Consider the following 115,343-nt stretch of genomic DNA (forward strand, 5'->3'; position numbering starts at 1 on the left):
GCCGCTGGATCCGCCGCAGGGGCTGACCCTGATGCTGCACAAGCCACGCGGCTACACCTGTTCGACCAAGGACAAGGGCCGGCTGATCTACGACCTGCTGCCGCCGCGTTACCGCGAGCGTGCGCCGGTGCTGTCCTCGGTGGGCCGCCTGGACCGCGACACCAGCGGCCTGCTGCTGATGACCGATGACGGCGCGCTGCTGCACCGGATCGTGTCGCCGAAGTCGCGCCTGGACAAGGCCTACGAGGTCACCCTGGCCGAAGATCTGCGCGGCGATGAAACCGCGCGTTTCGCCAGCGGCGGCCTGCTGTTGGAATCGGATGACAAGCCGCTGCTGCCGGCCGAGCTGCACGTGAACGGTCCGCGCCAGGCGCAGCTGGTCCTGCACGAGGGCCGTTACCACCAGGCCCGCCGGATGTTCGCGGCCGTTGGCAACCATGTCGAGGCGCTGCACCGCAGCCGCATCGGTGGGCTCTCGCTGGGCGAGCTGCCTGAAGGTGAGTGGCGCATGCTGGATGCGGCCGATCTCGAGACGCTGTTCAACGTCCCATGACGGCCTTCGCCGCGCTGCCGTTCCTGCCCGACGCCGTCATCTTCGACATGGACGGCCTGATGATCGACAGCGAGCGCGTCTCCATCGCGTGCTGGTCGCAGGCCGCGCAGGAACTGGCACTGCCCTTCCCGGAGGGGTTCTGGCTGCGCATGGTGGGCCTGGGCGACCGCGATTGCGAACGCCTGCTGCTGCAGACGGTGAATGCCGAGCAGGTCGCCGCGCTGTTCGCGCGCTGCCACGACCTGTACGAAGCGCGCACGCAGCAGGGGCTGCCGCTGCGCCCCGGCATCCTGGAGATCCTGCAGCTGCTGCACGATCACGGTGTGCCGCGCGCGGTCGCAACCTCCACGCGCCAGCCGCGCGCCTCGCGCAAGTTGGCCGCCGCCGGCCTGCTGCCGTTCTTCGAGGTGGTGGTGACCAGCAGTGACGTGTCGCGTCCCAAGCCGGCGCCGGACATCTACCTGCTCGCGGCGCAGAAGCTGGGCAAGGACCCGGCGCGCTGCCTGGCGCTGGAAGATTCCCCGGCCGGCATCCGCGCGGCGGTGGGTGCGGGCATGACCGCGATCCAGGTGCCGGACCTGGTGCACCCGGATGAGGAACTGCGTGCGCTGGGGCATCGCATCGTGGGTTCGCTGCTGGATGCGCGGGCGTTGTTGATGCCGTTGCTGCCTCCTCCTTGAGTTTGCCCAACGGCCTGCCAGCGGCAGCGGGGCTCGGCTCGCCGATACACCGGCATAAAAAAGCCCGGCACATGGCCGGGCTTTTTCGTGTACGTCGCCGCTGCAATCAGATGCGGCTGAACACCAGCGCTGCGTTCGTGCCACCAAAGCCGAAGCTGTTGGACATCACGGTGTTCAGCTGTGCCGGCTGGGTCTGCTGCACGATCGGGAAGCCTTCCACCAGCGGATCCAGCTCGCCGATGTTGGCCGAACCGGCGATGAAGCCGTCGCGCATCATCAGCAGGCAGTAGATCGCTTCGTGCACGCTTGCCGCACCCAGCGAGTGGCCGGACAGCGCCTTGGTCGAGGACAGCGGCGGAATGTTCTCGCCGAACACTTCGCGCACGGCCTTCAACTCGGTGACGTCGCCCAGCGGGGTCGAAGTGCCATGCGTGTTGAGGTAGTCGATCGGGCCGGTGAGGTGCTCCATCGCCATGTTCATGCAGCGCACCGCGCCTTCACCGGACGGGGCAACCATGTCGGCACCGTCGGAGGTGACGCCGTAACCGACCAGCTCGGCGTAGATGCGTGCACCACGGGCCACGGCGTGGTCGTAGTCTTCCAGCACCAGCATGCCGCCGCCACCGGCGATGACGAAGCCATCGCGGTCCTTGTCGTACGGGCGCGAGGCCGAGGCGGGCGTGTCGTTGAAGCGGGTCGACAGGGCACCCATCGCATCGAACATCACGCTCATCGACCAGTGCAGGTCTTCACCGCCACCGGCGAACATCACATCCTGCGCACCATGACGGATCAGATCCGCGGCAGCGCCGATGCAATGCGCGGAGGTGGCGCAGGCGGCCGACAGCGAGTAGCTCAGGCCCTTGATCTGGAACGCCGTGGCCAGGCACGCCGACACGGTGGAGCACATCGTGCGCGGCACCATGTACGGGCCGACCTTGCGCACGCCACGGGCGCGCAGGATGTCGGCCGATTCCACCTGCCACTGGCTGGAGCCACCACCGGAACCGGCGATCAGGCCGGTACGCGGGTTGGCGACCTGCGCCTCGTCCAGGCCGGCATCGGCGATCGCATCGCGCATGGCGATGTACGCATACGCCGAGGCATCGCTCATGAAGCGCTTCACCTTGCGGTCGATCTGCGCATCCAGGTCCAGCTCGATGTTGCCGCCGACGTGGCTGCGCAGGCCGGCCTCGGCGTGATCGGGCAGATGACGGATGCCGGCACGGCCTTCACGCAGTGCGGAGGACACGGTGTCCAGATCGTTGCCCAGGCACGAGGTGATGCCCATTCCGGTAATGACGACGCGACGCATCAGAAGTTCTCAGTGGAAGTGAACAGACCTACACGCAGGTCTTTGGCAGAGTAGATTTCGCGACCGTCCACCAGCATGCGGGCGTCGGACTGGGCCATCACCAGCTTGCGGTTGATGACGCGCGAGATATCGATTTCGTAGGTGACGCGCTTGGCGCTCGGCAGCACCTGGCCGGTGAACTTCACTTCACCGCAGCCCAGGGCGCGGCCGCGGCCGGGCGCGCCGATCCAGGTCAGGAAGAAGCCGGTCAGCTGCCACATGGCATCCAGACCGAGGCAGCCGGGCATGACCGGGTCGCCAAGGAAGTGGCAGTCGAAGAACCACAGGTCGGGGCGGATATCCAGTTCCGCGCGTACCATGCCTTTGCCGTGTGGGCCGCCGTCCTCGCGGATATCGGTAATGCGATCGAACATCAGCATCGGATCATTGGGCAGGCGACCGCTGCCCGGGCCGAACAGTTCACCGCGGGCGCTGGCCAGCAGCTGGTCACGCGAGAACGCGTTGAGACGAGTCATGGAAAACGCAATCCTGAAGAAGTTGTCGTCGGGGTGAGCCGACCACAGGTCGACTGCTCTTGCTTGAAGCAAGTGCTCAAGAGTGCATGAGAAAAAGTGATTCAATCAAACGTTTTAACCGTACGCCGCCGTAGTGTTTTCAGGTTCAAAAACGCATGTTGTTGTTATCCAACAACCATACTGCGGCGTGTGGCTGTAATCTTGTTCATCTGAATCCGAGTGCCCACGCCCGTGTCCCGCCCCCGCAAGATCATTCACGTCGACATGGATGCGTTTTACGCGTCCGTGGAGCAGCGCGACGATCCCTCGTTGCGGGGCAAACCGGTGGTGGTGGCGTGGCGCGGCATGCGCTCGGTGGTGTGTGCGGCATCGTATGAGGCGCGCGTGTTCGGCGTGCGTTCGGCGATGCCCGCGGTGCGCGCGGAGCGGCTGTGTCCGGATGCGGTGTTCGTGCCCCCGGATTTCGTCCGTTACAAGGCGGTGTCCCGCCAGGTGCGCGAGATTTTCCTGCGGCATACGGAGCTGGTGGAACCGCTCTCGCTGGATGAGGCGTATCTGGATGTGACCGAGCACAAGGGCGGCATGACGGTGGCGACGGAGATTGCACAGATCATCCGCGCGCAGATCCGCGAGGAGACGCAGCTGACGGCGTCGGCGGGGATCGCGCCGAACAAGTTCCTGGCCAAGATCGCCTCGGATTGGCGCAAGCCGGATGGGCAGTTCGTGGTGCCGCCGCATCGCATCGAGCAGTTCCTGACGCCGTTGCCGGTGAACCGCGTGCCAGGCGTGGGCAAGGTGATGGCGGCCAAGCTGGCCGAGCTGGGCATCGCGACGGTGGGCGATCTGCGTTCGCTGCCGCTGGAGGAACTGGAGGCGCGCTTCGGAACGTTCGGCGGGCGCTTGTTCAATCGTGCGCGCGGCATCGATGAGCGACCGGTGGAGCCGGATCAGCCGGTGCAGTCGATTTCGTCGGAAGACACGTTCGCGGAGGATCTGCTGCTGGAGGATCTGGCGCCGGCGATCGTGCAGCTGGCGGAGAAGACGTGGCAGGCGACGCGCAAGACCGACCGGGTGGGGCATACGGTGGTGCTGAAGTTGAAGACCTCGCAGTTCCGGATCATTACGCGCAGTTTCACGCCGGAGTCGCCGCCGGATTCGATGGAGGAACTGCGGGATATTGCGCTGGGGTTGCGGGCGCGGGTGGAGCTGCCGCTGGAGACGCGGTATCGGTTGGTGGGGGTGGGGTTGGGGGGCTTCCGGGAGCGGGAGGTGGTGCGCCAGCCGGGGTTGTTTGATCACCTGGGTGATGGCTGACGGTTTTTCTGTTTGCGGTGACGGCAACGGCAACGGCAACGGCAACGGCTGAGGCGCTGGGGTCCGGGTGATGAGGGTTTGGGACGACGCGGGTGGGGTATCGGGACCCGCTGCAAGTACATCCCTGTAAGCTCGTGTGTTGCCATCCATGGCAACACACGGTCCCGATACCCCACCCGCGTCGTCCCCCCGACACTGGGTCGGTGCGCAGAGGGGAAACGCGTCGCGCGTTTCGAGATTCGCGAATGACGTCTGGTTTCTACGGATGCGTCATTACGGCCACTGCATTTCACCCTTGGCGACCTTCGCGCTCAGTTCCAGTGAACTCTCGCCCGCCAGATTCGGATAGCGTTTTTTCATCGCGGCAATCAGTGCATTGGCGTCTTTGCTGCGTGCGGTTTCTTCGTCGAAGGCGCGGATGTAGTCGGCGGTGAAATCCACTGCGCTGATGTCCAAGGCGGCATCGGCTGCGTAGTGGCCGGGGATGACGCGGGCGGGGTTCAGGGTTTTGATCGTGGCCAGTGTCTGCAGCCAGTGGGCGTGCGATTGGGCGCTTTGGGTGTCGGCCATCCAGACGTGTTCGCCGGCGACGATGGGGATGCCGCCGAGGACGGTGCGCAGGGCGGGGATCCACAGGACGGTGCGGTCCGGGGTGGGGCCGGTGAGGCCGATGATCTTGATCGGTTGGCCTTCAAGGGTGAGGGTGTCGCCGTCCAGGGGGGTCGGGATGACGATGCGGCTGGGCTTGGCTGCGCCCATCTGCGGGCCCCAGTAGGCGAGTTTGGCGGCCTGGGTGGCATTGATGTGGGCGACGGTGGAGGGGGTGGCGAGGATGCGGGCGTCGGGGAAGGCGTCCTGCAGCGTGGCCAGGCCGAAGTAGTAGTCGGGGTCGCCGTGGCTGATGTAGATCGTGGTCAGCCGTTTGCCGGAATCGCGGATGCGCTGGACGAGTTGCGCGGCATCGGTGGCGGCGAACTGGGCGTCGACCAGGATGGCGTCGTGGCGGCCGGTGATCAGGGTGGACGCGACCGAAAACAGCGCCTTGTCGCCGGGGTGGTAGGGCTGCACCTGCAGCGCGTGGGCTTCGGCGGTGGCCGCAGCGGCGTGGCTGATGGCCGGTGGGCTCATGGCGAGCGCGGTACCGAGCGTCAACGCCAGGGCCAGGGTCGTGCGGGAAACGTTCTGCATTTCAAGAAGTCCTGTGCAGCGCGGCCCCGGCATCACACCGGGGCGGGACGGCCCCGACATGGCACCGGGGGGAACGGCCCCGACATGACACCGGGGCCGGTAGAGCCGACCGTTGGTCGGCTGCTTCACATCGGCGGCCTGGTCAGTACGCAACCGTGGCGATCTGCCGCACGTACTGCGGGGTTTCGATCTCGCTGACGAAGGCGTCGGCGTAGTCGGCGTAGCTGATCCGGCTGTGTCCGTCGGCACCGACCAGGAAATTCTTCGCCTGGCTGCGGAAGCCGCCGCGCTGCGGGCCGGGGCCGATCTCGGCGGCGGGCGAGTAGAAGGTCCAGTCCAGGTCATCGACGGCCTGCAGCTGCTTCAGCGTCTCGCGCGCGGCCAGGGCGACCGGCTTGTAGGCATCCGGGAAGCCCTCGGTGTCCACCAGTTGCACGCCCGGGGCGACTTCCAGGCTGCCCGCACCGCCGACCATGATGAAGCGCGGTACGCCGGCCTGGCGGGCTGCCTTGACCAGCGCGGCGCTGGTGGTGGTCACGGTGCTCGGCGCATCACCCGGGCGCGGGCCGAAGGCGCTGGCCAGCACGTCGTGGCCGACGATCACGGCGGCCAGGGCATCGGTATCGTCCAGCGCGGCGACGGCCAGCTGGGCACCCTCCAGTTCGGCCGGCAGGTCGGTCTCGCGGCGCACGATGGCGGTGACCTGATGGCCGCGGGCGAGGGCCTGGCGGGTGATTTCACGGCCGATATTGCCGGTGGCACCAACAAGCGCGATTTTCATGGGGCAGGTCCATTGAGGAAGGAAGGCCAGCGTATGCCTCTGGAATCGAACGAAAAACCGCGTATAACGGCCTAATTTGTTGCACGGATCGATCAAATGGACCGGATGACCGCCATGAACGTGTTCGTCGAGGTCGCCGAGCGCGGCAGCCTGACCGCAGCGGCGGAGGCACTGGAGATGTCGCGGGCGATGGTGACCCGTTATCTGGCCGAGGTGGAGCGCTGGCTGGGCGCGCGGCTGCTGCACCGGACCACGCGCCGGATCAGCCTGACCGGGCCGGGCGAAGCCGCGCTGCTGCGGTTCCGGCAGATGCTGGCGATCGGTGATGAGCTGCGTGGTGAGCTGGCCACGGACAATCCCGAGCCGCACGGGCTGCTGCGGGTCACCGCGAGTGTCTCCTTCGGGCAGATCCACCTGGCGGCGGCGGTGGCGGCGTTCGTCAAACGGCATCCGCTCACGCGCGTGGAACTGCTGCTGGTGGATCGGGTGGTGAATCTGGTCGAAGAGCGCGTGGACATCGCGGTGCGCATTTCGCGCGCGATCGATCCGAGTCTGATCGCGCGGCCGTTGGCGCCGTGCCGTTCGGTGCTGTGCGCGGCGCCGTCGTACCTGACCGAGCACGGCACGCCGACCACCGCCGATGCACTGGCCGCGCACAACTGCCTGACGCACCACTATGTCGGCAAGAGCGTGTGGCACCTGCAACGCGACGGACGGAAGATCGCGGTGGCGGTAGGCGGCAACATCAGTGCCAATGAAGCGTCGCTGCTGCTCGAAGCGGTGCGTGCCGGCGCCGGCATCGCGATGTTGCCGACGTACCAGATCGCCCCGTTGCTCCGCAGTGGCGAGCTGATCGAGGTGCTGCCTGATTACGAAGTGGAAGGCTTGGGTATCCACGCGGTATATGCGTCACGCCGGCAGCTGCCGACAATCATGCGCAGCTTCCTGGATTTCCTGGTGGAACGTTTTGCCAGCCCGGCATTCCTGGCGCAGCTGTAAACGCGGCGCTACCCGGGCGTGCATCGGCATCACACACGCACCTCCGTACAATGGCCCTTCCCTGCTGTGGAAGTGAGCATTGCCTTGTCGTACCCGTATCCGTTGGTGGTGTTCGATCTGGATGGCACGCTGGTGGACAGCGCCGCCGATATCGCCGAGGCGTTGAACCGCACGCTGGAGGACTGGCAGTTGCCGCGCGTGCCCGAGGCCACCGTGCTGACCTGGATCGGCGATGGTGTGCGCCGATTGGTGGAGCAGGCATTCGATGCGGCTGGCAGCGCCGTCGAACTGGACAAGGTGATGCCCGGTTTCATGCGGCACTACGAGGCGTGCCTGTTGCGCAGCCCACGTCTGTTTGATGGTGTGACCGACACGTTGGCCGCATTGCGCGAACGCGCGGTGACGCTGGCGATCTGCACCAACAAGCCGTCGGCGCTGGTGGCGCCGTTGCTGCAGCATTTCGGGTTGCAGGATCAGTTCGCGCTGGTGCTGGGCGGAGATTCGCTGCCGGAACGCAAGCCCAGTGGTGCGCCGTTGCGGCATATCGCGGCGCACTTCGAGGTGGCCGTCGAGGCGGCCCTGATGGTGGGTGATTCGATCACCGATTACCGCGCCGCGGTGGATGCGGGCATGCCGGTGGCGCTGGTGCGCTATGGGTATCCGCGCGGGCTCGATCTAAACAACGTCGCGGCGGTGGCGGTGATGGACGATCTGCGGGAACTGCTGGCGCTCTAATGCGCGTGTGCCGACCAACGGTCGGCACCTACCAGGGTCAACGATTGTGCCGACCAACGGTCGGCACCTGCCAGGTTCAATGGTTGTGCCGACCAATGGTCGGCAGCTGCCGAGGGTGGGACGGCAGCGGTGCCGCCGTCCCGCACGCTTATTTCGGCTGGTAACGCACGCTCAGGCGGTACTCGCGGCCCGGCTGGTTGTACCAGGCAACGGTTTCGTAATCGCGGTCGAAGACATTGCTGACGCGGCCCAGCACCGACCAGTCGCGGCTCAGTGCGTATTCCAGGCGCAGGTCCACGGTGCCATAGCCACCCAGGCGCACGGTGTTGGCCGCATCGTCGTAACGCTTGCCGGCGCCGTTGGCGGTGAGGCCGGCGCGGAAGTCACCGAAGCGGCGATCCACGTCCAGGCGCGCGGTGTTCTGGGCGCGGCGGGCCAGCCAGTTGTCGAACTGCGCGCTGCCGTCGGTGCGGTTGCGCGGGTCGGTGTGGCTGAGCTGTGCATTGAGGTCGAACCCGGCCACGGTGATCGCACCGGTCAGTTCGGCGCCGCGGATGCGGGCCTTCTCGACCTGCGACATCATGAAGGTCGTCGCGTCGTACGTGATCAGGTCATCGATGCGCGTTTCGTACACGTCCAGGCCCCAGCGCCAGCCGTCGCCCTGCTGGGCAATGCCGACGTTCGCGCTCTTGGATTTTTCCGGCTCCAGGGTCGGCACGCCGCTCCACGGGTCGTAGAGGTCGCTGAAGGTCGGGGCCTTGAACGCCGTGCCGTAGCTGGCGTTGAGGCGGAACCCGCTGCCCAGCTCCAGGCCCCAGCCGAGGCTGCCGGTGGTGTGGTTGCCGAACTGCTCGTTGTCGTCGCTGCGCACGCTGGCCTGCAGGTGGTGCGCGCCGAAGCGGCCCTGGTACTGCACGAACACGCCGGTATTGTCGCGGCTGTCGACCAGATAGCCGGCGCTGCTGCCGTCCAGGTTGTCCTGGCTCCAGTCCACGCCGGCGCTCAGCAGCTGGCCGTCGGCGATGCCGATATCGGCCTGCACCGAGGCGCTGTCACGGTGGGACTGCGCGTTGCCCAGCCAGGCATCACCGTTGAAGTTGTCCGATTCGTTGTCGGCACGGCCGACATTGACGGTGAGATTGAAGCGCGCGCTGGGCGTGTAGCGCAGCTTGCCACCGAGCACCTGCTGCAGGGTCTCGGAGTAGTTGTAGTAGCCGTCGTAGTGGTTCTCGCCTTCGGCGCGCAGCGCGGTGCCTTCCAGGCTCAGCGTATCGGTCAGCGCATAGCCGCCGCGCAGGCTCATCGACAGGTTGCGGTAGCCATCGCGGTCGGGCTCATTGGCGCCACAGCCGGCGAACGGCGAGACGGAGCCGCGGCAGGCGTTGATGCCGTCGGTGTGCTGGTAGGCGATGTCGGTGCCGAACCAGCCACGCTCGCCACTGCCACCGAAGCCACCGCTGGCCTCGCGCAGGCCGTTGCTGCCGCCGCCGAGCTGCAGGTGTGGCGCGAACTGGCCGGCATTGCGGCGGGTGAAGATCTGGATCACGCCACCGATCGCGTCGGCGCCGTACAGGCTGGACTGCGGGCCACGCACGATCTCGATGCGCTCGATCTGCGCCAGCGGCAGGTCCTGGATCATGGCCAGGCCGAGGTCACCGGTGTTGATGCGCACGCCGTCGATCAGCACCAGGGTGTGGGCCGAGTTGGTGCCGCGCAGGAACAGCGAGCTCTGCTTGCCCAGGCCACCGCTGTTGTTGAGGTTGATGCCGGCCCGGCCGCGCAGCAGCTCCTGCAGCGACGGTGCCTGGCTGCGCTCGATCTCGGCGCGGTCGATCACCTGCGCTGGCGAGATGCTGTCCTGCAGGGCGATCGGGGTGCGGGTGGCGGTGACCAGTACCTGGTCCAGCGCGGTCGCCTCGTCCTGGGCCGACGCCAGCAGGGGCAGGGCCGACAACACGGCCAGGGAAAGGACTTGGATCTGCAGCTTCATCGATGACTCCATGCACCGCGCACGCCCGCGCGGCAAGGGGTGGGGATGATCGCGCTGCAGGGATGGATCGACGGTTGGCGGACGCGCACGGCGCCGCTTGCCGCCGCCATGCCCGCCGCATCGCAACCAGTCGTCTTCCAGGCCGGTCTCCGGGCTTGCGGGTCGATGGCGGTGCCATCGTGCCAGGCGCCTTCCCATGCCGGAGCACAGTGGCGTGTTGCCTGGTGTTTCCTCGCTTACCGTTGCGGGGGCAGCGCCGGAGTGGCGGCGGGGCACGAGGCCTGACGCGTCACCGGCTTCCCGTTTCAACCTGGCGGCATTGCAGCCCCGGGTCACCTGAAAGTGGGCGCAGTCTAAGCCATCGGCCGGGCCGGTGGAGCGCACCGGTTAGAATGCGCCTCGCTTTTTCGATGTGATCTCCATGACCCCGACGTGGTTGCAGCACCCCGGTACCGACGCCCGTGACCCTCACCGGCCGGCCGCAGCGGGCAGCAGAGGGGGCCCGGCATGATCCTCGACCTGATCCGCCACGCCAGCACCGGCCGCGACGACCATCTCGATGGCCGTACCGATCCACCGCTGCATGAGGGCGCCACCGACGCGCTGTGCGCGCGCTACGCGGCGCTGTCCTGGGAGCGCGTGCTGTGCTCGCCGCGGCAGCGCGCCGTGCGCACCGCCGAAGCGCTGGCGGCCCCGCTCGGGCGGGGGGTGGACACTGACGAGGAATGGGAAGAGCTGGATTTCGGCGACTGGGATGGTGCCGCGCTGGAGGCGCTGCCGATGGACGCGCTGTCGGCGTTCCATCTGGACCCGCACGCCAACCCGCCGCCGCACGGCGAAAGCTGGGGCCACTTCGAGCGCCGCATCGCGCGTGGGCTGCACCGGCTGCTGGATGATCCGGACCCGGTGCCGACCCTGATCGTCAGTCATGGCGGGCCGCTGCGCATGGTGCTGTCGCAGGTCTGCGGGTTGCCGATGGCGATGTGCTGGGCGCTGCGCATCGACCACGGCACGCGGCTGCGGCTGCGCGTGGAGCGCGAAGACGATCAACTCTGGGGCGAGCTGCTGGAACTGCAGCAGGTATGAAGCGCGCAGGACCGACGATGCGTCGGTCCGTGCGGATCAGCGAGGCTCGTCGTCGCTCTCGAACGGCGATGCCTCATCGCCCTCATCATCGCGATGCTCGACCGTGCGGTCGTAGACCGGGCCGGACGCGGGCGGCGCCTTCTTCAGCGGCTGCTCGGCGATGATGGCCTCGTACTCGGCCACCAGCACGGTACGGCGTGCTTCCGGCAGTTCCTGCCAGTGGCAGTCCTGCAGCGCGCCTTCCAGCGAATAGAGCAGGTTCAGGCTCGGTTTGAAGCCGGCACGGCGCACCTTGACGAAGGCACCCACGGCGCCGACCGCCACCAGGTCTTCCGGCGTACGCAGACCGACCTGGCGCAGCCATGCTGCGCTCTTCGGGCCGATGTTGCGCAGCTTGGCGCCACTCATCCCAGGGCCTCGACGAACACCGCGGCGATCGCTTCCAGGCCCGCCTGATCCTCGGCATCGAAGCGTGCCAGCGAGGGGCTGTCCAGGTCGAACACGCCGACCAGCTCGCCGTTGTGGATCAGCGGCACGACCAGTTCCGAGCGCGAGGCCGAATCGCAGGCGATATGGCCTGGGAATGCGTCCACGTCTTCAATGCGCTGGGTGACCCGCTGCGAGGCGGCAGCGCCACACACGCCCTTGTCGAGCGGAATGCGCACGCAGGCGGGCAAGCCCTGGAACGGGCCGACGACCAGCTCCTTGCCATCGAAGAAGTAGAAGCCGACCCAGTTCAGGTGCGGCAGGGCGTGGTAGACCAGCGCCGACAGGTTGGCCGCATTGGCGATGCGGTCGCGCTCGCCATGCACCAGGGCACGGGCCTGGGCCAGCAGCTGGCCGTACTGTTCCGGCTTGCTGCCGGTAAGCGTGGAGGTATCGAACATGGCCGCAGTCTACCAAGCCGCACGCCCGCCTGCGCCGGGGCCGGCGGAACGCAGCAGACCGCACCGCGGCGTTGCCGGGACGGCGGATAATGACGCGTTTCCAGCCCTGGTCGTCCTTCATGTCCCTGCCTGCGCCGTTGCCCGCCGCTTTGTTCGTCACCGGTACCGATACCGGCATCGGCAAGACCTTCAGCAGCTGCGTGCTGCTGCATGCCCTGCGCCGGCATGGCGGCACGGCCGTGGGCATGAAGCCGGTCGCCAGCGGCTGTGAGCGCACCCCGCAGGGCCTGCGCAACGAGGACGCCACCGCCCTGCTGGCTGCCAGCGTGCCGACGCCCGGGTACGACGACCTGAACCCCTTCGCGCTGGAGCAGCCGCTCGCGCCGGAGATCGCCGCGGCAGAAGCGGGCGTGCAACTGTCGCTGGCGCCGATCGAAGCTGCCTTCGCGCGCCTGCGTGCCAGCGCGGACACGGTGGTGGTGGAGGGCGTCGGCGGCTGGCTGGCGCCGCTGTCGGCCACGCTGGACCAGAGTGATCTGGTGCAGGCGCTGAAGCTGCCGGTGGTGATGGTGGTCGGGCTGCGGCTGGGTTGCCTCAACCACGCACGGCTGACCGCCGAGGCGATCGCGGCCCGCGGCGCGCACTGCATCGGTTGGATCGCCAACGAGGTGGACCCGGCGATGGCGCGCCGCGATGAGAATGTCGCGTTGCTCAAGGCGCGGTTGCCGATGCCGTGCTGGGGTCGCCTGCCGTATGCGCCGGGTGCGGATCCGGCGAGCCTGGCAGACCGCCTGGTGTTCTGAGCGTCAGCCGCCTGCGCGCACCTGCAGCGCGCTGGCGAGCCGGCCGACCGTGGCAATCGCGCTGGCGAAGCGCTCGTCCAGTTCCTGGCAGCACGACAGGCGCAGGCAATGCCGGTAGCGGGCACCGCGCGAGTACACCTGGCCGGGCATGAACACCACGCCCTCGGCCAAGGCCTGCTCGAACAGCTCCCCGGCATCGATCGCCGGGGGCAGCTCCACCCACAGAAGGAACCCACCGGTCGGCTGGGTGGCCGAGGTGCCGGGCGGGAAGTGCTGCGCGATCAGGCCACGCACGTGGCTGACCTGGTCGCTGTAGAGCCGGCGCAGCCCACGCAGGTGGTGTTCGTAGTTTCCGGCCTCCAGGAATGCCGCCACCGCATCGCCGAGCAGGCGTGATTCGGCGCCGGAGGAATGGAATTTCAGCAGCTGGATATCGGCAGCGAAGCGACCCCCATCGAGCCAGCCGATCCGGTAATCCGGCGCCAGCGTCTTGGAGAAACCACTGCAGACCATGATCCAGCCATCGCGATCGAAGCTCTTGGCCAGCGGTTCCAGCGGCTCCTTGAACTGCAGCTCGGCGTAGACCGCATCTTCGATCAACGGCACCTGGTAATGGTTCACCAGCTCGGCCAGGCGCTGCTTGTTCGGCACGGGCATGCTGCCGCCGAGTGGATTGTGCACGGTCGGCATGGCCATGATCGCGGCGATGCCGCCGGCGGCGAGCAGCGCTTCCAGTGCTTCCAGATCGAGGCCGTCCCTCGGATGGGTGGGCAGCTCGATCGCGCGCAGGCCCAGGCTGCGCAGCAGCGGGTAGATGTTGAAATACGAGGGCGCTTCGATCGCGACCGCATCGCCGGGTTGGGTCACCACGCGCAGCGCCAGCTGCAGGGCTTCCATCGCGCCATGGGTGAGCACCAGCCGGTCGGTGGTGGTGTGCAGCCCCAGCCGTGGCCCTCGCTGCACGATCTGCGTCAACAGCCGTGCCGCACCGTTGGGACGTGCGTAGGTCTCCACCGTGGTGGCGGCCCGGCGCAGTACCTGCGCGGTACTGCGGGCCAGCTGCGCACCGGGATAGAAGCGCTTGCCGCGCGGCCCGGCGAAGGCCAGGTCGACGATGCCCGGTTGCTGCTGTGCGGCCAGCACGCGCGCCATCATCGCCTGCTGTGCCGGTGCGGTGGGCGGAGACGGCGCCTGCCGCAGCGACTGCGTCGGTTCGGGCAGACGCGGGCTGACCACGAAGCCGGCCTTGGGCCGCGGCAGCACCAGCCCGGCATCCTCCAGCTGCCGATACGCGGCGATCACCGTGTTGAGGCTGAGGCTGCGCTGTGTCGCCAGGCCGCGCAGCGACGGCAGCCGGGTGCCGACCGGCAAGCGCCCACTGCGGATCGCGTCGGCCATTTCATCGGCCAGGGACTGGTAGAGGTTGGTCGCCATCGGCATCTGCATCCACGGGTATCTGTAACCGTGCGGATGCCAATCATCTGCATCTGTATCCGCCTCGGGACGCAGCCTACCATGGGCGTGACGACTTCCCTCGCGCACGGCAGAGCGGTGTGTGCCGTGCGTCTTTTCTTCTGGTTCGCCGCGTGATCAGCGCGCCGAAATGGAGGTACTCACCAGGCGCGGCTGCTCGCGGTACAGCGCCGGATACTGCTGCTTCAGCGCGGCCACCTTGGGCAGGTCGTTGATCCGGATATACAGCGATTCCGGATGCAGCGTGAGGTAGTTCTGGTGATAGCCCTCGGCGGCGAAGAACGGCTTGCCACCCTCGACCTGGGTCACCACCGGCGCGGCGTAGGTCCTGGCCTGCTGCAGCTGGGCGATGTAGGCGCGGGTGGCATCGCGCTGCGCGGCGTCGTCGGCATAGACCGCCGAGCGGTACTGGGTGCCGCGGTCCGGGCCCTGCCGGTTGAGCTGGGTCGGATCATGCGCCACCGAGAAGAACACCTGCATCAGCTGGCCATAGCTGACCTGGGCCGGATCGTAGGTGACCTGTACCGCCTCGGCATGGCCGGTACCACCGCCGCCGACGCGCGGGTAGGTGGCGTTCGCCGCACTGCCGCCGATGTAGCCGGAGAGCGCATTGTCCACGCCCTTGATGTGCTGGAACACGCCCTGCACGCCCCAGAAGCAGCCACCGGCGAAGACCACCTGTGCCCGCTTCACACCGGGTTGGCGCAGGTCCGCCTTGCCGGTGGGTGGCGGCATCGCCACGGCGGTGGTGGCTGCGGCGGCGAGCGCCGGTCGATCCAGACCCAGCACCACGCTGGCGGTGAGTGCCGCGATGGCGACAGCGATGCCGCCTGCAACGAGTTTGTCGACTGCGATCTTCATGCGATGGCTCCTCACCCAAACGTAAAGGCGTAGGCGCGCACGCCCGGATCGAGGAACTCGATCTCGAAGGTGCGCTCCTGCACGGCGCCGGACTGGCGGATCAGCTGATACAGACGGTTTTCATCCACGCGGCCGTCGCCGTCGGCGGAGATGTCTCCACCGGCTGCTGCGCCCGGCGCCTGACCGTCGATGCGCACGCGGAACCGGACCGGCTTGCCGTCCTCGCCCGGCGCCAGCACCAGGTGCAGGTCACGTGCATGGAAGCGGAACGCGACACGACCGCCGCGCGTCTCCAGCCGGGCGTCTTCGTTGCCCACGGTCCAGCGTCCAGCCAAGGCCCACTGGTTGTGTTGAAGCGTGGCAGGCACCGTGTAGTCGGCAGGCTGGTCCTGGCGCTGGCCACCGGGCGAGGCGAAGTTCTCGGCACGCGCATGGCCGAGGTAGGTCTCCGGCGATTTGAGGTTGTCCATGTCGGCCTGGCGCGCCACGCCGTCCAGCGTCATCGCTACCGGAGCATCGTCACCGGGCAGGGTGTTGCCCGCCTCGCGCAGCAGCTGGCGGATGATCTGCTCGGACTGCGCATAGTTGCCCTCGCCGAAGTGATGCGCGCGGATCCGGCCCTGCGCATCGATGAAGTAGTGCGCCGGCCAATACCTGTTGTTGAAGCCGCGCCAGATGGCGAAGTCGTTGTCGATCGCGACCGGGTAGGTGACCTTCAGGTCCTTCACCGCCCGCTGCACGTTGGCCAGATTGCGCTCGAAGGCGAACTCCGGCGCATGCACACCGATCACCACCAGGCCGTGATCGCGATAGCGCTCGGCCCACTCACGCACGTAGGGCATCGCGCGCAGGCAGTTGATGCAGGAGTAGGTCCAGAAGTCGACCAGTACCACCTTGCCGCGCAACGCCTGCGCATCCAGCGGCGGGCTGTTGAGCCAGCCGGTCGCACCGGCCAGCGAGGGCAGGGTGCCTTCCACCGGCAGCGGCTGCCCGGGGGCACCGGCGGTGCTCATCATCGCCGCACCGGCGGCGGGTTGCTGTGCTGGCAGCACATCGAGCAGGCCCTGTTCCAGCTTGGCGGTGCTGACCGTGGACAGCCGGGTCAGCACGCCGGTATCCCACCCCATCGCGATGGCGACCACCGCCAGCAGCGCCGCGATGCCGAGCCCGCGGCGCACCCACTCCCCCACGCCAAGACGGCGCTTGAGCGCGGCGAACACGCGCCCGCCGATCCAGATCGCCAGCGCCAGCGAGGTCGCCGCGCCCAGTGCATAGGCGAGCAACAGCCCGCTGGTGCCGACACTGGCGCCCTGCAACGCCGCGCCGGTGAGGATCAGGCCGAGGATCGGCCCCGCGCACGGTGCCCACAGCAGGCCGGTGGCGATGCCGATCAGCAGCGAGGTACCCACGCCCCCCCGGCCCGCGTCACTGGCCGCATCGGCCGAGGCGCTCAGCCGCGCCCCCAGCCGCTGGAACGGCGACAGCAGGCGGTCGGCCAGCGCCGGCCACAGCAGCGCCAGCGCGAACACCGCCATCACCACCAGTGCGATCCAGCGCCCGATCTGGTTGGCCTGCGCCACCCATTGGCTGCTCACCGCCGCCAGGCTGGCGACCACGGCGAACATCAACGCCATGCCGATCAGCAGCGGCAGCCCACTGCGCAGGAAAGGGCGGTCGGACCGTGCGAACACGAACGGCAGCACCGGCAGGATGCAGGGGCTGAGGATGGTGAGCACGCCACCGAGGTAGGCCAGCACGAGCAGAAGCATGGAGAGGTCCTTCTATGACGCAGGGAGTGCGGCGCTCAGGCCGCGACGAAATTCATGGCCACGCCGTTCATGCAATAGCGCAGTCCGGTCGGGCGCGGGCCATCGTCGAACACGTGGCCGAGGTGGCCACCGCAACGCCGGCAGTGCGCCTCGACCCGGACCATGCCCAGCGTGGTGTCGCGGTCTTCGCCGACGGCATCGTGCAGCGGCGCCCAGAAGCTGGGCCAGCCGGTACCGCTGTCGAACTTGGTGGAGGAGGAGAACAGCGGCAGCGCGCACCCCGCACAGGTGAAGGTGCCGCGCCGGTGTTCCTTGTTGAGCGGGCTGCTGAACGGCCGCTCGGTGCCCTGCCGGCGCAGCACGCTGTACTGGGCCGGGGTGAGCTGCTCGCGCCACTGCGCATCGCTGCGCATGACCTCGAACTGGCGCGCAGGCGCGGCGGGAGCTGCCGGGGCGGGCCCGCTGCAGGCGGTCAGTCCGAACAGGCCGGCCGCGGCAGCCATGCCACCCATTCCAAGCACATTGCGACGTGTGTAACGCATGGCCGATCTCCGGGCACGGGGACGATGCGGCCATGCTGCGCCCGGCCCGGTCAACGAATCCTCACGCAGGGTTAAATTTTCCGTGACACATTCAGGTCGCGATCCGTCGACAATGCCGCCATGCCCTCCTGCCGCCCCCTGAGCCGATGAGCAGTGCCAAGCGCGTCCTGATCGTCGAAGACGATGTCCACATCGCCAACCTGCTGCGCATGCACCTGCGCGATGAAGGTTATGAGGTCACCCATGCCGCCACCGGCGACGAGGGCCTGGCCCTGCTGGAGGCGCAGCCGTGGAGCGCGCTGGTGCTGGACCTGATGCTGCCCGGTGTGGACGGCCTGGAGATCTGCAAGCGCGCCCGTGCGATGACGCGCTACACGCCGATCATCATCACCAGTGCGCGCGCCAGTGAAGTGCACCGCATTCTCGGCCTGGAGCTGGGCGCAGACGATTACCTGGCCAAGCCCTTCTCGATGCTGGAACTGGTGGCACGCGTGAAAGCGCTGCTGCGCCGGGTGGAAGCGATGGCCCAGAACGCACGCATCGATGCCGGTGAGATCGAGGTGGCCGGGCTGCGCATCGACCCGGTCGCCCGCACGGCGCTGGTGGAGGGACGACCGCTGGAATTGACTCCGCGCGAGTTCGACCTGCTGTACTTCTTCGCCCGTCATCCCGGCCAGGTGTATTCGCGCATGGACCTGCTCAACCAGGTGTGGGGCTACCAGCACGACGGCTACGAGCACACCGTCAACACCCACATCAACCGGCTGCGCAACAAGATCGAGCGCGATGCGGCCAATCCGCAGCGCATCCAGACGGTCTGGGGACGGGGCTACAAACTGGTCGATGGCAACGAAGGGGGCGGCGCATGATCCGGCTCACGTTGTCGCAGCGCCTGTCCGCGGTGTTTTTCGCGCTGTTGCTGCTGTGCTGTGGCGCACTGGTCTGGATCCAGATGCGCAGCACCACCGTGCATGAGCAGGAAACCGTGCAGCGCCTCTCACGCGGGCTGGCCGAGCACATCGCGCGCAGCGGCGAGCTGATGGATGGCCGCGGCATGCGCAATGGGGAAGTGCGCGCGCTGTTCGGCAAGCTGATGGCGGTCAACCCGAGCGTGGAGGTGTATCTGCTTGATGACCAGGGCCGCATCCTCGGCCACGATGCTCCGGACGGTCATCTCAAGCGCAGCCGGGTCGATCTGGCACCGGTAAAGGCGCTGCTGCGCGACGAGCCGCTGCCGATCCTCGGCGATGACCCGCGCAGCGCCACCGGCCGCAAGGTGTTCAACGCGGCGCCGCTGTGGGTGCAGGGGCATCAGGCCGGCTACATCTACGTGGTGCTGGTCGGTGAACAGCGAGAAGCACTGGCGGCCAACATCGCCGCAAACAGTACGCTGCGCACCACGCTGTGGTCGTTGGCGATCGTCGCGGTGGTGGGCCTGCTGGCCGGCCTGGTCGCGTTCCGTTGGGTCACCCGCCCGCTGCGCCAGCTGACCCGGCGCATCCAGTCCTTCGATGTGGATAGTGCCACCCCGGATGCCGCACCGCCCCCGGCGCCGCTGCGCCCCGGCGAGCGCGACGAGCTGGCCATCCTGCAGCACAGCTTCGGCCACATGGCCCAGCGCCTGGGCGAGCAGTGGCAACAGCTGCGCCAGCAGGATCTGCAGCGGCGCGAACTGGTCGCCAACATCTCCCACGACCTGCGCACACCGTTGTCGTCGCTGCACGGGTATCTGGAAACGCTGGCCCTCAAAGACGCCACGCTGGGCGCCGACGAGCGCCAGCGCTATCTCTCGATCGCGCTGTCGCAGAGCCACAAGGTCGGGCGCCTGGCCCAGGCGTTGTTCGAGCTGGCCCGGCTCGAACACGGCGGTGTCGTACTGGACCGCCAGGCGTTCTCGCTGCCGGATCTGATCCAGGATGTGTTCCAGAAATTCGAGCTGGCGGCCGAGTCCCGCCGGCAGACACTCAGCGCCGACATTCCGCCGGGTATCCCGCCGGTGATCGCGGACCTGGCATTGATCGAGCGGGTGCTAACCAACCTGCTCGACAACGCGATCCGCCATACGCCGGAAGGCGGGCGCATCACGGTCACCCTGCGCGCGGCCGATGGCCAGGTGCAGGTCAGCGTGGCCGATACCGGCCCGGGCATTGCCGCCGAACGCCGCGCCACCCTGTTTACCGCGATGCCGGCGTTGAGCAGCCAGCGGCCGGACAGCGGTGGGCTGGGCCTGCTGATCGTGCGTCGCATCGTGCAGCTGCACGGGCGTGAGATCCGCCTGCTGGAGAGCCGGGAAGGGGCGTTGTTCGTGTTCTCGTTGCCGGCAGCGCGGTAACAGCGCCCAAAAAAAAGACCCGACAGAGGGAGGGTTCTGTCGGGTCTGGGATTGCGTGGGGGGAGGGACCCACGCAAATTCGATGTTGTCCGGCTCAGCCGCGGGTCTTGCCTGCGCTGGGCGTGGCGGCCGCGAACGGCTGCCGGGCGAGTTCGCTGAAGGCTTCGGAGGCCTTCAACCCCATGCCGGCCACTTCCTGGCTGGCGCTGGTCCAACGGGCGAGGTTGTCACGCGCCAGTTGCGCGCCTTTGGGCAGCAGCAACTGCAGCGTGCCAGCATCCTGTGACTGCACGATTTCACCGAAGAACCCGCTGGTGGCGGTGATGTTCTTCTCCAGCGTCTTCAACTGCACCCCGAACATGCTTTCGGCATTTTCCAGCGCGAGCCGGTTGGCACGCGTGGCCGTGGCGGCCAGCTGGCGGGTGTAGTCGCTGAAGGAATCGGTGAACGCGGACGCCATGGTCAGGACGGCTCGAGAACGTTGATGCAATGCAGCATACGCCGAAAATATTGCATTGCAACATTCCATCGCCAGTGGTGGCCCGGTTTTAGTTGAACCGGTTTCCAATCAATGGGTTGCGCAGGCTTGCGGGCGATGATGATGGGTGGGAGCCGACCAACGGTCGGCTCTACCGCGCGCTGCCGGGTCAGCCGCGGTAGCGGCAGCCGGAGGTGCAGGTTTCGTGCACGGTGACTTCGCTCAGCTCGGGCAGGGCCGGCTTGAGTTCGTCCCAGATCCACATCGCCAGGCGCTCGCTGGTCGGGTTCTCCAGGCCGGGGATGTCGTTGAGGTAGTGGTGGTCCAGACGGTCGTAGATCGGCTGGAAAGCGGCTTTGACGTCGCCGAAATCCATGATCCAGCCGGTCTGCTCGCCGGGCTCGCCTTCCACTTTGAGCTCCACCCGGAAGGAGTGGCCGTGCAGGCGCGCGCACTTGTGGCCCGGCGGCACGTTGGGGAGGTGGTGAGCGGCCTCGAGGGTAAAGACTTTGAAGATTTCCATGGCCGCATTGTAGCGGTGGGCTGGGGCTCCAGCAGGGGTCGGGCGTTAATTGTTGCTAACGAAAACATTTCCATCCGGATGAAGAGATGTTAGTTTCTCTTATATCCGTATGAAGAGATGTTATTGGCCGCGGTTCAGCCAGGCATGGACTACTGCGGAACTTGTCGTCCACCACCCCACTGAAGTTCATGCCCAAGCCCACTCTTCTTGTAGCGGCGTTGTCCGTCGCTCTGGCAACGCCTTTGACCGCGTTCGCCGATGCCGCCCCCGATGCCGCCGCCGCCGGCGACAGCAAGACCCTCGCCGCCGTGCGGGTCACCGGGTCCAACATCAAGCGCACCGATACCGAGTCGGCCAACCCGGTGCAGGTGATCGAGCGCCAGCAGCTGGAGGAGACCGGCAAGGCCACCGTCGCCGACCTGCTGCGCTCGATCTCGGCCAACACCGGCAACGCCAACAACGAGACCACCAACAACGGCTGGGCCTCCGGTTCGGCCGGCATCGGCCTGCGCGGCCTGTCGCAGAAGAACACGCTGGTGCTGCTCAACGGCCGTCGCCTGGCCAACTACGGCTTCCCGGCCGGCGGCCTGTCGGACACCTTCGTCAACCTCAACGCGCTGCCGCTGGTGGCCGTGGAACGCATCGAAGTGCTCAAGGACGGCGCCTCGGCGGTGTACGGCTCGGACGCGGTGGCCGGCGTGGTCAACATCATCACCCGGCAGAATTTCCAGGGCGCCGAACTCGGTGGCAGCCTCGGCACCGCCGACCAGGGCGGGTTGGACGAGCAGAACCTGAAGTTCATCGGCGGCATCGGTGATCTGGACACGGATGGCTACAACATCCTGGTCAGCCTGGAAGGCTACAACCGTGAGCGCCTGGACCAGGACCAGCGCGACCTGACCAAGTCGGGCATCTACACCGACAAGCCCGGCGGCCGCTGGAACGGCTGGTCGGCCAAGGGCGCGCGGTATCTGGTCAACGGCACCTCGGTGCCGATGCTCGATGCCAACGGCAACTGCCCGGAGGGCACCACCCTGGTCGCCAGCGCGCCGATCGATGGCCTGGCCGGCAACACCTGCGGCTTCAACCAGGCGCCGTACACCACGCTGATCCCCTCGACCAAGCGTTACCAGGCCTACGTCAACGGCACCTTCCGGGTGAATGACAACGTCGAAGCCTTCGGTGAAGTGCTCTACAGCGACATCAAGGGCGTCTCCTGGTTCGGCAGCAGCCCGTTCTTCACCCTGGAAAGCGGCCGCTTCGCGCTCAACGCCGATACCGGGCTGGCCGAGCCGGTCTCCTCCAATCTGCCGGCGAGCAGCCCGTACAACCCCTACGGCCGCGCCGTGCCGATCGAGTACACCTTCTTCAACCTCGGTGCGACCATCAAGACCAACCGCTCGCAGGCCTACCGCGGCCTGGTCGGGCTGCGCGGCAGCCTGCAGAACTGGGACTGGGAAGTGGGTGCATTCGGTGCGCGCAGCAGTGAGAGCGAGACCGTCTCCGGCGGCTTTGCCAACCGCTATGCGCTGGCCGATGCGCTGGCCACCGGCAGCTACAACCTGCTCAATCCCGCGGCCACCCCGCAGGACGTGCTCAACGCGATCAACATCAGCACGCTGCGCCCGGCCGAGTCGGTGCTGCAGGGCGTGGATGCCAAGATCTCCGGTGCGCTGGGCCACACCTGGGCCGGCGAGATCGGCTTTGCCGCCGGTGCCGAGTGGCGCCGCGAGAAACTCGATTCCAACAATCCCTGGCAGATCGATGCGGGCCTGCAGATCCGCCCGGCGATCGCCGAGGTGCACGGTGAGCGCAAGGTGACCGCGGCCTATGCCGAAGTGAACGTGCCGCTGGCCGAGCGCCTGGAGCTGCAGGCCGCTGCGCGCGCCGATCATTACAGCGATTTTGGCGATGCCTTCTCGCCCAAGCTGAGCCTGCGCTGGCAGCCGTGGGACATCCTGCTGGTGCGCGCGGCCGCCTCCAAGGGCTTCCGTGCGCCGTCGCTGTCGGAGAATTCCAACAGCACCAGCATCGCCTACGGCAGCGTGATCGATCCGCGCGATCCGGATGTGCCGGGCTCGCGGCAGAACCCGACCTTCTTCACCGTGGGCAACAACGACCTCAAGCCGGAGCGTACCAAGAGCTTCAACGCCGGTATCGTGCTCTCACCGTGGTCCAACACCAGCCTGAGCGTGGACTACTACCGCATCGAGCTGGAGAACCTGGTAGGCACCAACAACACCCAGACCCTGGTCACCGACGACGTGCCCGGTGCGGTGCTGCGCGATGAGCGCGGCAAGCTGCTGGCGGTCTACAACCGCTATCAGAACCTGAGCGAGCTGAAGACCTCCGGCTTCGATGTCGAACTGCGCCAGCGCTTCCCGACCGAGCGTGCCGGCGACTTCGGCCTGAGCACCGCCTTCACCCACGTGCGCGACTACAGCCGCCCCACCGTGGTCGGTGGTCCGCTGGTGGATTACGCCGGCAGCAACCTCGGCGCCACCCTGCCCAAGAACAAGGCCACCACCACCTTCGATTGGAGCTATGGCGATTTCCGCACCGCGCTGACCTGGTACTACACCAGCGGCTACGACCAGAAGGCCAGCGCCGCGGCCACCGCCGTGCAGGATCGCGTGGATGCCTACAACCAGTTCGACCTGTACCTGGGCTACACCGGCATCGACAAGCTGACCCTGTACGCGAAGATCCAGAACCTGGCCGATGAGGAACCGCCCTACGACGCCTCGTTCCCGGGCATCCGCGCGCCGTACGACTTCAGTCAGTACGACCTGCGCGGCCGCTACTTCACGGTCGGCTTCGACTACCGCTTCTGAACCTGCGGGCCGGTCGCCTTCGCGCCGGCCCGGCACCTGGCTGCACCGGAGCGTGCGCATCCAACGGGGCCGGCGGAGATGCCGGCCCGCTTCATGGGGAACTGCTGTGTCTTTGCATCGTGTCGTGTCACGTCCCATCACCTGGCTGGTGGGCGCGTTGTGGTTGCTGGCCGCGCCAGCGTTCGCGCAGAGCGCGTACTTCTTCCCGCAGGGCGGCGAGTTCGATCCGTCCATTCCCACCCCGCAGCAGTTCCTCGGTTACGAGATCGGCAGCCGCTACACGCGGCACGATCAGCTGGTGGCCTACTTCAACGAACTGGCCAAACACTCCGACAAGATCAAGGTGGAAGAGATCGGGCGCAGTTACGAGGGCCGCCCGCTGCTGATCGCCACGGTGACCTCGGCACAGAATCTGCAGAACCTGGAGGCGCTGCGGCGCCAGCACGTCACCCTGGCCGATCCGGCGCAGCCGCTCTCGGCCGCCGGCAGCAGCCCGGTGGTGGTGTGGCTGGGCTACAGCGTGCACGGCAATGAAACCTCCAGCGGTGAAGCAGCGATGCTCACCGCCTACTACCTGGTCGCCAACCGCAGTGCGGAAACCGCGCAGTGGCTGCAGCAGGCGGTGGTGCTGTTCGATCCGGCGCAGAACCCGGACGGGCGCGACCGCGCGGCCAGCTGGCACAACGCGTATGCGTCCTCGCCGGCCTCGGCCGATCCGGCCGACAAGGAACATGTCGAACCGTTCCCGCAGGGCCGTACCAATCACTACTTCACCGACCTCAACCGCGACTGGCTGGCGCTGACCCAGCAGGATACGCGGCCGAAGATCGCCTATTTCCACCAGTGGTATCCCAACGTCCAGATCGATTTCCACGAGATGGGCAAGGACAGCACCTACTACTTCGAACCGTCGCCGGCCAGCATGCACAGCCCGCTCATTCCGGCGTCGTCGTATGCGTTCAACAAGACCCTGGCCAAGTACCACGCGCAGTCGCTGGATGCGCTGGGCTCGCTGTACTACACCGGGGAGAACTTCGACAACTTCTCGCCGGTGTATGGCTCGACCTACCCGGACTTCCACGGTGCGGTCGGCGTGACCGTCGAGCAGGCCAGCTCGCGTGGCCGCGTGCAGGAATCGGTCAACGGCCTGCTGACCTTCGGCTTCACCATCCGCAACCAGGTGGCCACCGGCCTGGGCACCGTGCGCGGCGCGGTCACCGAGCGCGACGGCCTGCTGAAGCTGCAGAAGGATTTCTTCCAGTCGGCCCTGAAGCAGGCCAACCAGCAGCCGGTGAAGTCGTTCGTGTTCGGCGACGCGGCCGATCCGGGCCTGACCCGGCGCCTGCTGGATCTGCTGCTCCAGCACCAGATCGCCGTGCAGGCATTGAGCGCCCCGGTGACGGTGGACGGCCAGCGCTTCGAGCCGGGCAGCGCCTACGTGGTCCAGGCCGCGCAGCCGCAGTTCCGCCTCGTCCATTCGATCTTCGCCGACACCCCGCCGATCAAGGGCGATGTGTTCTACGGCAGCACCTCCTATGCGATCGCACCAGCCTACGGCGTCGCATTCGCCGCCAGCCGCAGCCGGATTGGAGGTGGCGAGCGCGTGGCCAGCGTGCCGGACGCGAACGGCGGCGTGGTCGGTGGCCAGGCGGGCTATGCCTACGTGTTTGACTGGCGCGATTACAACGCCAGCCGTGCCCTGTACGCGCTGCAGGCCAAGGGCCTGCTGACCCGCGCGGCCTTCCAGCCGTTCACGGCGGCCACCGCGCAGGGCGAGCAGTCGTTCGGCTACGGCAGCGTGGTGGTGCCGGTGGCGGGCCAGCCGCTGGCCGGTGCCGAACTGCTCGCGGCGGTCGACGCCGCGGCACGCAGCAGTGGCGTGCATATCCAGGCGCTGTCCAGTGGGCAGAGCCGTGGGGGTATCGATCTGGGCAGCGATAGTGTCAAGGCACTGCGCAAGCCGGCGGTCGCGCTGGTGATGGGCGAGGGCGTGAGTGCCACCGAGATCGGCTCGGCCTGGTTCCTGCTTGATCAGCACCTGCAACTGCCGGCCAGCAAGATCGATCCGGCCCAGCTCGGCAAGGTCGCCCTGGATCGCTACACCACCATTGTCCTGGCCGGGGGCACCTACGGTGGCGTCGATGCCACCGCCGTGGCCGCGCTCAAGCGCTGGATCAATGCTGGCGGCACGTTGATCACCTATGGCACCGCCGCGCGCTGGGCAATCGAGCAGAAGCTCAGCGACGAAGTGCTGGGGCCGGAGGAGAAGGAACCGGAGGCGGCACGACGCGCCTTTGGCGATCAGCGCGACATCGCCGCGATCGAACGCGTGAGCGGCAATATCCTCAGCGCCGACGTGGACACCACGCATCCGCTGGGGTTCGGCGTGCCGCGCCGGCAGCTGGCGGTGAACAAGGAAAACGGCCTGAGCTTCCAGCCCAGCCGCAACCCGTTCTCCACGGTGGTACGCATCGACGAAGCGCCCAAGGTCAACGGGTATCTGTCCGAGCGCAACCGCAGCCGCGTCGCTGGTGCGGCCTGGCTGCTGGTCTCGCCGCAGGGGCAGGGCAACGTGGTGCTGTTCGCCGATGACCCGGCGCACCGCAAGTACTGGCACGGCACCGAGCGCCTGCTGTTGAACGCGATCTTCTTCGGCAACCAGCTCAACCCGACCAAGCCGCGCGGCTGACGCCTTCGGCAGCGGTAGTGCCGGCCGCTGGCCGGCTCCCGACCACACCCGGGGTGACACGCCGGCCTCCCCCCCTATGTGTCCGACACAGCCGACCAACGTCGGCTGTTTTCGGTTGCTGGACACCATCACACCCCATGTGAAAATTCCGTATTGCGAATCATTCGCAATAAGAATAGGATGGCGCCCGCCGGGATCGCCCGGCTGTTTCCGCGAGAAGCCGCCCGCCTGATCGCTGCGCGTCCACGTTGTCGAACCGTAACCGTCCTTTCTCCAGGGGAACCACCATGAAGATCGTCCCGCTCACCGCGGCCCTGCTGGCACTGGTGCTGGCGCCGGCCGCCCATGCACAGCCGGCCACCAAGGCCCCCCCTGTGTCCCCGACCGCGGCCGCCTTCCTGGCGCAGTTCGCCACCGAAGGGACCGACAGCGTCAGCTGGGCCCAGTTTGAGGCCTTCCGCAAGCAGCGTTACACCGACACCGACCGCAACCAGGACGGCCACGTTGACGAACAGGAATACGCCGATGAGTACCTGCAGCGCTTCGATGTGCGCCTGGCCGACGCGCGCGCTGGCCACCTGCGCCAGACCGACACCCGTTTCAAGGCACTGGATCGCGACGGAAACGGGGCGATCAGCCGCGCCGAGTACGATGCCGCCGGCGAACGCACCTGGGCCGGCTACGAGACGTCGCAGAACGCCTCGCAGGAGACCGCCGCAGCGTCTTCGCGCGATCCGCTGAAGATGCCGAGCTCGCACACCGCCAACGGCATGCTGGAGCTGTACGACCGCAACCAGGATGGCGCGGTGGATCGCGAAGAGTTCGACGCAGTGCGTGCCGCGGGCTTCGCCGCCACCGATGCCGACGGCAACGGTACGCTGTCGCTGGCCGAATACACCGCCGAGTTCAGCGGCCGCCTGGAGCAGCAGCGCCAGCGTGTCCGTGCCGATGCCGCGCGCCAGGCCCGCGTGCGCTTCGCCTCGCTGGACAAGGACACCGATGGCCGCATGACCTTTGCCGAGTACCAGCTCTCGGGCAAGCGCATGTTCGACCGCGCCGACAGCAATGGCGACGGCGTCGTCGATGCACGCGATCCCGAGCCGGTCGCCGGCGCGCATTCGGCCAACGGCAACCGCTAGCGGCCGGGACGTGCCCTGCACGTCGCACGCCTGCACCCACGGATGAACCCGGCGCGCGCCCCCTGCGCGCCCTTGCCCCCCAGCCCCGCTCGATCCACCGATCGCCGCAGCCAGGAACGGCCCGCCGCCACCGCGGCCTCACGCCATTTCCTTCCCCTCCTGCGGAGCTTGATCATGAAGTCGTCCCTCACCCTGCTGGCGCTGGCGGTTGGCGCCAGCCTGTCCGTCACCGTGCATGCTGAAACCGCTGCCGATGCCAGCACGCTCGATACCGTGCGCGTGCAGGCCGAGCGCGCCAAGAAAACCCGTTCGACCAACCAGAACGTCACCGTCCTTACCGCGGCCGATCTCGACAACGAGATGGCCAACACGATGGAAGAAGCGGTCCGCTACATCCCCGGTGTCAGCATCGTGGACATGGGCCGCTTCGGTGACAACGGCTTCAATATCCGCGGCCTGGAAAGCGACCGTGTCGCGATCACCGTCGATGGCCTGAGCCTGGGCGAATCGGTGGAAACCGCGCGTTCCTACGAGTTCTTCCGCGGTGGCCGCGGCGATGTGGACATCGATACCCTCAAAAGCCTGGCCGTGATCAAGGGCGCCGACTCGATCAGCGCCGGCAGCGGTGCGCTGGGGGGGGCGGTGGTGTTCACCACCAAGGACCCGGCCGACTACCTCACGCGCACCGGCAACGACACCCACCTGGGCTTCAAGGCGGGGTACTCCGGTGCCAATGACGAAACCATGGGCACGCTGACCTTTGCCAACCGTACCGGCATCGTCGAATCGATGCTGGTCTACACCCGCCGCGAAGGCCATGAATCCGAGTCGTGGTATGACACCACCAACGACCGCATCGGGGTCGGTCGCCGCACGCCGGATCCGGTGGACAGCACCCGCGACAACCTGCTGGGCAAGCTCGACCTGCAGCTCGACGAGGCCAACACGCTGGGCTTCCTCTACGAACGTGGCCGCGCCACCAACGACGTGGACAACCTCTCGCGCGTCTACGCGCCGGGTTACCTGTCGCGCAAAGGCCATGACACCAACGACCGTGACCGCTACGGGGTGAACTACCAGTGGCGCGCTGACAACGCGCTGTTCGATACGCTGGATGCACAGCTGGACCGCCAGGTCACCGACAGCCGTGGCATCACCACCATCGTAGCCGGCAGCGGTTGCCCCGGCGGCACGACGCCATGCCTGCGCAGCGAGAACCGCTCGACCAAGCAGACCCTGGACCGCGCCGCGGCCGACTTCAGCAAGGTCTTCGCCACTGCCGGCGCGCGCCATGACGTGGTCTACGGCCTGGCCTGGCAGCAGCGCGACATCGATTTCACTGCGGTTGATACGCGCTGGAATGCGGCCGGCGCGGTCGCCTCGGTGGAGATCGACCCGCGGCAGGTGCCCAAGACCGACGTGACTGCCTGGAACCTGTACCTGCGCGACAGCGTGCAGCTGCTGGACGAACGGCTGACGCTCAGCGCCGGTGCGCGCTACGACCGTTACGATTACTCACCGCAGGTGGATGCCACCTTCGTGGACCGCACCGGCACCGTGCGCGATGTGAGCTTCGCTTCGCCGAGCTGGCAGCTGGGCACCGAGTACCGCTTCCTGCCCGATCACGCGCTGTGGGCCCAGGTGGGTCGTGGCTTCCGCGCACCGACCGTGGCGGACATGTATTCGCCGACCAGCGCCACCCAGGTCATCAACGCGCAGAACGGCCAGCCGCTGCTGCTCAACGACACCGTGTCCAACCCGGACCTGGAGGCGGAGAAGAGCCTGAATCTGGAGTTCGGTTACCGCTGGAGCACCGATCACGCGCAGCTGGGCCTGTCGGTGTTCCGCGACCGCTACGAGAACTTCATCGAGTACACCAACCTGGTCCAGTCGGTACCCGGCGGCTTCCGCACCACCGCCACCGGCCCGGTGCTGTATTCGCGCAACTACACGATGCCGACCAACGCGGGCGAAGTGACGGTGAAGGGCACGGAGCTCGAGGGCCGCTGGCAGATCAATGATGCGTGGTCCTCGCGACTGGCCGCGTCCTACAGCAGAGGCGAGAAGCGCAATGGCGATCCGCTGGAAAGCATCGTGCCGGCCAGCGCCGTGCTCGGCGTGCGCTATGCTCCCTCGCCGGTGTGGAACCTGACCGCCAGCGTGACCCATGCCGTGGCCAAGAAGACCAAGGACGCCTACACCACCGACGCCACCGGCAAGGTCACCACGCCGGCCTTCGTCGACAAGGCCGATGGCTACACCGTGCTGGATCTGTACGGAACCTGGAACGTCACCCCGCAGTGGAAGCTCAGCGCTGGCCTCTACAACCTGACCAACGAGACGTACTACCTCTGGCAGCGCGTGCGCAACGTCAACAAGGGCAGCAACACGCTCTACGGCTACGTCAACGATGAGGGCATCGGCCGCTACAGCGAGCCGGGCCGCAATGCACGGATCACGGTGGCCTACAGCTTCTGAGTCGGGGCGCCGAGCCACAGCCGTACAGGCGCCAACGGCCGGGCCGGTAGTGCCGGCCGCTGGCCGGCTCCCGATAAACGAAAAGGGCGACGCAGATGCGTCGCCCTTTCTACGTTTCAGCGATGCCCGAAGGAATCAGCTGGCGCGACCGCCACCGCCACCCTGGCTGCGGCCACCGCCGGCATTGCCACCGCCACGGCGCTGGCCCTGCGGCTGGCCACCGCGCGGTGCACCGCGACCGGCGCCATCACGCTGGCCGCCACCGGCCTTCTTCGGGCCGGCATGGGCGTGGCGCGGGGCCTCGCTGTGCGGACGACGCGCATGCTTGCGCGGCGAACGATCGCCACCCGGCACTTCGGCCTTGCCCGGCGCACTGTTGCCCCAGCGGATCGGGGTCTGCGGCTCGAAGCCCGGCACGTCGCGGATGTCCATGTCCTTGTCGAGCAGGCGCACGATCTGGCGCAGCAGCTTGGCTTCGTCCTGGGCCACCAGCGAAATCGCCTGGCCGGTCGAACCGTTACGGCCGGTACGGCCGATGCGGTGCACGTAATCCTCGGCCACCATCGGCAGGTCGTAGTTGATGACCTTCGGCAGTTCGTTGATGTCGATACCGCGTGCGGCGATGTCGGTGGCCACCAGCACGGTCACGCGGCCGGCCTTGAAGTCACCCAGGGCACGCAGGCGCTGGCCCTGGCTCTTGTTGCCGTGGATCGCCGCGGTCTTGATGCCGGACTTGTCCAGGAACATCGCCAGCTTGTCGCAGCCATGCTTGGTACGGCCGAACACCAGGGTCTGCTCACGGCTGTCCTGCGCCAGCAGGTGCAGCAGCAGTTCGCGCTTGCGCGCGCCATCGACCGGATGCACGCGGTGGGTGATGGTCTCGGCGACGGTGTTCTTCGGGGTCACCTGGATCTGCGCCGGATCGCGCATGAATTCCAGGGCCAGCTGCTTGATGCTCTCTTCGAAGGTGGCCGAGAACAGCAGGGTCTGGCGGTTCTGGCGCGGCAGCTTGGCGAGGATCTTCTTGATCGACGGCAGGAAGCCCATGTCGAGCATGCGGTCGGCTTCGTCCAGGACCAGGATCTCGATGCCGGACAGGTCGACGCTGCGACGCTCGATGTGATCGATCAGGCGGCCCGGGCAGGCGACCAGCAGGTCCACGCCACGGCGCAGCACGTCGAACTGGTTGCCCATGCCGACGCCGCCGTAGATGCAGGCGCTCGGGATGCGCAGGTACTTGCTGTAGCCCCGCAGGCTGTCATGTACCTGGGTGGCCAGTTCGCGGGTGGGGGCGAGCACCAGTGCACGCGGCTTGCGCGGGCCATTGACGGCCTGCGGGTTGGTACCCAGGTGCTGCAGCAGCGGCAGGCCGAAGGCGGCGGTCTTGCCGGTGCCGGTCTGTGCGCCGGCCAGCAGGTCGCGGCCTTCCAGAGCGAGCGGGATGGCCTGCTCCTGGATCGGCGTGGGGGTATCGTAGCCCTGCTCGGTCAACGCGCGCAGCAGGAACGGGGCAAGGCCCAAGGATTCAAAAGACATCGGGTGGAAGCTCCAAAGACAAAGTAACGCCAGGCCGAATGGCCGGACGCGAGGCAGATCAATGTGATCGGCTGACTCGGAGCGTTCCCGTGAACCGCGCTGCGAGAATTGGGTGCAGTCGACGCGGTGCGCAGACTGGAATGCATGACGAATGGCGTCGGAGTGGGGGCGGGCGACGGATCGTTGATCCATATCGCCGGCGATCCCGAAGGGAAACGGACGGCCGCTGCAGACCCGGATAGTCTAACGGATGTTTGAGACCCATACCAAACCCCCCTGTTCAGCTTGGGAGGAGGGGGGCGGAACGATAGAGCCACGCCATGCGTAGCTCTTCCTGCGCGTAGGCAATGCATTACGGTAAGGCGATGCGGCGGTGCAGCTGGTCGGCCCGCCAAGCATTTGATTACACTTGAAACCTATTTTCGCGATCCCGGATACCCACCCATGAAGCTTGGTTCTTTGAAGGAAGGCGGCCGCGACGGCACCCTGATCGTGGTCTCGCGCGATCTGCGCCAGGGCGTGCGCGCCACCGGCATCGCCGCGACCCTGCAGCAGGCCCTGGAAGACTGGAGCCACCTGGCCCCGCGCCTGAATGCCCTGTACGAATCGCTGAACCACGGTGACGCCGACGGCGTGTTCGACATCGACCTGCAGGCGCTGGCCGCGCCGCTGCCGCGTGCCTATGAATTCGTCGATGGCAGCGCCTACCTGCCGCACGTGGCCCGCGTGCGCCGCGCCCGTGGCGCCGAAGTGCCGGAGAGCTTCTACACCGACCCGCTGATGTACCAGGCCACCAGTGCCGGTTTTTACGGCCCGCGCGACGCGGTCAAGGTGGTCAGCGAGGAGTACGGCATCGATCTGGAAGCCGAGCTGGTGGTGATCACCGACGACGTGCCCATGGCGGTGACGCCGGAGCAGGCTGCCGGCCATATCCAGCTGATCGGCCTGGTCAACGATGTCTCGCTGCGCAACCTGATCCCGGGCGAGCTGGCCAAGGGCTTCGGTTTCCTGCAGTCCAAGCCGCGCTCGGCGCTGTCACCGGTGTTCGTCACCCCCGATGAGCTGGGTGACGCCTGGCAGGACAGCAAGGTCCACCTGCCGCTGCTCACCCATATCAATGGGGAATGGTTCGGCGCGCCGGAAGCCGGCGTGGACATGCAGTTCAACTTCGCCCAGCTGGTCGCGCACGCCGCCAAGACCCGCCCGCTGGGCGCCGGTGCGATCGTCGGCTCGGGCACCATCGCCAACGAGGACACCAGCAAGGGTGCATCCTGCTTCGCCGAACAGCGCACCGTGGAAACCCTGCGCGATGGCAAGCCGAGCACGCCGTTCATGTCCTTCGGCGATGTGGTGCGGATCGAGATGTTCGATGCGGCCGGCGAGAGCATCTTCGGTGCGATCGAACAGCGCATCGAGCAGGCGGCCAAGCCCTGAGCAACGGCCGGGAGACCGCCATGGAACCGATCGAGCTGTTCAGTTACTGGCGCTCCAGCGCAGCCTACCGCGTGCGCATCGGGCTGAATCTCAAGGGCCTGCCGCACCGGATCACCCCGGTGCACCTGGTCCGCGAGGGGGGCGAGCAGCACGGCGCGGCCTATGCCGCGCTCAACCCGCAGGAGCTGGTGCCGACCCTGCGCCATGGCGAGCGCGTGCTGCAGCAGTCGATGGCGATCCTGGAGTATCTGGACGAGGTGTTCCCGGCCCCGCCGTTGCTGCCCGCCGATGCGGAGGGCAGGGCACGGGTGCGTGCGCTGGCCCAGCTGGTGGCCTGCGACATCCACCCGCTCAACAACCTGCGGGTGATGCAGTATCTGGAGCGCACGCTGCAGGCCAGCGCCGAGGCGCGCACCCAGTGGACGCTGCACTGGATGGCGGAGGGGTTAGCGGCGATGGAAACGCTATTGGCCGGCGATGCCAGGACGGGTACGTTCTGCCAGGGCGACCAGCCCGGCCTGGCCGATGCCTGCCTGGTGCCGCAGCTGTACAACGCGCACCGGTTCGGGCTGGATCTGGCGCCGTACCCGACGCTGCAGCGGATCGAAGCCGCGTGCCTGGCCCTGCCGGCATTCGATGCAGCCAGGCCCGAGCATCAGATCGACGCAGGATGACGGTGGGCATCGACAGATCGACGCGGGGAGACGGGTAGGCATCGACCGTTGGTCGATGCGCCGTGTCAGATGCCCCCACCAACGGTGGGGAACCGCTAGAACCCGTGCGTGATCGCCGGTGCGGAGGCAGCCGAGTAATCCGCGTACGGATCATGTTCGTTGCCGCCTTCGGACAGCCGGAATTTCAACGCCAGGCCATCGCGCGAGTCGGCCGCGCGCAGCGCCTCCTCCTGCTCGATGATGCCGTTCTTGGCCATCCGGAACAGGCACTGGTCGAAGCTCTCCATGCCTTCTTCCAGCGAGGCCTCCATCGCCGCCTTGATCTCGTGCACCTGGCCGCGGCGCAGCAGGTCGCGGATCATCGGCGTGTTGATCAGCACTTCGGTGGCCGGCAGGCGGCGCCCGTCCTTGCCCTTGACCAAGCGCTGGGAGACGACCGCACGCAGGTTCAGCGAGAGGTTCATCAGCACGTTGCGGTGCGCGCTCTCGGGGAAGAAGTTGAGGATGCGCTCGATGGTCTGGTCGGCGTTGTTGGAGTGCAGGGTGGCCAGGCACAGGTGCCCGGTTTCAGCGAACGCGATGGCCGCCTCCATGGTTTCCGCATCCAGGATCTCGCCGATCAGGATCACGTCGGGCGCCTCACGCATCGCGTTCTTCAACGCGTCGTGGAAGGTGTGCGTGTCCAGCCCGACCTCGCGCTGGTTCACGATCGACATCTTGTGTTTGTGCAGGTACTCGATCGGGTCCTCGATGGTGAGGATGTGCCCGGTCGTGGTGCTGTTGCGGTGGTCGATCATCGAGGCCAGCGAGGTCGACTTGCCCGAGCCGGTCGAGCCGACCACCAGCACCAGCCCGCGCGGGGTCATGATGACGTCCTTCAGGACCTGGGGCAGGTTGAGTTCTTCGATGCTGGGGATCTTGCTGCGGATCGCGCGGATCACCATGCCGACCTCGCCGCGCTGCTTGAACACGTTGACGCGGAAGCGCCCGGCGTCGGGCAGGGCAATGGCCATGTTGAGCTCGAGCTCGCGCTCGAACTGCGGGGCCTGGCCCTCATCCATCAGCGAGTAGGCGATCTTCTTGACCATCCCGGGCGGCAGCCCGGTATTGCCCAGAGGATAGAGTTTCCCCTCGATCTTGATGTATACCGGTGCTCCGGTTGTCAAGAACATGTCCGACGCGTTCTTTTCGGTCATCAGCTTCAGGAAATAGCCGATATCCATGCGAAATGTTTCCCCAACAATCAGCGGCTTGCCATTGCAAGCGCACCGCAGGCTTCCGACAATGGCCGCGCACACAACTCTGGCGACGGCACCCCCAATGAAACCTAGCTTCGCACAAATACGACGGGCCCTGTATGTGACGGTGTGCGCATTCGCGCTCTCTGGTGCCGTACAGGCGCAGGATGGCGCGCTGGAACTGATGCAGGCCCGGCAGGCGGTCGACAAGGCCACCCAGGCCGATGCCGACCAGTACGCCCCGGACCTGATCGCCGTGGCCCGGCAGGGCCTGGAGCAGGCCCAGCGCGCCGCCGGTGACCGCCGCGAGCGCAAGAACGCGCCGATGCTGGCCGTTCGCGCCACGGTCGACGCCGACCTGGCCCGCGCCCGCAGCGAGGAAGCCACCGCTACGGCCCAGCTGCAGCTGCGCCGCAATGAAGTCACCCAGCTGCAGCGCCAGCTCGCCACCGGGGAAGACCGCTGATGATCTCCACCAAGATGCGCATGCCCTGCCTGCTGCTGGCCGCCAGCCTCAGCCTGCCGCTGATGGCCCAGGCCGCCGATGACCCGGCGGTGGCCCAGCTCACCCAGCGCCTGATGGCGATCCAGGCCAACCCGGATGCCGCCCAGCTGGCCGCTTTCGAGCGCCTGCAGGCCCAGCAGGCCGTGGCCGACCTGGCCAAGGCCAAGCGCCGCGATCTGGACCAGGCCCGTTACCTGGCCGAGCGCCGGGTCGAGATCGCCGAGACCAGCGTCCGTGCCGCCCTGGCCCAGCGTGAGGTCGACCAGCTCGAGCGCACCCGCAGCGAGCTGTTGATCGAAGCCAGCCGCCGCGATGCCCAGCGGGCGCGCCAGGAAGCCGAGCGCCTGCGCGTGCAGGCCCAGATCCAGGCCGAGGAAAGCGAGCGCCTGCGCCAGGCGGCCGAGCAGGAAGCGTTGGCCCGCCAGGACGCCGAAACCGCGCTGACCAGCGTGGCCGGCAAGCAGACCGCGCGCCTGAGTGCGGCCCAGCAGAATGCCGCCAAGCTGGCCCGTGAAGAAGCCGAGCTGGTGTCGGGCAGCAAGCTGCCGGGCTCGAAGTTCGAGTCCCGCGGGGAAGTGTTCACCTTCAGCGGCGACGCCTTTGCCGCCGGCAAGGGCAGCCTGTCCGGCGGGGCCAAGGGCCAGGCCAAGGCGCTGGCCGAGTACCTGAACATCGGCAAGAAGGGCCGAGTCCGGATCGAAGCCTATGACGCGGCCGCCGGCGTCGGCCAGCAGCGTGCCGAGGCGCTGCGCGATGCACTCGTGGCCGCCGGTGTCAGTGCCAGCCGGCTGCAGGTCAGCGGCAAGAAGGCCGCGGCGACCAAGGCCCGTTCGGCGGAAGTCATCATCGCGCCCTGATGCCGGGCCGGGGTTGCGTCATGACCGCGGGTCATGACGCAACTGGTTGTTTTTGTTTAATTTCCGTTGTTCTGCGCGTTCAGCCTGAACCCCGCCTAGGCGCGGTCGACGATATCGTTTGAAAGGGTTGAACCGGTCCCGAAGCAAGCGTAGGGTCAGTTGTCCGGGTCGCCTTCCGCGGCCTGGACGATTGGAGGGCCGGCAATGCACCAGCGCCACGAACCACAGCAGTCGCAGGTCCAGTACGCACTGGACGCCGCTGCGGGTTCGCAGGTCACGGTTGCCCGGCACTCCGCCCCAAGCAGCGCCCCGTGCCGTCAGGCCGGGGCGTTCTTGTTTCTGCAGAAGCGATAGGAGGTTCATCATGTTTGAAGGTCAGCCCCAGAGCGATATCGACGCACGGCGCAAGCAGGATCCCGAATTCAAGGCGCTTTACGAACGGCACCAGAAGTTGAACAAGAAGTGCATGGATGCCGAGCTGGGTGTGCTCCCGATAGACAGCCTCACCCTGGGACAGATGAAGCGTGAAAAGCTGCTGGCCAAGCAGAAACTGGAACGGATGTACGCCTCCCCCGTGCACTGACCCCTCTTGCCACCCTACGTCGCGGGCGGTTCCGGTCTCCTCGTCGACCGGTGCCGTCCGCGCCGCTCCGGGTCCGTTCCCGCAGCGGCAATCCGGCCGCAGGGCCGATGAACGCGGCAACCTGACTTTCGCCGCCAACCGTCGGATAATCACCGGTCCGGCCGCATTGCGGCGCGAATCGATGTGAACCGATGGCAATCCACTCCTCCGTACTCGAACTCATTGGCCAGACCCCGATCGTCAAGGCCCAGCGCCTGGATACGGGGGTCTGCGAGCTTTACTTGAAGCTCGAGAGTGCCAATCCCGGAGGATCGATCAAGGACCGCATCGGCCTGTCGATGATCGAAGCCGCCGAGAAGCGTGGCGACCTCAAGCCGGGCGCGACCCTGGTCGAGGGCACCGCCGGCAACACCGGCCTGGGCCTGGCGCTGGTCGCCCAGCAGAAGGGCTACAAGCTGATCCTGGTCGTGCCGGACAAGATGAGCCGCGAGAAGATCTTCAACCTCAAGGCGATGGGCGCCGAAGTGCGCCTGACCCGTTCGGACGTGGCCAAGGGCCACCCGGAGTACTACCAGGACATGGCCAAGCGCGTGGCCGAGGAAACCCCCGGCGCGTACTTCATCAACCAGTTCGGCAACCCGGACAACCCGGCCGCGCACGAATTCGGCACCGGTCCGGAAATCCTGGCGCAGATGGACGGCGACCTGGACGCGATCGTGTTCGGCTGTGGCAGCTCGGGCACCATGACCGGCCTGTCGCGCGCCTTCGCCACCCTCTCGCCGAAGACCGAGCTGGTCCTGGCCGATCCGGTCGGCTCGATCCTGGCCGAGTACATCAATGATGGCGTGCTCAACGACAAGTCGGGCAGCTGGCTGGTGGAAGGCATCGGCGAAGACTTCCTGCCCTCGATCGCCGATTTCAGCCGCGTCACCAAGGCCTACGCGATCAGCGATGCCGAGAGCTTCCACACCGCCCGTGAACTGCTGGGCAAGGAAGGTATCCTCGGCGGCTCCTCCACCGGCACCCTGCTGGCCGCGGCGCTGAAGTACTGCAAGGAGCAGACCACCCCGAAGAAGGTCCTGGTGCTGGTCTGCGACACCGGCAACAAGTACCTGTCCAAGATGTACAACGACTACTGGATGCTGGACAACGGCTTCCTGGAGCGCCCGCAGTCGGGCGACCTGCGCGACCTGATCCTGCGCCCGTACGGCCAGCGCGACACTGTCGTGATCGGCCCGAACGACCTGCTGACCACCGCCTACCAGCGCATGAAGCTGTATGACGTGTCGCAGCTGCCGGTGATGGACGGCGACCAGCTGGTCGGCATCGTGGATGAAAGCGACGTGCTGCTGCATGTCTACGGCGATGAAGCCCGTTTCCGCGACCCGGTGGCCACCGCGATGGTCAGCAAGCTGGACCGCCTGGACGTGAAATCCCCGATCGAGGCCCTGCTGCCGGTGTTCGACCGTGGCCAGGTGGCCATCGTGATGGACGGCGCCAATTTCCTTGGCCTGATCACCCGGATCGACCTGCTGAACTACCTGCGTCGCCGCGTACAGTAAGCCGTAGTGTCGCAATGAACCCATGTTTATCCGCGTCAACGGCCGATTAAGCCACCGCTGATAGACTTCCGCTCCTTTTGCGGGGGCCCCTTGGGGGCTCCTCTTGCTGGGAAACAACATGTCCGATCACGCTTCTTCCGGGCACGGCGACCGCTCGCTCGCCCTGGCTACCCTGGCCATCCACGGCGGCCAATCGCCGGACCCGAGCACCGGCGCGGTGATGCCGCCGATCTACGCGACCTCCACCTACGCCCAGTCCAGCCCCGGTGAGCACCAGGGCTTCGAGTACTCGCGTACCCACAATCCCACCCGCTTCGCCTACGAGCGTTGCGTGGCCTCCCTGGAAGGCGGCAGCCGCGGCTACGCGTTCGCCTCGGGCATGGCCGCCAGCTCCACGGTGATGGAACTGCTGGATGCCGGCAGCCACGTGGTGGCGATGGACGACATCTACGGCGGCACCTTCCGCCTGTTCGAGCGCGTGCGTAAGCGTACCGCCGGCCTGCAGTTCAGCTTCGTCGATCTGACCGACCTGGCCGCCTTCGAGGCCTCGATCACCCCACAGACCAGGATGGTCTGGATCGAGACCCCGACCAACCCGATGCTCAAGATCGTGGACATCGCGGCAGTGGCGGCGATCGCAAAGCGCCACAACCTGCTGGTGGTGGTCGACAACACCTTCGCCTCGCCGATGCTGCAGCGCCCGCTGGAGCAGGGCGCAGACCTGGTCCTGCACTCGGCCACCAAGTACCTCAACGGGCACTCGGACATGGTCGGCGGCATGGTCGTGGTCGGTGACAATGCCGAACTGGCCGAACAGATGGCCTTCCTGCAGAACTCCATCGGCGCCGTGCAGGGGCCCTTCGACAGCTTCCTGGCCCTGCGCGGCCTGAAGACCCTGCCGCTGCGCATGAAGGCGCATTGCGCCAACGCGCTGGCCCTGGCGCAGTGGCTGGAAAAACACCCGGCGGTCGAGAAGGTCATCTACCCCGGCCTGACCTCGCACCCGCAGCACGAACTGGCGACGCGCCAGATGAACGGCTACGGCGGCATCGTCTCGATCGTCCTCAAGGGCGGGTTCGAGGCGGCCAAGCGTTTCTGCGAGAAGACCGAACTGTTCACTCTGGCCGAGTCGCTGGGTGGTGTGGAAAGCCTGGTCAACCATCCTGCGGTGATGACGCATGCCTCGATCCCGGTGGAGCGCCGCGAGAAGCTGGGCATCAGTGATGCGCTGGTGCGGCTGAGTGTCGGGGTGGAGGAGTTGGGGGATCTGCAGGTGGATCTGGAAAGGGGCTTGCAGTGATCGGCAAACTATCCCTGGTGTATGACGCATGAGCGCATCGAACCTAGCTGGCCTCATTTTTCAGTTGACCCGACGCGAAGTTAGCGGGCGCTACAAGGGATCGGTACTCGGCCTGTTCTGGTCGTTCGTCAACCCGCTGCTGATGCTCAGCGTCTACACGCTCTTCTTTTCAGTGATTCTGAAGGTGCGATGGGGTGATGAGCCACAGAGGCAGTCGGATTTCGCGATCCTGTTGTTCGTCGGATTGATCCTCCACGGTTTTATCGCCGAGTGCATTAACCGGGCGCCTGGATTGATCACTGGTAATGTCAACTATGTCAAAAAGGTTGTATTTCCTATCGGAATTTTGCCGGTCGTGTCCTGCGCATCAGCTCTCTTCCATTGGTTTATCAGTCTGACCGTGCTGGCGTTGGCGCTGCTGTTCGTGGGGACCGGCATTCCCGCCACCTTTCCGCTGATCCTGGTCGTAATGGTTCCGTTGATACTGTACGCACTTGGAATTAGCTGGATGCTTGCCTCTGTAGGTGTGTACCTGCGTGATGTTAGTCAGGTCGTCGGTGTGCTCTCTCAGATTCTGCTGTTCATGTCGCCGGTTTTCTTCCCGGTCACCAAAATCCCTGAATACATCCGCCCGGTCTTTTTGGCCAACCCGCTCACCACAATCATTGAACAAGCGCGCGCCGTGGCCGTGTTCGGACAGTTGCCGGACTGGTGGCAACTGGCAGGGCAGACGGCCATCGCCACGACCGTATGCGTACTAGGCTTGATCTGGTTCCGTCGTACCAAGTGCGGATTCGCCGATGTCCTTTGAGCAAGGGGTTGAACGATGAATCGCCTGAAGCAGTGGTTGCTCCGGCAGCGTTTTTTCTATGTGTTGATGGGGCTGAAGTACTACCTGGGCAACAACTTCGTTGCTCGTATTCCGATTGAGTGCCTGCGCCGGTTCTACCTGACTCGCGTGCTCAAGATCGCGATCGGCAGGGACACGCATGTAAGCATGCGTTGGTTCGTCACTGGCTATCCTGTGCGTGCGCACATCGGCATCGGTGACAACTGCGTGATCAACCGGGAGGTGTATCTGGATGGCAGGGTTGACGTTGTGATTGGAAACAACGTCAATGTTTCCTTCCAGACCTGCATCCTCAGCCTGCACCATGACCACAACGCACCGACCTTTCCCGCGATTGGCGGGGTGGTCACCATCCAGGACCATGCCTGGATCGGTGCCCGCGCCACACTCCTGCCGGGCGTGACCATCGGCGAAGGCGCCGTGGTCGCCGCTGGCGCGGTCGTCGCGCGTGACGTGGCACCGTACGAGGTCGTGGGTGGCGTACCCGCCCGCAAAATCGGTGAGCGCAACCGGGATATCCAGTACCTCACCAGGTTCTCACCGTACTTTGATTCGGACATCTTCGATGAAACCGCAGGTTAAGAAACAAGTCCTCGTGTTCATGCTGGCGCCTTCGCTGCCAGCGGTGACAGGAGGCGACATCTATGCGGTGAACGCCTTACTGCCGTTCGCTGAAGAGATCGACTATCACCTGTTTTGCTACGTGGGCAGCGAGGCGGACCGTCGCAAGGTCGAGCAGCATCGCGCGCTCTACGACAAAGTGTTCCGCTCGGTCCACCTCGAGCCTCGTCCGAAGATGCCGTTCCAATTGCCCAAGGTGCAGCGCGCCCTGTCGATGGCGCGGCAGGCATTGCAGCGTCTGCCTTTCATCGATGCCAGCTACTACAGCCGCAGCGCTGTTGCGGCTGCACGTCGCATCGTCCGCGAGCAGGGCATCGATGCGATCGAGGTCAACTCGACCCATCTGGCGTTCTTCCGTCGGTTCCTGCCACAGGTGCCGGGCATCCTGCTGAGCCACAACATCGAAGCTGACATTTTTCCGTTCTGGATGCCGGCTGGCTTGACCGGATGGAAGCTGCGTTTCATGGAATGGGTTGCCAGCCGAAGCCGGCAAGCCGCCAAGGCTGTCGAGATCGACAATGCCTTCGGATTCTCGGCGATGACCTTCATCTCTCGCCATGATATGTCGCGGGTTACCGACAAAGTCCCACGCTACCTCATGCCGTTGCACTTTCCGTTGGGTACCACGCGTTTTGAAGACAAGCCGGACGATACCTTCCACGTATTGTGGATGGGAGGCTTTGGTTGGTACCCAAATGCGGAGGCGGTGACGTGGTTTGCCGAAAAGATCCATCCACTAATGGCGGGCCAGTTGCAGGAGCGGAAGATTGTTCTGCACTTTTGCGGCGGCAATCCTCCAGTGGCGCTGCAGGCGCTGCATGATGGCCGCAATGTTCTCGTGCATGGCTTTGTCGACGACCTGCAATCGCTGCTGGACAAGGCGCATCTGCTGATGGTACCGCTGCTGTCCGGTGGCGGTATCCGGGTCAAGATCGTCGAAGCGATGTCTGCAGGCATTCCCGTACTCAGCACCAGCAAGGGGTGCGAGGGCATCGGCGCGACGGACGGCATGGACATCCTTGTGCGTGATGATGCCGAAGGGTTTGCCCGTACATTGCTGGAATGCGCGCAGGATCGAACGCGACTGGCAGCTTTGGCGGCGGCCGGGCAGGATCTCATGGCGCGCGAGTATTCACAGCAGGCAAGCCTGGACGCCAAGCGGGCCGCCTATCGGCATGCGGGGGTGATGTGATGCAGGCAGCAGATACGCCGTTGGCGGTTGCGCCGGTAGTTTCGGTGCGTGGTGTCGGCAAGGTCTTCCGCATTTTCGATCGTCCGGCGCAGCGTCTGTTGCAGCCGGCAGCAAACCGGCTCCGGCGCCTGGTGGGCATGCCGCCGCAGCCGGTGCGCATGTTCCATGCGCTGGACGATGTCAACTTCGACATCGCGCCGGGCGAAACTGTTGGAATCATCGGCCGCAACGGCAGCGGCAAGTCAACTCTGCTGCAGATCCTGGTCGGCACGCTGCAGGCCAATACCGGCAGCGTAGCCGTCAATGGACGGGTATCGGCGCTGTTGGAACTGGGCGCTGGTTTTAACCCGGAATTCAGCGGTCGCGACAACGTGTACCTGGCAGGCGCCATCATCGGCCTGGGCTCGGCGGACATGACCCGCCTCATGCCTGAGATAGAGAAGTTCGCCGATATCGGTGAGTTCATCGACCAGCCTGTCAAAACCTACTCCTCGGGCATGTTCGTACGGCTCGCGTTCGCAGTGGCCATCCACGTGTCGCCCGATATCCTGGTCGTGGATGAGGCATTGGCAGTGGGCGATACCGCCTTCCAGACCAAGTGCCTCACCCGTATTCGCAGGATGCAGTCCGAGGGTGTCAGCATCATCCTGGTTACCCATTCCACCAATACCCTGCTCGAATACTGTGACCGGGGCATCTACCTCCGCCGCGGGCGGGTCGTTCTGGATGGCCCCTGCCGCGAAGTTGTCAAAAAGTATGCTGACGACCTGGTGGACGAGGAGGGCGGAGCCGTGATCTATGCGGACGAGGGCCCTGACAGCTTGCAGGACGATGGTCTGCCTGCAGACGCAGCGGCATTGCCGGCAAGCGAAATCACCGGTGTGGAGATTCTCGACCTGAAGGGGCAGCCCAGGACGACGTTTGGCCATGGCGAACAAGTACTTGTGAAGGTGGCCATCCATGTACGCCGGCGTATCGAGCAGCCCTGCTATGGGATTCAGTTGAAGAGTGTGGATGATATTGCCCTGTGGGCTGGCACCACCCAGAACATGAGCCTTTCGCCGCTGCCGACGGAACCGGGCGACTATGTTTTCGATTGGCAGTTGACGTTGAATGTCACCGGTAACCGCTATGTGCTGGCGCTGGGTGTCGGTGACCTCGACACGGGCGAGTATCACCGACATTCCCGTGTGCCCTACGCGGGCCACGTGGATGTGCTGCCTCAGCCCCATTCCGGCCATGGCTGGCTTGCACCCTCTCCCCGTTTCACCGCTCCTGTGAGAACTGCATGATGACGCACTCCAAGCCAGTATTCAGGGCCCTGGTCGTGGGTTTCTACGGGGCACCCAACGTGGGCGACGAGGTGCTGCTGGACCTGCTGGTCCGCCGCATTCGCGAACTGGGCGGCGAGCCGGTGGTTGCCAGCATCGATCCCTTGTTGACCCGCCGCATGCATGGTGTGGATGCCGTGCAGTTTGCCAATGTCGGAGACATCGCCCGTGCACTGATGCATTGCGACGTACTGGTGATGGGGGGCGGCGGCATCTTCCAGGATCATCATCCTTTCAACCTCGATGCAGTGTACCTCCCCTATGCCAATGACATTTCCAGCTATGCGCGGCCGATGCTGCTCGCGCGCCAACTGGGAGTGCCGACGATCGTATGGGGGCAAGGGGTTGGGCCGCTGAGTTCAGCGGGCGCACGTACCCTGGTGCGCGAGTTGTTCCAGCACGCGGTCGCCGTATCCGTGCGGGATGAATCGTCGAAGGCACTGCTGCGACAGATCGGCGTTGATCGGGGTATCCTCGTTGCCGCCGATCCAGGGTGGTTGTTCCGCCGCTATCACCCATTGCCGGCGCAACAGGCCGCGCAAGGCGCAGGCCAGGCGCAGAGCAAGGTGCTGGCGGTGGTGGTCCGTGAATGGGACAAGGGGCAGTGGAAAACGTCCCTTGTGGAGGCGTTGCGCGCCGCAGTTCCTGAAGGATGGCGGATCCAATGGGTGGCGTTCCAGGCCCATACCGACGGCAGTGGCGCCACGTCCGACCTGCCCTTGATCGAATCTCTGCGTCAGCAGCTACCGGGCCGGAGCAATGATGAACTGATCGCACCGGCAACAATGGATGCGACCTGGGAGACAATCACCCGCGCTGACGCGGTGCTGTCCATGCGGCTGCATGCCAGTATCTTGGCCCTGTTGGCGGGCAAGCCTACGGCAGGCCTTGAGTACGACGACAAGCTGTCGCATGCCCATGCCATGGCCGAAATGCCAGCGATTCTGAGACTCTCCACCGACGACGGCCCTGAGCGCTTCGTAGAGGCGATCCAATCACTGGTTGCGGAGGCGTGGCGGCCGGACCCGCAGGTGGTCGATGGCCTGGAAGCGTCAGCAAGCGCGCATCTGCGGCTGCTTGACAGCTGCACGTCCTTGCCGCCGACGCCCCTCCGCTTCGACGCAGCCTCTACGGACTGGTTGTCATTGTGGCTACAACAGGCACTGGTCGAGCTCGAACTGACCCGGGAGCAGAGCCAACGTGCACACGAGCTGCTTCTGTTCCGGGACCATCAGCTTGCCGAACAGAAGACTCAGAACACAAACCTGACGCAGCAACTTGTCGAGAAGCAAACGAAGATGAATGAAGACATGGTCCGCTTGGATGCGGCTCAAGGCCAGCTTCAGGAGAGTGCGAAAGCACTGCAGCAGATCAAGCAGGAAAGTGCGCAGGCGCTGCAGCAGATCAAGCAGGAAAATGCGCAGGCACTGGAGCAGATCAAGCAGGAAAGCGCGCAGGCACTGCAGCAGATCCAACAGCAGTTGGCGGACAAGCAGGCCTACATTGATGACAAGGAGGTCTACATCGCGATCCTGCAGCAGCAGATCGAGCAGATGCAGACCGAGCTGGCGCGCAGCCGTCAGGAAACCGCTGATGCGCTGAACCTTTGGCGTCGCCTGAGCAGGTTCCTGCAGTTGCTTCGACGCGACCTGGTGCGCGTGCTGGCAGCTCCTTTCAAACTGGCCTCGGTTTGGCGTCGCCATGGTCTGAAGGTTGCCCTGCAGCAGATCCCCCGGCGCATGAAAACGTTGGGTGTCCCTCAGACCGCTGCCATGCAACAGATGGCGGAGCCGCCACCGTCGATGGTGCGACCGGTTCGCCTCGAGCGTCTGCTGGTAATTGCCGGCACGTTGACCACTGACGGTTGGCCCAACCGGGCGATGCAGTTCGCGAAGGCGGGCGATCGTGCCGGCTTCTTCGTGCGCATCACTGCAGCGGATGGAAGTGCCTGGCCTGACGATGGCAGCGGCATGCCGGCGCGTCTCGCTGTTGATGCGCACAACTGGCTGCAGGAAGTGCGTGCCGAGAACACCCGCGTTCTGCTTGCTGATGGATCCCCGCAGGCGCTTGGCTTGGCCCGTTCGGCACGTGAACGCGGTGCCGAAGTGATAGTCGACCTTGCTGCACTCGGAACGGATTCTCTCTCCGCGGAACTGCGCGTCCTCACCGATCGCGTTGTCACCGGTACCCCGGAGCAGAAGGTCGATGGCGTGCCGTCGCGTTTCCTGGGGACGGCCGGAGACAATGAAATCTTCGACTCCTACCGCAGTCATGAGCTGCCGCAGGCATATGAGGACGGGCGACAACATGTTCTGTTCGTTGTCCTCGGCGGAGACGGCGACGCCTGGCTCGATGCAGCGCTGGAGGCATCTCCCGATCTTGTCTTCCATGTCACGGGAATGAAAGTGGATGGCCGCGACACGCGTCAGGTACATGCCCTCGATTGGTCGTGGCAGCCGCAGCAGATGGCTCCGCTGATCGCCGGCGCCCATGCGGTCGTCATCGTCGGCGGAGCCGGGGACAGCACGCGCCTTGCCGACCTGTCGATGGCAGCGCTGCTGCTGGAGAAGCCGGTGTTTGTCGATGCGCTGCCGTCATTTGCACCGTCGCCTAACCTGCATCGGGTGGATGTCGCGAAGCTTTCCGCACAGCTGGCCGGCGCCACTGCGTCGGAAGACTACGCATTCATCGCCCGTCACGCCTGGCTGGGCCATGTCGAGCAGTTGATGCAGCCGGAGTATCCGGTGTCGGTGAGCGTGGTCGTGCTGATCCACAACAACCGCCGCATCATTGAACGCTGCGTCAGCACGTTGCTGGAGCATGCCGGAGAATGGCTGCAGGAAATCGTGGTTGTCGATAACCAGTCCAGCGATGGCGGCGCCGAATTGGTTGAATCGCTGTATGCAGGGCATGCCAAGGTGAAGCTTGTCCGCAACAGTGAGAACGGGTGCTCCTCAGGCCGCAACCTGGGCGTCAAGCATTCCACCGGCAGTTACATTGCGTTCTTCGACTCCGATCAGTGGTTGACCTCTCCTTCCTGCTTTAGTGAAGCCGTGAACATCCTGGCGGCCAACCCCGGTGTCGGCACCATCGGCTGGAACGCAGGCTGGTTCGACGGCACGCGTGATGACCTGGGTGGGCCCATCTCCGACTATCTTCCCAATCGCGGCATGAACAATGAGGCCCGCATCAAGGGATACCGCGATGACGTGGGTTTCCTGGGAACCAGTTGCATGTTCATTGCCCGCGACCTGTTCGAGCGTCTGGAAGGCTTCGATGTGTTCTACGACCCCACGTGCTTCGAAGACACGGACATCTGCTTCCAGGTGAAGAAGGCTGGTTACTCGGTGGCGTTCCGTGACTTGGCTGGTGTCCGTCACCAGCCGCACCAGACCACTGGCGCCAGCGAGGGCAGCGAGCGCTACAAGCGGCTGTTCAACCGCAACGCAACCTACTTCCGCGACAAGTGGAAGGGGTATCCGGAGTTCTTCGTGGACCTCAAGTCCTGGCATTGAGCGAGGCACAGACCGCAATGGGGTGGGGCAAGGTCAAGCGAACGCTGCTGGAAGCCATGCTGATGTTCGGCCCTGGGTTGTACAGTCGCTGGTCGATATCACGGTCCACAGGAACACCAGCGGAGGTTCCGTCAACGGAGCGCCCGCGTGTGCTCCTCGTGGACCATGATTTTCCCGAGATTGACCGTGATGCGGGATCGCGCGCGATCTCATGCTTCGCTGACCTGTTGGTCGACGCCGGTATGGAGGTCGTCTTCTGGTCGGCAACGCTTGAGCCCTCCGCAGTTGGGAGAGCGGCCCTTGAAGGGAGAGGCATCACCCCCTTGAGTCGACGGGAAACGGGGGCACTGGACGGATGGTTGGCGAAGTTCGGAGGAAGTTTCATAGGGTCGGTGTCAAGCCGCCCACTGATCGCGGCTATGTATCTTCCGGTCCTGCGCGCGGCGATTGTCGGTACTCATCTCTATTACGGGCACGACATCCACTATCTGCGGTTGCAGTTGATGCGGACTACATCCAGGGCCACCCTTGCCGATCATTGGCAATGTTTGCTGATGAGAATGGTGGAACAGCGGGCGTGGAGAAATGCTGACGTAGTGCTGTATCCCTCAAAAGATGAGGCTGAAACAGTGAACCGTTACCTTGCTGATCGTGGCTTGGCTGGGAACGGCGAGATGTTCCCGCTGTGGACCGTGGATGCAGGATCCATGCAGTACACACCCGGGCCGGGCAAAAGATCGGGATTGCTGTTCGTTGGTAGCATGGCGCATGCACCAAACGCAGATGGTCTGGACTGGTTTCTGCACAAGGTGCTTCCCTTGCTTCAGCGAGAGGGACAGGCGCCTGTCCTCACCGTGGTGGGCTCCGGTATGGAGAACTACCGTGTGCCCCAGCATGCCTCTGACACGGTGCGTATTCTCGGCCGCATTGACGATGCTGCATTGGAGCGCTGTTACGCGTCCGCGCGCCTGGTCATCGCGCCGTTGCGTTTCGGCGGCGGGGTCAAGGGAAAGGTGATCGAGGCAATAGAGCAGGGTGTTCCAATCATCCTGACAGGTGCGGCCGCGCAGGGCCTGGCGGGAGTCGAGGATATACTGCCGACTACCGATGACCCGTCAAGGTATGCTGCTGCCATCCAGGAGCTAGATCAAGACGACCAGGCTTGGTCAGCCGCATCTACCAAGGCACGTCTGTTTTTAGCGGAACAGTATGACCATCGTCAGTTCGTGCAAAGGCTCAGGCGTCTGCTGCTGCATTCCTGAGTAGGAGTGAAGTCCCGTAATGCGCGAGGCTGTCCACAGGGCAGCGTGCCCTATCGCTTGCTGGATCGGCTGCAGGTTGCCGCGCGGGTCTGTCCACCCACGCTATCGGCTCACAAAGGATTGGCTTAGCCATCATCCAGTCGAGTAGCATTCCGCACGGGATGCGACGTCTTCAGGACAGTCAAAAGAGCCGGTTGGACCCGTTCACGGCCATCGGTACCTCTGCCTGGATGATGTAAGGCCGGTCAAATTCAGTTGGGCGAATCTGGAGTTAGGGGAAGAGATGGATTGGAATAACTTGGCTGGGCGGGCGCGGTCGCAGCTGCACTCGATGTGCACTGATGCCCCGAGCCATGGCGGATTCAAGATGGTGGCTGCGCTTCTGTCCATGCTGCTCGTGGCATCCGCTTACAGCCAGATATCGAATCTGCACGTGTTCGGTCACGATGAAGTTCACTACAACCACTATTACCAACTGAAGCTGTTGCAGGATGGCCGGTGGCTGAACTACATCTTCAGGAATGTACTTGTCAGTATTGACGCGTCGGCTTGGTTCGTCGCGTATATCGCCGCACATCTTTTGCTGGTCTATCGCATTGCGCGGCGCGCAGGCCTGTCGGTTGCACTGGCACTGATCATTTCGGCCGTCGTTTCGATCTCTCCGCCAGTAGTGGAACAAAGCATGTGGCCGGCCACTGCGTTCTCGGCAGTTGCAGTCCTGATCCTGGCTGAGGTGGTCACGCGGCGAGTGGAGATAGCACCGCTTGCTGTCTATGCGGCGCTCGGAATCCTTTTGTTCGGGACGATGCAGAGCTACTACTTTCTGGTTCCGCTCCTTTTCATCGGCGAATTCGCGTCCGAACAGCGGAGTGCGCGAGATCGATGGAAGTTGTGGTTGCAACACACGCTCAGCTGGGTGGGGGGAGCAATACTCGGCGCCTTGGTCATGTCGGTGATGCTGCTGGTGCTGGCAGGACATTTCGGCCCGCAGGTGGATGACTGGCGATCGCCACATCCGGCCAAGGATCTTCCCTCTCTATGGCAGAACGTAAGCTACGTCATGGGATCATTCGGGAAATGTGTAGCTTCCATTGGCAAGGCCTCGAACCTGGATGGTTGGTTGCTGTTGGCAACCGTGCTGCTGCTCATTCCATTCGCCGTTCGCCGGAAGGGTTCAGCCCAGATCCTGTTGACGCTCGCAATGGTCGCTGCGGCCTTCCACGCATTCTCGATTCCGTTGGCGCCAGTAATAACCACGCGCAGTCTGATCGCGCTGGTGCTTGGACTGGCGCTGTTCTTCGGTCTTCTTGGAGGTGGGAATGGTGTATCGCGGGCGGTGGTTTTCCTTCTCCTCCTGGCAGGCGGTGTTGGGTTCCAGGCACAGGCCCGTACATTCCTCCAGACCCAGGTGGAAACGACATCCTTCCTGTTCGAAAAGATCGACACGCTATTGCCATTGCCAGCAGAGCGGTATTCAGTACTCGCTGTTTCCGGTCGCATGCCGGCTGGCAAAGAACCAAGTACTACTTTCAACAACGAGTACTTGATGAACTCGGTGGTGGTGGCTACAGGGGTTAGGAGTTTTGTTGATTGCCGGACGCACAAGGCAGAATTGTGCGTGATGGCGGTGGAAGGTGACGCAGTAAATGAGATCGGGCTCGGTGAAGGGCGGTTGAGGCTCTTCCAGGATGCGAAGGGTGGCGCGTTGGTTGTCTACAGTGCTGACTGATCAGGCGCCGCCAGTGTTTTCGGCTCGACGTTAATCGCAGCGGCTTCCGTGCGAGGAAGCCATCGCCTTTCCCTTGCTGGGGCAGCATCGCGGTGGTTTGCGACGCCGATCTCTATCCTGCCTCGCTGGGTTTTTGTCCGGCGAGGCAGCTGCGACAGACGTCCGTCTTCTGATGCGGAGGCGATCCCGTCCAAGTCCCTCCATGCGATCACTCAGATCTGCTTCCGGTAATGTGCGTATGCTGCAACGAGCATGTCCTCATCATTGCGTGTGGGATGCCAGTCCAGAAGCTCCTGCGTAGGTGCAATGTCGACCACGTAGTTGATGTCGGCAATCTGATACTGCTCCCGATGCAGCAATGGTTTGCCCAGCTTTTCCAGCAACGACAGGGCCATCTTCAACGGCTTGGCGGGTACTGGCACTACAATCGAGCGCGAGCCGATACGCCTGATCGTATTGCGCAGCAACTGGCGAACTGGCGGTGCATCGCCCGATCCCAAGCTCAATGCGACGGCGGGGAATCCCTTCTCGACCGCAGCAAGAATTGCGCTGACGACATCCTCCACGGCGATCATCTGGTAGCGGTTCCGGCCGCTGCCGATGGTTGGCACGGGAAGGCCAAGGTCCATCAGCCGGAACAGCTTGATCAGGATGCCAAAGCGTCCGGGGCCCACAATCATGCGTGGGCGCAGCACGGTAATCAGGTAGCCCTCGGTTCGTGCTTGTTCGCACAGCTGTTCCGACGCCGCCTTGCTGCGCCCATACGGACCCAACGGGTTGCGTCGGTGCGTTGGAGGTACAGGCAGCGATTCCGGTAGCCCGTACACCATGTCCGTGCTGGTATAGATCAAGCGCGGCTGGCGCAGTTTGCGCATCCACTTCAGTACATTGGCTGTACCGGTAACGTTGACCTCGGCGAACCAGGCGTCCTGCTCTTTTGCCGGCACGGCGTTATGGAATTGCCTTGCCGCAAGATGGTGGACGACATCACCTTCATCCAATGGCACGCGCGACAGCGCCGCAGTATCCAGAATATCCAGTTGGTGATGGACGACCCTCCCTGAAAATTCTGCAGGGAGAGGCAGCAGGTCAACGGTCTGAACTTGCTGGCCCTGTGCAAGGAGAGTCCGGACGAGATGCGATCCGGTGAAGCCTGAGCCACCAATGACAATATGCTTGGTCATGGCTCAACCCCCACGCGCGACGAGAACGACGCCAGCACAGATCAGCGCGATTCCAGCCAGCTTCATTACGCTGACCGGTTCACGGAAGAACAGATATGCAGCACCAACGACAATTACATATCCCACGCTCAGGAAGGGATACGCGAAACTCACCTGGACTTTGGAGAGGACGTACATCCAGAGCACGATGCTGATCGCATAGCACGACAGTCCGCTGAACACCCATGGATTGAAGACAATGCGGATGGCGCCCTGTGCGAGCTCAAGCACGCCCTGGTTGGTCACCAGCGAAACATTCGGCATGCCTTTGCGAAGGAAAAGCTGCGCACTCGCATTGAGGGCTACGGAGAACAGAATGAGTGGGATGAATTTGAGATACATGCGATCAACTTTGGAATGATGAGGAGGCATTACCAGTGGCGTGTCGCCGCCATTACGATGATCAGCCCGGCGAGGCCGACGCCCTGACTGACGCGGTCGCGCGCTGCGAACACGATGGGATCATCATGCATGTCGCCCCGGTGGGCGACAAACCAGGCACGGCTGATCCAGTACAGCAGCACAGGACAGAGCAGCCAGAGCACTTGGGGCGTGGCGTACAGTCTGAGGCTGTCAGGGCTGTTGATGTAGAGGGCGAAGACCAGAACGCCGATGTAGCCCGCAGCTGTCCCGAATGACTGCACCAGCGGCAGATCGGCCACGGAGTATCCGCGACCGGAGGCTTTCTGCTTTCCCTGCGTTGCAGCCGCGGTTAGTTCGGTATAGCGCTTGAGAAGGGCAAGACTGAGGAAAATGAACATCGAGAACGCGAGCAGCCAGAATGACCGTGGCGAATCGATTGCAAAAGCGCCGCCGATGATCCGCACGGTGTAAAGCGCAGCCAACACCACGACATCGATCATCACGATGCGCTTGAGCGTGAACGAATAGGCCAGGGTCGTGATGAAGTAGATCAGCAGGACCAGCGCAAACGCAGGACTTGTCCACAGCGCCAGTGCGAAGCCGGCCAGTGTCAACAGGGGGGTGGCGACCAGGCCATGAAACAGGGGTAAGGTCCCGGCCGCGAATGGTCGCTTCCGCTTTCGTGGATGCTGCCGGTCTGGTGCCAGATCCAGCAGGTCGTTCAGCAGGTAAACGCCGGATGCGCACAGGCCGAATGCAAGGAAGGCGAGCGCCGCGTTTACCACGGCTTCTGGTTCGAACAGGCGGTGCGCGGTAAGCAGTGGAACCAGTACCAGAAGGTTCTTCAGCCACTGGTACAGCCGCAGGGCCTTGATCCAGGTGCGGAGTCCTCCGGGCTGTCCCGGCAGGTGATCGATCAACCGGGTTTGCGCGCTGGCCTGGTTTGCCAGCGATTCGGAGGCGTTGACGACGATGGCACCTGCGGCGTGCTTCCAGACCGGCAGGTCAACGCGGTGGTTGCCAAGGTAGTCGAAACCCCGTTCCCCATAGCGCTCGACGAGGGCTTCAGCCTTGGCGTGCCCGGCCAGATTGCGGGCACCATCGCTGGCGATGACCTCGTCAAAAACGCCGAGATGATCGGCGATCGGCTGGACCAGCAGCCGGTCCGAGGCGGTGCACAGGACACGCGGACGCTGCGGTGTCGCGCGCAGCATGGCCACGACACGCTCATCGTATGGCAGTGTTTCAACCTGCAAGGTCACCCGGGAAGCGAGCTGGCGCTTCACATAGGCCTTGCCGCGCAGCAGCCAGAACGGTACCAGCAAAGCAAACAGCGGGTTGCGCGCCAGCAGGGCCAAGAGTGACTCGTACAGCAGGTCGCTACGCAGCAGCGTCCCGTCCAGATCGACGCACAGGGCTGCTCCCGGCGTCAACTCACCGGATCCGGCCGGTACATCATTGTGATGCGACATGTGCCGCAGTTCCCCTCATCCAATAGTGCGGGGAGTATACGAGGGGGAGTTACATTCCGACAGATTCAGGTACCGGCCCGGGGGCGTGAAGGCAGCGCATCCCAGGACAGGCTGGAGCGGCCGGTTGAGCCGTCGCAGCAGCGGCCAAGCGCAGACGGTGCAGGGTAATCAGCTCGCAGCCCGCCTTAGCGCAGGTCGTTTGTCCAGGCACCAGCGTCAAGGTGAGCTGCCCGCCAGCGGCGCTGGACAGGCCTGCCAGGTCGATGGGGTATTCACGCGTCCCTGTCTCGATCTGAAGCAAGCCGAGCGGGGCGTCATTGGCCAGCACCGTGATCTCGCGAGGTGACTGCGCCGACAGTGAAAGGATTGCCTGCAGCCGGGCGGGCTCGGATGGCAGGCGCAGGCGGAGCGAGGCGGCCGCGCCACGAACGCTGCGCCCTTGGGGAGATGGACCGTGCCAGCCACAGGAAATGAAACGATTGCTGGCATCGGCGCTGAAATCCACCGACGATCCTGCAGGCAGCGCCTCGTAGGCGGGCAACAAGGTATAGCCATCCAGTCGCACCGCAGCGTCTGGCGATACGCCGACACGGACTTCAGCCAGAGGCAGGTCATCAGGGAATACATACCTGGCTTCCAGCATCGTCCCGTCAAGTCCATCGGTCGTGTCCAGAAACGCATGGCGATCCCAAGTCTGTGCCCCGTAACTGGCAACGATGTCCGCCCAGGCACCGTTGGCGGGGTGGGCCACGCCCTGCAGGCTGAGGGTATAGTTGCCTGCGCACAGATCCTGGTAGACGCCATAGGCCAAGGTCCCTTCGGCGCCCTGCGAGAACAGCTTTCCATCCATCGCCTCTCCGACGATCGTATTGCTCGCATCGAAGTGGTTGCGGATGATGAAATCGTTGCGCAGCTGAGGTGCCGGGGGCGCTTCGCGTGCAGCCTGCAGGAGTTCCGGCACCAACGCGCCTGCCTTGAGCGATTGTTGTGACACCACGCGAGCCTTTCCGGCAGCAGTCCCCCACAGGCACCACTCATCGGCGGGCTGTCGTTCGTCGAACGCAAAGCAACGATCAATGTAGAGGACCTGCTGGGAATCACCTTCGGCCAGAAGGTGGCCAGAGCGGATGCCGTTCGTGCCCAACTGGGCAATTCGGCCGCGGTCATCGGCAGCGATGGCCAAGGGCGGATTCAGGGTCTGCTTACCCAACTGAATGACACCATCCACCAACTGCAGATGATCGTCGATCCGGCCCAGTTCCCATAGCGAGCTGGAATAGGCCATGAAACCTGGTAGGTGGTCCTCGCTGGCATCTGGTTCCCGACCGGGTCGGACACTCAATGAAGTGCCTGCGCCTTTCACGGAAATCTGTGAGCGGCCAAATCCGAGTGCCACTCCCCCTTGCAGGGCATCAAGCAGTGAGGCACCCGTATCGAGGGTGGTTGCTGGTCGATCAACCTGCCTCGCGCGCAGGTCGCTGCCGAACATGAGAAGAAGGTTGCTGCGATCAGCATCGCGCAGCAGGTCGGCAATGTCGTTGGGCAGAGCCAGATGGTCCGATGCAACAACAATGATTGTATTGCGAGCGTAGGGGCTGGTGCGGATGCGGCGTACGAAATCAGCAACCAGTCGGTCCGAGCAATGGATTGCGTCGAGCATCGGCCTGCGCTGGCCAAGTCCCTCATAGGCGACATCGAGGCAGGCATGGGGGATATGTCCGCTTGGATGATGTGTATCCAGAGTCAGGCCGACGAGCGCGAAAGGCGTGGTCCGCTGCGAGAGCGCAGCGAAGCGGTCCCAGAGCGCATCCAACAGGACATCATCGTGGACGCCCCATGGCGAGAAGCGGTTGTCGCCCAGCTTCAGGCTCTTGAAATAGGAGCGATCGCGTACCGTGCCGAAGCCGTGGCTGGCGAGGAACTGTCCCTTTCCAGCGAAATCAGAAGCGGCGCCTCCGATGAACTCGACGTCGTATCCGCGCTCGCGCAGGTGATCGGTCAGGCAGTACGCGCCAGGCAGGAAGCGGCCGATGCTTGCATAGCCATTGGCATCCTGGCTGAGGGAAAGGGAGACGCCGCACAGAGAACTGACCATGCCGGCGATCGTCCACGTGCCACCTTCGCGCGAGTCCACGTGCAGGAAATCCACGGCCTCGCTGCGTAGCTTGTTCAACTCTGGCGTCAGTCCAGGGAATCGCGACTCATCGAGGTAGGTGCGCTCGAAGCTTTCGGCGTAGAGAATCACCACATTGCGGTGATTCCCGAGGGGACCGTCGGGACGTACGTACTGGTCCCCTTGTGCCGGCGCAAGACGTGCTTGCCGATCCTGGCGCACCAGTGTCGCGACGTCGTAGACGATCGGATTGAAAACCAGTGTCGCCAGTAGAGAGACCGCGAACAGAGGACCGGCGGGGGCCCACCTTCGTGCCGAATGCAGGCGGGGCATGAAAGCGAGGACCAGGCACGCCATCAGTGCTGTCGAAAGCAGAACGATGGGCAAGCTGAAATCAGCGGCTCCTGCGCCGCGCATGCCTGCGCGCAAATGATAGATCACGGCGTAATCGATGCCGTTGCCACTGAGTGCATCGATGAAAAGCCAGATCGCCAGCAGCGCTCCGCAGAGCGCAGTGACCAGCAGCTTCCATCGCCATCTGCATTCTCTCCCTCCAGTTGGAGCGATGGGAGGGGGAATGCTACAGAATCAAGACAGCACAAAAGGCCTGTTGCAATACGCCGACACATTTTGACGAATGGCAGGGTGAGCAATGTCCGCCCACCCTGCGAGCTGCTACGCGGATTTCGACTTACAGCGCTTTTTCAAGCTCTGGCAGGATCGCAAACAGATCCCCCACCAGACCGATATCGGCAATCTCGAAGATCGGCGAGTCCGGGTCCTTGTTGATCGCCACGATGGTCCCGGCGTCCTTGATGCCGGTCAGGTGCTGGATGGCACCGCTGATGCCGACGGCCACGTACAGCTCCGGCGAGATGATCTTGCCGGTCTGGCCGACCTGCAGGTCGCTCGGCACATAGCCGGCGTCCACGGCGGCGCGGGAGGCACCGACCGCAGCACCGAGCTTGTCGGCCAGCTGGAAGATCACCTTGAAGTTCTCTTCCGAGCCCACGCCACGGCCGCCGGACACTACACGCTTGGCGCTCTGCAGGTCTGGACGGTCGGTGGCACCGGCGACGAGGCCGATGAAGCGGGTGTGGCTCGGCAGGGTCGCATCGACGCTGGCCGCTTCCACGCTGGCGCTGCCGCCCTTGGCTGCTTCCGGCCAGGAGGCGGCACGCACGGTGGCCACGACGATCTGGTCGGCCGGGACCTCCACGGTGATGATGGCGTTGCCCGCATAGATCGGGCGCTTGAAGGTGTGGCTGCCTTCGACGGTCATCAGGTCGGAGACCTGGTTGACGCCCAGCAGGGCGGCCACGCAGGGCATCAGGTCCTTGCCGAAGGTGGTGGACGGGCCGAACACGTGGGTGTAGCCGGTGGCCAGCTGCGCGATCTGCGGGGCCAGGACCTGGGCCAGCGCCTGCGCGTTGGCGGCGTTGGTCACGGTCAGCACCTTGGCGACGCCGGCCAGCTGCGCTGCTTCAGCGGCGGCTGCGGCGGCCGGATCGGCGGCCAGCACCAGCACGTCGATGCTGGCGCCGCTGATCGCAGCGGCCGCACTGACGGTCTTGGCGGTGGCGGCGTTGAGCTTGCCGTCGTGGTGTTCAGCGACAACGAGGATCTTGGTCATTACAGCAACCCCTTCTGCTTGAGTGCAGCGACCAGTTCGGCCGCGTCCTTGACCATCACGCCCTTGCTGCGTTTGACCGGCGCGGCGTACTGGGTGGTCTTGAAGGTATCGGCGGCTTCCACGCCGAGGTCGGCCAGCTGCAGGGTTTCCAGCGGCTTCGCCTTGGCCTTCATGATGTCGGGCAGCTTGATGAAGCGCGGCTCGTTCAGGCGCAGGTCCGTGGTGACCACGGCCGGCAGGTCCACTTCCAGCGTTTCCAGGCCGGCGTCGACTTCACGGGTCACCGTGGCCTTGCCGTCGGCGATCTCCAGCTTGCTGGCGAAGGTCGCCTGCGGGCGGCCCCACAGCGTGGCCAGCATCTGGCCGGTCTGGTTGGCGTCGTCGTCGATGGCCTGCTTGCCCAGGATCACCAGGTCCGGCTGTTCCTTCTCGACCAGCTTGAGCAGGGTGCGGGCGGCCGTCAGCGGCTGGATCGCCTGGTCGGTCACGACATGGATGGCGCGGTTGGCGCCCATGGCCAGGCCGTTGCGCAGGTGCGCCTGGGCATCGGCCGGTGCGATCGTGGCGACCACGACCTCGGTGGCGATGCCCTTGTCACGCAGCCGCAGGGCTTCTTCCAGCGCGATTTCGTCAAAGGGATTGGGCGACAGCTTGACGCCGTCGGTGACCACGCCGGAACCGTCCGGCTTGACCTGAATGCGGACGTTGTAGTCCACCACGCGCTTGTACGCGACGAGGATTTTCATCTGGAGCTGGATCCTTCAATAACGGGGAAACGTCCGGTTCTTCGTCTCAGCAACCGGTTCGGGGGTGGGATCGCGATTCTAACTGGCCCGGGCCTACCATGCGAATGCGTATGGTGGAGTAAGTCCATGTTGCGCCGCCGCATCCGTAGGGGGGCCGTTCAACTCGAAACGGGTCGAAATCGACGTCGCGTTGTATCCTGTGCAGCTAATCAGGTGGCCCTAATGTGCGCCTTAGCATGGATACCGAACAGGAGAACGGGTAGTGCCCACATGGCTTGTCACCGGCGGAGCCGGGTTCATTGGCGGTAACTTTGTCCTCGAGGCGGTCGCCAAAGGGGTGCGCGTCATCAACCTTGATGCGCTGACCTACGCGGGAAATCTGAAGACGCTTTCATCGCTTGCTGGAAACCCAGATCACGTCTTCGTCGAGGGCGATATCGGCGATGGTGCATTGGTCTCGCGCCTGCTGGCCGAGCACCAGCCCGACGCAGTGCTGAACTTCGCCGCCGAAAGCCACGTGGACCGTTCCATCGACGGCCCGGGCGCGTTCATCCAGACCAACGTGGTCGGCACCCTGGCGCTGCTGGAAGCGGTGCGCGACTACTGGAAGGCACTGCCGGCCGACAAGGGCCAGGCGTTCCGCTTCCTGCACGTCTCCACCGATGAGGTCTACGGCACCCTCGGCGAGACCGGCAAGTTCAGCGAGACCACCCCGTATGCGCCGAACTCGCCGTACTCGGCGTCCAAGGCGGCCTCGGACCATCTGGTGCGCGCGTTCCACCACACCTACGGGTTGCCGGTTCTGACCACCAACTGCTCCAACAACTACGGCCCGTATCACTTCCCCGAGAAGCTGATCCCGCTGGTGATCGCCAAGGCGCTGGCCGGCGAACCACTGCCGGTTTATGGCGACGGCAAGCAGGTGCGCGACTGGCTGTTCGTGAGCGACCACTGCGAAGCGATCCGCACCGTGCTGGCCAAGGGCCAGGTTGGCGAGACCTACAACGTCGGCGGCAACTCCGAAAAAGAGAACATCGAAGTGGTGCACGCCATCTGCGCGCTGCTCGATGCGCGACGCCCCCGCGAGGATGGCCAGCCTCGCAGCAGCCAGATCACTTACGTCGCCGATCGACCGGGGCATGACCGCCGCTACGCGATCGACGCCTCCAAGTTGAAGGACCAACTGGGCTGGGAGCCGAAGTACACCTTCGAGCAAGGCATCGGCTTCACAGTGGACTGGTACCTGGACAACCAGGACTGGGTCAACGGCGTGCTTGACGGCAGTTACCGTTTGCAGCGCATCGGCACCGTAGCCTGAATCAAGGAAGACATCCAATGACTCAACGCAAAGGCATCATCCTGGCCGGCGGTTCCGGCACGCGGCTGTATCCGATCACCAAAGGCGTCAGCAAGCAGCTGTTACCGGTGTACGACAAGCCGATGATCTATTACCCGCTCAGCGTGCTGATGCTGGCGGGGATCCGTGAAGTACTGATCATCAACACGCCGCACGAGCAGGCCTTGTTCCAGCAGCTGCTGGGCGATGGGTCGCAGTGGGGCATGGACATCCAGTACGCCGCCCAGCCGAGTCCCGACGGGCTGGCGCAGGCTTACCTGATCGGCCGTGAGTTCCTTGACGGCAAGCCGAGCTGCCTGGTGCTCGGCGACAACGTCTTCCACGGCCACGGTCTGACCGAAGTGCTGAAGCGGGCTGATGCGCGCGACAGTGGTGCCACGGTGTTCGGATACTGGGTCAACGACCCCGAGCGCTATGGCGTGGCCGAGTTCGACAAGGACGGCAAGGTTGTCGGTCTGGTCGAGAAGCCTGCCGAGCCCCGTTCCAACTACGCGGTGACCGGCCTGTACTTCTACGATGGCAAGGCCAGCGACTACGCGGCCGAACTCAAGCCGTCGCCCCGCGGTGAGCTGGAAATCACCGACCTCAATCAGCGTTACCTGGACGAGGGCGCGCTGCATCTGGAGCCGCTCGGCCGTGGCTACGCGTGGCTGGATACCGGTACGCACCAGTCGCTGCTGGAAGCCTCCAACTTCATCGAGACGATCCAGACCCGCCAGGGCCTGCAGGTCTGCTGCCCGGAGGAAATTGCGTTCGGCCAGGGTTGGATCACTGCTGAACAGCTGGAGGCGCTTGCCGCCCCGTTGATCAAAAACGGCTATGGCCAATATCTCCATAAGCTGGCTGTGCGAGGAGTGGTGCCGTGAAGATTGTCGAAACCAAGCTGCCGGGTTGCGTGGTGATCGAGCCGGCCGTGTTCGGCGACGAGCGCGGGTTCTTCTTCGAGACCTGGAACGCCGAGCGTTTCGCCGAGCACGGGCTGCCGAGCAGATTCGTACAGAGCAACGTCTCCAGCTCGTCCAAGGGCGTGCTGCGCGGCCTGCATTACCAGTGGCCGCGGCCGCAGGGCAAGCTGGTCAGCGTGCTTGAAGGCGAAGTCTACGACGTGGCCGTGGATATCCGTCGCGGCTCGCCGACCTTCGGCCAGTGGGCCGCCGTGGTGCTGAGCGCGGAGAACAAAAAGCAGTTCTGGATTCCGGAAGGCTTCGCGCACGGTTTCGCCGTGCTCTCCGAACGCGCGATCTTCAGCTATCTGTGCACCGAGGTGTACCTGAAGGACTTCGACGCCGGCGTCCGCTGGAACGATGCCGACATCGCCGTCGACTGGCCGATCAGCGCACCCACGCTGTCGGCCAAGGACGAGTCCGCGCCGTTCCTGAAGGACATCGCCGAGGACCGCCTGCCGGTCTACCAGCCGTGACGATCCTGCTGCTGGGGGCCAATGGCCAGCTTGGCCAGGAACTGCAACGCGCGCTGGCCCCGCTGGGGACGATCGTGGCGACCACGCGCAGCGGCGCGCTGCCCGATGGCAGCGCGTGCGAAGTGGCCGACTTCGACCAGCCCGCCTCGCTGGCCGCATTGCTGGACCGCGTCCAGCCGACGGTGGTGGTCAATGCCGCCGCATACACGGCGGTCGACCGCGCCGAGGGCGACCGCGATGCCGCGTTCCGCGCCAATGCCGAAGCGCCGGGCGTGCTGGCGCAGTGGTGCGCGCAGGCCGGCGTCCCATTGGTGCATTACTCCACCGATTACGTGTTCGACGGGCAGGGCACGCGCCCGTACCGGGAAGACGATGCGACCGCCCCGCTGGGCGTGTATGGCGCCAGCAAGCTGGCCGGTGAGCAAGCCATCCGTGCGGCCGGTGGACGCCACCTGATCTTCCGCACGGCCTGGGTGTACGCCTCGCACAGCGCCAACTTCCTGCGCACGATGCTGCGGGTGGGGGCCGAGCGCGACGTCCTGCGTGTGGTGGCTGATCAGGTCGGTACGCCGACGCCGGCAGCGTTGATTGCCGATGTGACCGCGCAGGCGCTGCAGCACGACGGCGCACTGTCGGGCACGTGGCATCTGACCGCCAAGGGCGAGACCAGCTGGCACGGCTTTGCCGAAGCGATCTTTGCGGAGGCGGTGGCAACAGGCGTGCTGCCGCGGGCGCCGAAAGTCGAGGCGATCACTACGGCCGAGTACCCGACGCCGGCCAAGCGCCCCGCCTATTCGCACCTGGATGTGGCGAAGCTGGAGCAGGACTTCGGCGTCGTGCTGCCGAGCTGGCAGGACGGCCTGACGCGGGTCATCGCGGACGGTTGACCCAGGCGTAGAGCCACGCCATGCGTGGCTGAGCGGTGTCAGGATCCCAGGCAGGGCAGCCACGCATGGCGTGGCTCTGCCCGCAATAAAAAAACCCGGCCTTGGCCGGGTTTTCTGTTTATCTGCCTACCGTCGATCAGGTACGGCCGTAGGTATCTTCAAACCGCACGATGTCGTCCTCGCCCAGATAGCTGCCGGACTGCACTTCAATCAGTTCCAGCGGCAGCTTGCCCGGGTTCTTCAGGCGATGGGTCACGCCCAGCGGAATGTACGTGCTCTGGTTCTCGGTGAGCAGCAGCACTTCCTCGCCGCGGGTCACTTCGGCCGTCCCGCTGACCACGATCCAGTGCTCGGCACGGTGGTGGTGCATCTGCAGGCTCAGCGTTGCACCCGGCTTGACCGTGATGCGCTTGACCTGGAAGCGGGCACCGTTGTCGATCGAGTCGTACGCGCCCCAGGGGCGGTACACCTTGCGGTGCCAGGTTGCTTCGGGGCGCCCATCGGCCTTGATCTGTGCGACCACCTGCTTGATCTCCTGCATGCGGTCGCTCTTGCCGACCATCACCGCATCATCGGTTTCCACCACGATCACATCGTCCAGGCCGACCAGGGCGATCAGCCGCTCGCCGTAGGCGAAGGTGTTGCGGCAGTCGATCGCGATCACATCGCCGTGGTGCGCGTTGCCATCCCCATCCTGTTCGGATACATCACGCAGCGCGGTCCACGAGCCCACGTCGTTCCAGCCGGCATCCAGCGGCACGACCACGGCATCAGCGGTCTTTTCCATCACTGCATAGTCGATGGAATCCGAGGGCACGGCGGCGAAGGCGTCCTTGTCCAGGCGGGTGAAATCGCTGTCACGACGTGCCTGCTGCCAGGCGGTGCGGCTGCCGGCGAGCATGGCGGGGTGGAACGTCTCCAGCTCGGCCAGGAATCGGGACGCCTTGAACAGGAACATGCCGCTGTTCCAGAAGTACTCGCCCGACTGCACGTAAGCGGTCGCGGTCTGTGAATCCGGCTTCTCGACAAACCGGTCCACGGCGCGGACATCGCCGCCGGAGGCCGCCTTGATGTAGCCATAGCCGGTTTCCGGGCCGGTCGGCACGATGCCGAAGGTCACCAGCTTGCCGGACTCCGCGGCCGGCACCGCACGCAGCACCGCAGCGCGGAACGCATTCTCGTCGGCAATCACGTGGTCTGAAGGCAGCACCAGCAGCAGCGCATCATCACCGTCACGGGTCGCTTCCAGTGCCGCCACCGCGATGGCAGGTGCGGTATTGCGGCCGATCGGCTCCAGCAGGATCGCTTGCGGCTGCACGCCCAGCTGCTGCAACTGCTCGGCGGCCACGAAGCGGTGTTCCTCGTTGGCGACGATCAGCGGCGCGCGCCCAGCGATCGCTGCTACGCGCTGCCAGGTCGCCTGCAGCATGGTCTGTTCGCCGGCCAGGGCCAGGAACTGCTTGGGGTAGGACTCGCGCGACAGCGGCCACAGGCGGGTGCCGGAACCACCGGAAAGGATGACGGGAAGAAGGTTCTGCATGGTGGGGTATTCGCCTCAGGCGTCCTTGAGCAACTGGGAAATTTCGTCGGTGCGTGCGCGCAGCAGCGCTGCGTCGCCGCGGGTTTCAACATTCAGGCGCAGCAGCGGCTCGGTATTGGAGCTGCGCAGGTTGAAGCGCCAGTCGCCGAAATCGGCGCTGATGCCATCGGTGTGGTCCAGCGACGGTGCCTGCGCGGCGTAATGCTCCATCACGCGGGCAACGGAACGCTTGGCGTCGGCCACCTTGAAGTTGATCTCGCCGCTGCACGGGAACTTCTGCATGCGCGCCTCGACCAGGTCGGCCAGCGAGCGGCCGGACTCGGAGACCAGCGCGGCGATCAGCAGCCACGGGATCATCCCGGAATCGGCGTAGGCGAACTCGCGGAAATAGTGGTGCGCGCTCATCTCGCCGCCATAGACGGCATTTTCCGAGCGCATCTTTTCCTTGATGAAGGCATGGCCGCTCTTGCACAGCACCGGCTGGCCACCGGCTTCCTCGACCATTTCCACCGTGTTCCAGGTCAGGCGCGGGTCGTGCACGATCTTGCCGCCGGGCTGGCGCGCCAGGATCGCCTGGGCGAGCAGGCCGACCAGGTAATAGCCTTCGATGAAGCGGCCGTTGTGGTCGAAGAAGAAGCAGCGGTCGAAATCGCCATCCCAGGCGATGCCGAAGTCCGCGCCATGCTCGCGCACGGCCTGCGCGGTGAGCTCGCGGTTCTCCGGCAGCAGCGGATTGGGGATGCCGTTGGGGAAGCTGCCGTCGGGTTCATGGCAGATGCGGATGAACTCCAGCGGCAGGTGCGGGGCGAGCAGATCCACGATCGTGCCGGCGCCGCCGTTGCCGGCATTGACCACCAGCTTCAGCGGCTTGAGCGCCTTGGGCTCGATGTAGCTCAGCAGGTGGGCGATGTAGGCGCTCTTGTCCGGATGCGACTGCAGGCCGGCGCTCGGCTCGGCCGCGGGGGCCTGGTCGGCCTCGACCGCGTCGGAGATCGCGAACAGGCCGGTATCGGAGCTGATCGGACGGGCCTGCTCCTTGACCAGCTTCATGCCGTTGTAATCCATCGGATTATGGCTGGCGGTGACCATCACCCCGCCGGCCGCCTTCAGGTGGTCGACCTGGAAATAGACTTCTTCAGTCCCGCACAGCCCGATGTCGAGCACCTCGCGACCGGCGCCGCGCAGGCCGGCTGCCAGGGCATCCTGCAGGGCCCCGCTGGTCAGGCGGACATCGTGGCCCACCACCACCGTGCCGGGCGACAGCTGGGCGGCCAGGGCCACGCCGATGCGGCGGGCCAGATCTTCGTTCAGTTCATCCGGAACCCGGCCGCGGATGTCGTACGCCTTGAATGCGGGGAGCGTCATCTATTCAGTCCTTCTGACAGTCAGCGCACTAGTTTAGCCGCTGCCGTGTATGGGAAACGTTTTCACCGGTGCGGGCCGGGTCAACGCCGGACCCCGGGGGCAGGGAAAGCCCCGGGCAATGGCTACAATGGCCGCTTACATCAACGAGGTGAGGGCGTAGATGAGCAAGTCCCCAGACAACGCCGGGCGACGTGGCAAGCAGTACGCCAGTGCGGCTGAAGCGCTGCAAGGCCCCATCGCCGATGGCCAGCCCCTGGCGGTCGGCGGGTTCGGCCTGTGCGGTATTCCCGAGGCCCTGATCGCCGCGCTGCGCGATACCGGTGCCAAGGACCTGACCGTGATCTCCAACAATGCGGGCGTGGATGGCTTCGGCCTCGGCCAGCTGCTGGCGACCCGCCAGATCCGCAAGATGATCTCCTCCTACGTGGGCGAGAACAAGGAGTTCGAGCGTCAGTATCTGGCCGGCGAGCTGGAGCTGGAGTTCAACCCGCAGGGCACCCTGGCCGAGCGGCTGCGCGCCGGCGGTGCGGGCATTCCGGCCTTCTTCACCGCGACCGGCTACGGCACGGTGGTGGCCGAAGGCAAGGAAACCCGCGAGTTCGACGGCAAGCACTACGTGATGGAGACCGCGCTGCGCGCCGACATCGCGCTGGTCAAGGCGTGGAAGGCCGACGAGGCCGGCAACCTGGTGTTCCGAAAGACCGCGCGCAACTTCAACCCGGCCTGCGCGATGGCCGGCAAGCTGTGCATCGTGGAAGTGGAAGAGGTGGTGCCGGTGGGCAGCATCGACCCGGACCAGGTGCATCTGCCGGGCATCTACGTGCACCGCATCGTGCACAACCCGCACCCCGAGAAGCGTATCGAACAGCGTACCGTGCGCCAGGAGGCGAACTGAGATGGCCTGGACCCGTGATGAAATGGCACAGCGCGCCGCGCGCGAGCTGACCGACGGTGCGTACGTGAACCTGGGCATCGGTCTGCCGACCCTGGTGGCCAACCATATTCCCGACGGCGTGGACGTGTGGTTGCAGTCCGAGAATGGGCTGCTGGGCATCGGCCCGTTCCCGACCGAAGCCGAAGTGGATGCCGACCTGATCAACGCCGGCAAGCAGACGGTGACCGCACGTGCGGGCGCCAGCTACTTTGGCAGCCACGACAGCTTCGCGATGATCCGTGGCGGTCATATCAACCTGGCCATCCTCGGCGCGATGCAGGTCACCGACAAGGGCGATCTGGCCAACTGGATGGTGCCCGGCAAGATGGTCAAGGGCATGGGCGGGGCGATGGATCTGGTCGCCGGCGTGCAGCGCGTGGTGGTGCTGATGGAGCACACCGCCAAGAACGGCGAGCACAAGATTCTGTCCGAGTGCAATCTGCCGCTGACCGGTGTTGGCGTGGTCGATCGCATCATCACCGACCTGGCCGTGTTCGATGTCACCGACAAGGGCCTGGTGCTGATCGAGTCCGCGCCGGGCGTGGGTATCGATGAGCTGAAGGAAAAGACCGGCGTGGCGTTCCACGGCGGGTAACTCGGTGGACGATCCTGGCAAACCGCCAGGATCGTCCTGTCCGGCCGACTAGCTCTGCTGGGCCAGGCAGGTGAAGCCCGCATCGGCGACGACCTCGGGCAGCATGACCTCCAAGACCTGGGTGAACATGGCAGGTGAGCCTGTCGGAACAGCTTGCAACTCGCTTGGCAGCAGATGTGCGTCCAGGATCGGCCGCAACGCCTGCAGCCTGATCCAGTAATGCAGTGGCGCACGGGTACGTACCCGGCTGGGAGGCGTGCCAGTGATCCCAATGCGTGCGCGGACGCGCGACCATTCAGTTGCCTCCGCGTGCAATTGCCCGGCCTCGCTCATGCCGATCCACAACATGCCGAGAGATGTATCGCTGGCCAGCGCCGCCAAAGCGCTCTCGGTCGCAGAGCCGGACAATGCAGTCAACGTACTCTGGAGTGCGCCGTCCTGCGTCGATGGTTCCCTGTCCAACTGCAGCCGGAGCACCGAGGCCTGTTGCTGCCCAGGCAGGCGATCCACGATCTGCAGGAACGACACTAGAGGCACCGCGTCGGACACCACCAGTTCGATTCTCCCCGGTGGCTGCTTTCCGGTGAGGACAGACGCCAGGGCCGGGCTTGCTGCCCGCGTAGTGACGACGAAGATCCGCCGGATGCTCAGGCTCTCGCCCAACTGCTCCAATGCGCTTGAGAGCCGAGCTGGATTGATCGTCTCAATTACGACATAGGCCTCGGTTGCAACAGGCGCTTGCGGCTCTCTCAATGCGCGCCGTGTTGCATCGAGATATGCATGCCCCAGCCGCGCATCGGGCTCCAGCACCGCGCCCTCGGCCCACTCATTCCACGCGTTGATGAACACCATCCGCCGGTCGGCCGGCACCGCGGCCAGGCGCGTGTGCACGGTGGTCGACAACCAATCGCCATAACCGCGCGGTGAGGCATGCAGGTAGACGCGGCCCTTTCCGGAACGGCGCGCTTCGTTATCCCAGCCGGGGTTGACCCCCGGATAAAGTGTGTAGGCCGGTAGCGGGCGCGCGGCGATTTCTGCGGCCAGCTCACGCCAGTCGCGCACGTCGCCCTCGAAATCCGGGTTGATCAGGTACTGGTTGGCCGTAAGCGAGCGCGGGTTGCTCATGTTCGGCGGGAACTCGACGGCCGCGTCGAAGCCGATGTCGCGTGGATCCGGGCGTTCAAAGCCCTGCACATACGCCAGGTGGATCTCGCCGATGCTGTTGTCCAAGCACCACTGCCGCCAGCGCTGAGCGGTGGCGCGTGCATCGGGCAGCAGGTGCGGGCGGTAGACCAGCAGCATGGGCTTACCGTCCACCTTCAGTGCCCGGCGATCCCGCAGGTAGTCGGCGACGTGGGCGATGAAGGCTAGATCATCTTCGGCGCTGTGCTGCTGTCCGATCAGGATGTCCTCGTCGCGACCGTCCCAGCGCCGGGCCCAGTTCTCGTTGGCCCAGCACAGGCAGAACGGCAGGTCGATGCTGTCATCGGCCAGCCACTGGCGCAGCGGGTCCTCCATCAACGTGGTGCCGCTGAACCAGTAGTAGTAGAAGCAGAATGCGCCGATGCCGTACTCGCCGGCCAGTTGCGCCTGGTCGCGCATGATCTGCGGATTGCGCAGATCATAGAACCCGAGGTCAGCAGGCAGGCGCGGCTGGATGTGGCCCTCGAACTGGGGCAGGGCGCGGGTGACGTTGCGCCATTCGGTGAACCCCTTGCCCCACCACGCATCGTTCTCGGCGAACGGATGGAACTGCGGCAGGTAGAACGCCACCAGTGTGGCGGGCAGCTGTGCGGGCAAGGCATCCACCCGATGCGGTACGTAGCCGATCGCAGCCTCATCGGCGCGCTGCAGCGGACGATGGACGGTCGCGGTCGCGGCATCGATGTGGCCGCGGGGCGGCGGCGGGACCCAGTCGCCGTGATCGCGAAGGAAGCGCGCGCGAAGCCGATCACGCTGGTCATCGGACAGGGGCAACGCCCGAAATCCGGTGCGGAGCGCCACGAAGAGCGCCTGGCGCAGCCTGGTCTTGATCGTGCTCACGCGCGACGGACCTCAATCCAGGGAAAAACGACAGCAGGCATGCGGGCTCCAGCGGCACAACGGGGTGGCCGCCATTCTCGGGGTTTGCCTGCGCACGGGCAAATCCGCACGTGCTAGCGTCACCCCATGGATCTCCACCTCCCCGACGCCCAGGTGCACTGGCACCGCCACTGGCTCTCCCGTGACACCGCCGACACCCTCCAGCGCATGCTCCGCGACGACGTTCCATGGGAGGTGCACACGATCCGGATGTTCGGCCGACAGGTCGATTCCCCGCGCCTGAGCTGCTGGATGGGCGACCCGGCCGCGCGCTACCGCTATTCCGGTACCGAATTCGTGCCGCAGCCCTGGCATCCGGCACTGCTGCCGCTTCGGGATCAGCTGGCCGCATTCTGTGGCCACGCGTTCAACAGCGTGCTGCTCAACCGCTACCGCGATGGCGATGATGGGATGGGCTGGCACAGCGACAACGAGCCCGAACTGGGGCCGGCACCGGTGATCGCGTCATTGAGTCTGGGCGCGGCGCGGCGGTTCCTGCTGCGGCGCCGGGACGACCATGCGAAGAAGGCCGAGGTCCTGCTGGACCATGGCGATCTGCTGGTGATGGGCGGGCAGACCCAGCGCCATTACCAGCATTCGCTGCCGAAGAGCGCCCGGCCGCTGGCCGAGCGCCTGAATCTCACGTTCCGCTGGATCAACGCACCCGGGCAGGGGTGACCGCGCTGCGGGCGTGATCCTGCTCGCCGGTCACCAGCGTCCAGCCCACCACGTTCGTGGTCAGTGTCTGCAGCCCCTGTTCCAGCGCGGCGGTGACCTGGGCGACGTCGGTGCTGCCGACCGGGTTTTCCTGGCGGAAGGTGCGGTCGGCGACCACGCGCTGGTCGATCACGTGGATCAGCTTGGCGTTGACTTCGATCAGCGCGGTCGGCGTAGCCTGGCCGCGGTAGTCGGCTTCGAAGCGGCGCACGTCCATGGCCAGTTTGTAGTCGGCCCGGATGCCGGTGGTGACCCGGGCCACCCCGTTGATGCGACCGGAATCCTCGAAGCCGCGCACCAGCGCGTCGTCGAGCATGTCGGTGGCCGGCTGGGCCCAGCTCACGCCCTTGTAGACCTCCAGCTCGGAGGGGGTCGGACGGACGTTGATGCGCGGGCTGTCGACCACGCGGGCGGCGCTGGGCTTGACCAGCACCAGCTGCCAATCGACGGTCGGCCAGCTCGGGTCGGCCTGGATGCGCACCACGGGCGAATAGATCGTCACCGCGCTGCGTTCGTTGCTGCCCAGCAGCGAGCAGCCGCCAAGCGCGGCGATCAGGGCGATCGGCAGCAGGGGCCGGAAGAAGGTCGCGTGGCTCATTTGGGTTCGAACTCCTTGGGTGCGTCACGGCCGAGCAGATAGCGTGCCGGGTTGTTGTCCAGGCGGTCGCTGACCCGGCGCAGGTCGCGGATCAGGCCGCGCAGCTCGGTCAGGGTCGGGCCGAGCTGGGCCAGGCCATCATTGGCGAAGCTGTTGATCGCGGCACGGTTCTCGCCAAGGATCGAATCGGCATTGCCGGCCGCCGAGTCCAGCTTGCTCAGCGTGGTTTCCAGCTTGTCCAGGATCGGCGGCAGCTGCTGCACCAGATTCTTGTCCAGCCGCTGGATGGTGCCGTTGGTGCTCTTGAGGGTCACATCCAGGCTGCGGGCGGCATCACGCGCGCTCAGCAGCAGCGCCTGGGTACCCTGGTCGCGGTCGGCCAGGCCGCCGCTGATGGTTTCCAGGTTGGCCAGGGTGGCGTTGATGCTGGCCACGTTGCGGTCGCTGAGCACCTGGTCCATGCGCTCGACGATGCGGTTGGCCACGTCGGTGATGTTCTGCAGCGCCGAGGGGGTGGTCGGGATGATCGGGGCCGGATCCTTGTTGACCGCGGTCAGCGCGGGCGACTGCGGCGTGCCGCCACTGAGCTGGATGATCGACGGGCCGGTCAGGCTGGTGATCGCCAGCTTGGCGCGGGTGTCGGTCTTGACCGGCGTATTGGAGTTCAGGCGGATCCGTGCGACCACCTGGCGCGGATCGTCCGGTACCAGGTTCAGTTCGGTGATCGAGCCGACCGCGATGCCGTTGTACTGCACCGGGCTGCCGACCGACAGGCCGGTGACGGCCTCGCGGAACACCACGCGGTACTCGGTCCAGGTGCGATCGGAGGAGTACTTGGCGGCCCACAGGCCGAAGGCCAGCAGCGCCAGGCCCACTATCAGGGTGAAGGCGCCGATCAGGACGTAATTGGCTTTGGTTTCCATGGCTTACTCGCTCTGTGCTTTGCATCGCGCGCAGCACGCGCGCGCGGTCCGTGGAAGTACTCCTGGATCCACGGGTGGTCCAGTTGTTCGATCTCGTGCAGCGGGGCATTGGCGATGACTTTCTTGTCGGCCAGCACCGCCACCCGGTCACAGATCGCATACAGCGTGTCCAGATCATGTGTGATCAGGAAGACCGTCAGGCCCAGCGCTTCCTGCAGGGTCTTGATCAGGCGGTCGAAGGCGGCCGCGCCGATCGGATCCAGCCCGGCGGTGGGCTCGTCCAGGAACAGCAGCGGCGGGTCCAGCGCCAGCGCCCGAGCCAGGCCGGCGCGCTTGCGCATGCCGCCGGACAGCTGCGAGGGCAGCTTGTTGATCGCATCGGCCGGCAGGCCGGCCAGCTTCACCTTGAGCAGGGCCAGCTCGTAATGCCAGCGCTCGGGCAGCTCGCCGTGGTGTTCCTTCAGCGGCACCTGCACGTTCTCGCCCACGGTGAGCGAGGAGAACAGGGCGCCATCCTGGAACAGCACGCCGGTGTTGCGTTCGATATGCAGGCGGTTGGCCGGGTCACTGGAGCGGGCGTCGACGCCGAGCACCTCGATCTGGCCGTCATCGGGCGTGCGCAGGCCGAGGATGCTGCGCATCAACACCGATTTGCCGGTACCCGAGCCGCCGACCACGCCGAGAATCTCGCCGCGGCGCACGTCCAGGTCCAGCCCGTCGTGCACGACCTGCGCGCCGAAACGGTTGGTCAGCCCGCGCACGCGGATCAGCAGTTCACCATCACCGGTGGCGGCGTCGTCGCGGTCAATGGCCGGGGCGGTATCGGTGCTCATCGGTTACCAGCCCATCTTCATGAACCACAGCGCGGCGAACGCGTCGAGGATGATCACCAGCGAAATCGCCTGCACCACGCTGGAGGTGGTGCGCTCACCGACCGACTGCGCGGTGCCTTCAACCTTGAGGCCTTCCAGGCAGCCGATCAGGCCGATCACCAGCGCGAACACCGGGGCCTTCGACAGGCCGACCAGCATGTTGCGCACTTCCATGGTGTCGTGCATCCGCGCGATGTACATCTGCGGCGGGATGTCCAGATCGAACGCGCCGACGGTGATGCCACCGGCCAGGCCGGCGACCATCGCGATGAAGGTCAGCAGCGGCAGGGTGATCAGCAGGGCGATCAGGCGCGGCAGCACCAGCAGGTCGACCGGGTCCAGGCCGAGCGTCTTCATCGCGTCGATTTCTTCGCGGGCCTTCATCGCGCCGATCTGCGCGGTGAACGCACTGGCGGTGCGGCCGGCCAGCACGATGGCGGTCAACAGCACCGCGAACTCGCGCAGGAAGGCGATGCTGACCAGTTCGACTACATAGATCTCCGCGCCAAAGTCGCGCAGGATCGTGGAGCCGAGGAAGGCGATCACCGCGCCGACCAGATACGACAGCAGGGCCACCAGCGGCACCGCGTCCAGGCCGACCTGCTCCATCTGCGCGACGGTAGCAGTGAGACGGAAGCGGCGCGGTTCCTTGATCAGGCGCGCGCCCTTGACCAGGTTCTCGCCCAGGAAACTGGCCAGCGCCACGATGTTGTGGCCCATGCCGTGCACGCTGACACCGAGCCGCTCCAGCGCGGCCAGCACGCCGAAGTCGCGTTTGGCCTTGGGCCGGTCGTCGGCGACTTCCTCGATGGTGGAGACCAGCGCGCGATGCTCCTCGCGGAACGTCACTGCGTCCTCGCCCAGGTCGGCGCGGTGCGCGACACGCAGCAGCTGCAGCACACCGGCTGAATCGAGCAGGGTGATGCCGCTGGCGTCCAGGCCGGTCACTTTCTCCGGAAGGCCGCGCAGCACTTCGGCCGCGTCCAGCGCGGTGCGTAATGTCCAATGGCCAGACAACCGGATCAGGCCGGGGTCCTGGGCATCCTGCTCGAGATGGGGGGCTTGGTCTGAGGTCATGTAGGCGTCCTGCGCGCAGCATACCCTGTCCGGGTGCATGGCTCGCGTATGCGCCGGACCGGTCCGTACACGCCGCTCGGCACTGCCGGGCATGCGCGCGCCAGCATCATGACACCGGGATTCTTCAGGCCGGGGCGTGTTCGGGTAATACTACGGCGCATGTCTGCCGACGCCCCCACCATCGTTGCACCACCGGCCACCTACGCTCAGCGCGTGGCCTTCGTTTCGGAAATGGCCGGGCGCCTGCACAGCTATGGCACCACCGCGCAGCGGCTGGAGGCGGCGGTGGTCGCCCTGGCGCAGCGGCTGGACCTGGATTGCGAGCCGTGGTCGAACCCGACCGGCCTGATCCTGAGTTTCAGCGACCCCACCAAGGCGATCGGTTCGTCGGACATCACCCGCGTGATCCGCCTGGCCCCCGGCGAAAACGATCTGCATAAACTCAGCATCGCCGACCAGATCACCGATGCGGTGGCCAACGGCACCATGAGCATCGCGCAGGGGCATACCGCGCTGCGGCAGCTGGACAAGGACCCCGGGCGCTGGGGCAAGGTCCGCACGATTCTCTCCTACAGCCTCGGCGCGGCCGGCGTGGCCGGGCTGTGGAAACTGCCGTGGCTGGATATCGCCACCGCCGGCGTGATCGGCCTGCTGATCGGCGTCATGGGCATGTACACCGACCGCCGCCCGGCCACGCGCGAGGCCAACGAAGCCCTGGCGGCGCTGCTGGCCGGTTCGGTGGCAACGCTGGTGGCCTCGTTCATCGGCGCGCTCAACCTCAATACGGTGATCATCGCCTCGCTGGTGGTGCTGCTGCCCGGGATGTCGCTGACCAATGCGGTCAACGAACTGGCCAGCCAGCACTGGGTCTCGGGGACGGCACGCTTCGCCGGTGCGGTGACCACGATTCTGAAACTGACGGTGGGCGCGGTGATCGCGGTGACCCTGTCCGGCATCGTCGGGCTGGAACCACTGGTGCGCGCGTCGCGTCCACAGGCCGATTGGGTCGAGTGGGGTGCGTTGCTGCTGGCCGCCTTCGCGTTCGCGATGCTGTTCAAAGCCAACCGGCGCGATTTTCCGTGGGTGATGGCCGCGGCGGTGGCCGGCTATGCGATTTCAAAATTCGCGGGCCAGGCGTGGGGCATACCGGCCGGCATTTTCATGTCGGCGATGCTGCTCACGGCCGCAGGCAACCTGTTTGGTCGCCTGGCGCAGCGCCCGGGCGCGATCATCCGCTTGCCCGGCATCATCATGCTGGTGCCCGGCAGTACCAGCCTGCGTGGCGTGCTGACCCTGGTCCAGCAGCAGGACATGAGCGCCGGCCAGACCGTGCTGATGACCGTGCTCAACGTGGTGATGGCACTGGTGGCCGGGCTGCTGTTCGGCAATCTGCTGATCCCGGCACGCAAGAATCTTTGACCGCCGCGGCCATCGCGCAGGTGTGCACCAGGAACGAAAACGCCGGCGCGAGGCCGGCGTGTCCATGTGCGTCAGTAACTGACCGGCTTACTTCTTGATCAGGAACTCTTCGACCTTCTTGCCCTTGGCGGTATGCGCGGCCAGCCAGCGCGGCTGCTTGCCACGGCCGGTCCAGGTTTCCTTCGGGTTGGCCGGATTGCGGTACTTCGGGGCCACCTTGCCAAGCTTGCGCACGGCCTTGGCCGGGGCCTTGGTCGCTTTGCCCGCGGCACGACCGCGTGCGGCCGGGGCGGCGCCGCCGAACAGTTCTTCCACCGAATAGCCCTGGGCCTTGGCCAGCTTGGTCAGCTGCGCGCGGACCTTGCTGATCGCCGGACGCTTGGCCACGATGGTCTGCTGCTTCTTGGCGTTCTTGATCAGCGCGCCCAGCTCTTTGGCGGACAGGCCGCTCAGGTCAATGCTCATCTACTACTCCGCAATATATTAAGGACAGGGTGAGCCGGTCCTTGGCATCGGAAACAGCATACATTCTCTTTTGCGAAATACACAAACAAACCGGAGATATTGAAACCGGGTCCGCCATTGAAAAGGCCGGGTTATTCACCCGGCCTTTGTCATTACTGCGTCAACTTCGCCAGCAGTGCGTCCTTGTCCAGGACTTCCGCTTCGGCCGCGCTGCGCGCGCGGTACTCGAACGTGCCGGCGGCGACACCGCGTTCGGACACCACGATCCGGTGCGGCACGCCGATCAGTTCCATGTCGGCAAACATCGCGCCCGGGCGCAGGCCGCGGTCGTCCAGGGCCACGTCCAGGCCGGCGGCCTGCAGCTGTGCAAGCAGCTCGGCGGCAGTGGCCGACACGGTCTCGTCCTGCTTCGGGTTGATCATGCAGACCACTACCTGCCACGGCGCCATCGCGTCGGGCCAGATAATGCCGGCGTCGTCATGATTCTGTTCAATCGCCGCAGCCACGATGCGCGAAATGCCGATGCCGTAGCAGCCCATCGCCAATACCGCAGCCTTGCCGTTCTCGTCGAGCACGGTCGCATTCAACGCCTGCGCATACTGGCGGCCGAGCTGGAACACGTGGCCGACCTCGATGCCGCGCGCGATTTTCAGCTCACCCCCATCGGCGGCGCGATCACCGGCCTTGGCGTTGCGGATGTCCGCCACTTCCGGTTCGGGCAGGTCACGGCCCCAGTTGACGCCGGCGATGTGGAAACCGGCTTCGTTGGCGCCGACGACGAAATCGGCCAGCGCGGCGACGTCGCGGTCGGCGACGATGCGGATCGGCTGGGCCGGATTGAGCGGGCCGAGGAAACCGGGCTGGCTGCCCAGGTGCGTGGCGATCTCCGCCTCGCTGGCCATGCGGTAGCCCTGCAGGCCCTCGACTTTACCGAGTTTGATTTCATTGACGTCGTGATCGCCACGCACCAGCGCCAGCACGAAGCCGCCCTCGCTCATGATCGCGATCGACTTGACCGTGCGCTCCAGGCCCAGGCCGAGCAGGGCGGCCACCGCTTCACAGGTTTTCTGCGTGGGCGTGTCGACCTTGCGCAGTGCTTCGCTGGCGGCCGGGCGCTCGCCCGGGGCCGCGGCGATGGCCGCTTCCATGTTCGCGGCGTAATCCGAGCCGGTGGAAAACACCAGCGCGTCTTCGCCGGACTCGGCGATCACGTGGAATTCCTGCGAGGCGTCGCCACCGATCGCGCCGGAGTCGGCCTGCACCATGCGGAAATCCAGGCCGAGGCGGGTGAAGATGCGGGCATAGGCCGACTTCATGTTTTCGTACTCGCGCACCAGGCACTCATCGTGCAGGTGGAAGGAGTACGCATCCTTCATCAGGAACTCGCGCGCGCGCATCACGCCGAAACGCGGGCGGATCTCGTCGCGGAACTTGGTCTGGATCTGGAAGAAATTGACCGGCAGCTGCTTGTAGCTGGACAGCTCCTGGCGCGCGAAATCGGCAGCGGCCTCTTCGGCAGTCGGGCTGTAGCAGAAGACCTGCTCCTTGCGGTCCTTGATCTTCAGCAGCTGCGGGCCGAACTTTTCCCAGCGGCCGGTGGCTTCCCACAGTTCCTTGGGCTGGAGGGTCGGAATCTGGAATTCCACCGCGCCGGCACGCTCCATTTCCTCACGCACGATGCGCTCGACCTTGCGCAGCACGCGCAGGCCCAGCGGCGACCAGGTGTACAGCCCCGAGGCCAGCTTGCGGATCATGCCCGCGCGCAGCATCAAGCGGTGGCTGGTCAGCTCCGCGTCGCTGGGGGTTTCCTTGGTGGTGTGCAGGTGGAACTGGGAGAGGCGCATCGTCGGCTTCGCTGAACGGCAGAAGCCGATATTCTGCCAGTCCGGCCGCCGCGATGGGTGCTGGCGGTGGTATTGGCCCTTGAGGGCACCGGCGGCTCAGGCCTTGGGCGTGCAGTACGCCTGGATGGCGGCCTCGGCCAAGGTCCTCTGGGCGCTGCGCTGCGCGTCGGTCAGGGCGGTATCGGCCTTGCCGTCGCCATCGGTGTCCTGCATGACCTTGCCCGGCCCATCGAGCAGGACGATATTGCCGCGGGCGGTGGTGCAGGCGCTGTTCTCGGCCGGGGCGGCCGCCGCCTCGCGCGGGGCCGGGTCGCGGTGTTGGACCTGGCGGGCCTCGTAGTTCTGCCCGGTGGGCGGCTTCTCCGAATACTGGGTCACGCCATGGGCGTCTTTCCACTTATAGACGTTGCCGGCACTGGCCGTCGCACTGGCGAGCAGCAGCAGGGCGCTCAGACGGACAGGGCACGCATGGCGACTCCGGAGACGGGGCAGAAGCGCGATTGCAGCACCCCGGGCCGGCGCTGGCAAGCCGATCACGGCAGCAATGGCAGGGCGCGGCGCGCTGGCACTGCCCCAAAGGGCACCGCAGCCACTAAACTGGCCGCATGGATCAACTGAAACCCCCGCCGCGCTCGCGCAGCATCTACCTGCTGCCCAACCTGTTCACCACCGCAGGCCTGTTCGCCGGCTTCTACGCGATCATCGCCGCGGCCAACGGCGACTTCGTCAATGCCGCCATCGCCGTGTTCGTCGCGGCGGTCATGGACGGCCTGGACGGCCGCGTGGCCCGGCTGACCGGGACCAGCAGCGAATTCGGCGTGCAGTACGACTCGCTGGCCGACCTGGTCAGTTTCGGCATGGCCCCGGCCCTGGTGATGTACCACTGGTCGCTGTCCTGGCTGAAGTTCGACGACCCGGTACTCGGCCGCGTCGGCTGGGCGGTCGCCTTCCTGTATGCCGCCTGCGCCGCGTTGCGCCTGGCCCGCTTCAATACCCAGGTCACGGTGGTCGACAAGCGCTGGTTCATCGGGCTGGCCAGCCCGGCTGCCGCCGGCCTGATGATGTCCTTCGTCTGGGCCTTCGCCGATGGCAACCTGGGCTGGGACGGCAACCAGCTGCGCTACGTCGCCCTCGGCGTGACCCTGGTCTCGGCCCTGCTGATGGTCAGCCGGATCCGCTTCTGGAGCTTCAAGGGCAGTGGCGAGAAGGGGCCGCGCGCGGACCGCGTGCCGTTCCTGGCGCTGGCCCTGGTGCCGATCGCCATCGCGATCATGGTCATCGATCTGCCGCGCGTGCTGTTCGCGGTGGGCCTGGTGTATGCCCTGTCCGGCCCGTGTTACTGGGTGTGGCAACGCACCCGCAGGCCGGTCGAGCCGAACGCGTGAGCGGGCAGGCGCTGCCGCCATTGTGGTCGCCGGCGCAGCAGTCCTGGCTGCAGGCCATGGGCTACACGGTGTTCGTCGACGGCAGTGTCGCGCCCGAGGCGGTGGTGTTGCCGGAGATCGAGCTGCGCGCGGCCCCGGTGGACGAGCCGCCGGTGCCCGTACGGCCCGCACGGCCGGCGCCACCGGCGGACGCGCCCGCACCGGTACGGCGCAGTGCCCCGCGCACGGTGGAAGCAGGCGCGCCCAGCAGCCCGCCGGCCGCGACACCCGTGCGCGCGAGCGGTGGCCGCCGCGCCGCGGTGCGGATGCCTGATCGCCTGCAGATCGCGCTGCTGCGTGCCTCCGGCTGCAACCCTGCCGAACCGGATACCCAGGCCTTGATGGCCAGCTGGAACCTGGATGAATTGCGCGGCAGTGCGGCCGCCAAGCGTGCGTTGTGGCCGCAGTTGCGTGCCCTGCGCAGGAAGAACCGCCCGTGAGCGCGGTGAGCTCGCCACGGCCGTTGTCGCTGCGCGCGCTGCGCGAAAGCGACCTCAATGCGGTGATGGCGATCGAGGTGCGCGGGTATCCGTACCCGTGGACCCGCGGCATCTTCCAGGATTGCCTGCGTGCCGGTTATCCCGGCCTGGCGATGGAAGAGGACGGCCTGCTGATGGGCTACGGCCTGCTCAGCATCGCCGCCGATGAAGCCCATATCCTCAATATCTGCGTGGACCCGCTGTGCCAGTCGCGCGGCCACGGCCGGCATCTGCTGCGCGCGCTGGTGAAGCTGGCCCGCGACCACGGCGCGCACCGCGTGTTCCTGGAAGTGCGCCCGTCCAATGCCCCGGCGGTGGCGCTGTACCACAGCGAGGGCTTCAACGAGATCGGCCGCCGGCCGCGCTATTACCCCGCCCGCGAGGGGCGCGAGGACGCGCTGGTGATGGCCATCGAACTGGTCGACGACGATATCCAGGTGATGCCGCCGCTCTGACCGCGTGGTGTAGAGCCACCCCATGGGTGGCTCTACGTCATCCGCAGTACCACTGCGCCCAGCACGATCAGGCCTGCAGCGAGCCAGCGCTGGCGGGTGATGCGCTCGCGCAGCAGCCAGGCCGAAATCAGGATCCCGAACAGGATCGAGGTTTCGCGCAGCGCGGAGATCATCGCGATCGGCGCGACCGTCATGGCCCACAGCGCCAGTCCGTAGGAGACCAGCGTGCCGATGCCACCGATGATGCCGTAGCCCCAGTTGCGGCGGGCATAGTCGCGCAGCGCGCTGGCCCGGGTGCACAGCGCCCACAGTGGCAAGGGCAGGCCGGAGAGCAGGAACAGCCACAGCGTGTAGCTCACCGCAGCGCCGGAGTGGCGTGCACCCCAGCCGTCAACCAGCGTGTAGGTGGCGATGACACCGGCATTGAGCAGCGGCAACCACAGATGTTGGCGCGAGGTGCCGCGTGTCATGCAGAGGATGCCCAGGCAGATCAGCCCGATGCCGGCCCAGGCGACCCACTCAAGGCGCTCACCGAGGAACAGTGTGCTGACCAGCGCGACGAGGATGGGCGCGCAGCCCCGCATCAGCGGGTAGGACGCGCTCATCTCGGTCAGCTGGTAGGTGCGGGCGACCAGCAGGTAATACCCGACCTGGAGCAGTGTGGAGGTCGCCAGCCACGGCCAGCTCTGCGGCGCGGGTACGGGCAGGAACGGCAGGCCGATCGCGGCGATCACCGCCGCCGAGCCGGTGACCAGCAGCGTGGTCATCAGCTTGTCCGTGCCGCGTTTGACGATCGCGTTCCAGCTGGCATGCAGCAGGGCGGCGAACAGCACGATGCAGAAGATGGACAGCGACATCATCGGCCCAAGGTGGAGCCACCCATGGGTGGCTGCGCGTCATCCCGCCCCGGAAGGCAGCCACGCATGGCGTGGCACTACCTCCCCCCAGCGCTTACAGCTTCGCGCGCTGCGAGCGCAGGCCATCCAGCTGGGCGGTCCATTCGACCAGGCGCACGCGCTCCTGCTCGACCACGGCCGCGGGCACCTTGTCGGTGAACTTGGCCAGCTTGGTCTCGCTCTTTTCCTTCTCCGATTCCACCCGGGCGATTTCCTTGTCCAGGCGCGCGCGTTCGGCGCCCAGATCGACCAGGCCCTCCAGCGGCACCAGCAGGGTGAGATCGCCCACGATCGCAGCGGCGGCCGGCGGCGTGTCGCTGCCGTTGGCCAGCCATTCGATGCGCTCCAGCTTGAGCAGGAACGACAGCGACGAGGTGAAACGGGTCATGCGCGCGCGGTCGTCGTCGTTGCCACCCTGCAGCAGCAGCGGCACCAGCTTGGACGGCGGCACGTTCAACTCGCTGCGCACGCGGCGCAGCGCGTTGACCATCGACTTCAGCCATTCCACGTCGGCTTCGGCACGGGCGAAATCACCCGCGAACTCCTCGGCGGTCGGGTACGGACGCAGCGAGATGGTGTCGTCGGTGATGCCCAGGCGCGGGGCGACCTGGCGCCACAACTGCTCGGTGACGAACGGGGTCAGCGGGTGCAGCAGGCGCAGCAGCGCTTCGAGCACGTACAGCAGGGTGTGGCGGGTGCTGTTGGCGTCATCGGCGTCGGCACCGTTGAGGGCCGGCTTGGTCAGTTCCAGGAACCAATCGCAGAACTCGTTCCAGGCGAATTCGTACAGGCACTGCGCCAGCAGATCGAAGCGGTAGTTGGCGTAATGCGTCTGGGCTTCGGCCGAGACCGCGGCCAGGCGCGCCAGAATCCAGCGCTCGGCATCGGTACGCGGCTGCGGCACGCCGGTGAAGCTGCTGCCCTCGGTGTTCATCAGGGTGAAGCGGCTGGCGTTCCACAGCTTGTTGCAGAAGTTCTTGTAGCCCTCGGCGCGGTTCATGTCGAACTTGATATCGCGGCCGTGGGTGGCCAGCGCGGCGATGGTGAAGCGCAGCGCATCGGCACCGTGGGCGATGATGCCCTCGGGGAATTCGCGGCGGGTCGCCTTCTCGATCTTCGGCGCGTCCTTGGGCTTCATCAGGCCGGTGGTGCGCTTGGCGACCAGGTCCTCGATGGAGATGCCATCGATGATGTCCAGCGGGTCGAGCACGTTGCCCTTGGACTTGGACATCTTCTGGCCCTGCGCATCGCGGATCAGGCCGGTGATGTAGACGTCCTTGAACGGAATCTTCCCGGTGAAGCTGTCGGTGGCCATGATCATGCGGGCCACCCAGAAGAAGATGATGTCGAACCCGGTGATCAGCACCGACGACGGCAGGTAGCGCTCGAAACCGCGCGCGTCCATCGCCTGCTCGTTCGGCCAGCCCAGCGTGGAGAACGGCCACAGCTGCGAGGAGAACCAGGTCTCCAGCACGTCGCTGTCCTGGTGCAGGGCGACATCGGCGGCAAGATTGTTCTTCGCGCGGGCCTCGGCTTCATCACGGCCGACATAGCAGTTGCCCGCGTCGTCGAACCACGCCGGAATGCGGTGGCCCCACCACAGCTGGCGGCTGATGCACCAATCCTGGATGTTCTCCATCCAGTGGCGGTAGGTGTTGATCCAGTTGGCCGGGACGAACTGGATGCCGCCGTTCTCGACCAGCTCCAGGCCGCGCTTGGCCAGCACGTCCATCTTCACGAACCACTGGTCGGTCAGGTACGGCTCGATCACCTGCTGGGTGCGATCGCCACGCGGCACCTGCAGCTTGTGTGCACGGGTCTCGACCAGGATGCCCAGGTCTTCCAGCTCGGCCAGGATCACCTTGCGCGCCTCGTAACGGTCCAGCCCGCGGTACTTCTCCGGGGCGTTGTCGTTGATCGCCGCGTCCGGGGTGAACAGGTTGATCATCGGCAGGTTGTGGCGCAGGCCGACCTGGTAATCGTTGAAATCGTGGGCGGGGGTCACCTTGACCACGCCGGTACCGAACTCGCGGTCGACGTAATCATCGGCGATCACCGGAATCTCGCGATCGGTCAGCGGCAGCTTCACCTTCTTGCCGATCAGGTGCGCGTAGCGCTCATCGTCCGGGTGCACCATCACCGCGGTGTCGCCCAGCATGGTTTCCGGGCGGGTGGTGGCCACGGTCAGGGTGCCGCTGCCATCGGCCAGCGGGTAGCTGATCGACCACAGGAAGCCGTCTTCCTCCACGCTCTCCACTTCCAGATCGGAAATGGCGGTCTTCAGCACCGGATCCCAGTTGACCAGGCGCTGGCCACGGTAGATCAGGCCCTGCTCGTGCCAGCGCACGAAGGCCTCGATCACCGCTTCGGACGGCTGCGGGTCCATGGTGAAGGTGCTGCGCGACCAGTCGCTGGAGGTGCCCAGGCGGCGCATCTGGCGCTCGATGGTGTCACCGGACTGCGCCTTCCACTCCCACACCTTTTCGATGAAGCCGTCGCGGCCCAGCGAATCGCGGGTTTCGCCCTGGCCGGCCAGCGCCAGGTTACGCGACACCACCATTTCGGTGGCGATGCCGGCGTGGTCGGTACCCACCTGCCACAAGGTGTCGTAGCCGCGCATGCGGTGGTAGCGCACCAGCGCATCCATCAGGGTCTGCTGGAAGGCATGGCCCATGTGCAGCGTACCGGTCACGTTCGGCGGCGGCAGCAGGATGGTGTACGGCTCGCCCTTGCCGGACGGCTTGAAATGGCCGGCCTTCTCCCACGCGTCGTACAACGCGGTTTCAAAGGTTTTCGGGTCGTAGCTGGAGGCGAGTTGGGTCATGCGGGAACCAGGATCGAATACGGAAGGTGGGGGTGCCGGAAGCTCAGCGCCCTAAGGCGCGACGGATCTTCTGGCCGGTATGGAACGGTGAGACCGCGCAGGCGGCCCAGATCGCGGCGGGCCGCCAGCCAGACAAGGACAGCCGACTGACAGTCGGCGCTACCTTCGAGACGTTGAGGATGCCTGCGATCGGGCGGCCGATGGTGAAGAAGGCGGACCAGGGAAAGATCAGGGCGATCAACAGGCGCATCAAGGGTCTCCGGGGGCGGCGGCGACCGGACGGACGCCACGCGGGTTACATGTCGTACTTGTTCAGCTCAAAGCCCAGCGCCTTGTACTGGCGCCAGCGCTCGCGCAGCGGTTCGCGCGCTTCCGGGTCGGCCGGGACCACCTCCAGCACGCGGTCGCAGGCGGCCAGGTAAGGATCGTCACGCAGGTTGATGACCAGCGGCCGGGCCGGGGCCTCGGTACCGGGAACGGCGATCAGCACCAGCGCCTCTTCCTCGTCCATGTCTTCGCCGGCGATCTGGTGCGGGATGTAGGCATCGTTGTCGAACGCCCACAGCAGTTCGTCCAGTTCTTCGGCCTGGGCCTGGTCGCGTGCCAGCACCAGGGTGAACAGCCCGGCGTCGTTGGCCTTGCGGGCCAGCTCACAGACCAGCCGCAAGGGCTCGGTCAGGAAGCGGGGCTTGGCGATCAGGTAGAAATCAGCACGGGACATGGCAGGGCCTGGAGCGGAGGGAGAACCCGGCGCCAGGCCGGGCGGGACCGCGGCCACCCGCAGGCGGCCGCGATCGGGCAGGGCATCAGGCGCGGGCGACCTGGTCCAGCAGCCACTGGCTCAGCAGGCCGACCGGGCGACCCGTGGCCATGCCGCGCTTGCCTTCATCGCTGGCCACGCCGGCGATGTCCAGATGGGCCCAGAGTTGGCCTTCGGTGAAGCGCGACAGGAAGCAGCCGGCGGTGATCGCACCGGCCCAGCGGCCGCCGATGTTGTAGATGTCGGCGAAGCTGGAATCCAGCATCGGCTGGTACTCGTCCCACAGCGGCAGGCGCCAGGCGCGGTCGAACACGTGCTCGCCGGCGGCCAGCAGTTCGTTGGCCAGATCGTCGTGCTTGCTCATCAGGCCGGCGGTCTGGTGGCCCAGGGCGACCAGGCAGGCACCGGTCAGGGTGGCCACGTCGATCAGCGCGGCCGGCTCGAAGCGCTGCGCGTAGGTCAGCGCGTCGCACAGGATCAGGCGGCCTTCGGCGTCGGTGTTGCCGACTTCGATGGTCTTGCCCGACATCGAGGTGATCACGTCCGACGGGCGGTAGGCATTGCCGTCGATGGCGTTTTCCACCGCCGGCACCACCACCACCAGGTTCAACGGCAGCTTGGCCGTGACGGCCGCGACGAAGGTGCCGATGACGTTGGCGCCACCGCACATGTCGTACTTCATCTCTTCGATGCCGCCCTGGGTCTTCAGGTTGACGCCACCGGTATCGAAGGTGATGCCCTTGCCGACCAGCACGTAGGGCTTGGCGTCGCCGCCGTTGTTCCACTTCAGCACCACCAGGTGCGGGCGGTTGGCCGAGCCACGGGCCACGGCCAGCAGCGAGCCCATGCCCAGCGCTTCCATCTGCTGTTCGTCCAGTACCTCCGCTTCGGCGCCTTCATGCGCCTGCGCGAACGCGACCGAGGACTCGGCCAGGTAGGCCGGGGTGCAGACGTTCGGCGGCAGGTTGCCCAGCTCGCGGGCGTACTGCACGCCGGCGGCGATGGCCTGGCCCTGGGCCAGCGCCTGGGTGTCGGTGCCGGCGATGGCCAGCGTGGTCAGGCCCGGTTCTTCGGCCTTCTTCTTGCCCAGCGTGGCGCTGTAGCGGTACGCGGCGTGGTCGGCGGTGATGACGGCCTGGCGGATGTTCCAGGCGGCATCGCGACCCTTGACCTCGATCTCGGTCAGGGTGAACAGCGCGTGGTGGTTGACCCCGCTCTTCAGGGCGCGGCTGGCATCGCCGACCGCCTTGAGGTACTGCGGCACGCCGAATTTGGCCGGTTCGCCCAGCCCGACCACCAGCACGCGTGCGGCGGTGACGCCGGGCAGATCGTGCAGCAGGGTCGTGTTACCGGTCTTGCCGCCCACGTCGCCGCGGGCGATCAGGGCCGACAGGCGGCCACCGGACGCGGTGTCCAGGGCCTGTGCCGCCGGGCTCAGGGTCTGGTCGGCATAGGCGCCGACGATGACGCAATCGCACTCGGCCGAGGCCGGTGCTGCGTGGTTCAGGGTGAATTCCAGGGCCATTGATCAGATTCCGTTGGCAAATCCGTACAATCGCGAGCTGTTTACGTCCCGTCAGTAGACTGGGCAGCACCGCGAACGAATCCGAGAGTTTAAACCACCGCCCCATGTCGAAGCTCGATCGCTATCTCCTGCGTGATTTCGTCCAGAGTTTCCTGGCCACCCTGATCGTGTTGCTGGTGGTGAGCGTCGGTGGTGTCCTGGTGGACATCCTCGGCAACATCGCCGACGGCCGCCTGCCTGCCCGCCTGCTGTTCTCACAGCTGGGCCTGCAGTTCATCGTCTATATGCCGCTGATCCTGCCGCTGGCGCTGATGCTGGGCCTGCTGCTGGCCACGGCCCGGCTGTACCGGGACTCGGAAATGGCGGTCATCACCGCCATCGGGGTCGGCCCCAAGCGCCTGCTGCGCCCGCTGCTGATGCTGGTGGTGCCGGTGGTCGGGCTGATCGCCCTGTGCTCGCTGTGGCTGGGCCCCTGGGCCGATCGCACCGGCGAGACGATGATCGACGAGGCCAACCGCAGCGTGGTCATGGCCGGCCTGGAGGCGGGCAAGTTCACCCCGCTGCCCAATGGCGGCGTGGTCTACCTCTCCTCGGTCTCCCCGGATGGCACCCAGCTGGGAAAGGTCTTCCTGCAGCGCCAGAAGGAGGACCGCCTCGAGGTGATCTCCGCCGATCACGGCCGGATGTACTTCGAAGGCGCCAAGCAGCGCTATCTGGAACTGGACGATGGCCACCAGGTGGAAGGCCCGGCCAATGGTGCGCTGGACTACAAGCTGATGACCTTCGCGCGCAACGACGTGGCCATGCCCGACGGTGCCGAGACCCGCAAGGACGATGACCCCGAGCTGCTGCGCACCACCCAGCTGTTCGGCGATGAACGCCCCGAGGCCCAGGCCCAGCTGCACTCGCGTATCGCCCCGCCGCTGATCGCACTGGCCTTCGCCCTGATGACCCTGCCGCTGGCCCGCAGCTCGCCGCGCCAGCAGCGCTACGGCCGGATGATGCTGGCCTTCCTGGCCTACATGGTCGGCATGAACCTGATGTTCATCGGCACCCGCTGGATCGCCGATGGCAAGATCCCCGCCGTGGCGGGCCTGTGGTGGCTGACCCTGCCGCTGCTGGGCCTGGCCCTGTGGATGTATTTCCGCGACGGCAAACTGTCGCGCCCCCGGAGGACCGCATGAACGTGTTGCGCCCCATGCGGTTTGATCTGTACCTGGGCCGTGCCGTGTTCGGCACCGTCCTGCTGACCTGGGCGGTGCTGGTCGGCCTGGACGTGGTGATGGCCTTCTCCGGCGAGTTCAAGGACGTCGGCAAGGGCAGCTATACCCTTGGCCACGCCGCCGCCTGGGTGCTGTACACCGTGCCCCGCCGTGCCTACACCTTTTTCCCGACCGCCGCCGTGATCGGCGCGCTGATGGGGCTGGGCCAGCTGGCCGCCACCTCCGAACTGACCGCGCTGCGTGCGCTGGGCCTGTCGCGCAAGCGGCTGAGCGTTTCGGTGGCGATCGCGCTGTCGCTGATGACCGCGGTGATGGTGTTCAGCGGCGAAACGCTGGGCCCGTGGGGCCAGAGCAAGGCCGACGACATCAAGATCAGCGCCAAGTGGGGCAGCAGCCTCAGCGCGGCCCGCTACTCGGGCGTATGGGCGCGCGAAGGCGATACCTTCCTCAACGCCCAGAGCGGCGATGAGCAGTTGCAGGCCGGCGGGGGCACGCGGCTGATCCTGCACGACGTGCGCCTGTACAAGATCGCCGACGACGGCCGCCTGGCCTCGCTCACCTATGCGACTACCGCCGAGCACGGCGCCGACGGCTGGGTGTTGAACAAAGTCCGCCGCGACACGTTCGGTGAGCGTTCGGCCACCCGCGAGACGGCCGAGTCCGAGCCGTGGGATTCACGCCTGGATGCGGCGGCGCTGGCCAGCGGCATTTCCAAGCCGCGCAATCTGACGGCGATGGATCTGCGCACCAGCATCGAGTACCGCAAGCGCAATGGGCTGGACGCGCGCGATTACGAGGATGTGTACTGGAGCCGCTGGTTCTATCCGATCAATGTGCTGGCGCTGTGCCTGGCGGCGGTGCCGTTCGCGTTCGGTTCGCTGCGCAGCGGTGGCATGGGCAAGCGCTTGTTCCTGGGCATTCTGTTCGCGCTGGGCTTCTGGTTGCTGCAGTTGTTCTTCGGGCGCATGGCAGGTGCGTTGAAGTTCGATTACCGGATTGCGTATGCGCTGCCCCCGATCGTGATGATGGTGGTATCCGGGTTGTTGTTCCGACGAAAGTCGGGCTGATTTTTCTGCTCGAGCGGAAGATGTCAAACGCTGCAAGAGCCAAAGACCAAAGCCAAAGACCAAAGCCAAAGCGGCCACCATGATCTCTCAGGCAGGCGCGACGGGCTCACCATTCCGGGACCCGCCGCAAGTCCCGCTCCGCGGCCGGCCCAGCTGCTGGCGGCTGTGCGTTCGACCGGATGCGAGGCAGTGCCTCGCGAGCCATCCGCTCTCACCCATGTAGGCTCGTGTGCTGCCATCCATGGCAGCACACGGTCCCGGCCTGGTAATCCCGCCGCGCCTCCGACAGTGTGCTGGTGGGGGAGGGAGAGCAGCCGGGCATGGCCCGGCTCTACCGTCCTGATGGGTTGGCGCAGTGCTTCGGTAACCGAACAACCCGCGTCCCGCTGGCCCGGTCATGCCAGGTCAACCGCTGCCGATCCACCAGCGCCCACCAGAACCCCAGGCCGGCCGTCAGCACCGACAGGGACCCCACCGCATACCGCAGCCACAACTGCCTGCGCGTCGGCCCCGTGCCGTCCAGCGACACCACCCGCAACCGCCACGGCCGCATCCCCAGCGTCTGCCCGCCGCGGCGCCAACTCATCGTCGCGTACAGGCCTGTCACGACCCAGCAGCATGCCCACAACGCCCACTGCCACGCGCTGAACGGGGCGATGTTCTCCCGCGCTGCGTGACCGCTGATCGTGTAGACCGCCACGAACACCGCCCCCAGCAGCATCCACAGCGCCAGGGCGGGGAAGAAGTCGTACAACAGTGACAACAGCCGCCACAGCAGCAACGATGCAGGGCGATCAGCAGCGGGGGACGACAGCGCGGTATCGGTCATGACCCGGAGCATACCCGGCCCGCTGCCCGCGTTCGATGGCCCACGCACGGCCTGCTCCGTATGCTGTCCGCATGTCCGACGCCACCACCCCCGCCCTGCGCCGCCAGCTCATCCAGCACCTGCCCGAGCTGCGCGATGACGACACCCTGCGCATCCAGCGCTTCCTCGACACCGCCTGGGCTGAACACGGCCTCGCGCGTGCCAGTCTGGACAGTTACCGGCGCGATCTGGAAGGTCTCGCGCGCTGGCGTGATGGCGCGGCCGGGGGGCTGGCCGGTCTCGATCGCGCCGGGCTGTTCGACTACCTGGCCTGGCGCTCCCGCCATGGCTGGTCGCCGCGCAGCAATGCCCGCCTGCTTTCCGCGCTGCGGGCCTTCTTCGCCGATGCGGTCCGCCGCGGCGAGCGCAGCGATGACCCCAGTGCGTTGCTCGATCCGCCGAAGCTGCCGCGGCTGCTGCCCAAGGCGCTGGCCGAAAGCCAGATCGATGCGCTGTTGGCCAGTCCCGACATCGACACGCCGCTTGGGCTGCGCGACCGCGCCATGCTGGAGTTGATGTATGCCGCGGGCCTGCGCGTCAGCGAACTGGTCAACCTGCCGGCCAATGCCGTGAATCTGCGCCAAGGTGTGCTGCGCGTGACCGGCAAGGGCAGCAAGGAACGGCTGGTTCCGCTGGGGGAAGAATCCCAGCACTGGCTCGAACGTTATCTGGCCGAATCGCGCCCGCAGCTCACCGGCAAGCGCAACGTGCCGACGCCACAGGACGGCGCTGTGCCGATGTTTTTGGAGCCCTCCCTGCATCCCTTGAGCCGCCAGCAGTTCTGGGGGCTGGTGAAGAAGTACGCGGTGCTGGCCCGGATCGACCCCGCCCGGATCAGTCCCCATGGCCTGCGCCACAGCTTCGCCACCCACCTGCTCAACCGGGGCGCCGATCTGCGCGCCCTGCAGATGCTGCTCGGCCACAGTTCGCTGTCCACCACCCAGATTTACACGCTGGTGGCCCGCGAGCACCTGCAGAAGCTGCACGCCAAGCACCACCCGCGCGGCTGAGGCGGGGCCAAACGCGGCCGCGCCTCACCGTTCCACTGCGGTCCAGCTGCGTGAGCAGGCAGCTGTGCGAGAATCCAGCCTGACCTCTTACACCGGAATGCTCGATGCTCCGTGTTGCCATTGCGGCGCTCTTCGGCGCGCTCAGCCTGTCTGCCTGCGCGCAGCAACCGTCCGCTCCGGCGGCCAAGACCACTGCCGCCACCCCGGCCACTGCCGGTGATGCCGACCAGCGCGTGCGCACCGCGCTGCAGCAGCTGGACCCCACCTTCCAGCCTGATTTCATCGGGGCCGCGCCGTTTGCCGGTTTCCGCGAGGTGCTGGTCGGTGGCCAGGTGCTGTACGTCTCTGATGACGGCCGCTACCTGATGCAGTCCCAGCCGTACGACATCCAGAACAAGGCGCCGGTCAGCAGCCAGGGCCTGCTCAGCTACCGCCGCAAGCTGCTCGATGGCGTGCCGCACAACGAGCGCATCGTGTTTGCCGCGCCGAATGCCAAGTACACCGTCAGCGTCTTCACCGACATCGAGTGCGGCTACTGCCGCAAGCTGCACCAGGACATCGCCGAGCTCAACCGCAACGGCATCACCGTGGAATACCTGGCCTTCCCGCGCATGGGCCTGGGCAGCCAGGACTACACCGACATGATCTCGGTCTGGTGCGCTGCCGACCGCAAGCAGGCCCTGACCGCCGCCAAGACCGGCAAGGCCGTCACCCCGAAGAACTGCACCAATCCGGTGGCCATGCAGTACAAGCTCGGCCAGCAGATGGGCGTCAACGGCACCCCGGCGATCTTCGCCGCCGATGGCACCCAGCTCGGTGGCTACCTGCCGCCGGCGCAGCTCAAGGCCGCGCTGGAACGTGTCTCGGCAGGCGGCAGCCGCTGAAGACAGAACGCCCCGGCCAGGCCGGGGCGTTTTCGTTGTTGCGATCAACGCGGCGCGTCCCTGCGGGATCCGCGAGGCAGCGCCCCGTGTCAGGCGGGCTTACTTCAAGCCGTCACTGATCGCCTTGGTCAGGGTGCCCTGCGCATCATCGCCGCTGAACTCCCAGAAGAATGCACCGCCCAGGCCCTGTGCTTTCACATAGCCCATCTTCTCGGTGACCATCGCGGGCGTATCCAGACTCCAGAACGTGGTGCCGTTGGAGATCCACGTGGCCTTGGCGACGTTGTCGGTGTACACCGGCCAGTTGAGGGTCTTCAGCACCTTCCAATCTTCGATACCGGCTTCGTACGTGCCCGGTGCCGCGCCGCTGGCGCTCTTGTAGAGCCCATTGTTGCCGCTGGCCACGCCGGTCCAGCCACGCCCGTAGTAGCCGATGCCCAGGTTCAACTTGCTGGCCGGTACCCCGCGGCTGAGGAAGGCTTCCATCGCATCGTTGCTGTTGTAGAGCTTCTGGTCGCCCGTGGAAGGATCGGCCGGTGAATCGAACAGGGCTGAGTGATGGTTGGTCTGCGGATCCCATGCGCCGTGGAAGTCGTAGGTCATCACGTTGATGAAATCCAGGTACGGGTGGTAGCTGGCCGGATCGGTCACCCGGATCTTGTCCACGCCTGCGCCCACGGCCACCGTCAGCAGCAGCCCGGGCCGCACTGCGTCGAGCTGGCGGCGGAATTCGGCCAGCAGGGCGGTGAAGTTGGCATTGTCGGCCGGTGTGCCGCAGCTCAACCCGCAGGCCACCGGGTACTCCCAGTCGATGTCGATGCCATCGAACACGCCGAGTGCCGCACCCGCGCCGCCGGCACCATCGGCGACCGGCAGGTTGCCCTTGATGTAGGCATCGATGCACGAGGCCACGAACGCCTGCCGGTTGGCCGGCTGCGCTGCGCTGGAGAACCCGCGCGACCAGGTCCAGCCGCCGAGCGAGATCAGCACCTTGATGTTCGGGTGTTTGGCCTTGAGCTGCTTGAGCTGGTTCCAGTTGCCACGCAGCGGCTGGTCCCAGGTATCGCCGACGCCACTCACGCTGGCCCCGGCAGCGAAGGATTTGCCGTAATCAGCGTACGCATCGCCGCCCACGCCGGTGTTCGGGTCGGAGGCCTGGGTCACGCCCACTTCGCAGCGGTTGTTGCGCACGTTGCCGAAGGCGTAGTTGATGTGGGTCAGCTTCGCTGCCGAGCCGCTGGTATCGATGTTCTTGACCTGGTAGTTGCGGCCGTAGATGCCCCATTGGGTGAAGTAGCCGATCACCCGCTTGTTGCCGCCGCCCCCGCCACCGGCGGCCGTGGTCACGCTGATCGAACTGCTCTGCGCCGACGCATTCCCGGCGTTGTCACGCGCGCGCACCGTGTAGGTGTAGGCCGTGCTCGCGGTGAGGCCGCCGTCGGTGTACTGGGTGGCACTCGGCGAGCCGACCAGGCTGCCGTTGCGGTACACGTCGTAGCCGGCCACGCCGCTGCCGCCGCTGTTGTCGGTGGCGGCATTCCAGGCCAGGTTCACCGTGGTGGCGGTCCTGGAAGGTGAAGCCAGCCCACCCGGCACGCTGGGCGGCGTGGTGTCGTTGCTGGCTGCGGTGACGGTCACGCTGACCGTGGCCGAGGAGGTCACCGCATTGTTGTTGTCGGTGGCCACCGCCTTGAAGGTGTGGCTGCCCGCCGAGGCATTGCTCCAGACCACGCTGTACGGCGCGCTGGTGTCGATGCCCAGCGAGGTGCCGCCGCGGAAGAATTCCACCTTGCTGACGCTGCCGTCGGTATCGCTGGCGTTGGCGCTCACGGTGATGTTGCTGCCGGCGGTGAAGCTGGCCCCGGCGGTGGGCGAGGTCAGGCTGACGGTGGGCGGTTGGTTGCTGCCGCTGCCATCGCAGGCGCCCAGGTTGGTGTAGTAGGGCGCGCCGGCCGGGTGGTCCGGCGGTGCGTTCCAGATGTCCTGGTTGGCGCGGTACAGCACGCCTCCCTTCTGCAGGGTCTGGCCGGCCAGATAGATGGCCGCGCCGTTCCATTCGGGCGCCCCGGTACAGTTCGCGGCCTGCACCAGGGTGGGCGTGCCGGCCGCAGCGGCCAAGGCCAGGGCCAGCAGCCAGCGCCGCGGACGCAGGGTGGGGGCTGGGGAGGTAAACGATGTCACTGCACGGCGCGCAATCGGGTCTGGCATGGTCGGTCTCCGATCAGGTGGTGTGCGCATGCCGCCGGGATGGCGGCATGCGTGCAGCAGTTCCGGACGCCGGTGAGAGAGGCCGGCAACGACATGGGGGACGGACGGCACCTGGCCGTGGGCCAGGTGGTGATAACGTTGTCATGTAATCGGCGGCCAATCCGTGAACCAGTGCATGGTTCGGGTGTGAACTGGGCTGGGCACCGCCTGGGCCTGCCGATCCCCGGGGCCGGGCCGCGGCGGCCGAGTTGGGTACAATAGTGGGCCCCGTTCCCAACCACGGTTCCCCGGACATGATGGTCCTCGAGGGCGCATCCGCCCTTTCGCCGTTCCGCCGCGAACGTCTTGAATCCCGCCTGCAGTCCCTGGCCGCCGATCTGCGCATCACCGGTGCCTGGCATGTCTACTTCATCCAGACCGAGGGCGATGCGGCCCCGGACCCGGCGATCCTGAGCCGGATCCTGGAAGCCCAGCCCGCGCTGGCCGGGCGTGAGGACGGGGCGGTATCGCGCTTCGTGGTGCCGCGGTTGGGCACGCTGTCGCCGTGGTCGAGCAAGGCCACCGAGCTGGTCCGCGGTGCCGGGCAGCCGATCCGCCGGGTCGAACGTGGCCTGCGTATCGATCTGGCCGGATGGCCGGCCGACGCGGCCGCGCAGGAAGCGGTGATCCGCGCGCTGCACGACCCGATGACCCAGTCCGTGCTGGCCGAGACCGCGCAGGCGCAGGCGCTGTTCAGCGCCCCGGCCCGCGGTGAGCTGGAACGGATCGCGCTGGATGACCTGGAAGCGGCCAACACCCGCCTCGGCCTGGCGATGGCCCAGGACGAGATCGACTACCTGCGCCAGCGCTTCGGCGAACTGGGCCGCAAGCCGTCGGACGTGGAACTGATGATGTTCGCGCAGGCCAACTCCGAGCACTGCCGCCACAAGATCTTCAATGCCAGCTGGGCCATCGACGGTGCCGAGCAGTCGCACTCGTTGTTCCGGATGATCAAGAACACCCACCAGCAGACCCCGCAGCACACGCTGAGCGCCTACAGCGACAACGCCGCGGTGGTCGCCGGTTTCCCGGCCGCGCGCTATCGCCCGGACCCGGCCAGCGGCGAGTACCGCAGCGAGGCCGTGGTCGATTCGGCGTTCTGCATCAAGGTGGAAACGCACAACCACCCGACCGCGATCGCCCCGTTCCCGGGTGCGGCCACCGGTGCGGGCGGCGAAATCCGCGATGAAGGTGCGACCGGCCGCGGCGGCAAGCCCAAGGCCGGCCTGACCGGCTTCTCGGTCTCGCATCTGCGCATCCCGACCCTGCCGCAGCCGTGGGAAGCGCCGCGCGCGCTGAACCCGCGCATGGCACCGGCGCTGGACATCATGCTGGACGGCCCGCTCGGCGGCGCCGCCTTCAACAACGAGTTCGGCCGCCCGAACCTGCTCGGTTACTTCCGCAGCTTCGAACTGCCCGAAGGGCAGGGCCTGATCCGCGCTTATGACAAGCCGATCATGCTGGCTGGTGGCCTGGGCGCGATCGACCAGAACCAGGTCGAGAAGCTGCGCCTGCAGCCCGGCGACGCGGTGATCGTGCTCGGCGGCCCGGCGATGCTGATCGGCCTGGGCGGTGGTGCCGCCAGCTCGGTGGCCTCCGGTGAGAGCGCCGAAGACCTCGATTTCGCCAGCGTGCAGCGCGACAACCCGGAAATGGAACGTCGCTGCCAGGAAGTGATCGACCGCTGCGTCGCGCTCGGCCTGGACAATCCGATCCGCTGGTTCCATGACGTCGGCGCCGGTGGCCTGTCCAACGCGATTCCCGAACTGCTGCACGACTCCGGCGTGGGTGGCGTGATCGATCTGGGCAAGGTGCCCGCCGATGACCCGTCGCTGTCGCCGATGCAGTTGTGGTGCAACGAATCGCAGGAACGTTATGTACTCGGCGTGCCGCAGGCGCGTCTGGCCGAGTTCGCCGCGCTGTGCGCGCGTGAACGTTGCCCGTTCGCCGCGGTCGGTGTCGCCACGGCCGAAGAGCGTCTGGTCGTGGCCTATGGCGCGACCGTGGGCAACATTCCGGCCGATGCCCCGATCGACCTGCCGATGGACGTGCTGTTCGGCAAGGCGCCGAAGATGCACCGCGACACCGTGCACCCGCCGGCGCCGCGCTGGCCGGCGCTGAAGACGGCCGGGCTGGACCTGCACGAAGCGGGTCTGCGCGTGCTGGCCCATCCCTCGGTGGCCTCGAAGAACTTCCTGGTCACCATCGGTGACCGCAGCGTCGGTGGCCTGACCGCACGCGAACAGATGATCGGCCCGTGGCAGCTGCCGCTGGCCAACGTCGCCATCACCTTGGCCGGTTTCGACACCGTGGCCGGCGAAGCGATGTCGATCGGCGAGCGCACCCCGCTGGCGCTGCTGGATGCGGCCGCGTCGGCGCGCATGGCGGTCGGTGAAGCGATCACCAACCTGTGTGCGGCCCCGGTCGACGCGCTGGAAACGGTCAAGCTGTCGGCCAACTGGATGGCCGCCGCCGGGCACAATGGCGAAGACGCGCTGCTGTACGACGCGGTGCGTGCGGTCGGCATGGAGCTGTGCCCGCAGCTGGACCTGAGCATTCCGGTCGGCAAGGACTCGCTGTCCATGCAGGCGCAGTGGCAGGCCGATGGCCAGGCACACAAGTCGGTCTCGCCGGTGTCGCTGGTGATCTCGGCGTTCGCGCCGGTTGCCGATGCCACCGGCCAGCTGACCCCGCTGCTCGACCGTGACGCCGACAGCGAGCTGTGGTTGATCGGCCTGGGCGCCGGCAAGCAGCGCCTGGGCGGCTCGATCCTGGCCCAGGTGCACGCCGACCATTCCGCACTGCCGGCCTTTGCCGGTGCGGTGCCGGACCTGGACGATGCGCAGCGCCTGCGTGCCTTCTTCGAACTGATCCGTGATGCACGCCAGGCGGGCCTGCTGCTGGCCTACCACGACCGCAGCGATGGCGGCGCGTTCGCCGCGTTGTGCGAAATGGCCTTTGCCTCGCGCCTGGGCCTGGACATCACCCTGGATGCCTGGGGCGATGATCCGTTCCGCAGCCTGTTCAATGAAGAACTGGGTGCGGTGGTGCAGATCGCCAAGGAAGACCGCGCGGCCTTCGCTGATCTGGTCGAGCGTCACGCACTGACCGAATGCGCCCAGCGCATCGCGCGTCCGACCACCGCGCCGGTGGTACGCGTCTCGCTGCAGGGCGAAAGCCTGGTCGAGTGGCGCTGGGAAGCGCTGTTCGATGCGTGGTGGTCGGTCACCCATGCCATGCAGAAGCTGCGCGACAACCCGGACAACGCCGACCAGGAGCGTGCCATCGCGCGCAACTTCAACGCGCCGGGCCTGAAGCCGAAGCTGACCTTCGATCTCAACGAAGACGTGGCGATGCCCTTCATCAACACCGGCGCGCGCCCGCGCGTGGCGGTGCTGCGCGAGCAGGGTGTCAACGGCCAGATCGAAATGGCGAACGTCTTCGAACGTGCCGGCTTCAGTTCGTTCGATGTGCATATGAGCGACCTGATCGAAGGCCGTGTCGCGCTGTCCGATTTCACCGGCCTGGTGGCCTGTGGCGGCTTCAGCTACGGCGACGTGCTCGGTGCCGGCCGCGGCTGGGCCACCTCGGTGCTGGAGCGCAGCGCGCTGCGCGATGCCTTCGCGGCGTTCTTCGCCCGCGAAGACAGCTTCGCGCTGGGTGTGTGCAACGGCTGCCAGATGATGAGCCAGCTCAAGGACATCATCCCCGGTGCCGAGCACTGGCCGCAGTTCCGCCGCAACCGCAGCGAGCAGTTCGAAGCGCGCACCGCGCTGCTGGAAGTGGTGGAATCGCCGTCGATCCTGCTGCGTGGCATGGCCGGTTCACGCCTGCCGGTCGCGGTGGCACATGGCGAAGGCCAGGCGGTGTTCGCCAATGCGGTCGATCAGGCGGCGGCGCGCGTGTCGCTGCGTTACATCGATGGCGACGGCAACGTAGCCACCCAGTACCCGCTGAATCCGAACGGCTCGCCCGACGGCATCACCGGCCTGACCACCACCGATGGCCGCACTACGATCATGATGCCGCACCCGGAACGCACCCCGCGTGCGATCAACCACAGCTGGCATCCGGACGAGTGGAACGGCGATTCGCCGTGGCTGCGGATGTTCCGCAACGCAAGAGTATGGTGCGGCTGATACTGCGCATCGCCTCCCAGTCGAGGTAGTGAAAACCGCGTGAAGAAACCGCCGGCTTGCCCGGCGGTTTTCTTTTGTACGCCCGACAACATGATCGGCAGCAATGAGTTACATCGCGTTACAACGTGAAATGACGTTATCGCCGTTACTCACATGCATCTAACAAAATCCTTCAATAACGCGTGGTTTTTGTGACGCACTTCGCGGTCATATGAATTTCAATGTCAAAGTCTTGACGTTGTTCAAACTGTACGTTAACACTGCATCCTCATTTCGACAGCGTTCAGTTCCACAGTAACCGCATGGATGGCGTGCACGCTGTAGGTATCTGCCAGCCATTGCGCACAACGCAGTAAATCAAGCGAAAAAACGCCCCCAGGGGACGTTGGACCACGCGGTCCGGCGTTGGCGTCGCTTTGCCTAAAACCAGCCTAATCAGGAGCCACATCGATGAATCGGATTTATCGCAAGGTCTGGAACAAAGCACTGGGGCAGATGGTCGTCGCCTCGGAATTGGCCAGCAGCCAGTCCTCGGGTGTCGTCATCGATCAGCGCCGAACCTCTGGCGGACGCAACACCGCACTGCTCTGCGCCGCCATCGCGTTGACGCTGGGAGTGGGCATGGCAGGCGGCGCGCAGACAGCGCGTGCGCAGTCGGTGGAGGTGGGTGGGAACGCGAACTGCGTGGTTCTGAACAGCACGGTCATCGACAGCTGTGTCGTTGATGGCAATGCCACCGCCTCGGGCACCAATGCGGTGGCGATCGGCAGCAACAGCACGGCCTCCGGGGCGAACAGCGTGGCGCTGGGCGCCGGCTCGAAGACCAACCGCGCCAACACGGTATCGGTGGGTGATGCGGGCAAGGAACGGCAGGTTACCAACGTGGCCGCCGGCACCGCCGCCACGGATGCGGTGAACAAGGCACAGCTGGACAAGGTTGCAGTGGCAGCCGAAGGCGCGACCCGCTATTTCAAGGCCGACGGTGACGGCAACGATGCCGACGCGGCGAAGATCGATGGCGAAGGTGCACTGGCCGCAGGGGCGAGCGCCAACGCGGACGGTGACGGCGCAACGGCGCTGGGCCACAGCAGCCAGGCCATCGGCAATGCGACCACCGCAGTGGGCAGCGAAGCACTCGCGGTCGGCCTCGGGGCAAGTTCGTTCGGCCAGGGCAGCCTGGCCTTCGGTGATGCGAGCATCGCGCTCGGCCAGAGCGCTGCGGCGTTCGGTCTGGGCGATGTCGCGCTCGGTGCATCGGCAGTGGCGGCCAGTGAAAACGGCGCGGCCACCGCGATTGGCGGTCTTGCCGAAGCCAGCGCCGATGGCGCGACCGCGATTGGTGGCGGCGCACTCGCCATCGGCCCGGGCAGCACCTCGCTGGGCCGCGGCGCGGCCAGTGCCGGCGAAGCGTCGGTGGCGGTCGGTGCGTTCAGCGTCGCGGTCGCCGATTTCAGTGCGACGCTCGGTGCGAATTCCGCTGCGGTTGCGGTAGGCAGCGTGGCGCTCGGCGCCGGCTCGTACGCCGATCGCGTCGACACGGTGTCGGTCGGCAATGCGCAGAACGGCCTGCGCCGCCAGATCACCAATCTCGCCGACGGCACCGATGACAGCGATGCGGTGAACAAGGCGCAGCTCGATGCCGTCGGCGGCGTCGCCGCCAACACGGACAAGTACTTCCAGGCCACCGGCAGCAGCGACAGCGATGCCGGTGCCTTCGCGGCAGGCGACAACGCTACGGCGATCGGTGAAGCATCCAACGCGCTGGCCGACGGTGCGACCGCGCTCGGCAGCGGCGCCACGGTGACCGCGCAGAACGCAACGGCGGTCGGTTACAACGCCAGCGCCACCGGCCAGAACAGCGCGGCCTTCGGCACCAATGCGCAGGCCAATGGCCCGGGCAGCGTGGCGGTCGGCGGTGCTGCGGTGGATGCCGATGGCAATCCGCTGATCACCAATGGCGGCGTACCGGTCGATACCGGCGCGACCAGCGCCGGCGTGGGCGGCACGGCGGTCGGTGCAAGTGCGGAAGCCTCCGGGTTCGCTGCGTCGTCCTACGGCGTCGGCGCGTACGCGGCCGGTGCACAGGCGTCGGCCTTCGGCGCGGTGGCCAACGCCACCGGCGACTATTCCACTGCGGTCGGGACGCAGAGCGTGGCGACCGGCAACAGCAGCACGGCCATCGGTGGCCCGGCGGATCTGCTGCCGGGGCTGGGCTTCTTCGTGCAGACCCAGGCCAGCGGCGAAGCCGCCACGGCCGTCGGCGCAGGTGCGATCGCCAGCGGTGATTACGCCGTGGCCAACGGCACCCTGAGCGAAGCCTCGGGCACTGAAGCCACCGCCGTGGGCTACTTCGCCTATGCCCCGGGTGAGGGCGCCACTGCACTCGGCGCGGAGACCTGGGCCAGCGGGGAACTGAGCACGGCGGTCGGTTTCTACAGCACCGCGCGCGGCGCCAACAGCGTTGCCCTCGGCGCCAACTCCACCGCCACCCGTGACAACACGGTCTCGGTCGGTGACGTCGGCAACGAGCGCCAGATCACCAGCGTCGCAGCCGGTACCGAAGCCACGGACGCGGTCAACAAGGCACAGCTTGATGCCGTCGCGACGTCGGCCTCGGCGACCTCGGCGCAGTTCAAGGCGAACGGTGCGGCCGGCGGTGTGGTCGGTGCCTTCGCCGAGGGTGAGGATGCGCTGGCGGCCGGTGAGGCCAGCAATGCGCTGGGTGCCGGTGCCACGGCGGTCGGCGGCGGCGCGACCGCGGTCGGCGATGACACTGTCGCGCTGGGCCGCAACAGCAGCGCCACCGGCAATGGCAGTGTCGCCATCGGTGGGCTGGGCCAGGCCTATGACGAATACAACCAGCCGCTGGTCGATGACCAGGGCAATGCGATCCTGATCGGTGCGACCGCGGCGCCGGACAGCGTGGCGGTCGGTGCCGGTGCTCAAGCTACCGGCACCACCAGCAACGCCTTCGGCAGCGGCGCGCAGGCCACCGGCAGCAACAGCCTGGCCAGCGGCTACAAGGCCCGCGCGACCGGCGATTACAGCGTGGCGCAGGGCGACAATGCCTTCGCCAGTGGCGAAGAAACCACGGCCACCGGTGCCTATGCATGGGCCACTGCCGATGGCGCCACCGCCTTCGGTTCCAGTGCATGGGCGACCGAAGCCAACGCGACCGCAGTCGGCCAGTCGGCCTGGGCCAGCGGCACTGGATCGACCTCGATCGGCTACAACAGCTGGGCGCGCGGCAGCAGTTCCACCGCGCTCGGCCGTGGTGCCTTCGGCTACGGCGACAACAGCGTAGCCGTAGGATTCCAGGCCCTGGGCAACAGCATCAACACCATCGCCATCGGCACCAATGTGGTGGCCGGCGGTGAAAGCGCGATCGGTATCGGCGCCGGCAGCAATGCCAGTGCGTCCAACAGCGTGGCGCTCGGCGCGGGTGCGGTCGCTGATCGTGCCTACACCGTCTCGGTCGGCAACGATGGCCGGCAGCGCCAGATCACCCAGGTCGCCGCCGGTACCGAAGGCAGTGATGCGGTCAATCTCGATCAGCTGAGCGCAGCCACCGATCAGTTCCAGGCCAGCGGTGATGGTGTTGCCGTCGCCGGTGGCGAGGAGAGTGTGGCCGCCGGTGCAAACGCGGCGACCGATGGCGATTACGCCACCGCAGTCGGTTCGAGCAGCTTCGCAGCCGGCACCGGTGCAGCGGCGATCGGCAGCGGCGCGTTTGCGCTGGCGGACAACGCTAGTGCCGTCGGCTTCAACGCCGTCGCCAGCGGTGCCAACGCAAGCGCAACCGGTGCCAACGCACAGGCGACCGCCGAATACGCAACAGCCAGCGGTGCCGAAAGCTTGGCCTCGGGTGAGCAGAGCACCGCGACCGGTGCGGCCAGCGTCGCCTCCGGCGCCGGCAGCCTGGCCGGTGGCGCGCTGTCCGACGCGGCCGGTGAAGAATCCGTGGCGTTGGGCTACTTCAGCAGCGCCAGTGGCGACGGCGCGACCGCGGTAGGTGCCGAAAGCGTGGTCAGTGGCACGCTGTCGGCCGGTTATGGCTTCGCCTCCGAAGCCACCGCCAACTACACCACCGCGATCGGCGGGTATGCCGTGGCCTCGGCTTTCAACGCCACCGCGCTGGGCAGCTTCGCGCAGGCGACCGGCTCCAACAGCGTGGCCCTCGGTGGTGATGCTGAAGCCTCCGGAGCCTACAGCACCGCCACCGGCCAGGGCAGCCTGGCCAGTGGCATCAACAGCGTGGCCGTCGGTGGTGCGCTGTTCGGCCTGCTGCCTACCGAAGCGTCGGGCAATTACTCCACGGCTGTCGGTGGTGGAGCATGGTCGCCCGGCGTGAACAGCACCGCGCTCGGCAACGCAGCAACCTCCACCGGGGCCAACAGCGTTGCGCTGGGCGCGGACTCGATCGCCGACCGCGATGACAGCGTCTCGGTCGGCAGCGCCGATGCGCAGCGCCAGATCACCCACGTCGCCGCCGGTACCGACGGCACCGATGCGGTGAACGTGAACCAGTTGAATGCGGTGGCCGATGCGGCCGCCACCACTAGCAAGTTCTTCCAGGCCAGTGGCAGTGCCGACAGCGATGCCGGTGCCTACGTGGAAGGCGACAACGCGCTGGCTGCCGGTGAGGCCGCCAATGCCATCGGCAACGGCGCCACCGCGCTGGGCAGTGGCAGCACCGTGATCGCCAATGAATCCACCGCCCTGGGCTTCAATGCCACGGTCACCGGGGACAACGCCGTGGCGATCGGCAGCAACGCCAGCAGCAGTGCTGCCGGGGCAGTCGCCATCGGCGATCTGAGCGCGGCGTCCGGTGCGGCGTCCGTCGCCATCGGCGGTGGTTCGCTGTCGCAGGGCTTCGGTGCGGTCGCGATCGGCGCTGGCTCGGAGGCGGCAGGCCTGGCCGCGACGGCGGTCGGGTACGGTGCGTGGGCGCTGGGCCGCGAGTCCACCGCGATCGGCAACTTCGCCACCGCCGACGGCTGGCAGGCCAGCGCGTTCGGCGCCAATGCCAGTGCCGCCTTCTTCGGCACCGCGCTGGGCAGCAATGCGCAGGCGGGCGAGGTCGCCACGGCGGTCGGCCAGGGCACGCGTGCGGACATCGCCGGCGCCGCCTTCGGCGTGCAGGCCAACGCCGGCCAGTATGGTGTGGCGGTCGGCAACAACGCCGCCACCGCCGAGGACGGCGTGGCCGTAGGCTTCAACGCGTTGGCCGGTGCGGATGCGGGCAGCGTCACCCAGGGCATCCAGACCACGGCCATCGGCAGCGAAGCCTGGGCAACCGAAGACGGTGCCACCGTGGTGGGCTACAACAGCTACGCGCAGGCGCTGAACTCCACCGTGGTCGGCAGCAACACGTGGACCACCAAGGACGCCGACAACAGCGTCGCGCTCGGTGCCGGTTCGCTGGCCGACCGTGCCAACGCCGTGTCGGTCGGCGCCGCAGAAGCCTGGACAGACGCCGCGGGCGTGGTGCATGCGGCCATCGACCGGCAGATCACCAATGTCGGTGCCGGTACCGAAGACACCGATGCGGTCAACCTTGCGCAGTTGAAGGAGGTGGCGGCCACCGCCGAAGCCACCAGCAAGTACTTCCAGGCCAGCGGCAGCGACGACAGCGACGCCGGTGCCTACGTGGAAGGCGACAATGCGCTGGCTGCCGGTGAGGCCGCCAACGCCATCGGCAACGGCGCCAGCGCACTCGGCAGCGGCGCCACCGCCATCGCGGACAACGCCACGGCCGTCGGTTTCAATGCCCTGGCCAGCGCTGACGGCGCCGCGGCCCTGGGCAGTGACGCGCAGGCGACCGGCGAAGACAGCGTGGCGATCGGCAACGGCGCCAGTGCCAGCGAGATCGGTGCGAGCGCCACCGGCGCCGGTGCACAGGCCGGTGGTGCATACGCCACAGCGACCGGCAGCCAGTCCACGGCGGCCGGCCAGCAGGCCACCGCCAATGGCTTCCGCGCCAATGCCTCCGAAGCCGGTGCATCGGCCTTCGGCAGTTACAGCGAAGCGACCGGCCAGCTCTCGTCCGCGCTGGGCTACGGGGCGGTCGCCTCCAACGCCTACGCCGTGGCGGTGGGTGCGGCCTCGACGGCCTCCGGCGCTGGTGCGGTGGCGGTGGGTGAGTACTCCGAAGCCACCGGCGATGAGAGCGTGGCGATCGGTGGCACGACCTTCTTCGGTCTGCTGCCGTCGCGCGCATCGGGTACCGGCGCCTCGGCCTTCGGTGCGGGCGCGTGGGCAACCGATGATTACGCCACGGCGATCGGCTGGAACTCGTGGGCCGATGCGGGCAATGCCACGGCACTGGGTGCCAGTGCCAGCGCGGAAGGCGTGAACAGTGTTGCGCTCGGCGCCGGTTCCACCGCGGATCGCGACAACTCGGTCTCGGTCGGCACAGCCAGCGCGCAACGGCAGATCACCAACGTCGCCGCCGGTACGGAGGGCACCGACGCGGTGAACGTCGATCAGCTCAGTGCGGTCGCCGATGTGGCCGAAACCACCAGCCGGTTCTTCCAGGCCTCGGGCAGCGGCAACGGCGATGACGTCGGCAGCTTCGTCGACGGGGCGTATGCCACTGCGGCGGGTGAGGCGGCCAATGCGTTCGGTACCGGGGCCTCGGCCTACGGCAGCGGCGCGCTGGCGTCGGGGCGCAACGCCTCTGCGTCGGGCTTCAACGCCTCGGCCACGGCAGACTCGGCGACCGCCATCGGTGGTGCGTTGTATTACGAAGATGAGAACGGCACCGTGTTGCTCGACAAGGCCACCAGCGCCAGCGCCGTCGGTGCCACCGCGCTCGGTGCGGGGGCGCAGGCCGACGGAAGCTTCAGCACCGCGACCGGTGCCGGTGCCACGGCGGCCGGGCTGCAGTCCTCTGCTTTCGGCTACAGCGCCGAAGCCGGCAGTGACTACAGCACCGCCGTCGGCACGTTCAGCGCGGCCAGCGGCGCGCGCACCACGGCGTTGGGCTACGGAGCCGAAGCCAGTGGCGATTACGCCTCCGCACTGGGCTGGGGCAGCGCCGCCTCGGGCAGCTACGCCAATGCGATCGGCTACGCATCACAGGCCAGCGGCGACAACAGTGTGGCTGCCGGTTCCAACGCCTGGGCAACCGCGGCACGCACCACGGCGGTCGGGCAGCTGGCCTGGGCGACCTCGCAGGGGTCCACCGCCATCGGCCAGGACAGCTATGCCTACAGCGGCATCAATGCCACCGCACTGGGCACCAGTTCGTCGGCCAGTGGTGCCGGCAGCGTCGCGCTCGGCGCCGGTGCCCGCACCAGCGAGGCCAATGTGGTCTCGGTCGGCGGCGGTAACGGCACCACCGGCCCGGCGACGCGGCGCATCACCAATGTCGGGGATGCGGTCAATGCCAGTGACGCGGTGACCAAGTCGCAGCTGGATTCGGTCGCTGCCACGGCCGATGCGGTCGGCAAGCACTTCCAGGCCAGCGGCAGCGGCGTGGCCACGGCCAGCGGCAGTGATGCACTCGCCGCCGGTTCCGGCGCCACGGCCAGCGCAACACGCAGCAGTGCACTGGGTACCGCAGCGGTCGCCTCGGCCACCGGTGCCACGGCCGTCGGTGCCGATGCCTCGGCACGCGGTGCCAACAGCACCGTGATTGGTCGCCAGGCCTCGACCAATGCGACCAACGGCGTGGCGATCGGCAACGGTGCGTTCGCCAGCAACGGGGCCAACAGCATCGCGATCGGGTCGGCGGCAGGCGTCTCCGGTGCCAACGCGGTGGCATTGGGCGCCGGCTCGCGCGCGGTCGAAGCCAATGTGGTCTCGGTCGGTGGCGGCAACGGCACCGATGGCCCGGCGACACGCCGCATCGTCAATGTGGGTGCCGGTCGCATCGCGGCGGGCAGCACCGATGCGGTGACCGGCGGCCAGCTCAACACCACCAACCAGCGCGTGGGTGCGGTGGAAACCCAGGTCGGTGATATCGACACCCGGATCGGCTCGGTCGAGAACGTCACCGCCAATGCGCTGACCTACGACGACAGCAGCCGCGACACGCTCACCCTCTCGGGTCTGCAGGGCACCACGCTGGACAACGTCGGCAGCGGTTCGATCGCATCCGGCAGCCGCCAGGCGATCAACGGCGGGCAGTTGTTCCAGTCGCTCACCGATGTCGCCACCTTCCTCGGCGGCGGGGCCAGTGTCGGCATGCAGGGCGTGTTCGTTGCGCCGAACTATGTGATCCAGGGCGCGACGTACAGCAATGTCGGCGATGCACTGGGTGCGCTGGACCGCAAGGTCAGCGACCTCGATCAGCGTGTCGCCGGTGGCAGCAGTGGCAGTGCACGTGCACGGACTGCCTCGCTGGCGACTGCCAGCGTCGCAGCGGACACCAGCGCTGTGCAGGAGGCCAGCGTCATCAGCGCTGCCAGCGAAACCGTCGTCGCCAACGTGCAAGGCGCGCCGACCGCTGCAAGTGTCGGCAGCAGTCAGCCAATCAACGCGCCGGCGGCCGCACCTGCCGCCGTCAACGCGGTGGCGATGGGTGACGGTGCCGTCGCAAGCGGGGCCTCGGCCACGGCCATCGGCCAGGGCGCGACCGCCTCGGCGGCCAACTCGGTGGCGCTGGGCCAGGGCTCGGTCGCCGATCGTGCCGACACCGTCTCGGTCGGCAGCGTCGGCAACGAGCGACAGGTCGCCAACGTCGCGGCCGGTACGCAGGCCACGGATGCGGTCAACAAAGGCCAGCTGGATGGCGGCATCGCGACCGCCAACAGCTACACCGACCAGCGCTTCACCTCGATGGCCGACAGCTTCGACATCTACAAGGGCGAGATCGACCAGCGCCTGCGTCACCAGGACCGCCGCATCGATCGCCAGGGCGCGATGAGCGCGGCCATGCTCAACATGGCCACCAGCGCCGCCGGCGTGCGCACCCAGAACCGCGTCGGTGTCGGCGTCGGTTTCCAGGGCGGTGAATCGGCCCTGTCGCTGGGCTACCAGCGTGCGCTCAGCGAGCGCGCCACGGTGACCCTGGGCGGTGCCTTCAGCAGTGATGACAGCTCGGTCGGCGTGGGTGCCGGCTTTGGCTGGTAAGCCGTTTCAACGCGGGGCCGTGCGCGGCCCCGCCGCAACGCAATGCAAGGCCTGAGGGGGCGGGTCACGGGAACCCTGGCCAGGGCCGGCCAGGGAGCTCGCATGGAGTGTTGGCCTGAACAGTCGTTTGATCCATGACCTTGAAGAGGACGTCAACGTGACCAGTAAGCAGAACCTTCGCATCAATGTGCTGGCAGCCGCCGTGCTGTCGTTGTCCGCAGGCGCCAGCGCCTATGCCGCGGGCCTGCCGGCCAAGGAGCCGGTGCGCCAGCCGGCTGCCGCCCAGGGCGCAGAGCGCATCATCGTCAAGTACCGCCCCGGCAGTGCCGCGGCCACGGATCGTTCGGCCAAGCTGACGGCCGTGCAGTCGGCGGTCGCCCGCGCCAGTGTCGGTGGCTCCGCCGCCGGGCGTGCCAGCGCGGTGAACCCGCAGATCGTGCGCAAGCTCGGTGTCGGTGCCGATCTGATCCGCCTGCAGGGCCGCTTGAGCCCGGCCGAACTGCAGAAGGTGCTGGCCGAGATCAAGGCCGATCCTTCCGTGCAGTACGCCGAAGTGGACGTGAAGCTGCAGCGCACCGATGTGCGCCCGCGCGACGCGACCCCGCAGCTGGTGCCGAACGATCCGTACTACGCGCAGTACCAGTGGCATCTGAACAGCGCTACCGGCGGCATCAATGCGCCGGCCGCGTGGGACATCGCCCAGGGCGAAGGCGTAGTGGTGGCGGTGCTCGATACCGGCATCCTGCCGCAGCATCCGGACTTCTCCGGCAATCTGCTGGAAGGCTACGACTTCATCAGCGACGCGGAGACCTCCCGCCGCGCCACCGATGACCGCGTGCCCGGCGCGCTGGATTACGGTGACTGGGTGGAGAACGACAACGAGTGCTATGCCGGCTCGCTGGCCGATGACAGTTCCTGGCACGGCACCCACGTGGCCGGCACCATCGCCGAATCCACCAACAATGGCGTCGGCATGGCAGGCGTCGCGTACAAGGCCCGCGTGCTGCCGGTGCGCGTGCTCGGCAAGTGCGGCGGCTACATCTCCGACATCGCCGATGCGATCACCTGGGCCTCCGGCGGCACCGTTGCCGGGGTTCCGGCCAATGCCAACCCGGCCGAGGTCATCAACATGAGCCTGGGCGGTGGCGGCGCATGCGATGCGCTCTACCAGGACGCCATCAACGGTGCGGTATCGCGGGGCACCACCGTGGTGGTCGCCGCCGGCAACTCGGCCTCCAACGCGGCCAACTTCCGGCCGGCCAGCTGCGCCAACGTGGTGGCGGTCGGCGCCACCCGCATCACCGGCGGCATCGCCTACTACTCCAACTTCGGCCCGGTGGTGGATCTGTCCGGCCCGGGCGGCGGCGGCAGCGTAGACGGCAACCCGGGCGGTTACGTGTGGCAGTCCGGCTACAACGGCCTGACCACGCCGACCTCCGGTGCCTACAGCTACATGGGCATGGCCGGTACCTCGATGGCCTCTCCGCACGTTGCGGCGGTGGCGGCGCTGGTGCAGGGCGCGGTCGCCGCGGCCGGCAAGGATCCGCTCACCCCGGCCGCGCTGGAAGCACTGCTCAAGCAGACCGCGCGGGCGTTCCCGGTGACCATCCCGACCGCCACCCCGATCGGCACCGGCATCGTCGATGCCAAGGCGGCCCTGGACAAGGCGCTGGAAGAAGAGTGCACCGAGAACTGCGGCCCGGTGGCGACCCCGCTGACCAACAAGGTCGCCGTGGGTGGCCTGAGCGGCGCCGGTGGCAGCGAAGTGCTTTACAGCTTCGAGGCGCAGGCCGGCAAGGTACTGAGCCTGCTCACCTATGGCGGCAGCGGCAACGTCTCGGTGTATGTGAGCCAGGGCAAGGAGCCGACCGCGACCGCGTTCGATGCCAAGTCCACGCGGCCGGGCAACAGTGAAACCGTGCGCTTCACCGCACCGGTGGCCGGAACGTATTACATCAAGGTGGTGGGCGAGTCCGCGTTCAGCGGCGTGAGCATTCTCGCCAACCAGTAATACGGGTCAAACGCCACGGGAGTCCGTCATGTGACGGGCTCCCGTTTTTACATCTGGACGGTGTGGAATCCCGCGTACGATCGCGGTGAACTGCTAAAGTCGCAGCGGTTGCCAGGAGAAGCTTCTTGAACGCGGTTGCCCAGGACCCCACTGCAGAATCCACCGCTGAATCCCGCATCGTCGGGGTATTGCTGGAGAAAGGCCGGCTCAAGGACAGCGATCTGGCCCGCGCGCGTCCGCTGCACCGTGAATCCGGTGGCAGCCTGCTCGGCCTGCTGGTCCGCCTGGGGCTGGTATCAGAGCGCGACCATGCACAGACCTGCGCCGAGGTTCTCGGCCTGCCGCTGCTCGACGCCAAGGCCGTGCCGGAATCGCCGCCCGAAGCGCTGCTGGACGGGCTGCCGCTGACGGTGCGATTCCTCAAGCAGTTCCATGTCTGCCCCCTCGCATTGCAGGACGACGCGCTGGATCTGTGGCTGTCCGATCCACAGGACCCGTATGCGGCCGATGCCGTGCAGCTGGCGATGGCGCTGCCGGTCCGCCTGCATGTCGGCCTGCGCTCGGAAATCGATGATCTGATCGAGCGCTGGTTCGGCCAGGGCCGCAGCGCGATGGGCGCGATCATCGAAACCGCGGACGGTGAAGGTGCGGCGGTCGACGACATCGAACACCTGCGCGACCTGGCGTCCGAAGCGCCGGTGATCCGGCTGGTCAATCTCGTGATCCAGCGGGCGGTGGAACTGCGCGCCTCCGATATTCATATCGAACCGTTCGAGAATCGCCTGAAGGTGCGCTACCGCGTAGACGGCGTGCTGATCGAAGGGGAAAGCCCGCCGGTGAATCTTACCGCTGCGGTGATCAGCCGCATCAAGATCATGGCGCGGCTCAACATCGCCGAACGTCGCCTGCCGCAGGACGGCCGCATCATGCTGCGCGTGCAGGGCAAGGAACTGGACCTGCGCGTGAGCAGCGTACCGACCGCGCACGGCGAAAGCGTGGTCATGCGTCTGCTCGACCGCGACACCGTTGTGTTCGATTTCCATCGGTTGGGGTTCACCGAGGCGTTCCTGCCGCAGTTCCGCAAGGTGCTGGAACAGCCACACGGCATCCTGCTGGTCACCGGCCCGACCGGTTCGGGCAAGACCACCACGCTGTACACCGCGCTGAGCCAGCTCAATACCGCCGACGTCAAGATCATCACCGTCGAAGATCCGGTGGAGTACCAGATCGAAGGCATCAACCAGATCCAGGCCAAGCCGCAGATCGGGCTGGATTTCGCCAATGCGCTGCGCAGCATCGTGCGCCAGGACCCGGACATCATCATGATCGGTGAAATGCGCGACCTGGAAACCGCGCGCATCGCCATCCAGTCCGCGCTCACCGGCCACCTGGTGCTGTCCACGCTGCACACCAACAACGCCGCAGGCGGCATCACCCGCCTGCTCGACATGGGCGTGGAAGATTATCTGCTCACCTCCACCATCAACGGCATCCTGGCCCAGCGCCTGGTGCGCAGGCTGGAGCCCCAGCACGCCCAGCGCTATCGCGCATCGCCCGAAGAGATCGATAAATTCGGCCTGCGCCGGCTGCAGCCGGAGGGCGAGATTTTCCTGTATCGCGCGCAGCCCTCGGCGATCGCACCGACCGGGTACCTGGGCCGGACCACCATCGTGGAATTCCTGGTGATGAACGATGCGCTGCGCAGTGCGGTGATGCGTCGGGCCGGGATGGGCGAGATCGAGCAGATCGCGCGTGCCGCGGGCATGCGCACCATGTACGAAGACGGGCTGTCCAAAGCCCTGCAGGGCCACACCACGCTGGAAGAAGTGCTGCGCGTGACGGAGGATGCCTGATGCGTGCCTGCGGCCAATACCGGGTGGGCGGCTGAGCATGCCCCAGTACCGCTACAAGGCGCTCAATGCCCACGGCGAACTGTTCGATGGCCAGATGGAGGCAGCCAGCGAAGCGGAGGTCGCCGCGCGGCTGCAGGACCAGGGCCACATGCCGATGGAGGCACGTCTGGCCAGCGAGGGTGTCGCTGGGGCGTCGTCGTGGCTGGCGCTGCTGCGCCGCAAGCCGTTCGATGGCGGCGCGCTGGTGCAGTTCACCCAGCAGCTGGCCACGCTGCTCGGTGCCGGCCAGCCGCTGGACCGCGCGCTGAGCATCCTGCTGGAACTGCCCGAAGACGAGCGTACCCGCCGCGTCATCACCGACATCCGCGACATCGTGCGCGGTGGCGCACCACTCTCGACCGCGCTGGAACGCCAGCACGGATTGTTCTCCCGGCTGTACATCAACATGGTGCGCGCCGGTGAGGCCGGCGGCAGCCTGCACGACACCCTGCAGCGACTCTCGGATTACCTCGAGCGCAGCGCCGAGCTGAAAGGGCGCGTGATCAACGCGCTGATCTACCCGGCGATCCTGTTGGTGGTGGTCGGCGGTGCGCTGCTGTTCCTGCTGGGTTACGTCGTGCCGCAGTTCGCGCTGATGTACGAGAGCCTGGATGTCGCGCTGCCCTGGTTCACCCAGTGGGTGCTCACCGCCGGGCTGGTGGTGCGCGAAGGCTGGGTCATCATGATCGTGGTGCCGGCCGTGATCGCGCTGGTAGTGGAACGGCGGCTGCGGCAACCGGCCGCGCGCCTGGCCGTGGATGGCTGGCTGCTGCAGCGCAAAGGCATCGGCCCGCTGCTGGGCAAGCTGGAGACCGCACGCCTGGCCCGCACGCTGGGCACGCTGCTGCGCAACGGCGTGCCACTGCTGTCCGGCCTGGGCATCGCGCGCAATGTGTTGAGCAACCGCGCGCTGGCTGCCGACGTGGATGCCGCCAGCGACGAGGTCAAGAATGGCAACGGGCTGTCGGCCTCGCTGTCGCGGGGCAAGCGGTTTCCGCGGCTGGCACTGCAGATGATCCAGGTCGGCGAGGAATCCGGTGCGCTGGATACGATGCTGCTCAAGACCGCCGATACGTTCGAGCAGGAAAGCGCGCGCGCGATCGACCGTCTGCTGTCGGCACTGGTGCCGGTGATCACCCTGGTGCTGGCCTCGGTGGTCGGCCTGGTGATCGTGGCCGTGCTGGTGCCGCTGTACGACCTGACCAATGCCATCGGCTGACCGGCCGCTGGTCAACACCTCTACGATTCGATGCAAGGAGCCTGCCACATGCAACGCCGCCGCCTGACCCGCTTCTCTTCCGCGCGCCACCAGTCCGGCATGAGCCTGCTGGAAATCATCATCGTCATCGTGCTGATCGGCGCGGTGCTGACCCTGGTCGGCAGCCGAGTGCTCGGCGGCGCCGACCGCGGCAAGGCCAACATCGCCAAGGCGCAGGTGCAGACCATGGCCGGCAAGATCGACAACTACCAGCTGGACACCGGCAAGCTGCCGGCCAAGCTGGAGGATCTGGTCACCCAGCCCAGCGGCAGTGCCGGCTGGCTCGGTCCGTACGCCAAGCCGGCCGATCTCAACGACCCGTGGGGCCACGCGCTGGAGTACCGCGTCCCGGGCGAAGGCGAGCCGTACGACCTGATCAGCCTGGGCAAGGATGGCAAGGTGGGCGGCAGCAGTTACGACGCGGACATCCGGTACGAGTAATCGGCATTGGGAGCACTGTGGTCCATGCCGAGCAGACCGCCGCGCCGCGTGCCCACGGGCATGCATGCGCGTGGCCTGTCGTTGCTGGAAATGCTGCTGGTGGTCGCGCTGATCGCCATCATCGGCGTGGTCACCGCCACCGCGATGAACGGCGGCATCGACGGCATGCGCCTGCGCAATGCCGGCAAGGAAATCGCCACCCAGCTGCGTTACACGCGTACCCAGGCGATCGCTACCGGGCAGACCCAGCGCTTCGTGATCGACCCGCGTGCGCGGACGTGGCAGGCGGCCAACGGCCGCCACGGGCAGATTCCGGCGGCGTTGGATGTACGGTTCCGTGGCGCCGGCCAGCTCGGTGCCGCACCCGGGCAGGGCGCGATCGCCTTCTTCGCCGACGGCGCCGCCAGTGGCGGCACCATCGAAGTGAGCACGCGGGGCGCAGCCTGGGACATCCACGTGGGCTGGATCACCGGCGAAGTGCGTGCCGGCCCGCGCCGGGAGGGCCGATGAGGCGCCAGCGTGGGTATTCGCTGCTGGAGGTGATCATCGCTTTCGCGCTGCTGGCGCTTGCGCTGACCCTGCTGCTGGGCAGCCTGTCCGGCGCGGCGCGCCAGGTCGGGCAGGCCGACGTGCGCAGCCGCGCGACACTGTATGCGCAATCATTGCTGGCCAGCACGGGGGTGGAAAGCCCCTTGCAGGAAGGCAGCACGCAGGGAGAGTGGGAGCAGGGCAGGTACCGCTGGCAACTGCAGGTGGCGCCCTACCAGGAGCCCCGCAGCGCTACCGGTCCGGTCACGGTGGACGTTGGCGGCCCGACCCTGGCACAGATCACCCTGCAGGTACGCTGGGGCGAGGGCAATGGCGAGCAGCTGCAATGGCGCAGCCTGCGCCTGTTGCCGCCGGTGCCGGGCGCACCACGATGACAGCACGCGCACGCCGGGCCGCCGGCTTCACCCTGATCGAAATCCTGCTGGCGACCGCCTTGCTCGTCGGCGGCCTGGCGTTGGCCTTCGCCACCGTGCGCTCGGCCATGGCGATCAGCCAACGCGGCGAGCGCATGGCCGCGCAGAACGAGCGCATGCGCGCGGTGGAAGGTTTCCTGCGGCGGCGCCTGTCCACCGCACTGGTGATCGCGACCACCCCGCCGGACCCGACCCGCGATCCGGTGTATTTCATGGGCGAGCCGCAGCGCATGCTGTTCGTCTCGGATCTGCCGGGCTATCTGGGTCGCGGCGGGCCGTATGCACACGAGCTGCAGGTCCGCCACGCCGCGGGCGCCGAGCAGCTGGAGGTCGCGCTGACCCTGCTGCAGAACGGCGAGGCGATCGAGGAAGATCCGCCACGCCCGCCGGAAATGCTGGCCGATCAGCTGCGCGAGGTGCGCTTCCGTTATCGCGGCACCGACCCGCGCACTGGTCAGTTGACGCCGTGGCTGGACCGCTGGGATGACACCCGCCGCCTGCCGTTGCTGGTCTCGATCGAGATCGTGCCGCTGCAGGGGCCGGCCTGGCCGCCGATGATCGCCGCGCTGCCACCGTCACGTGGGGATCGCCCATGAGGCCGGTACGTGGCGCCGCGCTCGTCCTGGTGTTGTGGCTGATCGCCCTGCTGACCGCGGTGGTCGGCGCGTTCGCCCTGAGCGCGCGCGTGGAGCACATGCAGCAGCGCGTGATCGGTGACGATGCCATCGGGCAGGAGTACGCGCGCGCAGGGCTGGAGTACGCGCTGCACCGCCTGCAGCCGCGCGCCGCCCAGCCGGCCTGGGTTGCCGATGGCCGCCGCTACCGGTGGACGTTCGATACGCGCCGGATCGATCTGACGATCCTCGATGAGAACGGCAAGATCAATCTGAACCTGGCCGACGTGAGCCTGCTCAACGCGTTCCTGCGTGCGATGGGGGAGGAGCCCGGGCGCGCCCAGCAGTTGGCCGGCGCCATCGTCGACTGGCGTGACGCGGACAGCCTCAAACAGCCCGGTGGCGGCGCGGAGACGCCCGATTACCTCGCCGCCGGGCTGCCCTACGGCGCACGCAACGCGCGCTATGAGACGGTCGGCGAGCTGCAGCGCGTGCTCGGCATGGAGGCGGACCTGTATGCGCGGATCGAGCCGATGCTGACCCTGTACAGCCGCCAGGCACGGCCTGACCCGCGCGTTGCCGCGGGCCCGGTGCTGACCGCACTGGGGCTGGATGCAGAGCGCCTGCTGGCCGAACGCGAACGCGCGGCCGCCGCTGATGAAGCTGGATTGCCGGTCGCGCCGCTTGCAGGTGGCAGTGGCACCTATAGTATCGAGAGTCGCGCCACGGACGAACGCGGCCGGGTATCGGTACTGCGCGCCGTGGTGCGGATGGGGTCGGCAGGCACGCCGGGAACGGCTTACACAGTACTTCGCTGGGAACAGGGAATGGCAGCAAGATGACGGCATGGCGTGACAGTCTGGTGCGGGCCCGCGGGCGCGTGTCGCCGGGCGTGGGCAGCAGCCTGCGCTGGTGGCGGCAGTCGTTGCTGGCCTGGCTGCCGGTGCGGTGGCAATGGGCGATGGGCTGGTCGCGTTCGCGCCTGCTGCTGCTGCGCGAGGGCGAGGTACTGCGCCTGCAGCGACAGACCGGCGAGCAGATCGAGGCCATCGCGGAGCTGCCGTGGCCCGTCCCGCCCGCCGCGCTCGATGGCGTGCTCGATGCGCGCCTGCGCAGCCTGCCCCGGCACTGGTTGCTGCCGGTCGGGAGCGTGCTGCGCCGTCCGCTGCGCTTGCCGGCGGCCGCCGCCGAGCGGTTGCGCGATGTGGTCGGATTCGAAATCGATCGGCAGACCCCGTTCGATGCCAGCCAGGTCAGCTATGACGTGCGCGAGCTCGGCGCCTTGCCGGATGGCCAGCTGCAGGTCGAGCTGGTGGTGATCCCGCGCGCGCAGCTGGACCAGTGGGCGCAGCAGGCCGGGCCATGGGCACAGGCGGTGGCCGGCGTCGATGCAGTGGATGCCGCTGACCGGCCGCTCGACGTCAACCTGCTGCCGCTGGCGCAGCGGCAGCCCTATCGCGACCCGATGGCACGCTGGAACTGGCTCCTGGCCGCGAGCACGATCGTGCTGCTCGCGTTGGCCAGCCACCAGCTGCTGGACAACCGCCAGGCCGCGGCGGACCAGCTGCGCGCGCAGGTAGATGACGCCGCACGTGATGCGCGCCGGGTCGCGGCCGAGCGCCAGCAGTTGCAGAGCCTGGTCGAAGGCGCCGCGTTCCTGGAAGGCCGGCGCGGCGAGCATGCCAGTACCGTGGAACTGTGGAACGAGCTGACCCGCCTGCTGCCCGATGGCACCTATCTGGAAAAACTCTCGATCGAAGGCAACACACTGCAGTTGATCGGGCTCAGCCGCGAAGCCTCGCAGTTGGTGCCGCTGCTGCAGGACTCGCCGCTGTGGCGCAAGGTCAACCTGACCGGCGTGCTGCAGGCCGATGGGGCAACCAGCGGCCGCGACCGTTTCACGCTGACGGCCGAGCTGCAGCCGCTGCCCGGTGCGGCCCCGCCCGCGAAGGAGGTTGCCGATGGCAGCACAACCGACGCGCCGTGATCGCTGGCTCGCGCTTGGCCTGCTGCTGGCGGTGATCGCCGTGGCGTACCTGCTGCTCGTGCACCCGTGGTTGACCCGCCCCCTGCTGGCGATCAATGCCGACATCGCCGCCGTGCAGGAGCGCCAACAGCGCGTGGATGCGCAGCTGGCGCAGCGCGGGCAGATCGCCACCCAACTGCGCGAGGTGCAGGCCGCCCTCGAGGGCCGCCCTGGCTTCCTGCGCGAGGCCACTGCCGAATCGGCCGCCGCGGCGCTCTCCAGCCGCCTGCAGGATGCGGTGGCGTCGGCCAGCCCGGGCAACCGCAGCTGCACGATCAGCAATCGCACCCCGCTGCCCGATGCCAACCGCGAGGCTGCCTTCCCGCGTGTGGCCCTGCAGGTGCGCCTGCGCTGCGGCGTGCCGGAAATGGCGGCCGTGCTGCACACGCTGGAGACCGGCAGCCCGCGCCTGTTCGTGGAGAACCTCAACCTGCTCGCGCAGCGCTTCCAGCAGTCGCCCAGCGAAACCGGCACCGGCCTGGATGTGTCCTTCGAACTGGTCGGTCATCTGCGCCCCGGCGCAGCGCTGGAACCTGACGCGCCCGCGCCGGCCCCACTGCCACCGCCGTCCGGGCAGGACGGCGGGCAGGACGTTGGCCCGGATGCGGCCCCGCCCAGCGATGCAGCCGAGCCCGCGCCCGCACCGGACGCTGCCGGGGAGGCCCAGCATGAAGCTTGAAGCAGCTGGCCTGCGGACCTGGTGGCTAGGCGGCATCGCCCTGTGGGCGCTGGCGATCTGGATCGCCACGCTGTTCGGCCTGGGCCAGCGCATCGCGCCGGCCACGGACGGCGATATGGGCCCTGCGCCGCTGCCCCACCTGGCTCCCGCCGCGCCCGAGCGGATGAGCTCGGCCAGCACCTATGCCCAGATCGGCGCCCGCCCGCTGTTCGCCGAAGATCGCCAACCGCGCCCGTACCTGCTCGGTGGCACCGAACAGGGCACCGCCAGCAGCGTGTCACTGACCGGCGTGCTGCTTACACCGGGTTTCGGGATGGCGATCCTGACCACCGACCAGCGCCAGTCGCTGCGACTGCGGCTGAATGGTGAAGCGGTGAACGGCTGGCAACTGCTGGCGCTGGAACCGCGCCGCGCCACCGTCAGTGGCCCCGGTGGCACGCAGGTCCTGGAATTGCCGGTGTTCAATGGGCAGGGCGGTGAACCACCGACGGTGCTGGGCGCTACGCCGCTCACCGCGGTGCCTCCGGCCGGTGCCGGCGCGCGCCCGATCAATGGCGCCGCAGCGATGCCCGCACCGGCGCCGGGCGCATCACCTGCGCCGCAGGCAGCGACGCCATCGAATGCGGGGGCCCCTGCGCAGAACGCGCAGGGGCCCAGCGAAGCCGACATGAAGGCGATCCGCGAGCGCATCCAGGCGCGTCGCCAGCAATTGCAGCAGCAACAGCAACAGCAACAGCAGTCGCAGCAACCGCCCGCGGGCGGCTCCGGCCACAACCCTTAGAG

At 66.5% G+C, this 115,343-nt stretch carries 92 protein-coding genes, 1 pseudogene and 1 riboswitch (1 of these 94 cut by a window edge); of the genes and pseudogenes, 55 read left to right on the forward strand and 38 right to left on the reverse strand.

The window, feature by feature from the left end:
- On the forward strand, window positions 1–553 hold the 3' portion of the coding sequence (locus tag HMPREF3113_RS07510) for a pseudouridine synthase (protein ID WP_019185762.1). 152 nt of this gene lie to the left of the window's left edge; 553 of the gene's 705 nt are visible here — the last part of the coding sequence; its start codon lies beyond the left edge, outside the window; the stop codon is at window positions 551–553.
- Complete coding sequence (locus HMPREF3113_RS07515) at window positions 550–1,233, forward strand: HAD family hydrolase (protein WP_019185763.1); 684 nt, start codon at window positions 550–552, stop codon at window positions 1,231–1,233. The genes HMPREF3113_RS07510 and HMPREF3113_RS07515 overlap by 4 nt, the downstream gene beginning before the upstream one ends.
- 106 nt (window positions 1,234–1,339) lie before the next feature.
- Here HMPREF3113_RS07515 and fabB read toward each other — a convergent pair whose 3' ends face one another.
- Both fabB and fabA read right to left on the reverse strand, forming a co-directional pair.
- On the reverse strand, window positions 1,340–2,548 hold the full coding sequence (gene fabB, locus HMPREF3113_RS07520; protein WP_070471640.1) for a beta-ketoacyl-ACP synthase I: 1,209 nt from the start codon (window positions 2,546–2,548) through the stop codon (window positions 1,340–1,342).
- Window positions 2,548–3,063 carry a 3-hydroxyacyl-[acyl-carrier-protein] dehydratase FabA gene (fabA, locus tag HMPREF3113_RS07525; RefSeq protein WP_070471641.1) on the reverse strand — a complete coding sequence of 172 codons (516 nt, stop codon included), beginning with the start codon at window positions 3,061–3,063 and terminating at the stop codon, window positions 2,548–2,550. The genes fabB and fabA overlap by 1 nt, the downstream gene beginning before the upstream one ends.
- 231 nt (window positions 3,064–3,294) lie before the next feature.
- On the opposite strand from fabA, the gene dinB reads away from it, so the two are divergent.
- Complete coding sequence (gene dinB / locus HMPREF3113_RS07530; RefSeq protein ID WP_070471642.1) at window positions 3,295–4,377, forward strand: DNA polymerase IV; 1,083 nt, start codon at window positions 3,295–3,297, stop codon at window positions 4,375–4,377.
- Between the two features lie 273 nt (window positions 4,378–4,650).
- Here the strand turns inward: dinB and HMPREF3113_RS07535 are convergent, their stop codons facing one another.
- Together HMPREF3113_RS07535 and HMPREF3113_RS07540 are read right to left on the reverse strand one after the other, a co-directional pair.
- A complete protein-coding gene (locus HMPREF3113_RS07535) occupies window positions 4,651–5,565 on the reverse strand; it encodes an MBL fold metallo-hydrolase (protein ID WP_070471643.1) in 915 nt (304 codons plus the stop codon).
- A 142-nt stretch (window positions 5,566–5,707) separates the two neighbouring features.
- Window positions 5,708–6,346 (reverse strand): NAD(P)-dependent oxidoreductase, encoded by a 639-nt coding sequence (locus HMPREF3113_RS07540; RefSeq protein WP_070471644.1) that lies wholly within the window; start codon window positions 6,344–6,346, stop codon window positions 5,708–5,710.
- Window positions 6,347–6,442: 96 nt separating this feature from the next.
- Between HMPREF3113_RS07540 and HMPREF3113_RS07545 the strand changes: the two genes are divergently transcribed.
- Window positions 6,443–7,345, forward strand: a complete 903-nt coding sequence (locus HMPREF3113_RS07545) for a LysR family transcriptional regulator (protein ID WP_070471645.1) — start codon at window positions 6,443–6,445, stop codon at window positions 7,343–7,345.
- Between the two features lie 84 nt (window positions 7,346–7,429).
- Window positions 7,430–8,080, forward strand: coding sequence for a phosphoglycolate phosphatase (gene gph, locus HMPREF3113_RS07550; RefSeq protein WP_026070183.1), 651 nt, complete (start codon window positions 7,430–7,432; stop codon window positions 8,078–8,080).
- A gap of 148 nt (window positions 8,081–8,228) precedes the next feature.
- On the opposite strand, the gene btuB is transcribed toward gph, so the two are convergent.
- Window positions 8,229–10,070 (reverse strand): TonB-dependent vitamin B12 receptor, encoded by a 1,842-nt coding sequence (gene btuB / locus HMPREF3113_RS07555; RefSeq protein ID WP_070471646.1) that lies wholly within the window; start codon window positions 10,068–10,070, stop codon window positions 8,229–8,231.
- A gap of 122 nt (window positions 10,071–10,192) precedes the next feature.
- A riboswitch (cobalamin riboswitch) is annotated at window positions 10,193–10,425 on the reverse strand.
- A 152-nt stretch (window positions 10,426–10,577) separates the two neighbouring features.
- Here btuB and HMPREF3113_RS07560 point away from each other — a divergent pair.
- Entirely contained in the window at window positions 10,578–11,156 is a 579-nt protein-coding gene (locus HMPREF3113_RS07560) for a histidine phosphatase family protein (RefSeq protein ID WP_046273810.1), read from the forward strand.
- 36 nt (window positions 11,157–11,192) lie between these two features.
- On the opposite strand, the gene HMPREF3113_RS07565 is transcribed toward HMPREF3113_RS07560, so the two are convergent.
- Together HMPREF3113_RS07565 and HMPREF3113_RS07570 are read right to left on the reverse strand one after the other, a co-directional pair.
- Entirely contained in the window at window positions 11,193–11,564 is a 372-nt protein-coding gene (locus tag HMPREF3113_RS07565; RefSeq protein ID WP_070471647.1) for a TfoX/Sxy family protein, read from the reverse strand.
- The gene (locus tag HMPREF3113_RS07570; protein WP_070471648.1) at window positions 11,561–12,043 is read right to left on the reverse strand and encodes a GAF domain-containing protein; all 483 of its coding nucleotides are present in this window, start codon (window positions 12,041–12,043) and stop codon (window positions 11,561–11,563) included. The genes HMPREF3113_RS07565 and HMPREF3113_RS07570 overlap by 4 nt, the downstream gene beginning before the upstream one ends.
- Window positions 12,044–12,162: 119 nt before the next feature.
- Here HMPREF3113_RS07570 and bioD point away from each other — a divergent pair, with 119 nt between their 5' ends.
- The gene (bioD, locus tag HMPREF3113_RS07575; RefSeq protein ID WP_046273813.1) at window positions 12,163–12,846 is read left to right on the forward strand and encodes a dethiobiotin synthase; all 684 of its coding nucleotides are present in this window, start codon (window positions 12,163–12,165) and stop codon (window positions 12,844–12,846) included.
- Between the two features lie 3 nt (window positions 12,847–12,849).
- Here bioD and HMPREF3113_RS07580 read toward each other — a convergent pair whose 3' ends face one another.
- From HMPREF3113_RS07580 to msrB, 4 genes are all read right to left on the reverse strand, one after another.
- Window positions 12,850–14,280 carry an aminotransferase-like domain-containing protein gene (locus tag HMPREF3113_RS07580; protein ID WP_070471754.1) on the reverse strand — a complete coding sequence of 477 codons (1,431 nt, stop codon included), beginning with the start codon at window positions 14,278–14,280 and terminating at the stop codon, window positions 12,850–12,852.
- Window positions 14,281–14,436: 156 nt separating this feature from the next.
- On the reverse strand, window positions 14,437–15,180 hold the full coding sequence (gene msrA / locus HMPREF3113_RS07585) for a peptide-methionine (S)-S-oxide reductase MsrA (RefSeq protein ID WP_070471649.1): 744 nt from the start codon (window positions 15,178–15,180) through the stop codon (window positions 14,437–14,439).
- An 11-nt stretch (window positions 15,181–15,191) separates the two neighbouring features.
- Window positions 15,192–16,949, reverse strand: coding sequence for a cytochrome c biogenesis protein DipZ (locus HMPREF3113_RS07590; RefSeq protein WP_070471650.1), 1,758 nt, complete (start codon window positions 16,947–16,949; stop codon window positions 15,192–15,194).
- A gap of 35 nt (window positions 16,950–16,984) precedes the next feature.
- The gene (msrB, locus tag HMPREF3113_RS07595; RefSeq protein ID WP_070471651.1) at window positions 16,985–17,491 is read right to left on the reverse strand and encodes a peptide-methionine (R)-S-oxide reductase MsrB; all 507 of its coding nucleotides are present in this window, start codon (window positions 17,489–17,491) and stop codon (window positions 16,985–16,987) included.
- Window positions 17,492–17,637: 146 nt separating this feature from the next.
- On the opposite strand from msrB, the gene HMPREF3113_RS07600 reads away from it, so the two are divergent.
- Both HMPREF3113_RS07600 and HMPREF3113_RS07605 read left to right on the forward strand, forming a co-directional pair.
- Window positions 17,638–18,360 carry a response regulator transcription factor gene (locus HMPREF3113_RS07600; RefSeq protein ID WP_070471652.1) on the forward strand — a complete coding sequence of 241 codons (723 nt, stop codon included), beginning with the start codon at window positions 17,638–17,640 and terminating at the stop codon, window positions 18,358–18,360.
- Window positions 18,357–19,823: a sensor histidine kinase gene (locus HMPREF3113_RS07605; RefSeq protein WP_070471653.1), complete on the forward strand. Its 1,467-nt coding sequence runs from the start codon at window positions 18,357–18,359 to the stop codon at window positions 19,821–19,823. The genes HMPREF3113_RS07600 and HMPREF3113_RS07605 overlap by 4 nt, the downstream gene beginning before the upstream one ends.
- 94 nt (window positions 19,824–19,917) lie before the next feature.
- Here the strand turns inward: HMPREF3113_RS07605 and HMPREF3113_RS07610 are convergent, their stop codons facing one another.
- Window positions 19,918–20,283, reverse strand: a complete 366-nt coding sequence (locus HMPREF3113_RS07610) for a phasin family protein (RefSeq protein WP_070471654.1) — start codon at window positions 20,281–20,283, stop codon at window positions 19,918–19,920.
- Between the two features lie 187 nt (window positions 20,284–20,470).
- Window positions 20,471–20,824, reverse strand: a complete 354-nt coding sequence (gene queD, locus HMPREF3113_RS07615) for a 6-carboxytetrahydropterin synthase QueD (RefSeq protein ID WP_019182605.1) — start codon at window positions 20,822–20,824, stop codon at window positions 20,471–20,473.
- 188 nt (window positions 20,825–21,012) lie between these two features.
- Here queD and HMPREF3113_RS07620 point away from each other — a divergent pair, with 188 nt between their 5' ends.
- From HMPREF3113_RS07620 to HMPREF3113_RS07635, 4 genes are all read left to right on the forward strand, one after another.
- Window positions 21,013–23,658 (forward strand): TonB-dependent receptor, encoded by a 2,646-nt coding sequence (locus HMPREF3113_RS07620; RefSeq protein WP_070471755.1) that lies wholly within the window; start codon window positions 21,013–21,015, stop codon window positions 23,656–23,658.
- Window positions 23,659–23,782: 124 nt separating this feature from the next.
- Entirely contained in the window at window positions 23,783–26,347 is a 2,565-nt protein-coding gene (locus HMPREF3113_RS07625; protein ID WP_254665256.1) for a M14 family zinc carboxypeptidase, read from the forward strand.
- A 287-nt stretch (window positions 26,348–26,634) separates the two neighbouring features.
- Window positions 26,635–27,486 (forward strand): EF-hand domain-containing protein, encoded by an 852-nt coding sequence (locus HMPREF3113_RS07630; protein ID WP_070471656.1) that lies wholly within the window; start codon window positions 26,635–26,637, stop codon window positions 27,484–27,486.
- Window positions 27,487–27,660: 174 nt separating this feature from the next.
- A complete protein-coding gene (locus HMPREF3113_RS07635) occupies window positions 27,661–29,964 on the forward strand; it encodes a TonB-dependent hemoglobin/transferrin/lactoferrin family receptor (RefSeq protein ID WP_070471657.1) in 2,304 nt (767 codons plus the stop codon).
- Window positions 29,965–30,099: 135 nt separating this feature from the next.
- On the opposite strand, the gene HMPREF3113_RS07640 is transcribed toward HMPREF3113_RS07635, so the two are convergent.
- Window positions 30,100–31,500 (reverse strand): DEAD/DEAH box helicase, encoded by a 1,401-nt coding sequence (locus HMPREF3113_RS07640; RefSeq protein ID WP_070471658.1) that lies wholly within the window; start codon window positions 31,498–31,500, stop codon window positions 30,100–30,102.
- A gap of 444 nt (window positions 31,501–31,944) precedes the next feature.
- On the opposite strand from HMPREF3113_RS07640, the gene HMPREF3113_RS07645 reads away from it, so the two are divergent.
- Entirely contained in the window at window positions 31,945–32,934 is a 990-nt protein-coding gene (locus tag HMPREF3113_RS07645; protein WP_070471659.1) for a fumarylacetoacetate hydrolase family protein, read from the forward strand.
- Window positions 32,935–32,954: 20 nt separating this feature from the next.
- Window positions 32,955–33,608 (forward strand): maleylacetoacetate isomerase, encoded by a 654-nt coding sequence (maiA, locus tag HMPREF3113_RS07650; protein WP_070471660.1) that lies wholly within the window; start codon window positions 32,955–32,957, stop codon window positions 33,606–33,608.
- Window positions 33,609–33,703: 95 nt separating this feature from the next.
- Here the strand turns inward: maiA and HMPREF3113_RS07655 are convergent, their stop codons facing one another.
- Entirely contained in the window at window positions 33,704–34,831 is a 1,128-nt protein-coding gene (locus HMPREF3113_RS07655; protein WP_070471661.1) for a PilT/PilU family type 4a pilus ATPase, read from the reverse strand.
- A gap of 97 nt (window positions 34,832–34,928) precedes the next feature.
- On the opposite strand from HMPREF3113_RS07655, the gene HMPREF3113_RS07660 reads away from it, so the two are divergent.
- From HMPREF3113_RS07660 to HMPREF3113_RS07715, 12 genes are all read left to right on the forward strand, one after another.
- A complete protein-coding gene (locus tag HMPREF3113_RS07660; RefSeq protein WP_070426558.1) occupies window positions 34,929–35,312 on the forward strand; it encodes a DUF4398 domain-containing protein in 384 nt (127 codons plus the stop codon).
- A gap of 62 nt (window positions 35,313–35,374) precedes the next feature.
- The gene (locus tag HMPREF3113_RS07665) at window positions 35,375–36,208 is read left to right on the forward strand and encodes a hypothetical protein (RefSeq protein WP_237393598.1); all 834 of its coding nucleotides are present in this window, start codon (window positions 35,375–35,377) and stop codon (window positions 36,206–36,208) included.
- Between the two features lie 364 nt (window positions 36,209–36,572).
- On the forward strand, window positions 36,573–36,791 hold the full coding sequence (locus HMPREF3113_RS07670) for an HP1242/YdcH family protein (protein WP_019182593.1): 219 nt from the start codon (window positions 36,573–36,575) through the stop codon (window positions 36,789–36,791).
- A gap of 191 nt (window positions 36,792–36,982) precedes the next feature.
- Window positions 36,983–38,353: a pyridoxal-phosphate dependent enzyme gene (locus HMPREF3113_RS07675; protein WP_019182592.1), complete on the forward strand. Its 1,371-nt coding sequence runs from the start codon at window positions 36,983–36,985 to the stop codon at window positions 38,351–38,353.
- 118 nt (window positions 38,354–38,471) lie between these two features.
- Window positions 38,472–39,653: a cystathionine gamma-synthase gene (locus tag HMPREF3113_RS07680; RefSeq protein ID WP_070471662.1), complete on the forward strand. Its 1,182-nt coding sequence runs from the start codon at window positions 38,472–38,474 to the stop codon at window positions 39,651–39,653.
- 28 nt (window positions 39,654–39,681) lie between these two features.
- A complete protein-coding gene (locus HMPREF3113_RS07685) occupies window positions 39,682–40,464 on the forward strand; it encodes an ABC transporter permease (RefSeq protein ID WP_070471663.1) in 783 nt (260 codons plus the stop codon).
- A gap of 15 nt (window positions 40,465–40,479) precedes the next feature.
- The gene (locus HMPREF3113_RS19105) at window positions 40,480–41,085 is read left to right on the forward strand and encodes an acyltransferase (RefSeq protein WP_070471664.1); all 606 of its coding nucleotides are present in this window, start codon (window positions 40,480–40,482) and stop codon (window positions 41,083–41,085) included.
- A complete protein-coding gene (locus HMPREF3113_RS07695) occupies window positions 41,069–42,316 on the forward strand; it encodes a glycosyltransferase (RefSeq protein WP_070471665.1) in 1,248 nt (415 codons plus the stop codon). The genes HMPREF3113_RS19105 and HMPREF3113_RS07695 overlap by 17 nt, the downstream gene beginning before the upstream one ends.
- Window positions 42,316–43,608, forward strand: coding sequence for an ABC transporter ATP-binding protein (locus HMPREF3113_RS07700; protein ID WP_070471666.1), 1,293 nt, complete (start codon window positions 42,316–42,318; stop codon window positions 43,606–43,608). The genes HMPREF3113_RS07695 and HMPREF3113_RS07700 overlap by 1 nt, the downstream gene beginning before the upstream one ends.
- Window positions 43,605–47,162 carry a polysaccharide pyruvyl transferase family protein gene (locus tag HMPREF3113_RS07705; RefSeq protein ID WP_083298745.1) on the forward strand — a complete coding sequence of 1,186 codons (3,558 nt, stop codon included), beginning with the start codon at window positions 43,605–43,607 and terminating at the stop codon, window positions 47,160–47,162. Before HMPREF3113_RS07700 ends, HMPREF3113_RS07705 begins: the two co-directional genes overlap by 4 nt.
- Before the next feature lie 419 nt (window positions 47,163–47,581).
- On the forward strand, window positions 47,582–48,424 hold the full coding sequence (locus HMPREF3113_RS07710; RefSeq protein ID WP_175440337.1) for a glycosyltransferase: 843 nt from the start codon (window positions 47,582–47,584) through the stop codon (window positions 48,422–48,424).
- Between the two features lie 367 nt (window positions 48,425–48,791).
- Window positions 48,792–50,153 (forward strand): glucosyltransferase domain-containing protein, encoded by a 1,362-nt coding sequence (locus HMPREF3113_RS07715; protein ID WP_175440338.1) that lies wholly within the window; start codon window positions 48,792–48,794, stop codon window positions 50,151–50,153.
- A 212-nt stretch (window positions 50,154–50,365) separates the two neighbouring features.
- Here HMPREF3113_RS07715 and HMPREF3113_RS07720 read toward each other — a convergent pair whose 3' ends face one another.
- From HMPREF3113_RS07720 to HMPREF3113_RS07745, 6 genes are all read right to left on the reverse strand, one after another.
- Complete coding sequence (locus tag HMPREF3113_RS07720; RefSeq protein ID WP_070471670.1) at window positions 50,366–51,337, reverse strand: NAD-dependent epimerase/dehydratase family protein; 972 nt, start codon at window positions 51,335–51,337, stop codon at window positions 50,366–50,368.
- Window positions 51,338–51,340: 3 nt separating this feature from the next.
- Window positions 51,341–51,718: an SMR family transporter gene (locus HMPREF3113_RS07725; RefSeq protein ID WP_014035892.1), complete on the reverse strand. Its 378-nt coding sequence runs from the start codon at window positions 51,716–51,718 to the stop codon at window positions 51,341–51,343.
- Window positions 51,719–51,747: 29 nt separating this feature from the next.
- The gene (locus HMPREF3113_RS07730) at window positions 51,748–53,154 is read right to left on the reverse strand and encodes a UbiA family prenyltransferase (protein ID WP_070471756.1); all 1,407 of its coding nucleotides are present in this window, start codon (window positions 53,152–53,154) and stop codon (window positions 51,748–51,750) included.
- 106 nt (window positions 53,155–53,260) lie between these two features.
- Window positions 53,261–55,765 (reverse strand): sulfatase-like hydrolase/transferase, encoded by a 2,505-nt coding sequence (locus HMPREF3113_RS07735; protein ID WP_139146316.1) that lies wholly within the window; start codon window positions 55,763–55,765, stop codon window positions 53,261–53,263.
- 250 nt (window positions 55,766–56,015) lie between these two features.
- Complete coding sequence (locus tag HMPREF3113_RS07740; protein WP_070471672.1) at window positions 56,016–56,957, reverse strand: electron transfer flavoprotein subunit alpha/FixB family protein; 942 nt, start codon at window positions 56,955–56,957, stop codon at window positions 56,016–56,018.
- Window positions 56,957–57,703: an electron transfer flavoprotein subunit beta/FixA family protein gene (locus tag HMPREF3113_RS07745; RefSeq protein WP_070426566.1), complete on the reverse strand. Its 747-nt coding sequence runs from the start codon at window positions 57,701–57,703 to the stop codon at window positions 56,957–56,959. Before HMPREF3113_RS07745 ends, HMPREF3113_RS07740 begins: the two co-directional genes overlap by 1 nt.
- Window positions 57,704–57,965: 262 nt before the next feature.
- Here HMPREF3113_RS07745 and rfbB point away from each other — a divergent pair, with 262 nt between their 5' ends.
- From rfbB to rfbD, 4 genes are read left to right on the forward strand one after another with little or no spacing between them, the layout of a single operon-like run.
- On the forward strand, window positions 57,966–59,021 hold the full coding sequence (gene rfbB / locus HMPREF3113_RS07750; RefSeq protein ID WP_070471673.1) for a dTDP-glucose 4,6-dehydratase: 1,056 nt from the start codon (window positions 57,966–57,968) through the stop codon (window positions 59,019–59,021).
- Between the two features lie 17 nt (window positions 59,022–59,038).
- Window positions 59,039–59,926 (forward strand): glucose-1-phosphate thymidylyltransferase RfbA, encoded by an 888-nt coding sequence (gene rfbA, locus HMPREF3113_RS07755; RefSeq protein WP_070471674.1) that lies wholly within the window; start codon window positions 59,039–59,041, stop codon window positions 59,924–59,926.
- Window positions 59,923–60,480: a dTDP-4-dehydrorhamnose 3,5-epimerase gene (gene rfbC / locus HMPREF3113_RS07760; protein WP_070426569.1), complete on the forward strand. Its 558-nt coding sequence runs from the start codon at window positions 59,923–59,925 to the stop codon at window positions 60,478–60,480. The genes rfbA and rfbC overlap by 4 nt, the downstream gene beginning before the upstream one ends.
- Window positions 60,477–61,367, forward strand: coding sequence for a dTDP-4-dehydrorhamnose reductase (rfbD, locus tag HMPREF3113_RS07765; protein WP_070471675.1), 891 nt, complete (start codon window positions 60,477–60,479; stop codon window positions 61,365–61,367). The genes rfbC and rfbD overlap by 4 nt, the downstream gene beginning before the upstream one ends.
- A gap of 136 nt (window positions 61,368–61,503) precedes the next feature.
- Here the strand turns inward: rfbD and HMPREF3113_RS07770 are convergent, their stop codons facing one another.
- Together HMPREF3113_RS07770 and HMPREF3113_RS07775 are read right to left on the reverse strand one after the other, a co-directional pair.
- On the reverse strand, window positions 61,504–62,907 hold the full coding sequence (locus HMPREF3113_RS07770; RefSeq protein ID WP_070471676.1) for a mannose-1-phosphate guanylyltransferase/mannose-6-phosphate isomerase: 1,404 nt from the start codon (window positions 62,905–62,907) through the stop codon (window positions 61,504–61,506).
- Between the two features lie 15 nt (window positions 62,908–62,922).
- Window positions 62,923–64,272: a phosphohexomutase domain-containing protein gene (locus tag HMPREF3113_RS07775; RefSeq protein WP_019182574.1), complete on the reverse strand. Its 1,350-nt coding sequence runs from the start codon at window positions 64,270–64,272 to the stop codon at window positions 62,923–62,925.
- 160 nt (window positions 64,273–64,432) lie between these two features.
- On the opposite strand from HMPREF3113_RS07775, the gene HMPREF3113_RS07780 reads away from it, so the two are divergent.
- Both HMPREF3113_RS07780 and HMPREF3113_RS07785 read left to right on the forward strand, forming a co-directional pair.
- Complete coding sequence (locus HMPREF3113_RS07780; protein WP_070471677.1) at window positions 64,433–65,167, forward strand: CoA transferase subunit A; 735 nt, start codon at window positions 64,433–64,435, stop codon at window positions 65,165–65,167.
- A 1-nt stretch (window position 65,168) separates the two neighbouring features.
- Window positions 65,169–65,801: a CoA transferase subunit B gene (locus tag HMPREF3113_RS07785; protein ID WP_070471678.1), complete on the forward strand. Its 633-nt coding sequence runs from the start codon at window positions 65,169–65,171 to the stop codon at window positions 65,799–65,801.
- A gap of 48 nt (window positions 65,802–65,849) precedes the next feature.
- On the opposite strand, the gene HMPREF3113_RS07790 is transcribed toward HMPREF3113_RS07785, so the two are convergent.
- On the reverse strand, window positions 65,850–67,844 hold the full coding sequence (locus tag HMPREF3113_RS07790) for a glycoside hydrolase family 99-like domain-containing protein (RefSeq protein ID WP_083298747.1): 1,995 nt from the start codon (window positions 67,842–67,844) through the stop codon (window positions 65,850–65,852).
- A gap of 126 nt (window positions 67,845–67,970) precedes the next feature.
- Between HMPREF3113_RS07790 and HMPREF3113_RS07795 the strand changes: the two genes are divergently transcribed.
- Entirely contained in the window at window positions 67,971–68,561 is a 591-nt protein-coding gene (locus tag HMPREF3113_RS07795) for an alpha-ketoglutarate-dependent dioxygenase AlkB family protein (protein ID WP_070471679.1), read from the forward strand.
- Here the strand turns inward: HMPREF3113_RS07795 and HMPREF3113_RS07800 are convergent.
- The 4 genes from HMPREF3113_RS07800 to HMPREF3113_RS07815 are packed head-to-tail and all read right to left on the reverse strand — an operon-like array spanning window position 68,539 to window position 72,070.
- Window positions 68,539–69,198, reverse strand: coding sequence for an ABC-type transport auxiliary lipoprotein family protein (locus HMPREF3113_RS07800; RefSeq protein WP_019182570.1), 660 nt, complete (start codon window positions 69,196–69,198; stop codon window positions 68,539–68,541). The two genes, HMPREF3113_RS07795 and HMPREF3113_RS07800, sit on opposite strands and share 23 nt — an antisense overlap.
- Window positions 69,195–70,121: an MlaD family protein gene (locus HMPREF3113_RS07805; RefSeq protein ID WP_019182569.1), complete on the reverse strand. Its 927-nt coding sequence runs from the start codon at window positions 70,119–70,121 to the stop codon at window positions 69,195–69,197. The genes HMPREF3113_RS07800 and HMPREF3113_RS07805 overlap by 4 nt, the downstream gene beginning before the upstream one ends.
- On the reverse strand, window positions 70,094–70,954 hold the full coding sequence (locus HMPREF3113_RS07810; protein WP_070471680.1) for an ABC transporter ATP-binding protein: 861 nt from the start codon (window positions 70,952–70,954) through the stop codon (window positions 70,094–70,096). Before HMPREF3113_RS07810 ends, HMPREF3113_RS07805 begins: the two co-directional genes overlap by 28 nt.
- A gap of 3 nt (window positions 70,955–70,957) precedes the next feature.
- Window positions 70,958–72,070, reverse strand: a complete 1,113-nt coding sequence (locus tag HMPREF3113_RS07815) for an ABC transporter permease (RefSeq protein WP_070426576.1) — start codon at window positions 72,068–72,070, stop codon at window positions 70,958–70,960.
- A 159-nt stretch (window positions 72,071–72,229) separates the two neighbouring features.
- Here HMPREF3113_RS07815 and HMPREF3113_RS07820 point away from each other — a divergent pair, with 159 nt between their 5' ends.
- Window positions 72,230–73,489, forward strand: coding sequence for a threonine/serine exporter family protein (locus tag HMPREF3113_RS07820; RefSeq protein ID WP_019182566.1), 1,260 nt, complete (start codon window positions 72,230–72,232; stop codon window positions 73,487–73,489).
- A 90-nt stretch (window positions 73,490–73,579) separates the two neighbouring features.
- Here the strand turns inward: HMPREF3113_RS07820 and HMPREF3113_RS07825 are convergent.
- The 3 genes and pseudogenes from HMPREF3113_RS07825 to HMPREF3113_RS07835 form a co-directional block, all read right to left on the reverse strand.
- Window positions 73,580–73,954 (reverse strand): annotated as a pseudogene (locus tag HMPREF3113_RS07825) (H-NS histone family protein); the annotation flags it as partial.
- Window positions 73,955–74,106: 152 nt separating this feature from the next.
- Window positions 74,107–75,798, reverse strand: a complete 1,692-nt coding sequence (locus tag HMPREF3113_RS07830; RefSeq protein ID WP_070471681.1) for a proline--tRNA ligase — start codon at window positions 75,796–75,798, stop codon at window positions 74,107–74,109.
- 96 nt (window positions 75,799–75,894) lie between these two features.
- Window positions 75,895–76,335, reverse strand: coding sequence for a DUF4124 domain-containing protein (locus HMPREF3113_RS07835; protein ID WP_254665257.1), 441 nt, complete (start codon window positions 76,333–76,335; stop codon window positions 75,895–75,897).
- 68 nt (window positions 76,336–76,403) lie between these two features.
- Here HMPREF3113_RS07835 and pssA point away from each other — a divergent pair, with 68 nt between their 5' ends.
- From pssA to rimI, 3 genes are read left to right on the forward strand one after another with little or no spacing between them, the layout of a single operon-like run.
- Complete coding sequence (gene pssA, locus HMPREF3113_RS07840) at window positions 76,404–77,183, forward strand: CDP-diacylglycerol--serine O-phosphatidyltransferase (RefSeq protein ID WP_019182562.1); 780 nt, start codon at window positions 76,404–76,406, stop codon at window positions 77,181–77,183.
- Window positions 77,180–77,662, forward strand: coding sequence for a hypothetical protein (locus HMPREF3113_RS07845; protein ID WP_019182561.1), 483 nt, complete (start codon window positions 77,180–77,182; stop codon window positions 77,660–77,662). The genes pssA and HMPREF3113_RS07845 overlap by 4 nt, the downstream gene beginning before the upstream one ends.
- On the forward strand, window positions 77,659–78,156 hold the full coding sequence (gene rimI / locus HMPREF3113_RS07850) for a ribosomal protein S18-alanine N-acetyltransferase (protein WP_019182560.1): 498 nt from the start codon (window positions 77,659–77,661) through the stop codon (window positions 78,154–78,156). Before HMPREF3113_RS07845 ends, rimI begins: the two co-directional genes overlap by 4 nt.
- A gap of 32 nt (window positions 78,157–78,188) precedes the next feature.
- Here the strand turns inward: rimI and HMPREF3113_RS07855 are convergent, their stop codons facing one another.
- From HMPREF3113_RS07855 to HMPREF3113_RS07875, 5 genes are all read right to left on the reverse strand, one after another.
- On the reverse strand, window positions 78,189–79,013 hold the full coding sequence (locus HMPREF3113_RS07855; protein WP_070471759.1) for a DMT family transporter: 825 nt from the start codon (window positions 79,011–79,013) through the stop codon (window positions 78,189–78,191).
- 94 nt (window positions 79,014–79,107) lie between these two features.
- Window positions 79,108–81,876 carry a valine--tRNA ligase gene (locus HMPREF3113_RS07860; RefSeq protein ID WP_070471682.1) on the reverse strand — a complete coding sequence of 923 codons (2,769 nt, stop codon included), beginning with the start codon at window positions 81,874–81,876 and terminating at the stop codon, window positions 79,108–79,110.
- A 43-nt stretch (window positions 81,877–81,919) separates the two neighbouring features.
- Window positions 81,920–82,126 (reverse strand): proteolipid membrane potential modulator, encoded by a 207-nt coding sequence (locus HMPREF3113_RS07865; RefSeq protein WP_070471683.1) that lies wholly within the window; start codon window positions 82,124–82,126, stop codon window positions 81,920–81,922.
- 45 nt (window positions 82,127–82,171) lie between these two features.
- Window positions 82,172–82,597, reverse strand: a complete 426-nt coding sequence (locus tag HMPREF3113_RS07870; protein ID WP_046273804.1) for a DNA polymerase III subunit chi — start codon at window positions 82,595–82,597, stop codon at window positions 82,172–82,174.
- A gap of 85 nt (window positions 82,598–82,682) precedes the next feature.
- Window positions 82,683–84,161 carry a leucyl aminopeptidase gene (locus HMPREF3113_RS07875; RefSeq protein WP_070471684.1) on the reverse strand — a complete coding sequence of 493 codons (1,479 nt, stop codon included), beginning with the start codon at window positions 84,159–84,161 and terminating at the stop codon, window positions 82,683–82,685.
- Window positions 84,162–84,265: 104 nt separating this feature from the next.
- Between HMPREF3113_RS07875 and lptF the strand changes: the two genes are divergently transcribed.
- Window positions 84,266–85,345 (forward strand): LPS export ABC transporter permease LptF, encoded by a 1,080-nt coding sequence (lptF, locus tag HMPREF3113_RS07880; RefSeq protein ID WP_046273806.1) that lies wholly within the window; start codon window positions 84,266–84,268, stop codon window positions 85,343–85,345.
- 14 nt (window positions 85,346–85,359) lie between these two features.
- Window positions 85,360–86,451 carry an LPS export ABC transporter permease LptG gene (gene lptG / locus HMPREF3113_RS07885; protein ID WP_026069680.1) on the forward strand — a complete coding sequence of 364 codons (1,092 nt, stop codon included), beginning with the start codon at window positions 85,360–85,362 and terminating at the stop codon, window positions 86,449–86,451.
- 331 nt (window positions 86,452–86,782) lie between these two features.
- Here lptG and HMPREF3113_RS07890 read toward each other — a convergent pair whose 3' ends face one another.
- Window positions 86,783–87,280 (reverse strand): RDD family protein, encoded by a 498-nt coding sequence (locus HMPREF3113_RS07890; RefSeq protein ID WP_254665258.1) that lies wholly within the window; start codon window positions 87,278–87,280, stop codon window positions 86,783–86,785.
- A 71-nt stretch (window positions 87,281–87,351) separates the two neighbouring features.
- Here HMPREF3113_RS07890 and xerD point away from each other — a divergent pair, with 71 nt between their 5' ends.
- Both xerD and HMPREF3113_RS07900 read left to right on the forward strand, forming a co-directional pair.
- Window positions 87,352–88,329, forward strand: a complete 978-nt coding sequence (gene xerD, locus HMPREF3113_RS07895; RefSeq protein ID WP_070471686.1) for a site-specific tyrosine recombinase XerD — start codon at window positions 87,352–87,354, stop codon at window positions 88,327–88,329.
- Between the two features lie 104 nt (window positions 88,330–88,433).
- Window positions 88,434–89,213 (forward strand): thioredoxin fold domain-containing protein, encoded by a 780-nt coding sequence (locus tag HMPREF3113_RS07900; RefSeq protein ID WP_070471687.1) that lies wholly within the window; start codon window positions 88,434–88,436, stop codon window positions 89,211–89,213.
- A gap of 99 nt (window positions 89,214–89,312) precedes the next feature.
- Here HMPREF3113_RS07900 and HMPREF3113_RS07905 read toward each other — a convergent pair whose 3' ends face one another.
- Window positions 89,313–91,421 carry a glycosyl hydrolase family 18 protein gene (locus HMPREF3113_RS07905; protein WP_070471688.1) on the reverse strand — a complete coding sequence of 703 codons (2,109 nt, stop codon included), beginning with the start codon at window positions 91,419–91,421 and terminating at the stop codon, window positions 89,313–89,315.
- Between the two features lie 293 nt (window positions 91,422–91,714).
- On the opposite strand from HMPREF3113_RS07905, the gene purL reads away from it, so the two are divergent.
- The 13 genes from purL to HMPREF3113_RS07970 all read left to right on the forward strand — a co-directional run bounded on the left by purL (window position 91,715) and on the right by HMPREF3113_RS07970 (window position 115,341).
- On the forward strand, window positions 91,715–95,599 hold the full coding sequence (purL, locus tag HMPREF3113_RS07910; RefSeq protein ID WP_070471689.1) for a phosphoribosylformylglycinamidine synthase: 3,885 nt from the start codon (window positions 91,715–91,717) through the stop codon (window positions 95,597–95,599).
- Window positions 95,600–96,049: 450 nt separating this feature from the next.
- Window positions 96,050–104,677, forward strand: a complete 8,628-nt coding sequence (locus HMPREF3113_RS07915) for an ESPR-type extended signal peptide-containing protein (RefSeq protein ID WP_070471690.1) — start codon at window positions 96,050–96,052, stop codon at window positions 104,675–104,677.
- Window positions 104,678–104,834: 157 nt separating this feature from the next.
- Window positions 104,835–106,688, forward strand: coding sequence for a S8 family peptidase (locus tag HMPREF3113_RS07920; protein WP_070471760.1), 1,854 nt, complete (start codon window positions 104,835–104,837; stop codon window positions 106,686–106,688).
- Between the two features lie 125 nt (window positions 106,689–106,813).
- Complete coding sequence (gene gspE / locus HMPREF3113_RS07925) at window positions 106,814–108,541, forward strand: type II secretion system ATPase GspE (protein WP_070471691.1); 1,728 nt, start codon at window positions 106,814–106,816, stop codon at window positions 108,539–108,541.
- Window positions 108,542–108,578: 37 nt separating this feature from the next.
- Complete coding sequence (locus HMPREF3113_RS07930) at window positions 108,579–109,799, forward strand: type II secretion system protein XpsF (protein WP_070471692.1); 1,221 nt, start codon at window positions 108,579–108,581, stop codon at window positions 109,797–109,799.
- A gap of 48 nt (window positions 109,800–109,847) precedes the next feature.
- Window positions 109,848–110,279, forward strand: a complete 432-nt coding sequence (gene gspG / locus HMPREF3113_RS07935; protein WP_070471693.1) for a type II secretion system major pseudopilin GspG — start codon at window positions 109,848–109,850, stop codon at window positions 110,277–110,279.
- A 24-nt stretch (window positions 110,280–110,303) separates the two neighbouring features.
- Window positions 110,304–110,789, forward strand: coding sequence for a type II secretion system protein XpsH (locus HMPREF3113_RS07940; RefSeq protein ID WP_102789000.1), 486 nt, complete (start codon window positions 110,304–110,306; stop codon window positions 110,787–110,789).
- Window positions 110,786–111,202, forward strand: a complete 417-nt coding sequence (locus tag HMPREF3113_RS07945; protein ID WP_070426591.1) for a type II secretion system protein XpsI — start codon at window positions 110,786–110,788, stop codon at window positions 111,200–111,202. The genes HMPREF3113_RS07940 and HMPREF3113_RS07945 overlap by 4 nt, the downstream gene beginning before the upstream one ends.
- Window positions 111,199–111,837 carry a type II secretion system protein J gene (locus tag HMPREF3113_RS07950; protein ID WP_026069676.1) on the forward strand — a complete coding sequence of 213 codons (639 nt, stop codon included), beginning with the start codon at window positions 111,199–111,201 and terminating at the stop codon, window positions 111,835–111,837. The genes HMPREF3113_RS07945 and HMPREF3113_RS07950 overlap by 4 nt, the downstream gene beginning before the upstream one ends.
- Complete coding sequence (locus HMPREF3113_RS07955; protein WP_046272732.1) at window positions 111,834–112,697, forward strand: type II secretion system minor pseudopilin; 864 nt, start codon at window positions 111,834–111,836, stop codon at window positions 112,695–112,697. Before HMPREF3113_RS07950 ends, HMPREF3113_RS07955 begins: the two co-directional genes overlap by 4 nt.
- Window positions 112,694–113,842: a PilN domain-containing protein gene (locus HMPREF3113_RS07960; RefSeq protein WP_070471694.1), complete on the forward strand. Its 1,149-nt coding sequence runs from the start codon at window positions 112,694–112,696 to the stop codon at window positions 113,840–113,842. The genes HMPREF3113_RS07955 and HMPREF3113_RS07960 overlap by 4 nt, the downstream gene beginning before the upstream one ends.
- Window positions 113,817–114,560, forward strand: coding sequence for a type II secretion system protein GspM (gspM, locus tag HMPREF3113_RS07965; RefSeq protein ID WP_254665259.1), 744 nt, complete (start codon window positions 113,817–113,819; stop codon window positions 114,558–114,560). The genes HMPREF3113_RS07960 and gspM overlap by 26 nt, the downstream gene beginning before the upstream one ends.
- Entirely contained in the window at window positions 114,550–115,341 is a 792-nt protein-coding gene (locus HMPREF3113_RS07970) for a general secretion pathway protein GspN (RefSeq protein WP_070471696.1), read from the forward strand. Before gspM ends, HMPREF3113_RS07970 begins: the two co-directional genes overlap by 11 nt.
- Window positions 115,342–115,343 lie beyond the last annotated feature (2 nt).

Source organism: Stenotrophomonas sp. HMSC10F06, from assembly GCF_001807865.1.
In the GTDB taxonomy this organism is placed as follows: domain Bacteria; phylum Pseudomonadota; class Gammaproteobacteria; order Xanthomonadales; family Xanthomonadaceae; genus Stenotrophomonas; species Stenotrophomonas bentonitica_A.

Bases quoted from the DNA above. Each gene is read 5' to 3' on its own strand.
- xerD (WP_070471686.1), top strand. From the start codon at position 87,352: ATGTCCGACGCCACCACCCCCGCCCTGCGCCGCCAGCTCATCCAGCAC.
- msrA (WP_070471649.1), bottom strand. From the start codon at position 15,180: ATGAAGATCGCAGTCGACAAACTCGTTGCAGGCGGCATCGCTGTCGCC.
- btuB (WP_070471646.1), bottom strand. From the start codon at position 10,070: ATGAAGCTGCAGATCCAAGTCCTTTCCCTGGCCGTGTTGTCGGCCCTG.
- HMPREF3113_RS07725 (WP_014035892.1), bottom strand. From the start codon at position 51,718: ATGTATCTCAAATTCATCCCACTCATTCTGTTCTCCGTAGCCCTCAAT.
- HMPREF3113_RS07785 (WP_070471678.1), top strand. From the start codon at position 65,169: ATGGCCTGGACCCGTGATGAAATGGCACAGCGCGCCGCGCGCGAGCTG.
- HMPREF3113_RS07950 (WP_026069676.1), top strand. From the start codon at position 111,199: ATGACAGCACGCGCACGCCGGGCCGCCGGCTTCACCCTGATCGAAATC.
- HMPREF3113_RS07620 (WP_070471755.1), top strand. From the start codon at position 21,013: ATGCCCAAGCCCACTCTTCTTGTAGCGGCGTTGTCCGTCGCTCTGGCA.
- HMPREF3113_RS07775 (WP_019182574.1), bottom strand. From the start codon at position 64,272: ATGACGCTCCCCGCATTCAAGGCGTACGACATCCGCGGCCGGGTTCCG.
- HMPREF3113_RS07715 (WP_175440338.1), top strand. From the start codon at position 48,792: ATGGTGGCTGCGCTTCTGTCCATGCTGCTCGTGGCATCCGCTTACAGC.
- HMPREF3113_RS07570 (WP_070471648.1), bottom strand. From the start codon at position 12,043: ATGTTCGATACCTCCACGCTTACCGGCAGCAAGCCGGAACAGTACGGC.
- HMPREF3113_RS07640 (WP_070471658.1), bottom strand. From the start codon at position 31,500: ATGTCTTTTGAATCCTTGGGCCTTGCCCCGTTCCTGCTGCGCGCGTTG.
- HMPREF3113_RS07660 (WP_070426558.1), top strand. From the start codon at position 34,929: ATGAAACCTAGCTTCGCACAAATACGACGGGCCCTGTATGTGACGGTG.
- HMPREF3113_RS07580 (WP_070471754.1), bottom strand. From the start codon at position 14,280: ATGGCGACCAACCTCTACCAGTCCCTGGCCGATGAAATGGCCGACGCG.
- HMPREF3113_RS07820 (WP_019182566.1), top strand. From the start codon at position 72,230: ATGTCTGCCGACGCCCCCACCATCGTTGCACCACCGGCCACCTACGCT.
- gspM (WP_254665259.1), top strand. From the start codon at position 113,817: ATGGCAGCACAACCGACGCGCCGTGATCGCTGGCTCGCGCTTGGCCTG.
- gspG (WP_070471693.1), top strand. From the start codon at position 109,848: ATGCAACGCCGCCGCCTGACCCGCTTCTCTTCCGCGCGCCACCAGTCC.
- fabA (WP_070471641.1), bottom strand. From the start codon at position 3,063: ATGACTCGTCTCAACGCGTTCTCGCGTGACCAGCTGCTGGCCAGCGCC.
- HMPREF3113_RS07565 (WP_070471647.1), bottom strand. From the start codon at position 11,564: ATGAGTGGCGCCAAGCTGCGCAACATCGGCCCGAAGAGCGCAGCATGG.
- HMPREF3113_RS07890 (WP_254665258.1), bottom strand. From the start codon at position 87,280: ATGACCGATACCGCGCTGTCGTCCCCCGCTGCTGATCGCCCTGCATCG.
- HMPREF3113_RS07940 (WP_102789000.1), top strand. From the start codon at position 110,304: ATGCCGAGCAGACCGCCGCGCCGCGTGCCCACGGGCATGCATGCGCGT.
- HMPREF3113_RS07805 (WP_019182569.1), bottom strand. From the start codon at position 70,121: ATGGAAACCAAAGCCAATTACGTCCTGATCGGCGCCTTCACCCTGATA.
- HMPREF3113_RS07655 (WP_070471661.1), bottom strand. From the start codon at position 34,831: ATGGATATCGGCTATTTCCTGAAGCTGATGACCGAAAAGAACGCGTCG.
- HMPREF3113_RS07915 (WP_070471690.1), top strand. From the start codon at position 96,050: ATGAATCGGATTTATCGCAAGGTCTGGAACAAAGCACTGGGGCAGATG.
- HMPREF3113_RS07870 (WP_046273804.1), bottom strand. From the start codon at position 82,597: ATGTCCCGTGCTGATTTCTACCTGATCGCCAAGCCCCGCTTCCTGACC.
- HMPREF3113_RS07970 (WP_070471696.1), top strand. From the start codon at position 114,550: ATGAAGCTTGAAGCAGCTGGCCTGCGGACCTGGTGGCTAGGCGGCATC.
- rfbA (WP_070471674.1), top strand. From the start codon at position 59,039: ATGACTCAACGCAAAGGCATCATCCTGGCCGGCGGTTCCGGCACGCGG.
- HMPREF3113_RS07590 (WP_070471650.1), bottom strand. From the start codon at position 16,949: ATGCTTCTGCTCGTGCTGGCCTACCTCGGTGGCGTGCTCACCATCCTC.
- HMPREF3113_RS07635 (WP_070471657.1), top strand. From the start codon at position 27,661: ATGAAGTCGTCCCTCACCCTGCTGGCGCTGGCGGTTGGCGCCAGCCTG.
- HMPREF3113_RS07630 (WP_070471656.1), top strand. From the start codon at position 26,635: ATGAAGATCGTCCCGCTCACCGCGGCCCTGCTGGCACTGGTGCTGGCG.
- HMPREF3113_RS07865 (WP_070471683.1), bottom strand. From the start codon at position 82,126: ATGCGCCTGTTGATCGCCCTGATCTTTCCCTGGTCCGCCTTCTTCACC.
- lptG (WP_026069680.1), top strand. From the start codon at position 85,360: ATGCGGTTTGATCTGTACCTGGGCCGTGCCGTGTTCGGCACCGTCCTG.
- HMPREF3113_RS07540 (WP_070471644.1), bottom strand. From the start codon at position 6,346: ATGAAAATCGCGCTTGTTGGTGCCACCGGCAATATCGGCCGTGAAATC.
- HMPREF3113_RS07700 (WP_070471666.1), top strand. From the start codon at position 42,316: ATGCAGGCAGCAGATACGCCGTTGGCGGTTGCGCCGGTAGTTTCGGTG.
- HMPREF3113_RS07955 (WP_046272732.1), top strand. From the start codon at position 111,834: ATGAGGCCGGTACGTGGCGCCGCGCTCGTCCTGGTGTTGTGGCTGATC.
- HMPREF3113_RS07720 (WP_070471670.1), bottom strand. From the start codon at position 51,337: ATGACCAAGCATATTGTCATTGGTGGCTCAGGCTTCACCGGATCGCAT.
- HMPREF3113_RS07960 (WP_070471694.1), top strand. From the start codon at position 112,694: ATGACGGCATGGCGTGACAGTCTGGTGCGGGCCCGCGGGCGCGTGTCG.
- HMPREF3113_RS07680 (WP_070471662.1), top strand. From the start codon at position 38,472: ATGTCCGATCACGCTTCTTCCGGGCACGGCGACCGCTCGCTCGCCCTG.
- HMPREF3113_RS07560 (WP_046273810.1), top strand. From the start codon at position 10,578: ATGATCCTCGACCTGATCCGCCACGCCAGCACCGGCCGCGACGACCAT.
- HMPREF3113_RS07800 (WP_019182570.1), bottom strand. From the start codon at position 69,198: ATGAGCCACGCGACCTTCTTCCGGCCCCTGCTGCCGATCGCCCTGATC.
- HMPREF3113_RS07675 (WP_019182592.1), top strand. From the start codon at position 36,983: ATGGCAATCCACTCCTCCGTACTCGAACTCATTGGCCAGACCCCGATC.
- HMPREF3113_RS07905 (WP_070471688.1), bottom strand. From the start codon at position 91,421: ATGCCAGACCCGATTGCGCGCCGTGCAGTGACATCGTTTACCTCCCCA.
- HMPREF3113_RS07830 (WP_070471681.1), bottom strand. From the start codon at position 75,798: ATGCGCCTCTCCCAGTTCCACCTGCACACCACCAAGGAAACCCCCAGC.
- HMPREF3113_RS07900 (WP_070471687.1), top strand. From the start codon at position 88,434: ATGCTCCGTGTTGCCATTGCGGCGCTCTTCGGCGCGCTCAGCCTGTCT.
- lptF (WP_046273806.1), top strand. From the start codon at position 84,266: ATGTCGAAGCTCGATCGCTATCTCCTGCGTGATTTCGTCCAGAGTTTC.
- maiA (WP_070471660.1), top strand. From the start codon at position 32,955: ATGGAACCGATCGAGCTGTTCAGTTACTGGCGCTCCAGCGCAGCCTAC.
- HMPREF3113_RS07695 (WP_070471665.1), top strand. From the start codon at position 41,069: ATGAAACCGCAGGTTAAGAAACAAGTCCTCGTGTTCATGCTGGCGCCT.
- HMPREF3113_RS07810 (WP_070471680.1), bottom strand. From the start codon at position 70,954: ATGAGCACCGATACCGCCCCGGCCATTGACCGCGACGACGCCGCCACC.
- purL (WP_070471689.1), top strand. From the start codon at position 91,715: ATGATGGTCCTCGAGGGCGCATCCGCCCTTTCGCCGTTCCGCCGCGAA.
- HMPREF3113_RS07600 (WP_070471652.1), top strand. From the start codon at position 17,638: ATGAGCAGTGCCAAGCGCGTCCTGATCGTCGAAGACGATGTCCACATC.
- HMPREF3113_RS19105 (WP_070471664.1), top strand. From the start codon at position 40,480: ATGAATCGCCTGAAGCAGTGGTTGCTCCGGCAGCGTTTTTTCTATGTG.
- pssA (WP_019182562.1), top strand. From the start codon at position 76,404: ATGGATCAACTGAAACCCCCGCCGCGCTCGCGCAGCATCTACCTGCTG.
- HMPREF3113_RS07610 (WP_070471654.1), bottom strand. From the start codon at position 20,283: ATGGCGTCCGCGTTCACCGATTCCTTCAGCGACTACACCCGCCAGCTG.
- HMPREF3113_RS07860 (WP_070471682.1), bottom strand. From the start codon at position 81,876: ATGACCCAACTCGCCTCCAGCTACGACCCGAAAACCTTTGAAACCGCG.
- bioD (WP_046273813.1), top strand. From the start codon at position 12,163: ATGTCCCTGCCTGCGCCGTTGCCCGCCGCTTTGTTCGTCACCGGTACC.
- HMPREF3113_RS07515 (WP_019185763.1), top strand. From the start codon at position 550: ATGACGGCCTTCGCCGCGCTGCCGTTCCTGCCCGACGCCGTCATCTTC.
- msrB (WP_070471651.1), bottom strand. From the start codon at position 17,491: ATGCGTTACACACGTCGCAATGTGCTTGGAATGGGTGGCATGGCTGCC.
- HMPREF3113_RS07815 (WP_070426576.1), bottom strand. From the start codon at position 72,070: ATGACCTCAGACCAAGCCCCCCATCTCGAGCAGGATGCCCAGGACCCC.
- fabB (WP_070471640.1), bottom strand. From the start codon at position 2,548: ATGCGTCGCGTCGTCATTACCGGAATGGGCATCACCTCGTGCCTGGGC.
- HMPREF3113_RS07665 (WP_237393598.1), top strand. From the start codon at position 35,375: ATGGCCCAGGCCGCCGATGACCCGGCGGTGGCCCAGCTCACCCAGCGC.
- HMPREF3113_RS07710 (WP_175440337.1), top strand. From the start codon at position 47,582: ATGTATCTTCCGGTCCTGCGCGCGGCGATTGTCGGTACTCATCTCTAT.
- HMPREF3113_RS07605 (WP_070471653.1), top strand. From the start codon at position 18,357: ATGATCCGGCTCACGTTGTCGCAGCGCCTGTCCGCGGTGTTTTTCGCG.
- HMPREF3113_RS07930 (WP_070471692.1), top strand. From the start codon at position 108,579: ATGCCCCAGTACCGCTACAAGGCGCTCAATGCCCACGGCGAACTGTTC.
- HMPREF3113_RS07645 (WP_070471659.1), top strand. From the start codon at position 31,945: ATGAAGCTTGGTTCTTTGAAGGAAGGCGGCCGCGACGGCACCCTGATC.
- HMPREF3113_RS07795 (WP_070471679.1), top strand. From the start codon at position 67,971: ATGGATCTCCACCTCCCCGACGCCCAGGTGCACTGGCACCGCCACTGG.
- HMPREF3113_RS07770 (WP_070471676.1), bottom strand. From the start codon at position 62,907: ATGCAGAACCTTCTTCCCGTCATCCTTTCCGGTGGTTCCGGCACCCGC.
- HMPREF3113_RS07780 (WP_070471677.1), top strand. From the start codon at position 64,433: ATGAGCAAGTCCCCAGACAACGCCGGGCGACGTGGCAAGCAGTACGCC.
- HMPREF3113_RS07685 (WP_070471663.1), top strand. From the start codon at position 39,682: ATGAGCGCATCGAACCTAGCTGGCCTCATTTTTCAGTTGACCCGACGC.
- HMPREF3113_RS07705 (WP_083298745.1), top strand. From the start codon at position 43,605: ATGATGACGCACTCCAAGCCAGTATTCAGGGCCCTGGTCGTGGGTTTC.
- HMPREF3113_RS07855 (WP_070471759.1), bottom strand. From the start codon at position 79,013: ATGTCGCTGTCCATCTTCTGCATCGTGCTGTTCGCCGCCCTGCTGCAT.
- HMPREF3113_RS07945 (WP_070426591.1), top strand. From the start codon at position 110,786: ATGAGGCGCCAGCGTGGGTATTCGCTGCTGGAGGTGATCATCGCTTTC.
- HMPREF3113_RS07545 (WP_070471645.1), top strand. From the start codon at position 6,443: ATGGACCGGATGACCGCCATGAACGTGTTCGTCGAGGTCGCCGAGCGC.
- queD (WP_019182605.1), bottom strand. From the start codon at position 20,824: ATGGAAATCTTCAAAGTCTTTACCCTCGAGGCCGCTCACCACCTCCCC.
- HMPREF3113_RS07670 (WP_019182593.1), top strand. From the start codon at position 36,573: ATGTTTGAAGGTCAGCCCCAGAGCGATATCGACGCACGGCGCAAGCAG.
- HMPREF3113_RS07740 (WP_070471672.1), bottom strand. From the start codon at position 56,957: ATGACCAAGATCCTCGTTGTCGCTGAACACCACGACGGCAAGCTCAAC.
- HMPREF3113_RS07745 (WP_070426566.1), bottom strand. From the start codon at position 57,703: ATGAAAATCCTCGTCGCGTACAAGCGCGTGGTGGACTACAACGTCCGC.
- HMPREF3113_RS07535 (WP_070471643.1), bottom strand. From the start codon at position 5,565: ATGCAGAACGTTTCCCGCACGACCCTGGCCCTGGCGTTGACGCTCGGT.
- HMPREF3113_RS07875 (WP_070471684.1), bottom strand. From the start codon at position 84,161: ATGGCCCTGGAATTCACCCTGAACCACGCAGCACCGGCCTCGGCCGAG.